We start from the raw sequence: 115,343 nt of genomic DNA, 5'->3' as shown, positions 1-115,343 counted from the left end.
CCGGAGAGCTGACGAAAATGCTGATGAAAGGTCGGTACGCTCATCTGCACCCGGCTTGCCAGCTCTTCAACGCGCAACGGTGATGGATAGTTCTGTTTCAGCCAGTCGATAGCTTTTGAAATCCGATATCCATGCCCATCCACCGCGGCAATCTGCCGCAAAATTGCGGCCTGATCGCTGAGCAACAAACGATAATGGATCTCACGCTGAATCAGCGGTGCCAGCACCGGAATGGCCTCAGGCTCGGTCAGTAACTCTGCCAGCCGACAAAATGGGGCCAGAATGGCCGCCGTCGCGCTGCCCAGCCCAACGCCCGTTCTGGCCCGCTGTGCCGGTGGCGGCGGTAAATTCCCCTGGGATATCAGTTCCGCTAACAGCCGCTGGTCGAGACGGAGCGTCATGCCGAGGCAGGGCTGGCTGCGGCTAGCCTCAGTCACTTCAGAATTAGCCGGGATATTCAGCGAGGTCACCAGAAAGGAAGCGGTGTCATAGGGATACGCACTCCCGCCGACCCACATCCTTTTCGCGCCGCTGGCAACCAGCACCAGGCTGGGCGGGACCATACAGATCACCGGCGGTGCCGGCTCATCACGACGAAAAAGGCCGACGCCTTCAATCGCGGTCGGGTAATCCCCGGTACAGGCGGTTGATGCGCCAATGATATGCCGTAATCGGGCCAGAAAATCCTGCCTGCGTGCCTGCGGATCGGTGAGCGAGGTGATTGACATTATGATGCTCCACTGCATTTTTCTTCCGCGTTATAAGACACCATCCTTGCCGCAAAAGTAAACATGCTTCATAGGATCAGGCAAAAAATAGAGACAAATGGGTTACCCCTTCACGCCACACCCGCCGCATACTGATTGCACAGAATAAAGGGCGATCGGCGTTGCCTGTGTCAGGTTAACAGGCAACGGATGCGTTACCCGGTGTGAGGTGATTTCTGCACTGCACATCACCCATATTTATTTTAATGGCAAGCAACAGGCAATTTTGTCTGCGCATCCGTTCCGGCGTCATTTTTTAATGCTGGCGCGTCACGTTATTTAACTTTGCGATCAACCTGAGTTCCGGGTTGGCCCGATCAGGATTACACCATGAAAAAAATCAGTTTAGCTTTAGCGCTCGCCATCAGTACAGTTTCATTTTCATCGCTCGCCCAGGATATGTCGCACGGCGCGGATAACTTTTATAAAAGCCGTGACGTCGCTCAGCAAAAAGTTTCATTCAATAATCAGTATCGAATGAAAATTGTCGGCAACCTGTTTACCCCGAAAAACTTTGACCCGAAGCGTCACTATGCCGCGATCGTGGTTGGTCATCCGATGGGGGCGGTGAAAGAACAAAGCTCCAGCCTCTATGCACAGAAACTGGCTGAACAGGGTTTTGTCACGCTGGCTATCGATCAGTCATTCTGGGGCGAGAGTGAAGGTGAACCGCGTAATGCGGTCGCGCCGGATATTTATGCCGAAGCATTCAGCGCAGCCGTCGACTTCCTCGGTACCCGACCCTTTGTCGATCGTGAACGCATCGGTGCGTTAGGTATCTGTGGCAGCGGCAGCTTCGTTATCAGCGCAGGGAAAATCGATCCGCGCATGAAAGCGATCGCCACGGTCAGCATGTATGACATGGGTGCCGCCAACCGCGACGCGCTGAATCATTCGCTTTCCGTCGCTCAGCGTAAACAGATAATTGCCCAGGCGGCACAGCAGCGCTACGCCGAGTTCAACGGTGCCGAGCCCGCCGTGGCAGGCGGCACCGATCTGAAACTGACCGCCGATACGCATCCGATTCAGCGTGAATTTTATGATTTTTATCGCACACCACGCGGTGAGTTTACGCCGGCAGGCGCCTCCGACCAGCGCACCACTAAGCCAACCGTTACCAGCAACGTGAAATTCATGAACTTCTATCCGTTCAACGATATAGAAACCATCTCTCCGCGTCCGATGCTGTTTATCTCCGGCGATCAGGCGCATTCAAAAGAGTTTAGCGAGGCGGCGTATAAACAAGCGGGTCAGCCGAAAGAGCTTTACTGGGTTAAAAATGCCGGACATGTCGACCTCTACGACCGCACCGATCTGATTCCTTTTACCAAACTGGGCAGTTTCTTCCAGTCCAGCCTGAAATAAAGATGGCGATACGCCGCAGCGATAATGGCTGCGGCGTTTCACTCTGATGCATTTTACTGATCCCGGAATTATTCGGCTTTTTATTTCGAAGAAACCACGCATCAAAGGCGCTCATTCAAAGGTGAACGCTTTTTATTAATAAGCGATGGCAGTCACGCTTACATTCAGAATAAGGTCAACAAGGAGAAGGCTAATGATTAAAGAGAAAGTGATTATTATTACCGGTGCGTCATCCGGTATTGGTGAGGCGACAGCGAAATTGCTTGCCCGCCAAGGCGCCAGAGTGGTGCTGGGCGCCCGCCGTGAAGAGAATCTGAAGCGTATTACTGACGAAATCGTTGAGCAAGGTGGACAGGCCGTTTATCAGGTGCTGGACGTCACTCGCCAGGAAGAAAACGATCGCATCGTTAAACTGGCGCTGGAGACCTTTGGGCAAGTCGACGTGATCTTCCTTAACGCCGGGTTGATGCCCCTCTCTCCGCTCTCGGCGATGAAAACTGACGACTGGCATCAGATGATCGATGTGAATGTTAAAGGGGTGCTGAACGGCGTGGCGGCGGTGCTGCCACACTTTACGGCGCAGAAATCGGGACAGGTCATCGCGACCTCTTCCGTGGCCGGCCTGAAAGCTTATCCCGGCGGGGCGGTCTATGGTGGCACCAAATGGTTCGTGCGCGATTTTATGGAAGTGCTTAGGATGGAATCTGCGCTGGAAAAAACCCACATCCGCACCACGACGCTCTATCCTGCTGCGATCAACACTGAGTTGCTGTCGACCATCAGTGAAAAAGAGACGCGCGATCAGATGCAGGGACTGTATGACACCTATGGCATCCCACCGGAAAGAATTGCCAGCGTGGTCGCGTTTGCCATCGATCAGCCGGAAGACACCACCGTTAACGAGTTCACCATTGGCCCGGCAAACCAGCCCTGGTAACCGGCTCATGCGTAGCGTCACCTGCCGTCTCGCGGCAGCGGCCTCTGTCGCTGAACAGCGGTTAAGCCAGGTTCAGCGGCGGATTTCGGTTCCTAAAGGGAGTCAGAGATGCGATTACCCCTCAGATTAGTGACGCTCGGTTTGCTGAGTTTCGCGACATCCGGATTCGTCCAGCCTAAGGCGGGAACCGCGACAGCGGCACCGGAAGAGAAAATGATAACAATGCGTATTGATCAACAACCGTTCACGCTTGTTCCGGCCGATAATGCGGCATCACGCGCGTTGATGAAACAGCTGCCGCTTAGCGTGGAAATGCATGAGCTGAACGGGAATGAAAAGTTCACCGATCTCACCTTTTCGTTACCGGTCGGCCCGGTTGTTACGGGCGAGATCAACGCCGGGGATGTCATGCTGTATGGCACCCATACCCTGGTGTTATTTTATCGATCTTTTCAGACCTCTTATCGCTACACGCGGATTGGCCGGATAGCCCATCCCGAAACGCTGGAGCAGCATGCGGGGATGAAAGCGGCGAAAATTAGCGTGACGTTGTCACCCTAAACCACAGCGCGTTTCCCCTGACATAAGCGCCGGAGCCGGGTCCGGCGCTTATCCGTTATTTCTGTTCCACTGAATCGAGCGCCGCCTCAAGACGATCGGCCCAGCCGCGCGCGCCCTGCTGCCTGAAAACCGGCACCAGCTCTCGCAGTTGATCCCTGCTCAGTCCGACATTCAGGCTGATGCCGAGGTGCGCTTTTAGCTGTGGTTCCACCCCTTCCAGGGCGGCCAGCGTGCCGACCGTTGCCAGTTCGCGATTTTTCCAGCTCAGGTTATCGCGCTCAAAAATATCCCCGAACAGGTGTGACTGTAGGTAATCGTTCATCACCGGCGCGAAGTCAAACAGGGGTCCGGCTACCGGGCTGCCAACCAGCGCTGTCTGGTTGCGTTTACCGGCGGCAGGCATCGCCTCCGGCGTCGGAATCGGTCCTGGCTCACGACCTGGCGCATCCTGTTTGCCCTGTTGTCGCCGGGCTTCTGTGACTTTCATCAGTTCACCCAGCGCATTAAGACTGCGCGGAAAACCGGCATAGGCATAAAGCTGCACCAGCACCTCACGGCAGTCACTCAGGGTCAGCCCCTCATCCAGAGCGCGATTCAGCGCCGCGTTCAGTCCGGTCAGATCGCCTGTGGCAGCCCAGGCGGCGAGGGTCGCGATATTCTTCTGTTGCAGGGAGAGTGGCTCGGTCTGTTTCTGCATCTGTACCTCAATTTTTTTCCGTTCAGCCTCCGGGCTGGCTTCCGCCGCACCCAGCGACGGGGCCAGAGCCATGCAGAGTATCAGTGCGGTATTCATCTGTTTAATCATCATGTTGCCTCTTACGATTTGCCTGCTGCGCCATACTGCTCATCGCTGACCTTCTCCAGCCAGTTCACTACCCTGCCATCCAGCGCTTCCGCGATGGCGATATGAGACAGGCCTTGATGCGGAGTGGCTCCGTGCCAGTGTTTGACGCCAGCCGGAATCCAGACGATATCGCCCGGCCGGATTTCGTGCACCGGCTCTCCCCATGCCTGCACCCGCCCCGCGCCAGCGGTCACAATCAGCGTCTGACCCAGAGGATGGGTATGCCATGCGGTGCGGGCAGCTGGCTCAAAGGTCACGGTAGCTCCACTGACCCGCGCAGGTGCGGTTGCCTGGAAAGGCGCATCAATTCGCACTGCGCCGGTGAAGGTATTAGCGGGTCCCTTAACCGAGGGTTTATCGCCGCTGTGGGACAGCGTTAACGATGCTTCCTTTTCCTGAGCGGAAACGGCTGAGATGGAGAGCGCAAGTGCAAGCGCCATGACGGTGAGTTTCTTCATACGGCTCCTTACTGACCGGGGTTAAACCATTCAGAACGGTTGTCGCGTGCTCAGACGTTCTCTTGCGATGAGGTGACGCAGCGGCACGGTTTGGGTTAGCGCGCTGAGATCACGGCCCGGCGGCGGACCCACTGCCGGACCGGTTCGTCAGCGCTACGCAGGCTGCTGCAGGCCCTGCACAGCCAGGCCACGGCGAGCGGCCAGCACGGCAAACAGCGCAGAGAACAGCAGGATCACCACGCCAAAGGCAAACGGGCTCCACCAGCCAGCCGCGTCGAAGAGCTGACCACCGAGGCTGGCACCCAGCGTGATCGCCAGCTGGATCACTGCCACCATTAATCCGCCGCCCGCTTCAGCCTCTTCCGGCAGCGCGCGGCTGAGCCACAATCCCCAGGCGACGGGCGCTGGCGTGGCAATTAATCCCCACAGCGTTAACAGCAGGCCCGTTCCCCACAGGGAGTGCCCCTCCACGATCAGCAGACCGCCAATCAGCGCCATCGCCAGCGGGATCACCACCAGCCAGATAAACAGGCGGTGCGCCAGCAGGCGCCCGATAAACCAGGTTCCCACCAGACCGGCGGCACCCAGCAGCAGCAATATCAATGAGAGCGCATCCACGCTGGCACCGGTTACCGACTCCATAAAGGGGCGCAGATAGGTAAAGATGCTGAACTGCCCCATGAACAGAAACATAATGCCGGTCATTCCCAATGCGACATGCGGATGTCGCAGTAACCGCAGTGGGGATGCCGTAACCTTTGTCGTGGCACCTGATAGAGAAGGAATGCTGCGCCATTGCCAGATAAAAGCGACCAGCGCCAGCGGCACCACCATAAAAAAGACACCACGCCAGCCAATATACTGCCCGAGAAAACTGCCAAGCGGTGCCGCAACCGTGGCCGCCAGCGCGTTACCGCCGTTGATCAGCGCCAGCCCTTTAGCCACCGAGTGGCGTGGAACCAGCCGCATCACCGTAGCGGTGGACATCGACCAGAATCCTCCAATAGCAACGCCCAGCAGCGCGCGCCCCAGCATAAACATGAGGCCATTTACAGCGAAGGTCACCACCAGACCAGAGAGCGCCAGTAACAGCGTAAAGGTTACCAGCACCTTTTTACGGTCGCGCTGACCGGTTAACGGGGTATTAAGCAGGCTGGTGAGCACGGCAAAAAAGCCGCTGATCGAGATCGCCTGGCCTGCCTGTCCCTGACTGATGCTGAGATCGCTGGCAATGGGCGTCAGCAAGCTGACCGGCATAAATTCTGAGGCGATGAGTACCACCACGCCCAGCGCCATCGAAAAAATGGCACCCCAGGCAGCACGGTGAGGTTGCGCGGCAGCAGCCGCGTGAAGGTTAACTGAAGACATGTTCATTCCTGCTATGCAAAGACGTCAGCGATTTTATCCCGGAAGGAATGTTTTGATTAATAGCGGTAAACGGGATGCAATTGTGAGATAAATTCATCAATAGGTAGCCGACCGGGCTACGGCACGCAGAACGGCAGCCCATTAATCGCTGAAAAGAGTGCCATCTGCCTTGATCACGCGTCCGCCTGATACCCGCTGGCCTTCAGCGCTTTTGGTTAAATACCGTAACGGCGACAGGGAATGCGCTAAATAAGGTAAAACGGCGGGTTTGTTATGCTGGCAAAAATGAGCGGAATCATTAATCGTATAAGGCGCAATGCCCTGATGAAAGGATTTCTCAAATCATTCTGACCGCCGCCGAACAGCTGCGACTGACCGGAATCAACACGCTCAGTGCGGCCGGTTTAACGGAGCGATCCAGCCCCGTTTAAATAGCAGGGTGATGGCAGCTGGCACTCAGATCCGATAATCTGCAACGACTTGTGAATAGTCGTCACAAATAAAGACAGGATCTTATGAACGATATTCAGGCGTTTATCGCGGTAGCGCGCGAAAAAAGTTTTACTAAAGCCGCCGCAGGGCTCGGCGTCAGCCCTTCTGCGTTAAGTCACACCATCCGTAATCTTGAACAACGGATCGGGGTCCGGCTACTGGCGCGGACTACCCGCAATGTCGCCCCCACCGAAGCCGGTGAAAGATTGCTGAACGCGGTCGCGCCGTTATTTGAACAAATCAATGATGAAATTGAGCGCATCGGCGAATTACGCGATACCCCGGTGGGGAATATTCGTATTACCTGTTCAGATGATGCCGCCGAAGGTTTATTACGGCCAATGCTCCCGGCATTCCTGGAGAAGTATCCGGATATCAACGTTGAAATCTGTATTGACTACGGTTTTACCAACATCGTGTCTGAGCGATTTGATGCGGGCATCAGGCTGGGCGAATCGATCAGTAAGGATATGATCGCGGTGCGCATGGGCCCGGACTGGCGTCTGTCGGTAGTCGGTACGCCCGCTTACTTTAACACCCATCCCGTACCGGTTATCCCGCAGGATCTGGCTCATCACCGTTGCATCAATATTCGTCACTCCCCGGTCGGCAGTATTTATGCCTGGGAGTTTGAGAAAGCGGGAAGGAAACTGAATATTCGGGTAAACGGACCGCTGATCTCCAACAGCATTGTCCATGTTCTGAATGGCGCACTGGACGGCATCGGCCTGGCTTATGTACCGGAATCAATGGCTAAGCCGCATATTGAACAAGGAAATCTGGTGGAGGTGCTGGCTGACTGGAGCCCGACATTTGAAGGGTTCCACCTCTATTATCCCAACCGCCGTCATACCTCTTCTGCTTTTGTTGCCTTTGTTGACGCTGTTCGATACCGCGGCAAAGCGTGACGGGATAAGGATGGCAGCATCAGACGAGCGCGGCAGGGAGATCATGACCCACGCCGCCCTCTCAATTACGAAATCCCTCATCAGTGATAAATAAAAAAAAGCCCGTCTTGACGGGCTGAACGCGAAGCGTTGCGTAAAAATCACACCACGATATCCTTCCACCACAGAAGACGTGAGTTTTACTGGATCGCTCTCCGTTAGATAACGGCATAACCTGTAACTCACGAGATCAATGGGTTAAATTACTGCCGGCCAAATAGCATACGAATAGCACGGTAATAGATCCTTTCCTCTTCCATGCTTTCACAAAGCTCAAGACGTTTGACTAATTTACAGCAAATAGTTTTACGGTTAATGACCTTATCCGAGCGCATTAATTCACAGACAATAGAGCCGATAATCAGTGACCGTACGACGTTTTCGTCACTGAGATTCATTTTCTCTAAAAATTGAGATAGCAGCTCACTATTATTATCTCGCATAGTTACCTCAACACGATTAAATAATCGCCACTGCTTTCCAGCCATGCAAAAAAGCAAAACACAACCCCGTTTTTTGCATGCGCTATTACTCAGCTAATCAGGCAGAAAATTGAATTAAGCGACCAGCGGTTACTCATCCGACCTTTACTCTCACCCGGCCGCTTTTTCTGAAGGTGGCCTGCGGCTTATTTTTCCACCCAGCCGTCCCGCTTCAACAGCCCGCTCTGGATTATTTTTGAAGTTTCCCCCACTGATCTGTCCGCCTTTACGTCCCGCTTCACGCGCCCGCTCTGGATTTTCCGCAAAGTTGCCCGAACCACCACGCCGCCGTTGTTGCATAGCCTCACCTCATCTCTATTTACCAATAAAAAGAATTAATAAACCAATCACCCACTGGAATTAAATATTAATTCTCAATCGGATATTATCAAGATAAATATTTAATGCCAAAACAAAGCCCAGCGGCATATTTTAATAGTTTTTAATATTACAAAAAAATAAACCCATCATCAAAATCAATGACTTGAAAAATTTATTTATACAAGGAGTCGACTGGCTGTATAAATTTGCAAAATGTGCGATATGTGATCTTAATCACATTTATCGATAAAGTCATTCTATGGCTTCGCTTATAAAAAATCCATTCTCAACTGGTTGAATTTTATTCCATCAACCCGATCGTTAGTAAATTGTTAATCAGGATTAATTGCTATAGACGCTATTTCGAAAATATCCACCGCTGCGGGTTCCTTTGATTTAAATCGTTATTAACGGACCGGCACAATCCGTCCAGTGTAAATCAGGGAAACGAGAGCCAGGGCATGAAGGCTCAGGGAGATAGCCTGGTGACTTCAATTATCTCTGGCACTGATTGCTTTCAACAAGCGGTAGTCACTCTTTTATCGATTCTCGCCCGTTAAGCGAACAAATCAGCGTGCGGCCAGGTTCATGGTGCAGGGTTCAGCAGAGCGACGGGAAAAAAGATGGCTGATTTCCCGGTCACAGCCCGATTCTAAACTTTTTTTCAGGCAGTCAGGTTTAACGCCGCCGTTGTTGGTCTGGAGAAGATGTTTTGCGGTTAATCAGAGGCGATGTCTGCCTGGCCTGAGGATCGCAGGATGCAAAAAGTCAGCACGGTAAGCCGCCGCTACGCCATGCCGGGGTTTGCAGGGTGATGATGACGCGCACCGTCAGTCAGAGCTGCCTGAGCATCGCAGCTAGCTTTTCGAGTACGTAATCCGCCGCGCCTTCAAATCCACTGTTCTGGGCGACCACCTGTAAACCTTCCAGCATCAGGGTGATCTCTTTTGCCTGCGCCTCCGGCTGGCTGGCACCTGCACGGGCACACAGCGCCACCAGCCGATGAAATTGCCGCTGCTTATGCGCAAAAATAGCCTCTCTGACCTCGGGATACTGGCCGGTGGTTTCAGCCAGCGTATTGGTAAACGGGCAGCCTCGCTTTAGCGATCCGCTGAGATTGCCGACAATAAACTGACCAAATCCCAGAATCTGCGCTGCCGGATCGCCAGGAGTCTGCGCTTCAAGCCGATCAAAAACCTGACTGTAGTCCTCTATCAATAATTCGATCCACGCCAGCACCAGGGATTCTTTGGAGGAAAAATGACGATACAGCGTCATCTTGGTGGATTCGGCTCTCTCTGCAATGGCATCTACCGTCACACGGTTGATACCGTCCTGATAAAAAAGCGTTTCAGCCGCCTGAAGAATGCGTTCTCGCGGCGGCAGTCGCGGCTGAGTCTCTCTCGGCATAAATCCCCCTTGCAGCGATACTGGCTAGTATAATACGATACCAATCGGTATCATTTGATACTAACCAGTATACACGCGTGCCTGCTGCTGGTCTTGCCTGACTAACCGGAATCCTATGAAAATTTCAGAATATATCGCCTGTGATGCCACTGATCTCGCCCGATTGATTGCCCAGGGCGAGATAACTGCCGCAGAAGTTAAAGAGGTCGCAGTAAACGCGATCAACAAGGTTAACGGCAGGATCAATGCCGTCATTGAAGTCTGGCAACAGGAAGAGAGCCAGCCGCAAGGGCCATTTCAGGGTGTCCCGATGCTGGTAAAAGATCTGGGCATTGCTGTCAAAGGACAACGCAACGAACTGGGTAGCCGGCTGGCGGCAGGCTACCTCTCCCCTCACGATTCCCATCTCGCACAGCGAATGCGGCGCGCCGGTCTGATGTTACTCGGCCGCACCACGACGCCTGAACTCGCTACCAGCACCACGACCGAATCGCAATTTCACGGCGCTACCGCGAATCCGTGGAATCCCGCCTTCAGTGCTGGCGGCTCAAGCGGCGGTTCGGCGGCAGCCGTTGCTGCCGGTATGGTGCCGGCCGCGCACGCAACGGACGGCGGAGGATCGATTCGCGTACCGGCGTCAGCGAATGGACTGTTCGGCTTAAAGCCCAGCCGCGGGCGCATCAGCATGGGACCGGACGTGGATGAAGTCTGGTCCGGGCTGGCGGTGCAGGGTTTTATCAGCCGGACGGTGCGCGATAATGCAGCGCTGCTGGATGCGGTACAGGGCAACCAGGCGGGCGATCCCTTTATTATCGCCTCTGCTGCGCCGAGTCTGCGCGCCTGTGTCGGGCAGGACCCCAACCCGCTAAGAATCGGGGTGATGGCACATCCGCTTAATGGCGCACGCAGTGAGCCGCAGGTGGTTGAGGCGCTGCAACAGACTGTCGGGCAGCTGATTTCGCTGGGCCATCAGGTTGAAGAGGTGTCGCTGGAGATCGGCAGCTGGGACGCATTCGTTGAGATGAACGCGCGATTCTGGGCAGCCAATACCGCGGCATGGATCGATGCGCTGGCCTCAGCGATGAACAGACCGGTAAATGACGATACGCTGGAGCCGACAAATCTGGCGCTGTGGCGACTGGGTCATGAACTTACCGCCACCGATATGATCACCGCAATGCAGATGCGTAACAGCGTCACGCAGAAAATGGCGCAGTTTTATCAGCAATACGATCTGTTACTGACGCCGGTTTTGCCAGCCTCTCCCGCTCTGCTGGGGGAATATCATCGTCACCAGCAACAGCTGGATGGACGCGGCTGGATGCATCACGTCTTCGATCAGTCGCCCTTTACCGCGCTGGCTAATGTCTGCGGCACGCCAGCCATGTCGGTGCCATTGGGTTTCAATCCGGTGAATAACCTGCCGATGGGGATGCAATTTTTGGCCGGTTTCAATCAGGAAGGGCTGTTGTTCAGTCTTGCTGGTCAGCTGGAGCGCGCATTTCCGTGGCATCAGCGAAAGCCGGCAATCCGGGCCGGTGATTGATGCCCGCTGCGCTCAACAGAGGATCGCTTTGGCGGTAAAGCAGAGGCGTATCGGCGCACTAAAATGCCCCAGCAGAAGCAGAGTGATCCCTGCTTCTGCTGGTTATAACGGCAATTAGTGAGATAACGTTTTTGCGGCGTCTTCGATAATGGCGGCAATCTTTTTCGGTTGTGAAGCATAAATAGCGTGGTTACCTTTCAATTCGGTCACCTTGCTGTTGGCACGCTTCGCCATAAAGCGTTCCAGTTCAGGATTGATTGCCCGATCCTCAGTGGCAACGACCGCCCAGCTTGGTTTGGTTTTCCATGCCGGTGCGCCAGCCGCCGCACTGAATGCCGCTACCGCAGGCATCACCTGAGAGCGCGCCAGCAGGTCCGTTTCTTTTACCGGTAAATCGGCGGCAAAATCAGCGTGGAAAGAGGCGGGTTGCAGATAGAGGAAATGATCGTCCGTTTCGGCGATAGAGTGCGCAGCGGGCGGATATTTTTTTGCCAGGCTCAGCAATGAATCGCCTGCATCGGGCTCCATCGCCGCAATGTAGACCAGTCCCGCGACAGAAGGATCGTTACCCGCATCGCTGATGATCATCCCACCGTAACTGTGTCCCACCAGCAGTGTTTTACCGGTCTGCATTTTCAGTACGCGTCGGGTCGCGGCGACGTCATCCGCCAGTGAGGTCTGCGGCTCCTGCACGATAGAGACGTTATAGCCCGCTTTACCCAGCATTCTGGCAATCGGATTCCAGCCAGATCCATCAACAAACGCACCGTGTACCAGCACAATATTTTTTACCGGTTCCGCTACTGAGGTAGCAGCATAGAGAGACATAACCAGACCTAACGCGATAGAGACCATTGATTTATTAAACATTTTATTCACCTTATCCGTTCCAGATTTGTTTTCAGGGCGCGACCTCTCCAGGCCGTGACGGTTTCGTCTTATCGGCCTTATGATCATCAACCCGTTTTTAACGTTGTGTGTTCGCACGGCGCGCCTGACCCGATACGGCGTTGGTTGGCGTCAGCGTGCCTTTCAGGAAAGCCCGATCAGAGCGGATCTTTCGCCCAGACCGCCTGAGCATTGGTAAATTCGCGCAGACCGAAATAGGAGAGTTCCCGACCGTAGCCGCTCTTTTTCACCCCACCAACAGGAATGCGGGCGTTGGTTGCGGAGAAGCCATTAATAAACACTCCGCCGGTTTCCATACGGCGAGCCAGCCGTTGTCCTCGCGTGATGTCGCCGGTCCAGAGATTGCCACCCAGCCCATAATCACTGTTGTTCGCCAGTTCAATGGCATGTTCAGCATTTTTCGCCACCGAGATGGCCGCAACAGGCCCAAAGGTTTCCTCATCAAAGGCCGCCATACCCGGCACCACATCAGCCAGCACCGTCGGAGCATAAAAGTTGCCGCTCCCTTCCAGTTTTCTGCCACCCAGCAGCAGCGTGGCGCCAGCGGCCAGGGTGCGTTCGACCTGATCATGCAGTTCATCACGCAGATCTTTTCTGGCCATCGGTCCTACCTGGGTCTGCGGGTCCCGCGGATCGCCCACTTTCAGCTCACTGACCGCCCTGACGAACTTGCGGGTAAACTCATCAGCAATCGGTGCTTCCAGAATGAACCGCTTCGCAGCCAGACAGACCTGCCCGGCATTCTGGAAACGTGCCTCAACCGCCGCCTTCACCGCCCGATCGATGTTGGCATCGGCCAGTACGATAAATGCATCCGAACCGCCCAGCTCAAGCAGGCTTTTTTTCAGCGCCCGACCCGCAATAGCCGCAACCGCAGAACCGGCCCGCAGACTGCCGGTTAAGGTCACCGCTGCAACACGATCATCTTCAATGACCCGTGCAACCGTTTCGTTGTCGGCAACCAGATTGGTGAACAGCCCTGCCGGGAAGCCTGCGCTTTCATAAACCTCCTGCAGCGCATAAGCCGATCCCATGACGTTGGGCGCGTGTTTCAGGATGAAGCCATTACCGGAGAGCATAATCGGACCCGATGCGCGGATAACCTGCCACAGCGGAAAGTTCCACGGCATCACCGCCAGCACGGAACCGATTGGCAGCCAGGAAACATAGACCCGATCATCGTTTTCGACGGAAACCGGTTCGTCAGCCAGCAGCGCCGGGCCATTTTCCGCAATCCACTCAATGGTGACGGCGCATTTCTCTACTTCTGCACGGGCCGCGGTCAGGGTTTTCCCCATCTCTGCGGTGATGATTGCCGCCAGCGTGTCTGAACGTTCACGTAACAGCGCGGCGAGACGACGGTAAGCAGCGACACGCTCACGCATCGGTGTGGCACGCCAGATGCGGAAAGCCGCAGAGTTTTGCTCCAGCAGGCTTTCAATCTGCGCTGCCGTCTGTCCGGCGTAGCTGGTTATCAACTCGTCGGTCGCGGGATTACGGGATACTGCCAATGTGGCTGAAGATGTATCGGGTGTGGCTGATTGAGATGTCATGTTCACTGCCTCCTGAGAGATTTAATGCAGCGCGATTGTGCTGCCTTGAATCCATCTTAGGCATCTCAAATCAGCCCAGGAAGGCGTCTTGTTATCCTATTACTGCGAGTCACTGGCAACGTGTCGGGGGATATAGGTCACCAGTGAGAGGTCGGGTCTGCCTTCCGGTGTTAAGGCGACGTAGGTAAATTCGATGTGTCCGGAGGTCGGATGCATCAGCCGCTTACTGCCTTCGCTCATGCCCATCACTTCGGTGTCCTGCCACCATTCGTGAAACTCCGCTGAGTTTTCAGAGAGCTCTTTGATCAGCGCATCAAACGGGGCTTTATTTTGTGCGTGGGCTCTTGAGGCGCGAAAAACGGAAATCATGCCGCGCGACATCTGTTCCCAGTCAAGGATCAGCGTCCGGTAGGGCTGATAGAGAAAAAGCAGCCGCAGCGTATTACGTTCGTGCGGCTTCAGCGAACCATAATCGATAAACAGATCGGCAATCGCATCATTCCAGGCGAGGATATCGAGTCGGGTATTGCGAACGTAGGCCGGTATCGGATCGATGGCTCTGACCAGCCTTTCAAGCCCTTCACTGACGCCGGTATCAGCCTGTCGCGCCACCGGTTCTTCGCGGGGCGAAAGCGCAAAAAGATGGGATGATTCGATGCGGTTGAGTTTTAAGACTTTGGCAATCCGCTGCAGCGCATCGGCAGAAGGCTTGATTTCTCTCCCCTGTTCGAGCCAGGTATACCAGCTGACGCTGACCCCGGCCAGAATAGCGACCTCTTCCCGGCGCAGGCCTGGCGTGCGTCGGGTCCCTTTCGGCAGACCAAATGCCTGTGGGTCTAGCCTTGCCCGCCGGCTGATTAAAAATGCCCCTAATTCACGCCGCTGCTCTGGTGTGGTTTTTTTTACCATTTAGCATCCCCTCTGATTTTGTTTTTTATTCTGGTTCTGCGAACAACTGACACGCTTTGCTGTTTTTATATCAAGACGGCCTTTTTATAAAAGGCTTCGCTCATGGTTACTTACACTCTTTCGCAATCGGCCGGTTAATCCCTGTTGTTTATAGCGCAGAGATGTGGCTCGCCGTAATCTGTAGCCTGGGCCGCGCGTACATAAGAGTGCAACGGAGGTGGAATAGATGGCTGATGCGACCACAGTAATTACCGAAGTAGCCGAACTTGAACGGATTTATGGTGCGGTTGCCAGACCTTCCCTGATGAAAGTCACCGATCATATTCATCCGGCCTACCGACCCTTTATCGCGGCGGCGTCGTTTGTGGCGCTGGCGACGTCCGGTCCGGACGGGCTGGACGTGTCGCCCAGAGGCGATCCGGCGGGTTTCATCGCGATTGAAGATGACCGCACGCTGCTGCTGCCTGACCGGCGTGGCAATAACCGCATCGATAGCCTGCGCAACATTCTGCATGACAACCGGGTTGCACTGCTGTTTCTGATTCCCGGTATTGGCGAGACCTTGCGGGTCAACGGCAGCGCGCAAATCAGCACCGATCCCGCGCTGATTGAACGGTTTTCCATCAATCAGCAATCGCCAAAAACCGTGCTGCGCATTACCGTTGAAAGCGTCTTTTTCCAGTGCAGTCGCGCCATTATCCGCTCAAAATTGTGGGACCCTGCGGTGCAGATTTCGCGTCAGAGCCTGCCGAGCACCGGCACGATCCTGAGCCAGCTATCCGCCGCTGAAATCGATGGCGAAGCCTATGATCAAGCCCTGCCGGAACGATTGAAAAACACCTTGTACTAGAGGTGGCTGCCGGTCAATCGGGGCTGATGCTTAGGGTGAAGCACGGCAGATCGCCTCGGTGACTGGCGCGGCTCCGGCTCGGCAGTTGCTGCATCCTTGTATGTTTAAAGCTGAACGGGGATGGGTCTAAACTTATCCTCTGTTTTTACTGATCCTGCAGCACGATTGATATCCAGGGATTAACAAGCCCGCGGGTGAGCACATTCAGGAACCAAAAGGATTGGATATACAGCTAAAAAGATAATTTACGACTCTGGATGAATCAGACGATATGTAACACTGTTCAGTCTGAACGAATACATGGTCCGCTTCGTGCCAAAAGCGGACGGCTCAGCTTTGCAAGAGACGATCAGGTTACCGGGAACTGAGAGCAAGTTTAGCCGCGAAGCATAAAAACAAGCCTCCTGTCGCTCTGTCCATAGCTTTGACAACGCTATTTTTCTTCAGGATGGCTGAAGCAAATTGTGTGGTTAAAATGAGTGTGACTGACCACATAGTCCCGATTGCAACGTGGATGCTGACAAGAATAAACGTCCATATATAAGGAGAGTGTCCGGCAGGTATAAACTGAGGCAAAAAAGAGACATAGAAAATGCCCATTTTGGGGTTCAGCACATTCCCAAGCATTCCTCTGATAAACCAGTTTCCCTGAGCAGCAATACTGCCATTGCTGTAGCTGAAAGACTCTCGCGGGCGTAGCAGCAGTTGAAAGCCCAGCCAGCTCAGGTACGCAGCACCACAAATTTTCAGTACTGTGTAAGCCAGCTCAGAAACTGCCAGCAGAGCCCCAAGCCCGAGTGCGACAAGCGCCCCCCAGATGAAACAGCCGGTATCGATACCAAGCGCGGCCTGAAAAGCTTTTTTCCCACCTTCGGCGCAGGCAGTGCGAAGGATGAGTGCAGTATCAAGGCCAGGAGTGAGGGTAAGTAACAGTGCTGCAAGCGAGAAGGCAAGAAGTGAATCGTAGGCAGTCATTTTCTTTGTCCGAAAGAGCAGATGCTAACCATTTACTTTCTTACATTCAATACATTGCACAATTTTTTGTTATAGGAATGCAACAATCCTGCCTGATAAGACCAGACTCATTTCATTGAAAAGAAGACCACTGCATATGTTAAATATTTTTAGGGTAGCGTCCGCTTCGTGCTCAGTGCGGACGTTACGTGATGCTTATGTCCGCTTCGTGCCAGAAGCGGACCTTGCTAATTTTAATCTTCAAACAGGATCGGTATAGGCGACAGATGTAACAAATGACGATTAAACTTCCATAGAGTTTCTAAGGAGAATAAATTTCATATGCGAATTCCAGATTATCCTTCACAAGATTCTGATAAGTGGGCCCAGGTAGATGCCTGGTTTTCTGAAAAGCTCGCTCCTGAAGATGTAGATTTAAAATACGCTCTCGCCAATAACACAGAACAGGGATTGCCCACACATGATGTCTCTGCTTTACAGGGAAAAATGCTGGCGATTTTCATTCAAATGTCGCGTGCCGTCCGTGTTCTTGAAATAGGCACGCTTGGGGGGTATAGCACCTTATGGATGGCCCGGGCTCTCCCACCACATGGAAGCGTAACGACAATTGAATTCAACGAGCACCATGCAGAGGTTGCTCGCCAGAATATAAACAAAGCGGGGCTGGCTGAGCGTGTCACATTGCATAGAGGAGCGGCACTTGATGTCTTACCCACACTTAATGCTCCCTTTGACCTGATTTTTATCGATGCCGATAAAGTGAATAACCCCCACTACCTTGAATGGGCTATCAAACTGTCGAAACAAGGCACTGTTATCGTAGGAGATAACACTGTGCGCGGTGGCAGTGTAATCGACTCCAGTAGTGAAGATCCGAACGTTAAAGGTCTGCGAGAATTTATCGAAATGATTTCTGAGGATGAGCGCCTTGAAGCGACAGCAGTACAGACTGTTGGTGAAAAAGGATGGGATGGTTTCGTCATGGCTATCGTTAAAGCCCGATGATGATATTTATCATTAGGAAAAACTCACTAACCGCCAGCTTTTAGTCACAATTTCTAAATGATTATCAAAGCTGTGCTGCTCGTAATGTCTATGAGTTATATCCAAAATGTCCGCTTTTCGCTCAAAGCGGACACTGGCCTGCATATCAGTCAGCTTTGTGCCAGAAGCGGACGTTGTACACTCAAAGGAACTGTGGCCGGGCATTGAGAAATGCTTGTTATGTTTGCTTTTATCTATTGGTATAGATATCAGGCCGGGTAATAGCCCACGCGTAGTTTTTCTTATTCACCGGTTCATAGCCAAACTTTTCATAAAGCCAGGGCGCAGTTGTTGTGAATAACAAGATCCTACGAAGCTTTTCAAACACCGGGTGGCTATGAATACATTCCATAAGCCATCTTCCCAACCCGTCGCCCTGGTATTCCTCAAGTACATACACATCACAAAGATACGCGAAAGTAGCATAGTCCGTTATCAGACGTGCAAATCCTGCCTGAGAATCATTGTGATAAATGCCAAAGTTAAGGCTGTTCGCTACTGAAGCCGTGACGGTTTCCAGATCTATACCTTTTGCCCATGTAGATCTCGTCAAATACTGATGCACAGCCTGTATGTTCAACTTTGCATTGTCTGTACTGATCAGAAAATCATTCATACGCCATTCGTGTATCGCTGAAATGCTCACTTTCACACCTGTCCAGATGTTGTAGGGAGACTTAACCTTATCATTATCTATGAGAAATTATCCGAACTGAATCGAGCTGACTTCCAAAGAGTGAACCGTTAGCGCTAATGCACAATGTCCGCTTTTCGCTCATAGCGGACGTTCAACACCCCAACCACTTCACGTCTTTGAAACACCCTCTCAGGTTGACATCAAACACAACTGCTCACTCGTTTTTTCGCAGCCTGCGACAGCTCCGCCCTGTTTGCTGCCGTTAGGCGTTAATCCCTGGCTGAAAGCGCGCGGCGTGGTGTCAGGCGAAACGCCTGTCTGACATCCCGTACCTTCTCGCCACGGCCTACCGCCAGCGCAAACAGTACCCCGCCGACGATGGAGAACAGCCCCATCACGCCCCAGGCCAGCGTCATGTCGCTGCCGCCGCCCAGATGTTTAAGATATCCGGCGACCAGCGGCCCGCCAAACTGGCCGATAAAATTACTGCATCCTCCGACAAACGCCACCGCAGGCACCGCTTTGCGGGTAGGCAGGATTTCCGTCAGCCGCACGTAAACCAGCGGCACCAGCATCTTCATGGTCAGTCCGACAAACATGAACAGCGCAATCTGCAACCAGTAGTAAGAGAGCGGAACAAACGCCGCGGCTGATAAGGCGATACCACACAATACGGTTGGGATGGCGGCGTGCAGTCGCCGTTCCTGGTTATAGCGGTCTGAACGGCGGGTGATATACCAGATGCCAACCATGGTCATCAGGAACGGCAGGCCACTGATTAAGCCGACCATAAATTCACTCAGCGTGCCGTAACCTTTCAGGGCCGTGGGCAGCCAGAGCGTAAAGCCGTACGCCAGCATACTGTGCAGCGAATAGCCAATCAGCATCAGCCAGAGCGCCGGTATTTTCAGGATGGTCCACCAGGGATCAGATTTCTCCTGCACATAATCTGACTGCTCCGCCGCCAGCGTTTTCTGCAATTGATCCCGATCTTCACTGCTGAGCCAGCGTGCGGCCCGGATACTTTTAGGCACCAGATAAAACCAGATGAGGCAGAACAGCCAGGCGGGCACGCCTTCAATAATCATCATTACGCGCCAGTTATGGTGTGCCAGGATCCAGCCGGAAATCGGACCGGCCAGAAAGGCGCCCGCGCCCAGACTAAGGTTCCAGATACCAAAAGCACGTCCACGTTCCCGCTTGATAAACCACTGAGCCAGGAACATCGCCGTTGCTGCCTGAATAGGGCCTTCCGTCACGCCCAGCAAAAAGCGAATCGCCACCAGTTCACTGAAGTTACGCGTCAGCCCGGTCAGCATGGCACAGGCACCAAAAAGGAACAGGCTGATACCGATGACGCGTCGCGAGCCAAAGCGCAGCGCCAGCCAGCCGGCAGTAAACTGCGTCGCCACATAGCCCCACGCAAAAGCACCGCCCAGCCAGCCCGCTTCAACGGCGCTCAGCCCCATTTCAGCGGTAATATGCGGCAGCGCCATGCCGATATTGACACGGTCAAAAAACGATATGGTGTACATGATAAATACGGCGGGTAATATTATTGTCCAGCGTTTCTTTCCGATAAGTGCATTATCCTTAAAAGCATTATCACTCATGTTAATGTCCTCGTCTGGAGCAGATGTAGGGGAGAGGAAAAGGTGATTTGTTATCCTTTTTAAATAACAGCAAGTTTATTTTTTGTATGATTATTTTATGGCGGGTTATGCAACCCAGGCCGGTCGATGTCGCCTGAATCGCCCGCCAGATAGTAATAAAAGCGATTTATATTCAGTTAATTATAAATAGAACGTAATTTATTCTTTTCCGTGTCGATAATTCCCGGCCGAGAATAAACAGCGCACAGCAAATACTCGTCACGATCGCAGCAAGATAATGTTTGTTCTGGTAAAGAAAGCGATTCAGGAGAATGTCATACCCGCCGGAATATATCGCTTATTTACGCAACGCCCCTTTCAGAATAAAGGGGCGTATCCGGCATCACCACAGCGATATCGGGACTTATTCAGCCAGCGCCCGCATCTCTTTAATCAGATCCGATTTACCTTCAAACCCGATACCCGGCAGTTCAGGCATAATAATGTGCCCCTCTTCCACCTTCACCGAGTCCGGGAAGCCGCCGTAGGGCTGGAACAGATCCGGATAGCTTTCATTACCGCCCAGGCCAAGACCCGCAGCGATGTTCAGCGACATCTGATGACCGCCGTGTGGGATACAGCGTGAGGGTGACCAGCCAAACTGTTGCAGCACGTCCAGAGTGCGCAGATATTCGACCAGGCCATAAGAGAGCGCACAGTCAAACTGCAGATAATCGCGATCCGGCCGCATACCGCCGTAGCGCAGCAGGTTACGCGCATCCTGATGAGAGAACAGGTTTTCACCGGTCGCCATCGGGCCTGGATAAAATTCTGACAGCGACGCCTGCAGAGCATAATCCAGCGGATCGCCCGCTTCTTCATACCAGAAGAGCGGATATTCCCGCAGCATTCTGGCGTAGGCGATGGCGGTTTCCAGATCGAAACGACCATTGGCATCCACCGCGAGACGCGCTTCGCTGCCGATTTCGTCCAGCACCGCTTCAATACGACGGCGATCTTCGTCCAGCGAGGCACCGCCGATCTTCATTTTTACCACGTTATAGCCGCGATTCAGGTAGCCGCGCATCTCCTGCCGCAGGGCGCTCATATCCTTGCCGGGATAATAGTAACCGCCAGCCGCATAGACAAATACGCGCGGGTTGGCTTCCACCCCTTTCATTTCTGCCAGCAGGCGAAACAACGGCTTGTTGGCGATTTTTGCCGTGGCATCCCAGATCGCCATGTCCAGTGTGCCCACGGCGACGGAACGCTCGCCATGACCGCCCGGCTTCTCGTTGCTCATCATGACGTCCCAGATTTTATGCGGGTCCAGGTTGTCGCCTTTGGCATTCAGCAGGCTTTCCTGCTCCGCTTCCAGAATACGATTGCGGAAGCGCTCACGGATCAGGCCACCCTGACCGTAACGGCCATTAGAGTTAAAGCCATATCCCACTATGCGACGGCCGTCGACTTCGACATCAGTCACCACGGCAACCAGGCTGGCCGTCATTTTGCTGAAGTCGATATAGGCATTACGAATCGGTGAGGCAATGGGTTGGGTGATTTCTACTACATCCAGAATACGCATATTTTCTCCGGCAATTTTCGTCAACGATCATTACGCACGACGACCTGCAGTCAATGCTGGCTCATGCCGGTTGTTTATTGGCATAATGCATCAGCGTCACGTTCAGGGACGTCAGTGTCTTGTCTGAACTCATCCTAAGCAGTAACGGGCTTTCGTTCTAATGCCAAAGAGGCAGGCTGTAATGCAAAATCGGCATCATCTTGAGTTAACCTGGCTTGAAGACTGCGTTGCACTGGCGCAGACGCTGAATTTCTCCCGCGCGGCCGCTTCACGATATGTGACGCAGCCAGCATTCAGCCGCAGGATTGCTTCGCTGGAAGAGTGGCTTGGCACGCCGATTTTTGAGAGAAACCGGCGTGGCGTCAGCCTGACGCGTGCTGGCGAGATTTTCGTCACGCAGATCCCGGAACTGATTCGCGCGCTTTATACCCTGAGAAGCGAAACCATTGAGGCGGCAGGTGAAACCCGACCGGACGTGGTTTTTTCCGCGACGCACTCCCTGTCATTTTCATTTTTTCCGGCGCTGATGCGTAACAATGAGAAGATTGCCCGCTTCGGCTCCTTTCGCCTGTTATCTGACACGCTGAGCGCCTGTGAGCGGATGATAGAAAAAGGAGACGCGCAGTTTCTGCTCTGCTATTACCATCCTCATATGCACATCAACCTCGATCAGTCGAAATACCTGAGCGTCCGGCTGGGACGGGAAACCCTGCTCCCCTATTCAAAATGCGATCCCCTCACCCGGCAGCCGCTCTGGCAGGCTTCGGGCGGGAAAAAGTATCCGTTCCTGACCTACTCGGCGGAGTCCGGCCTTGGCCGGATCCTGTCCAATACCTCACAGGTAAACCGGGCCAGACGAGGCATGGATATCGCGTTTACCGCCGATCTTGCCGCGACATTACTGGCGATGGTCCGGGCGGGAGATGGCATCGCCTGGCTGCCGGAAACGCTGGCAGCACCGGATGTGGATGCCGGCAATCTCGCCGTTGCGGCGGAGAAAGAGAGCGCTCTCTGGTTGCCGATTGATATCCGGCTGTTCCGGCCAGCGGCCAGGATGTCGCGGGCGGTAGAGGAGTTGTGGGCGATATTTGTCGATGAACAGATTTAGGCCAGCCGATGATTTGATCGCTGATTCAGTAAATAACGGTGGCATGCGTAAGGATGCACCATTGCAGAGACCAGGGCCTGGTTACACAGGTGACCAGTCTGAAGCTCGAATTGCACAACTGAGGGAGACTATCCGCAAGAATTATAATTTAGCGCATAGCACTCAGAGTGGAAATCGCATTTATAAAGCAAAGCAAGACACTCTTAACGCGCAACGAGAGCTGGCATCAATAAATTATTCACGCCAGCAAAAAGCGCAAGAAGCCGTAGATCTGCAAGACGGCATTAAGCTGGCAGCTGATTTCTACAGCGAGCTTACTGGAAAATATGGGCAACAGGCAGCTGCTCTTGCTCTGGAGCTTGCAGAACAGGCTAAGGGCAAAACCATCCGCAATGTTGACCAGGCTCTTGCGGCTTATGATCGATACCGCTCATATTCAGGCGCGAAATTCAGCGCAGCATACAGGGCTGCAATCATTAATGCTCTGAATTCAGTAGATATGGCTCGAATGGCGTCTCAGCTATCTAAAATGAGCAAGGCTTTTAGGTATTATGGCAAAGCAACAGAGGCATATGGTGTTTTTCAGGAGGTTAAAAGAGGGTTCGAGAGTGATAACTGGCGCCCTGCATTAGTCAAAATCGAAGCGCTCACTGCCGGGAAAGTTGCCAGTGCTGTTACTGCATTCGCTTTCTCCGCTATATTTGGTTTGCCATTAGGCATCATAGGTTTTGCCTTGATAATGGCGTTAGTAGCGGCGCTGGTGAATGAGCAACTTATGGAAACAATCAATGGGCGTTTAGGTATTTAACAGCCCAAAGTAAGCACAAAAGGCTGAACAATGTTCAGCCTTTTCAAAGAAACGGAATTGACACCAGGGAAAGGGGTATTGCAAAGAAAAAACAGAAGGCCCAATAGATTGCCACCAGACCATTTTTACCTATATCGTCTTTAAAAAACCTCGATGCCAGAAACTTTCATCAGTAAATTTTAAGGCAATACTCTCAATAGCAAACTTTGCAAATGGAAAAGCTAACCATGATACAATTGCAAATGCCATCCAGCGCTGATTTATTGGATCAGCTGGATTTCCATACCATCCTTTACCGAGAGCTAAAACGCCAATTAGCCCAATGAGCAAATTTATTAAATAATATTTTAGCTTCATTACCTCCTCCTGAAATAGCCCATCCAAACCCCAGAAAGTGCCTGACTTAATTAAATAAGCACCTGCCGTTATTATACACCTGATGATTAAAGCGACATCAACTTTTCAGTGAGTTCATCTTCAGGCATTACCACCATCCCGGCTTGAAGTTATCGATAACCGTCAGAAAATGTCCATCACGGTTGGAATTAAATCTCATCGTTTTAATCGGATGGTGTTTTGAGGGTTGGACGATGCCACCTATCTTTACATTGTTTTTCGTGAACTTCACCGGTAATAATGCCTGATCGCGTTCTGAAGTGGTCATCAGGTAACTGATACATTTGCCCCAGTGATATTCTGGCCTCAGCGAAGGGTGTACTGGGTGGCCTCTTTGTCGCCATCTGGGCCGTGGTTTTTAACCGGGTAACCGATCTCAACAGTAAAGCGATAATCCCGCTATTAATGACCGATGCGTTTACCTTGCTCATCGATGACGGTTTCACCGTCTTCTTTAGTGAAAGTCCCTCGCTGTGGCTCGGGCAGAATATCTAAAACGGCTTCAGAGGGGCGGCAAAGTCTGGTTCCCAGCGGTGTCACCACGATCGGACGGTTAATGAGGATGGGATGGGCCAGCATCGCGTCCAGCAATTCATCATCACTGAATTGATCTTCCGCCAGCCTCAGCTGCTCGTAAGGCTCAGTATTGGTTCGCAGCAGAGCCCGTACGCTGATGCCCATCTCTGCAATCCGCGTTTTCAACTCTTCCCGCGAGGGTGGAGACTGCAGATACAGGATTATGCTGGGTTCCGTGCCGCTGTTACGGATCAGCGCCAGCGTGTTACGGGACGTTCCGCAAGCCGGGTTGTGGTAAAGGATAATTTCAGTCATCGTCAACTCTCCGTTCAGGCGCAGACACAGGACAAAAGAAACAGGCGCAGGGCTAGCGTGATATTTTTTGCTGCTGAAACAAGCCTGGATTCGTACGGTTCTGGCAGGAAATAAGACCGCTGGAGCCGTGAAGATACCTTATCGATCATCGTCATTACCCCAGCCCTGGCAAATCCCCTCTGACATTTTCAGATACTTTTCACAAGCAGTGCCATGGCAGATAGCCATTGAGTTCCTCGCATTGACCGGAACTGATGAGCACTAACCTGCAGCGAAAGTGCAGCATGAGATAAAGCACGGGTCCCTAATTGAGCGATGGTCTGACACCCGTTATCCGCCAGCGATGCCCTTACAGCTGTTATTTCTTTTTCGTCAGCATCGACTTTAAATCGGCGAACGGGTTGTAAGTGGCTGCGCCGACATCATCCTGTGCATCTTCACCTGCCACCACCCGGGTACCGTAAAGATCGGCTTCGGTGTATTTAGAGTGCTCATGGTCGTGACAATAAAGGCACAATAACTCCCAGTTGCTGCCATCTTCCGGGTTATTGGTGTGGTCGTGGTCGATATGGTGAACCGTTAATTCTCGCAGGTTCGAATAGACAAATTCCCGTGAGCAGCGCCCACACACCCACGGATAGATTTTCAATGCTTTTTCACGGTAGCCGCTTTCCAGCCGCGAATAGTTTTTTGGGATCAGTACCATTGCCGATGTTACCTGTGATGTAGTGATAATCCTGCCTTTGATATCAGCAGGCCAGTCTGCTAAACAGGGTACATCAAGTCAGAAATTATGTCCGCATTTCGCGGCAGCGGAGCGAAGATGAGATGGCTCCGCCTGACTCTGCATCGTCTGAGCACTGCCCTCTCAGCATCTTTTTTAATAATAGAAGGAGGAAGCATGACGCCATTGATTGAAACGACCCGGCTGATCCTGAAACCTCTTGAGCGTAGTGACGCCGGGGCTATTCAGGCAGTTTTCCCGCGGTGGGAAATTGTGCGCTATCTGACCGCGGCGGTGCCCTGGCCCTATCCTGAAGGTGCCGCACAGCATTACGTCGACAATGTGGCCTTACCGGCCATCGCGCAGGGACAGGGATGGAGCTGGACCCTCCGGCGTCGGGAAAATCCTGATGAACTGATCGGCCTGATCGAGTTGCGTGATGTCGAAAATGATAACCGCGGTTTCTGGCTGGTGCCGGAATGGCAGAGGAATGGCTTTATGACGGAAGCCTGTCAGGCCGTCAACGATTTCTGGTTCAAGACGCTGGGCCGGGAGGTGATGAGAGTGCCGAAAGCAGCAATAAACGAAGGTTCCGTCATGATCTCACGTCATTCCGGGATGCGGCTCATTAAGACTGGCAAAAAAGAGTATGTTGCAGGTCTGCTTGATTATCAGCTGTGGGAAATAACCCGTGAAGAGTGGTGCCAAAGGCAATAGTTCTGCCTTTTATCCTCTCGGTCCTGACGGGTGGCAGGCACAGCAAAGTTAGCGACGCAGGGTAGCGCTGAATGCATTAATCGCGGTTTATCAGCCCGCCTCAACGCTGACCGCGGACCTCATCCGCTTCCCCCTCCGCCGCCTCATCCTCCCAGACGTCGCCTGCTCGCGTTAACGGCAGCCTTAATGCTGTGACTGTTTAAAATCCTGCATAAGGTCAGAAACAATCTCTGCCGCCGGACGAATGGATTTGATCACGGAAATACCGGTACCGGTGGAGACGATGCCCTGGTCAAAATTGCCAAGCCTCATGGCCTGCCACAGTGAGTGGTAACCGTTCATCGCCTTAAACATGGCTTCACGATCGGTGCCCTGCGCGTCCAGTTCCGCCAGCGCAGGACTCAGATCGGTCGGTAAGGTACGGTAATAAGCTGGCAGCGTGCGGAACAGCAGCAAATCCTCCGCCGTGGAGTCGACAATCAGGCGTTTGACCTTGTCAGCAGCGGGATTCTCTTCCGCCGTCAAAAACAGGCTACCCGCATAAACACCCTCCGCGCCAAGAGCCAGTGCAGCACGCACGCCGCGGACATCGCCAATACCGCCCGCCGCGATGACCGGAACGTTGACGCTATCCGCGATCATCGGAACGATGCTGAAGGTCCCGATTACCCGGCTCGGCACGGTGCCCCCTTCGTCAAAGCCGGTGGCGATGATGATGTCCGCTCCTAATCGCTCGGCCTCTTTTGAATTTGCAACCGTGGGCGTCAGCGCGCGATAAAGAATTTTAATGCCGTGGCTTTTTAAGAAATCAAAAATTTCAGCTTCCAGCAGCTCATTAATCAGCACCACTTCCACGCCTTCTTCAACCAGCATTTCTGCGGTGGGCCGCCAGAACCCCATATCCGGGCCGTTGAGCACGGTAGTGGCAAAGGGTTTGCTGGTCAGCTTTTTAACTTTTCTGATCTCTTCCCGCATGCGATCCAGTGCCACATAACGCGAGCCCGGCAGGGTTTCCTGTCCGGCGTGTGGCCCGAGCGTACCCAGCCCGCCAGCATTGGAAACCGCAGCAACCAGTTCCGCATTGGTCAGGAAATACAACGGTGCCTGAATAAGGGGAAAGCGAATATTCAGGATTTGAGTGACACGGTTATTCATTTTTGCTCCTGCAGAAAAATTACACAGGCAAAATGTTACGCTTTACATAATGGAATGGAATCGCCAAAAATAGAAACCTGATGCCCATATATGGAAAGAACAATGGATTTCAACGCAACGAAATTGTTCATTGCCGTGGTAAATGCCGGCAGCTTTTCTGCCGCCAGCGACAGGATGGGGATACCGATCTCCACGTTAAGCCGGAAAATTAATGAGCTTGAGCAGGCCCTGAATGTCCAGTTGCTGGAACGCTCACGACAAGGGGTTAAACCCACCCATCGGGGACAGCAATTTTTCGAGCAGGCCCGTCTGGGCGTCGAACTGCTGGAGGATGCGCAAAAGTCTGTCACCTCTGCCCACACGCTACAGGGCAAATTGCGCCTCTCTGTTCCGCCTGAGTTCTCGCTTTGGTGGGATTTACTGATCGCATTTCAGCAACGTTATCCTGATATCACCCTGTTCTGTCATTCCAGCGAAAGGGTGGTTGATTTGTTCGAGGATGGCATCGATGTGGCGCTGAGAATGGGCGATTTAAAAACTGATGAGGTGATCGCTAAACCCGTCATGAATATGGAAACGGTGTTTGTCGCCAGCCCAGCGTTGCTGGCGCGTCACGGTACGCCTGAGACGCTGGAAGAAATGGTCCGGCTTCCGATTGCCGCGTGGGAAACGCTGAATCGTGGTTTTTTTGAATGGAACGCGGGATCGGAAAAAGTAAAATACGCGCCCTTCTTTACCACCAATAATGTACAGGGATTACTGCATTATGCGCTGCAGGGAATGGGTGTCGCAAAGCTGCTGAACATTTCCGTGCGGCCCTGGCTGGAAAGCGGTGAACTGATAGAGCTGTTACCGGGGATAGCCACGCAAAGCCTCCCGCTGCATCTGGTCTATGCCCGCCATAAACATCCGTCAACCCTGGTGCGAGCCTATCTGGATTTTTGTACAGAATGGACGGAAAAGCTGAAGTAAGTGATAGCAAAATGCGGTGTTCCGATCTCTGCATGCTGAGTGATTACGATAACGACGATGGTGAGCAGGGATTGAAGCGGCGGCTGGTGAAATCAATCCGTTTTGCAGAAGACCCGTTTAACCGCCGCTGAAAATGGCGCAGCTTCGCTTGAGCTCAGGCCGGAAGATCGCCGAAAACCGGCCGGATTAAACGGTCCGGACTGAGCCTGTTCAGATGGGGATGACTTGCCGAGGATTTCCCGACGCACGATGTCCGCGCCCGCACTTAACGCGGTCAGTTTACCGCTGACGACCTGACGGGCCAGCGGCACCATCCCGGAATCTCATCACCTTTTCAGCATGATTGCGGGCGCTGGCAAAAGGAAGCTGACGTACAGAGATGAGAGAAATAACCAGAGTTGCAATTTTGCGTGCAAATGCTGAGAAGCAGGTCTGGCCCATGCTCCTGTCATGCTCATTAAGCGGTCAGAAGTTAACTACTGTCTTTCATGGCGTCGGCAGTGATACAGGCTTCGGGCGGAGGGAATATCGCGACGCTCTTTATTAGTCGGCATAGTGTGAAAAAGCAAATTAATTATTTTCAATGCTGGCACTGCCTTATTTATTTTGCTTTACATCCCTCAGGTGTAGGTCATTAAACGGCTCAAGCCTGCTTAAAGCGTCTCACTAATGGAGAATCCATCGCAATGATGGCGAAAATCCTAAAATCCAACGCACGTCAAAATATCTTAACGTATTGATATGAAAGTTTTTTTAGGAAATTTCCAGCTTCAGCGATTTCACATTCTAACAAAAAATCAAGTAGATACAGATAGATAGTGATATTCAGTTAAATGAAAACAACCAGATGGAGATAATTTGCATCGGATCAAAAAAATGGTTACTGGCTGCACTGGTCAGTTAGTTTTAGGTTGATAACTCAAAAAAAATAGTTACTTTATTCATCAAAGTGTTAATAAAAATCGTTATGCCATTGGGCTATGTTGGAATCTGAAAGTTTCCAGGCCCTTCCCCTTCCGGGTCTTTTTGTTTTGCTGCCAGAGATTAATTGAATTTTTTACAGGACCACTTGCCGTTTAAATGTCAGCGATCAATAGATCACTGAAATATTTTATGACGCCTGTGTTCACCTGTCCTTAACCCTGTTTAAGAGAAAACTCATGCGCAAAATAATAGCCCTGGCCGTTTTATTTAATGTTTCGTCAGCATGCGCAAGCGGACTCTATCTTTATGAAATTGGTACTGATGATATAGGCCTGGCCGGTGCAGGTCAGGCGGCACGCGCCCAGGATGCCTCCACCCTGTTTACCAATCCTGCGGGCATGACAATGCTGCCTGATAAAATGCTGACAATGGGTGCGCAGGCCCTGTATGGCGACGCCCCTTATCATCTGGACGATGATGCTCTTCTCAATGGTAAAAGCCCCGGCAATGTCATTGGCTGGTTTCCCGGTGGTAGCGCTTTCTACACCCAGCGGCTATCGCCGACCCTCAGTGCCGGCGTAGGTTTTTACGGCAACTACGGGCTGGGTCTGCATTTTGGTGACTGGTCCGGCGAAAATTTGATCAAAGACAGTACGCTACTGGCAGTAACCCTGATGCCTGCGCTGGCCTGGCAACTCAACGATGCCTTTTCACTCGGGGCCGGTGTCGGAATCAATTATGGCCTGCTAAAAATCAAGCGCGCCCGTGGCGACGAACTCTCCGATCACGACTGGGCTCTCAACGGGAAGATCGGTGCGCTGTGGCAGTTTACGCCGCAAACGCGGGCCGGATTAACCTATACCAGCCGGACAAATTATCATTTCAACGTTAACACCACCGTCCGGTTAGACCAGCTTAATAACGCCCCATCCTGGACACTACCGATCGCGGCCACCGTCAATACGCCTCAGCAGATGATGCTGAGCCTGTTTCATCAGCTGAACGATCGCTGGGCAGTAATGGGTGATGCAGGATGGCAGGACTGGAGCGATTACAGCAACAGTGAAATCAGCGTGGCGGGTAACCAGGTGGGCGGCAATGGACGCCTGCGTGATACCTGGCACCTCGCACTCGGCACTCAATTCAGACTCACTTCTGACTGGACGCTGAATACCGGCGTTGCCTTCGACAGCAGCTTCTACCGCAATCAGCAGGATACCTCCCTGACCATGCCTTCCGGCGATACCTGGCGCTGGGGCCTGGGCGCACGTTACCAGCTCGATCCTGCCAGCAGTATCGGCGCCGCCTTTGAATACGCCCATATTGACTCGTCACAGGTTTCATCGCCGCTAATTAAAGGGGGATATGACAATCCAGCACTCTATTTCTTTGGCATCAATTACAGCCGGACATTCTGACCCGGCATAACAAGGAGGCATCCGGACAATACATCATTTTTACGATCTGTACGGACGGGCGAAATCTATGCCTTTCCAATGAGAGCCCACTTATCTGGAGCACAGAAATGTCAAAAGTGCCATTTTGCAAATCGCTGCTCGCCTCAATGTTGTCTGTTGCTTGTTGTGCAACCAGCGCTTATGCAGCCCCGGCAAGTAATAGCCCGACGGCGCCGGAGCAAAACAATCAGAAACCCAATATCGTGGTTATCTTCGGTGATGATATTGGTTACTGGAATCTCAGTACCTACAACCAGGGCATGCTGGGATATCAAACGCCCAATATCGACAGCATTGCGGCTGAAGGCGCCAAATTTACCTCTTATTATGCTGAACAGAGTTCCACGGCTGGCCGCTCATCGTTTATCACTGGCCAGATGCCCTTCCGCACCGGGATGAGTAAAGTCGGTATGCCTGGCGCGCCACAAGGGTTGCAGAAAGAAGATCCCACCATTGCCAGTATTCTCAAGCAGCTGGGTTATGCAACCGGCCAGTTCGGGAAGAACCACCTTGGCGATCGCAACGAGTTTCTTCCTACCGCGCATGGGTTCGATGAATTTATGGGGAATCTTTACCATCTGAACGCGGAAGAAGAACCAGAGAACCCGGATTATCCGAAAGACCCGGAATATAAAAAACAGTTTGGCCCGCGTGGCGTCATCAAGTCTTCTGCCGACGGGAAAATTGAGGATACCGGCCCGCTGAATGTCAAACGTATGGAAACGGTGGATGAGGAAACACTGGCGGCAAACAATGACTTTATGGAAAGACAGGTTAAGGCGAATAAGCCGTTTTTCACCTGGTATAACACCACGCGTATGCATAACAAGACTCACATCAAACCGGCCGATAAAGGCGTAACCGGATTGGGTGACTATGCAGACGGCATGGTGGAACATGACAAAATAATCGGTGAAGTGCTGAAAAAAATTAAAGATCTCGGCATAGAAGACAACACCATTGTGGTTTACACCACGGATAACGGCCCGATGACGGCGACCTGGCCCGATGCCGGCATCACCCCGTTCCGCGGTGAGAAAAATACCGGCTGGGAAGGCGGTTTCCGCGTACCGGCGATGGTGAAATGGCCAGGACATATCAAGCCCGGAACCCTGATCAACGACATCTTCGGCAGTAATGACTGGTTCCCGACCCTGGTGGCCGCAGCGGGCGTGCCGGACATCAAGCAGCAGTTACTGAAAGGCTATAAAACCAGTGCCATGACCTACAAAGTGCATCTTGATGGCTATAACCAGCTTGATTTCATTACCGGTAAAACTCAGGAAGATCCGCGCAAAGAGTTCTTCTACTGGAGTGATGACGGCGATCTGCTGGCGATGCGTTACGGGCGCTGGAAAGCACACTTTATGATTCAGGAACGTTCAGGCATGGATGTGTGGAAATATCCATTCGTGAAACTGCGTGTACCGTTGATCTTTGACCTGAAAATTGATCCGCTGGAAAAAGGTACCGATGGCATGGATTACAACCACTGGTTCTACGATCGTCTGTTCCTGCTGGGCGGTGCGCAAAAATACGCTGCTGAAATGCTGCAGAGCTTCAAAGAGTTTCCGCCACGTCAGAAACCGGGTTCATTCACCGTGTCTGATGTGTCGAAACTGATTGAGGAAGGCAGTCCGGCTACCAACTGATGCTCTGACCCCATTACCGGGTGAAATCCTTCACCCGGTTATCAGGAGGCGTTCATGAAGTACAGCACTACTCTGCCGGTTAAGCCGCTTCCGACAGCGGAAAAGTTCAGTGGCAAAGGGCCGGCTTACACCCGCCGTTTTCACGTGATGGCAAAACCCACCGGATCGCGTTGCAACATTGACTGTAACTACTGTTTTTACCTGCACAAAGAACAGCTTCTGGAGCAGGACAGACAGAGCGGGATGAGCGATGAGGTGCTGGAAACCTTCATCCGGCAATACATTGACAGCCAGGATGGCGAACAGGTGGTGTTCTCCTGGCAGGGCGGTGAACCGACCCTGATGGGACTGGAATATTTTGAAAAGATTGTCGTCCTGCAAAAGAAATATCAGAAGCCAGGTCAGCGCATTGAAAACGATCTGCAGACCAACGGTATTCTGATTAATGACCACTGGGCGCGCTTTCTGCGTCAGCATAATTTCCTGGTCGGCATTTCAATTGATGGCCCGGCTGAATTGCATGACCGCTACCGCGTTACCCGCAGCGGAAAACCGACGTTTGAAAAGGTGATGGAAGGTGTCGCTGCCCTGAAGCGGCATCAGGTCCCATTTAATGCGCTGGTGACGGTCAACCGCACCAATGCCCGCTTCCCGCTGGAGGTTTATCGCTTTCTGACCCGTGAGCTGGGCGCGACATACATCCAGTTCAATCCCTGCGTTGAGCCGGTCGATTTTAAACAAACGGCACCGCAGTTCTGGCGGGATGACACTATACCGGTTATCGGGACCCGCCGCGCCAGACCCGGCGATCTCGACTCGATTGTCACCGACTGGTCAGTTGATCCGGATGACTGGGGCCGATTTCTGATTGCGGTGTTCGAGGAGTGGGTGAACAACGATTTAGGCCGCGTTCAGGTCAACCTGTTTGAAACCGCAGTGGCGCAGACCATGGGCATGCCAGCGCAGATTTGTATCACGTCAGAGTTCTGCGGCAAAGGGCTGGCGATTGAAAAAAACGGCGACATCTTTTCCTGCGATCACTACGTCTATCCCGAATATAAATTAGGCAATGTACAGAATACGAAGCTGGCGCACATGGCCTTTTCCGAGCGACAAAAAGCTTTTGGTCTGGGTAAACGCGATACGCTGCCCGCTGCCTGCAAACGCTGCCCCTACCTGAAACTCTGCTACGGCGAATGCCCGAAAAACCGCATCGTCAGGAGCGAGGAAGGTGAACTGGGGATGAATTATCTCTGTCCCGGCATCAAAGCCTTTTTTAGCTATGCGCAGCCGATGCTGGTTGGCATCGCGACGCTGCTGAAACGTCAGACGGTGGAACCTGCATAATGACAAATCGTGAAAAGCTGCTGGCGCTGGAAGCCAGTATGAATAAACAGGTCATCGGACAGCAGGAGCTGGTACGAATGCTGATCGTCGCCTTGTTGTGTGACGGTCATGTGCTGCTGGAAGGGTTGCCAGGCCTGGCGAAAACCCGTGCGGTGCGTGAGCTGGCACGCCATATCGAAGGCGAATTTCGCCGCATTCAGTTCACCCCTGATCTGCTGCCGTCAGACATTACCGGCAGCGAAATCTATCAGCAAAATGCCACGCGCGAAGAAGATCAATTTCGGTTTCGTCCTGGCCCGGTGTTCGGCAATATTATCCTCGCCGATGAGATCAACCGCGCCTCAGCCCGCGTGCAGTCAGCGCTGCTGGAGGCGATGGAAGAGCGTCACGTGACCGTCGCGGGCAACACCTGGCCGCTGCCCGGCGTATTTATGGTGCTGGCGACACAAAACCCGGTCGATCAGGAAGGCACCTGGCCCTTACCTGAAGCCCAGCTTGATCGCTTTCTGATGAAGGTGATTGTCGATTATCCCTCGAAAGAAAATGAGCAGTTAGTGATGCAGCTGGTGCGCGCTGAGCAACAGGTAAAATACCAGCAAAGTCAGCCTGACAATCCCACCTCCGAAACCGAGCTGTTACTGATCAGCCAGCTGGATATCGCTGACTGCTGGCGTGAAATTGCCACGGTTTACGTAGCGCCAACCGTAGAACAGTACATCGTCAATCTGGTGGAAATGACCCGTCATCCCGACCAGGTCAGTGACATTTTTGCCAGTTATATCAGCCTCGGCATCAGCCCGCGCGGTACGCTGGCACTGGATCGCTGTGGCCGCGCCTGCGCATGGCTGGATGGACGTGATGCGGTGTTACCCGAAGATATTCAACGCATCGCACCGGCCGTGCTGCGCCATCGACTGCTGCTGAGCTATCAGGCAAATGCTGATAACTGCACGGCCGATCAGGCGATCGCGATGCTCCTTGCCGCAGTGGTGGCGTGATGTCCCAGCCGCTGACGCTTGAACTGGCTGATCTGATGGCGCTGGCGGGTGACGCACAGCGACTGAATAATCCGCCGGGACAAATTCCCCCTGGCGCGTTAACCGGGGAGCGCGTCTCCCGCCAGCAAGGCCGTGGCCTCAACTTCGACAGTCTGCGCCGCTACCAGCCGGGTGACGACGTCAGGCTGATTGACTGGAAAGCCACCGCACGCCTGCGCTCACCCTGGATTCGCCTCTACAACGAGGAGCGCGAACGACCGGTCTTCATCCTGGTGGATCAGCGTCTGGAGATGTACTTCGGTACCCGCTTTCAGATGAAATCGGTGGCTGCGGGAAACATTGCCGGGTTACTGGCATGGCGAAGCTGGCATGATGGTGACCGGCTGGGCTGCGCGATACTGGGTGATGATGAGCTGGTCCTGCATCCCTGTCGCTCGCCAAAACGCAGCCTGATGCCGATTCTTACCGACATCCAGCGGCTGAATGCGCAGCTTCCTGCCTATTATGCGCAACACCCTCAACAAACCGTTTCGCTGTCGGAGGCGCTGCAACGTATTGTCCGCCTGCTGCCGTCGGGAAGCTGGCTCGGGATCATCAGTGACTTTCACGATCTGGATGCGCGCTGCGATGCGGTGCTGGCTCACCTGCGCCGCCGCTGTGACATTACCGCCTTTGTCACCCTGGACGATCTTCATCGCCGTCTGCCGCCGCGCGGTCAGCTGGCGGCTTATTACCATGACGTAAGCACCGCGCTGACGCTGACGCCCCACCTCAGCCGTCGCATTCAGCAAAGCGTCACCGGGCGTCTGTCGCAGCAGCAGCGCCGGTTACAGCGCGTGGGGATCACGGTGAAAACTATCGTGACGGGTGAAGCCGTGCTGCCACAGCTACAGCAGGAGGATGCGCATGCTGGCAAAAGGATTTAACACACCGGAACTGGCGCATCCTGCTCTGCCAGCCGCCGCCTCATGGTTCCCGCTACCCGCTGGCTGGACGGTGCTCGGCGTAATAGTGTTGCTGATCATTTTCATTGTCCTGTTGAACATGCTGGCGCGTTTTCGTCGCAACCGCTGGCGGCGCGAAGCACGTAAGCAACTGACCCAGCAACAGGTGGATGGCTGGATAATATGGGTTAAACGGGTGCTTCTGGTGCAACATCCGCGCGCCCGGGTCAGCCAGTGGCAGTCGCCGGAACAGATCCTGGCGCAGACACCGCTGGACGAGGAGCTGCGCACGCTGCTGTGTCGCCGTTATTGTCAGCCTGACAATCAACTGGAGAGCCCTATCAATCAGCGTATCGCAACGCAGTTACGTCACTGGCTGGAGACGCTGCCTCATGTCTGACTTTTTCTCACGGATCGATTTTGCCTGGCCGTGGGCGGGTGTGCTGCTGTTTTTACCGCTGCTTACCCACTATCTGCTGCCAGCAAAGCAACCGGTGACTGAACAGGTCCGGGTGCCCTTTTTACCCGAACTGGCTGAAGCCCTGCAGCTTTCCGCCCCGGCACCGCAGGCCAGCTGGCGTCACCGGCTGCTGTTCTGGGCAGTCTGGTGCTTAATGATTGTCGCACTGGCCCGGCCCGAATATCTGTTGCCGCCAACAACAATAATAAAACCGATGCGCAATATCGTACTGATTCTGGATGTCTCCGGATCGATGGAGAAAAACGATGGTCAGAACGGACAGACGCGTTTACAGGCAGTACAGCAAACGGTGCGCACCTTTATCAGCCAGCGCAAAAACGATCGCATCGGTCTGGTGATTTTTGCCAGCCAGGCGTGGCCTTTTGCGCCGATCAGCGAAGACAAGCAGGCGCTGCAGGCACGCATCAGCCAGCTCGCGCCGGGCATGATTGGGCAGCAGACTGCAGTGGGTGATGCGCTGGGCGTGGCGGTCAAACTACTGGATCAGAGCCTTGACGCTGACGCGTCCAAAATGGCGATTCTGCTGACCGATGGCAATGACACTGCTTCTCAACTGGAGCCCAGGCTCGCGGCTCAGCTGGCCGCTACGCATCACGTTAGGGTGCACACCATCGCCTTTGGTGACGTCAATAGTCACGGCGAAGATAAAGTCGATACGGTGCTGCTGGACAACATCGCCAGTATCACCGGCGGTAACGCCTGGCGTGCAGCGACGAACCGCGATGCGCTGGCGCAGGTCTGGCAGCAAATTGATGCTCAGACGCCGGAACAGGTCAAAACGCTGGGCTTATCCTGGCATCGGCCGCTGTTCGTCTGGCCGTTGACCGCTGCGCTGCTGCTGTTACTGCTGTTTGCCATCGGCAGCACGATGATGAAGAGGCGACGCGCATGAGTGATCTTCACTTCCTCTATCCCTGGCGATTACTGGGTTTGTTGCTCTGTCCGCTACTCTATTTTTTAGCGCAACGCTCAGCCAGTGCCTGGCATCGTGTCATGGAAAAACCTTTTGCCGCGGCGCTGATTAAAGGTCAACGCGTGCGTGCGCGTCAGGTGTTGCCGTGGTTTTTTGGTTTGGGGATTTTGGCGTTAGCCGGTCCGAGCTGGCAACGCGACCTGCCCGCCGCATTCACGCCCGAAAATAATGTGATGGTGATCATGCAGCAGGATCTCAGCATGCTGGCGCAGGATGTGCCGCCTGACCGCCATCAGCGCATGCAGCAGAAGATCGCCGCATTGATGGCACACATGCCCGGCAGCCACTTTGGTTTAGTGGTTTACAGCGCGAATGCCTGGCTGACCACGCCGCTGACCAGTGATGCCGATTTTTATAATCTGTTCCTGACGGCTCAGCAGCCGACGCTGGTGCCACAAGGTGAAGGATCGGGACTGAGACAGGCTGTAGGGCTGGCGCTGAAAAACCTGCCGGCTTCGCCCGAAGCCCCGCGCGCGCTGATACTGGTGGCTGACAATATTACAGCGCAGGACGCTGACTGGCTGCGGCAGCAAAAGCTGCCGCTACAGATCTGGGTCGCGGGCACGGCAAACGGTGGACGGCTGCCGGAAGCGCAGGCGGCGCAAGGGATTGATACGCGTCTCGATGTCGCGCGATTCGAACAAATCCGTGATGGCGGTATTCCGGTAACGCTGGTCTCTGCCGATGACGGTGACCTTCGCGCGGTCAGCGATCATATCCAGCAGAGTGTGACGGCGCAGCAGAATAGCCGACAGGACTTGCAGTGGAAAAACAGCGGCTATCTGTTGATCATCCCGATGCTGCTGCTTCTGCTGCTCTGGCGACAGCAGCTATTCTGCCTGACGGTGATGGTGCTGCCGCTGCTCGCCTGGTCACCTGGCAGTTCAGCGGCACTGCTGGATGCCTGGATACGCCCCGATGTGCAGGGTCAGTTCGCGTTTGACCGCGGGGATTATCAGGCCGCTGCCCAGCGCTTTCAGGACCCGTTACGGCGGGGTATCGCCTTTTATTACGCAGAAGATTATGTCCAGGCTCTGGGTGCTTTCCGACAGGTTCCGGCCAGTGCGGACAGCCTGTTGTGGATGGGTAACTGTTATGCACAACAGAAATCCTGGCAGCAGGCACTCAACAGTTATGATCTGGCGCTGAGTTTACGACCTGAATGGGAGATGGCTCAGCAAAACCGGGCAAAAATCGCGCGTATCCTCATGCAACTGCGGCAAAAAGAACGCGATCGTCAGGCCGATCAGCATGAGCAAAAGGATGAAGATCCTGACGCTATTAAGCACGATCTTAAACCCGATCAGGGGGTAAACCAGCTGGATATGAAGCCCATCACCGGGGCGGCACCCTCGGCGGAACAGTGGTACAGCAACCTCACGCTGTCACCCGGCGGATTACTGGAAAATCTCTACCGTTCAGCCCCGGCGGAGGCACCATGAAGAGACTTGTCGTTTGTCTGTTGTTGCTGCTCAGTCTGCCGGTTCGGGCCGAAATGGCCATGACGCGTGAGCTGGTGGCGCCCGGGCAACTGGTGCCGGGCCAGCCGGTAACCCTTGCCGTGACCTTCTGGACCGATAGCTGGTTTAATCCGCCGCCGCAATGGCCGGAGATGGTAATTGAAAACGGTAATCTGCTTAACACGCCGCTGCCCAATCAGCTGGTGACGCGTAATAGTGAAGGTATCAGCTGGAGCGGCATCCGCATGGAACGCCAGGTAATGGCATGGGATCAGGGCACACTACGTTTTCCTGCCACCGATGTGGTAATGAACTCCGCGAATCAGCCACCAAAAACGGTATCGCTGCCGGTGCTGGAGAAATCGGTCAACTGGCCCGCTGATGTGCGTCAGCCGGACCGATTTTTACCCGCCAGCACGCTTGAACTTTCGCAGCAATGGCACATCTACCGCGCAAAGGAGGATAAGCAGTTACACGTCGGTGACGTGATAGAACGGGTCGTGACATTGCGCGCGACCGATGTGATTGCGGTGCAAATTCCGCAACTGCTGTATGCCATTCCCGGCTCCGGTGCGCAGCGTCTGCCTCCGGTAAACAGCAACCTGACGCAGGGGCGGGATGAGATTGTCGGCGCACAGCGTGAGGAACGCTTGCGTTATCTGCCATCTCAGGCCGGTGAACTGGTGATCCCGCCGCTGCGTTTGCGCTGGTGGGATACGCGCCAGCACCAGTGGCGGCTGGCTGAATTGCCCGGCGCCCATTATACCTTTGCCGCTGCGCGTCCGGCGGGCAGTGAACAGGCGTTGAAAGCCCGCGCCCCGATCAACTGGATGCCCTGGCTGACCGGCGCGGCGATGGTAATGGTGCTTCTGCTCGCAGGCTTCTTTTTCCGACACAGGGTTATCCAGAGCCTGCAAAGGCTGGTTCAGCGTACACAAGAATACTGGCGGATCGTCCCGCTGCCCGACCTCATTCCCACCAAAAGGCAAAAATGATGAAATTGAAACCCTTGCTGGCATTACTGATGATGGCTCATCTCGGTTCGGCTTTCGCGGCAGAGGACCCGCTTAGCGCATGGAATGAGGGTCACTCAAAGCAGGCTATTGAAGCGTGGGTACAGGAAACCACCTCATCGGATAGCAAAGAATTCATTCCAGTCAGTCAGCGTTATGTGGTGTTTGATAATGACGGCACATTGTGGCCAGAAGCGCCGCTGACCTTTCAGCTGCAGTTTGTGATGGATGAAATCAAACGCCTCGCCCCGCAACACCCGGAATGGAATAACGATGCCCTGGTGCAGGCGGTCATTAACAACGACCTGAACGCGGTGAAGCAGTCGGGCAAAAAGGGGCTGATACAGTTGATGACCCTTACGCACAGCGGTATGACAACCGAAGAATTCCGCCAGCGGGTCAGCAACTGGGTCGGGAGCCATCAGCATGTGCGTTTCGGTTGCCGATATGACCAGCTTGGCTATCAGCCGATGCGCCAGCTGCTGGATTATCTGCGCAGTAACGGCTTCAAAACCTGGATTGTGTCAGGCGGTGGCATCGATTTTATGCGCGTGCTGGCAGAAAAAATGTATGGCATTCCACCCGAACAGGTTATCGGCTCCTTTTCACTAAGTGAGTTTTCCCTGACCGATAATGGCACGCAACTGCGGAAAACCATGAACGGTGCTTTCTACGATGACGAAGCGATGAAGCCGGTCGCCATTCATCTGTTTATGGGGCGGCGTCCGGTTGGCGCGTTTGGTAACAGTGACGGCGATGTGCCGATGCTGCAGTACACCTCAGCTAATCCGGCCTATAAAACCTTTGGTTTACTGGTTCATCACACCGATGCCGCGCGCGAATATGCCTATGATGCGCATCCGCCCGCCAGCGGAAAGTTGATCAGCGGACTCAGACTGGCACCCCAGAAGGGTTGGGTGATGGTTGATATGAAAAAAGAGTGGAAAACGGTGTTTGACCCGGCCCAATGTGCTGCGGATCAAAACCATAAGTAAGGGGTTTCGCCGGGTTTAAACGCCAAAACGGGCCGGAAGGTAACAATGAAAGACCTGATACCGATTCTGGTGGTGCTGCTGTCGCAAACGGCAGCACTGGCTAACTCCGCTTATGAAAATCTGACCTTTGCGCTGAGGCAGCAGAAGATCACCGATGAACTGCGACAAAAGTGTCAGCTACCTGTGTCTCTATCTGATGAACAGCTAAGGACCCGCTTCCTGAACAGCACTCATGATCATTCCGCCGTACTGTCAGCTGTAAAAGCGCTCAGGGAAAATAATCAGCCGCGTTACCAGATTTTCCTGAACCAGCTTTAGTGTCCAGAATGACGGAAACAGACCGGGGCAGTCACGCTTCCGGGATAACCAGTAAGCGTAAGCCGGATTGGATTTGCCGCCGGCTCTTACGGCTCCAGAAATGAGGAAGGTAACCATTACCAGGGCTATTTTGGCGGATTCGGCGCAGGTTACCATTTTGATCAACAGAGTTCAGTGAACCTTCTGACCTTCATTATGGATAACAATATTTATCTGGACGATCCCGACACACGCTTTCTGATTTCCTATACCTGGCAATTTCAGTAATCCCCATTGGTGGCTGCCTTACGGACTGTTTTACCGCCAGGCAAAGAAGGGTTTTCGGAGGCAAAATGATCAATGCGGTAAAATGGCTGTGCTGTTGCCTGATGCTTTTTACTCTACAAAATGCGATCGGTGCGGAACCACGCCAGTCGCCCTCCCCACAGGAACACGCGCGTACGTTGTCGCTGCTTAACCAGCCGGTTGTCATGTTACAGGCAAAATTTGGGCTTACCACGCCCGAAGAGCGCGTTAAGCGTATCGTGACAGCCCTGCGCAAACTGAATGATAACGATCTGGCCCAACCGGTCGAAACGCACGATATAACACGATACGGTCAGCCTGCCGTGCTTTTTTCTGTCAATGGAAAACCCTTTATGCTGCTGGCGCAGGGCGATCTGGATGAAGGGGATGACCTGACGCTTGCGCAGGCGGCGGAACGTGTCAGATTGCGTCTCGACACACTTCGGCAATCATTGTCTGAGCAGTATTCATCGCGTTATTTGCTGATCTCAGCGGGTAAAAGTCTGTTGGGCGTGCTTATGATGTGCGCATTCGTCCTGTTTGCCCTGCGCTCCCATAGCTGGCTGAAGCAGCGCTATGCTGTCCGACGCACAAAACAGAAAAGCATCATCCCTGGCGCACTGCGCGCCTTTCTTGGTCCGATTGAGCTACGGCTCTATGCCATAGTCCTTACCGCGGCCTTCCTCATGGCATTTTACCTCTGGGTGAGCTGGGTATTACGGCTGTTTCCCTGGACGCGGATCTGGGGCATGGAGCTGGGAGGTTATGCGGCAGGTCTGCTACAGCGTCTGGGGCTGGCCATATTTTCCGCATTGCCAGGCTTACTGATTGTCGTTGTCATCTTCCTTATTACGGCGCTGGTGACTCGCTTACTCAGACTGGTGCTGAGGCGGGTTGAGACCGGACACTTAAACCTGCCGGGCCTGCATCCGGATACGGTGGGTGTGACGCGTAAATTGATCAGCGTCGTCATCTGGTTATTCGCGCTATCAGCGGCGTATCCCTTCCTGCCGGGTGCCAATTCGCTCGCCTTCAAAGGGATCAGCGTATTCTTCGGCCTGATGCTGACATTGGGCTCGGCTGGGGTGATGAACCATGCCATGAGCGGGCTGGTGCTCACCTACTCGCGGGCATTGCGCAAAGGGGAAGTGATCAGGATTGCCGATCATGAGGGCGTGGTCAGTGAAGTGGGCATGCTGGCCACCAAAATTCTCACCCGGGAGAATTATGAAGTGACGGTTCCCAATGCCGTGGTGGTTAGCGGCAGGATAGTCAATCTCAGCGCGACGCTAAAAGGTGAAGGCGTCAACATGACGACCAGCGTCACCATTGGTTATGACACGCCGTGGCGGCAGGTTGAGGCGATGCTGGAGCTTGCTGCCAGCCGCACCACCGGTATTAATCACGATATCACGCCGCTGGTGCGGCAACTGGCACTTCAGGACTGGTATGTGATGTATGAGCTACAGGTCCGGCTCCGGCCGGGAGAGTCACTCGCTGGGGTAAGAAGTCTTCTCCATGGACATATACAGGATGTGTTTAACGAATTAGGTGTTCAGATTATGTCACCGAATTTTATCAGCCAGCCCGAACAGCCGATTATCGTGACAAAACCAAATTGGTTTACTCCCCCTGCTCAAGAGAAAGAATAAACAAGGTGTGATCCTGAGCTGCAGGGCTAAAGCGGGCCTTTACTTTAATCCCGAAAAAGGACAACGCAGGTTTGGCCGGTAGAGCGCTTATAGTCCTGTCATTAAACTGGCGACAATGTCATTCAGGATGGAAAGAGTGGTAGCCAATCTGATTATAAAAATAATACAGAAACAAAAAGGCTCACGCGGATTGGCGCATGAGCCTGCTTTGGCTTAGGGGAATTACTTGCCGAGGATTTCCCGACGCACGATATCCGCGCCGGCACTTAACGCGGCCAGTTTGCCGCTGGCAACCTGACGGGATAACGGCACCATGCCGCAGTTGGTTGACGGATAAAGTTTATCTGCATCAACGAATTGCAGCGCCTTACGCAGGGTGTCGGCGACCTGTTCGGCGGTTTCAACGGCGTGGGTTGCCACGTCAATCGCCCCCACCATCACCTTTTTGCCGCGGATCAGCTCAATCAGATCCATCGGCACGCGTGAGTTCTGACACTCCAGCGAGATAATGTCGATGGCCGATTTCTGCAGCTTAGGGAACACCTCTTCATACTGCCGCCACTCGGTGCCGAGCGTCTTCTTCCAGTCGGTGTTGGCTTTAATCCCGTAGCCATAACAAATGTGGACAGCCGTTTCACATTTAAGCCCTTCAACGGCTCTTTCTAACGCGGCAATACCCCAGTCGTTGACTTCATCAAAGAAGACGTTAAAAGCGGGCTCATCAAACTGGATGATATCGACGCCGGCCGCCTCTAACTCTCTGGCTTCCTGATTGAGAATTTTGGCAAATTCCCAGGCGAGTTTTTCGCGACTTTTGTAGTGACCGTCATAAAGCGTATCAATCATTGTCATCGGACCGGGCAGCGCCCATTTGATCGGCTGGCTGGTCAGCTGGCGTAAAAACCGGGCGTCATCAACAAATACCGGTTTCAGGCGGGCAACCTCACCGACTACGGAAGGCACGCTCGCATCATAACGATCGCGGATTTTTACGATCTGACGTTTTTCAAAGTCGACACCGCTGAGATGTTCAATAAAAGTGGTGACAAAATGCTGACGTGTCTGCTCACCATCACTGACAATATCGATACCGGAGTGCAGCTGATCGGCCAGGCTGATACGCAGCGCATCAAGTTTGCCCTCAGCTAATTCGTCACCCTGCAATTTCCACGGCGACCACAGCGTCTCGGGTTGGGCCAGCCATGAAGGTTTAGGTAAACTGCCAGCAGTCGATGTCGGTAATAATGTGTTCATAATAAATAACCTTATATTTGGTTGGTTCAAACAACGGGCTGGGCAAACCATTGCTCAAGAAGCGTCTGCCAGGGCTTAATGAAAAGTTCTTCAGTAAACTTACCCTGCTCAACGGCCAGCTGACTGCGCTCTTCTCGATCGTAGACAATTCGTGTTAATGAATAATCCTGATGCGTCAGGCTGGGTTGATAGACATTTCCCGCCGCCGAATTGGCATTGTAGATTTCAGGCCGGTATATTTTCTGAAACGTTTCCATGGTGCTGATGGTGCTAATCAGTTCGAGGTTGCTGTAATCGTGCAGCAGGTCACCCTGGAAATAAAAAGCCAGCGGCGCAACGCTGTTACGCGGCATGAAATAACGCGCCCTTAGCCCCATCTTTGCGAAATAATCATCGGTCAGCGAGGTTTCATTCTGGGCATATTCATCGCCCAGCACCGGATGATGGTTACCGGTCCGGTGATAGGTATTTTTACTGGAGACGCTCAGGCATATCACCGGCGACTTACTGAATTTCTCTTTATACGCCGCAGAGTTAACAAAACTTTTGAAGATGTTGCCATGCAGAACGCCATAATTCTCCGGCGTGCTAAATTCGCTTCTGTTTTTATTGTGTGCTGGCAACACCACGCTGAAATCATAATCGCGCACATACGAAGAGAAGTTATTGCCGACAATACCTTCAATGCGCTTCTGGGTCTGATGATCAATGATATGCGTTTTTAAAACTTCAATCACCGGAAAGGCATCATTGCGGCCTTGTGCATTGATCGATAACTCTGCCGATATAATTTCCAGCTCAACAGAATAACGGTCGCCTTTCGGGTTATCCCAGTTCGCCAGCGAATTGAAACGATTATTAATCATGACCAGGGCATTGCGTAAATTATCCTGACGCTTTTCACCCCGCGCTAAATTGGCAAAGTTAGTGGTGATGCGCGTATTTTCAGACGGATTATAATTCTCGTCGAAACGCAGACTTTTAAGAGTAAAGGTAAAGGCATTATTCATCGCAATCTGGCACCCTGATCGTCTGATTCAAAATATGAGATTCGCGGTTGCGAGCGAACAGAAACTCAGCAGCGCTGGCGAATCTTCATATTATCAATTGATATTAGCAATGCATCCTTTATGCCTCAGACGGTGATTGAGGAAAAGTGATTTAATTTCACCGAACATGAAGGATGTTCATGATCAGTTAAAATAATGAAGATGAGGTGTTACAGCGGTGACTGAACTCAGATTAAGGTTGCGGTCCGCCAGCGTCTCAGCCGCGCCTGATGCGACGCGGATTGTCGCTGTAAATAGCGGAACTCCGGACAGCGACGCTCTGCCAGTGAAACACCTGCTGAAATTTCTTCAGTCAGGGAAAATCCACGGATGAAATGGTGGATCGGCAATAAGGCAAAAGCTGACAACGTTGCGTTGCGCTATTTCCCGTAGTCGCCGCTGACCAAACTGCCACCAGGGATGCAAGCGGCGATAAAGCGGGATGGCGGGTATAATCATCCCGCATTGACACGGCTATGCCGCAGACCGCGGATAACACTCACGCACTGTCACACCTGCGAGACCGCTGTTTTACCCCTGGCCGAAAATCTTAATCACCGCATCCAGATGCTCTTTCATCGCCTTCTTCGCGGCACGGCTGTCGCGCGCTTCCAGCGCATTCAGAATCCTGAGATGTTCGATCTCAGAACGGTGCGGCATGTCCTGGGGAGTGTAGTGGAGTTGCAGGCTGCGGAACATGGTGCCGTAACGGTGTCCCAGCAGGTGCCCAATGATAAACGCATAGGCTGGATTGCCGCTGGCCTGGGCAATGCGGATATGGAACAGACGATCGCCTGGATGGGTCGCCGAGCCATTGCGATTATCGTAGCAGTTTTGCTCATATGCCTGCCTGATCGCAGCAAGTTCTTCATCAGTGGCGTTTCTTGCCGCCAGGGCTGCGGTTTCAGGTTCGATTAACCGGCGGGTCTGTAACAGCGAAAAGGGAGGCAGCTCAGCGGTAAAATCCAGTTCGATGTTCAGCTCATCATCAACGTCGGCCCACTGATTGCGCCCCGCCTGCGACATCACCGGTTCCTGCGAAGGCGAAGCCGGTAAGGCTGGCGGCTGACGCACAATCACGCCGTTACCGACCCGCACATCCACCAGCCCAATCACTTCAAGCGCGATCAGCGCTTCCCGCACCGACGCGCGGCTGACCTGCAACAGACTGGCTAATTCACGTTCGGCTGGCAGCCGGCTGCCGGGTGGAAACTCGTTATTATCAATTAATGTTTTTAGCTGGTCAGCTATCTGCCTGTAAATCCTTGGGTTTTCTAATCTTTTTATCGGCATCGGACACCTGAGGTCAATTCTCATTAAGTGATTCAGCTAGCATTTTCCAGACAAAAATCTTGCTGCTTTGTTTTATGCATGTAAAAAATTGGTTAACCGAAATGGCGTTTTAAGCAGAAGCTTGCGCGACATCTTAGCAAAAAGCACTGGTTTTAACGCATTTTTTTCGCCTCTAATGGCCTGACCATTAGACCTATAAAACCCTTTTAATGGGAGTTGCCATGAACCTGGCAGGGAAAAAAGTACTGATTACCGCCGCAGGACAGGGCATCGGTTTTACCACCGCCGCCCTGTTTGCCCGCGAAGGTGCAGAGGTGATTGCCACAGATATCAATATCAGCGCGTTACAGCAGATACCGGGTATCACAGCGCAACACCTCGACGTCACCGATCCCCAGGCGATCGCTGCGCTGGCAGAAATCACCGGTCCGCTCGATGTGCTGTTTAACTGCGCCGGTGTGGTTCACAGCGGCGACATACTCAGCTGCCGCGAAAGCGAATGGCAGTTCGCGCTGGATCTCAATGTCACCGCGATGTTCCGCATGATCCGCGCTTTCCTGCCAGCGATGCTGGAGCGCAACCACGGCTCGGTGATCAACATGTCGTCAGTCGCTTCAAGCATCAAAGGGGTGCCAAACCGCTTTGCCTACAGCGCGTCCAAAGCGGCAGTGATTGGCCTGACCCGTTCGGTGGCGGCAGATTACGTCACCCGCGGCATTCGCTGTAATGCGATCTGCCCCGGCACGGTGGAGTCACCTTCCCTGCGCCAGCGCATTGCCGCTCAGGCCCTGGCTGAAGGACGCAGCGAAGCGGAAGTTTATGCGGCGTTTGTTTCCCGCCAGCCGATTGGCCGTATTGGTAAAACCGAGGAGATCGCCCAGCTGGCGCTCTATCTCGCCTCTGATGCCAGTTCCTACACCACCGGTACGGTGCAGATTATTGACGGCGGCTGGAGTAACTGATCCCGCAGCCGCTCTGCTTCCCTGACTTTTTCACAGAAGGATAGTGATCGATGAAACTACTACGATTCGGCAATGCAGGTTCTGAACGCCCCGGCCTGCTGGACAGCAACGGAAAACTGCGCGATCTCAGCGCTCACGTCACCGACATCGACGGCGATGCCCTGCAACCGGCCACGCTCAACGCACTGCGCCAGCTCGATCCGCACAGCCTGCCGCTGGTGAGCGGTGAACCCCGTCTGGGCGCGTGCGTGGCCAGAAGCGGGAAATTTATCTGTATCGGCCTGAACTACGCCGATCACGCGGCGGAGACCGGGGCTGAAATCCCGAAAGAACCGGTGGTCTTCAGCAAGTGGACCAGCGCCATTGTCGGCCCGAACGATGATGTCGAAATCCCGCGTGATTCAGTGAAAACCGACTGGGAAGTTGAGCTGGGCGTGGTGATCGGCACCGGCGGCCGCTATATCAGCGAAGCCGACGCCATGGCACACGTCGCCGGTTACTGCGTGATCAACGACGTCTCTGAACGGGAGTTCCAGATTGAACGCGGCGGCACCTGGGACAAAGGCAAAGGCTGCGACACCTTTGGTCCGATTGGCCCGTGGCTGGTGACCGCCGATGAAATCCCCGATCCGCATCAGCTGAACCTGTGGCTGGAAGTGGATGGCACGCGCTATCAGAACGGCAATACCCGCACCATGATTTTCCGCATTCCTGAAATTATCAGTTATCTCAGCCGCTTTATGAGCCTGCAACCCGGCGACATCATCTCGACCGGCACACCGCCGGGCGTCGGTCTGGGACAAAAACCGCCGCTCTATCTGAAAGCCGGTCAGGTTATGCACCTCGGGATTGAAGGTCTGGGTGAGCAGCGTCAGAAGACGGTACAGGCATAGCCCCATTACAGCGGAAGGAAATTTTGATGACGACGATTACGGCTTTACGTGTAGAGGATGTGCGCTTCCCGACGTCGCTGACGATGGATGGCTCGGATGCGATGAATCCCGATCCCGACTACTCCGCGGCATATGTGATTCTGGACACCGACAATCCCGCCCTGCAAGGGCATGGCCTGACCTTCACCATCGGGCGCGGTAATGAGATCTGTTGTGCCGCGATCGGCGCACTGCAGCATCTGATCGTCGGTCGCCAACTGGCGGATATGACGGCCGATATGGGGAAATTCTGGCGGGATTTCACCAGCGACAGCCAGCTGCGCTGGATTGGGCCGGATAAAGGCGCTATCCATCTGGCGACCGGTGCCGTGGTCAATGCGGTATGGGATTTATGGAGTAAGGCGGTCGGCAAACCGGTGTGGCAGCTGGTGGCGGATATGACGCCGGAAGAGCTGGTGCGCTGCATCGATTTTCGCTACATCACCGACTGCATTACCCCGCAGGAGGCGCTGACGCTGCTGCAACAGCGTGGTGACAACAAAGCACAGCGTCTTGAAAAACTGCTGGCGGAAGGTTACCCGTGCTACACCACCTCGGCCGGCTGGCTGGGCTATCCCGACGACAAGCTGCGCCGTTTGTGTCAGCAGGCGGTCGATGCCGGCTTCGATTATCTCAAGCTGAAAGTCGGACGTGACCTGGAAGATGACATTCGCCGGGTGCGTATTGCCCGTGAAGTGATCGGTCCGGACCGCAAGCTGATGATCGACGCTAACCAGGTGTGGGAAACCCGCGACGCCATTCCGTGGGTGAACGCCCTGGCGTTTGCCAACCCCTGGTTTATCGAAGAGCCGACCAGCCCGGATGATATCGAAGGCCATCGCACCATTCGTCAGGGTGTTGCGCCGGTCAAAGTCGCCACCGGCGAGATGTGCCAGAACCGCATCATGTTTAAGCAGTTCATCATGCGTGAGGCGATTGATGTGGTGCAGATTGACGCCTGCCGCATGGGCGGCATTAACGAAGTGCTGGCGGTGATGCTGATGGCGGCCAAATACAACCTGCCGGTCTGCCCGCATGCGGGCGGCGTCGGGTTGTGCGAGTACGTGCAGCATCTTTCGATGATCGATTATCTCTGTATCGCCGGGACGCATGAAGGCCGGGTTATCGAATACGTTGACCACCTTCACGAGCATTTTGTCGACCCCTGTGAGATCCGCGGCGCAGCCTACATGCCGCCCAAATCGCCCGGCTTCTCTATCGAAATGCATCAGGCGTCCATCGAAAAATATCGCTACCACGCCTGAGCCGCAAAGGAGAATGCCGATGATGCGAGTCGACAGCCACCAGCATTTCTGGCGCTACACGCCGCAGGATTACCGCTGGATCAACGATGAGATGGGTGTGCTGAAACAGGATTTCCTGCCGGAGAGGTTGCGGCCGATCCTGCGCCGCCACGATGTGCAGAAAACCATCCTGGTCCAGGCGCGATGCAGCCTGGAGGAGACCCGCTGGCTGCTGGATTTGGCCGATCAGACCGATTTTGTCGCGGCGGTGACTGGCTGGATCGATCTGCGTGACGCCGATCTGCCGCGCCAGCTGGACGCATTAGCCCATCCGCTGCTGCGTGGTTTTCGCCACCCGGTTCAGGACGAGCCTTATCCGGCGCAGTGGCTGGCCGATCCGGCCGTTAATGCCGGGATTCGCCAGCTTCAGCAGCGGGAAGTGCTCTACGAACTGCTGGTGACGCATCACAATCTGGCCGAAGCCGTTGAGTTTGCGCAGCGCCATGACCAGCATTTTCTGGTGCTCGATCACTTCGGCAAGCCCGATCTGACACGGGGAGCCCGCCACTGGAAGCAGCAGGTTGCGCCGCTGAAGGCGCTGAAACACGTCAGTTGCAAGCTCTCCGGTCTGCTGACTGAGCCACGCCCGGCGGGCCTCTCCGCCGACGACCTGCTGCCTTATTTCGATGTGGCACTGGAGATTTTCGGCAGCGAACGGCTGATGTTCGGTTCCGACTGGCCGGTTTCGCTGCTGGCCGGTGCCGATGACGATCCCTGGCAGCTCTGGCAAACAGCCATAGCAAAACTCAGTGGTGCCGAACAGGCAGCCATTTATGGCGGCAATGCCTGCTCTCTTTACCGATTACAGGAAACACACGATGAATCTCTATCTGCAAAATAAAGTGGTAATCGTCACCGGCGGCGGTTCCGGCATCGGCGAGGCGATCTCGCTGACGCTGGCCGAAGAAGGCGCCATCCCGGTGATCGTCAGCAATACCGAACCGGCGAATGAGCTGATGCATAAGCTGCAACAATGCTCGCCGCAGGCCAGCTTCGTGCTCGCCGAGCTGCGTGACGAAGCGAGCTGCAAGGCCGCGCTGGATACGATCCTGACCCGTTATTCCGCCATTGACGGCCTGGTGAACAACGCCGGTGCCAATGACAACGTCGGTCTGGACGCCGGACGCGCCGCCTTTGTGCAGTCACTCGAACAGAATCTGATTCACTACTACCTAATGGCGCACCTGTGCCTGAATGCGCTGCGTGCCAGCCGGGGCGCAATCGTCAATATCAGTTCGAAAACCGCGTTAACCGGTCAGGGCAATACCAGCGGCTATGCCTCGGCCAAGGGCGGCATTCTGGCGCTGACCCGTGAATGGGCGGCGGCCCTGCTGAACGAGGGTATCCGGGTGAATGCGGTTATCCCGGCTGAAGTGATGACGCCGCTCTACGCGCGCTGGATTCAGAGTTTCGATCACCACGAAGAGAAACTGCAACAAATCACCTCGCATATTCCGCTGGGACAGCGCATGACCACGCCGCAGGAGATCGCCAATACGGTGGTCTTTCTGCTCTCTTCGCGGGCGTCGCACACCACAGGTCAGTGGCTGACCGTCGATGGCGGTTACACCCATCTTGATCGGGCGCTGACATGAGGCGGCGCTATTGCCAGGCGCTGGATCTCAGCGACGATCCGCGTCTTATCGAAGAGTATCAACGCTATCACCAGCAAATCTGGCCGGAAATTACCGCGCACCTGCGTCATTACGGCATTGCAGAGATGGAGATTTACCGGCTGGGTAACCGGCTGATGATGGTGATAGAAACCACGGACGACTTTGACCGCGCGCAATTCGAACGCCGCAGCCTTGAGGACCCGAAAATCTGCGAGTGGGAAACCCTGATGTGGAAATATCAGCGCCCCACACCCTGGACACCCGCGGGTCAAAAGTGGGTAGAAATGACACGCATTTTTTCACTGACAGAACAGCCGTAGTGCCTCTCGTTGTTCCAGAGAGCAGCCGTTTTTCACGTTATCTGACATAAAAAAAACCCAGCCATCCGAGCTGACCCTACTCCTGCAGGCACCACCAGATACTGAGGAATACACCATGTTCGCCAATAAAACTGCGGCTCCCGCCTATGCGGAGCGCAAAACCACATCCGGGTTCCGTCTGGCGTTTATTCTGGTCACCACGCTGTTTTTCCTGTGGGGATTATCCTACGGGCTGCTGGATGTGCTGAATAAGCATTTCCAGGAGGTATTACACGTTAATAAGGCGCAGTCCGGGCTGTTACAGGCCGCCTATTTTGGTGCCTATTTCATCATTGCCCTGCCGGCCGGTTTTTTTATGGATCGCTTTGGCTATAAGGCGGGCATCCTGGTCGGTTTATGTTTGTATGCGGTGGGCGCACTGCTGTTTGTCCCGGCCGCCTCGGCAGGCAGTTTTAGCCTGTTTTTGTTCGCGCTGTTTGTGATTGCCCTCGGGCTGGGGTGTCTCGAAACCGCCGCTAACCCCTTTGCCACGGTACTGGGCGATCCGGCTGGCGCAGAACGCCGTCTGAATCTCTCGCAATCGTTTAACGGCTTAGGGCAGTTTATTGGTCCGGTGATTGGCGGCTCGCTGTTCTTTTCCGCTACTCAGAGCACCACCGCTGACGGGCTCGCTTCGGTGAAAACCACCTACGTCGCAATCGCCTTTTTAGTGCTGCTGATAGCCTTCCTGTTCGGACGGACGAAACTGCCGGATATCCGTGAGCAGAGCAGCGATGCAGACCAGGGCATCGCCAAAGGGTTGTGGCAGCATGGCCATTTTACCGGCGGCGTGATTGCCCAGTTCTTTTATGTCGCCGCCCAGGTTGGCGTTGGCGCTTTCTTTATCAATTACACCACCGAACACTGGCATACGCTGTCGAACCAGAACGCCTCCTATCTGCTGTCGGTGGGCATGATCAGCTTTATGGTCGGCCGCTTCTTCAGTACCTGGCTGATGGGTTTTATCCGCCCGGCTACGCTACTGGTGGCCTATGCCATCATCAATATTGTGTTATGCGGCGTGGTGGTTGCCGGTATCGACAATGTCTCGGTGATTGCCCTGGTGGCGATATTCTTCTTTATGTCGATCATGTTCCCGACCCTTTTTGCCATGGGCGTGAAGAACATGGGCAAGCAAACTAAACGGGCCAGTTCGGTGATGATCATGGCGATTGTCGGGGGCGCGGTGATGCCCTATATGATGGGTGCCATCGCCGATCGTTACACCACGGCCGTCTCCTACTCGCTGCCGATGATCTGTTTCGCGGTGGTACTGGTTTATGCGCTAAAGCAAAGAGCAAACGCCGATCGCTGAGTCATTCCCCGCTGGATAAAACCACGGAGTGAACAGGCGGTTTGTCTGTTCACTCCGGCTCATTACTGAACCGGGAGCGCTGCCACGGCCTGCTGATTCTCGCCTCTGCGGAATGAATCGCCTGACCGGATACGCCCTGCCACGCCCGATCGGCTGCCGCGAATGGATGATTGATTTGCAGCGCCAGAAGAGGCTGAACCTGATGCGTGACATATTTTATTCGTCGCCAGCGGTTTATTGCATCAGTCTGGGGCATAGGTCACATTAATTTTAACTGCCCGCTTTTTTATTCACCTCTTTTAATCATTACGCATACGCTGAAGCTCTCATTTATTTTTGCCAGAACAGCTATATTGATCGTTACGCATCACTATCTATCAGCCCGCTTAATTGATGTCACAACAACGGAGAGAGGAAATAAATTTTCCTGCTGAGGATTAAGCACATGAATAGATGAGAGGTTTATCATGAAAAAATCAGTATGTAGTGAACTGCACGGCAGAATAATTCATGCAAGAACGATTCTACCCGCCAGTAATATTGCACTGTACGAGGTCGATTTTGACAATGGCACTACTGCGGTGTTACGCGTCAGCACAACTTTTCCGCTACGGGAAGGCGACACGATTGCCAGAATCAATGATGTCTGGCGTGCGGGCCAGCATGTGATTACGCCCTCTCCGTTCGAGTTCGTGGAAAAGCGTGAATCCGACCGCTATTTCATTGAATATGAGCGTTAATGCGTGAGTTTTATGATTCAGATTTAACCCGTCGCGTCAGTCAGGCCGAAGCCTTCCATTCGTATCTGATTGATATAAATGATAAAATATCAGGTAAGCAATGAAACACCTCAGCCACCTGAACGGCAAGAGTGGGTTGCCGTCCGATTAAGGGAACTGTCACTTTTTTCTCTGCGTTTTAAATAATAAAAAGCGACTTACAGTGCGGACACAGCACAGCCTGGCCTTTGTTCTTTTTCGCGATTAACTGCCTGGAGAATTTCTTACACTCCGGGCACTGGGTATTCGTTTCGTTGTGGTGCAACGCGTCGAAAAGAAAGCTTAACCAGGTCATGTCCGTATCCTCTGAAGTGGGGCGATCAGCGTAGCACAAGGCGAAATAATTAGCTTTTCCTATAAGCCATCGCTGGTTAAATAAAGATAGAACCCGAAGAAACCTCTCTTTTATTTTTTTATTTATACTTGGTGATTATCGTCAACAGCCCCTCTGTTTTATTAACATCGGTGTTAATGATCGAAACAAGACTATAATTAACCTATCGGAACCTGCTTTCACCTCTGGCTCCCTCTTCCTTTTTTATCATCCTTTCTTTTTTCCAGACCCAGCAGCTGCGCGAGCGCAAGGAAATGAATGTGAAAATAAATCTGTCGACGTGGTTCAGTCGGGAAAGTGAATTACCTTCCGATCATTTCCCGCTGTTCCCGCCAGAAGGCCTTTATCAGGCCCAGCGGCCCGAACTCTTTTCTGCTGAACAAATGGAGAGCTACGGCGAGAAATTAGCAAAAACACACAAGCTGTCGGGCGGTAAATGGTCCTACCGGCTGCTGCAACAGCTGGCTGATAACGAGCTGTCCCTGACGCAGAGCGCGGCGATTCTGAGCGAGGGCGACAAACGCAGCCAGACGCCGGCTGCCGTCTGGCTGCTGGATAATTTTTACATCATTGAAGAGCAAATCCGCCTGGTGCGGCACCTGTTACCGGCAAAGTTCGGTAAAGGATTGCCGATGCTGGAACAATCGGCGCATTACCTGCGCATCCAGGCGATCGCCGAGGAGATGATCAGGCACAGCGATGGCCGGCTTGAAACCAGCGTGCTGCTGCCGTTTATCGCCGCCTATCAGCGCGTCACTCCGCTGCTGCTCGGCGAACTGTGGGCGATGCCCGCCATGTTGCGCTTTGCGCTGATCAACAATCTGGCCCGGATTGCGGCGGAGGTCGCCAGGGTGCATCAGGAGCGTAACAAAGCTGAAGAATGGATCACCGATATACTGGCCACTGCAGCCAAAGATGCGGCAAAAGTGATCCTCGTTATCGCCGATATGGCCCGTCAGAACCCGCAGATTTCCGGCGCTTTCGTGGCTGAGCTTGAACGCCGGTTGAGTGGTCAGAACAACACGCTCGCCTTAACGTGGGTTGAGCAGCAGCTTGAAAGCACCGGCCGGAAAACGTCAGAGGTGATTGAACAGTTCAACCGCCAGCTGGCATTGAGTCAGCTGTCGGTGAGCAACACTATTACTGGACTGCGCCAGCTGGGCGAGATTGACTGGCAGGCCTTTGTTGAGTCAGTCAGCCTGGTTGAACGCATTCTTCAGCAGGACCCGGCAGGGACTTATCCTCTGATGCACTTCGACAGTCGTGATGACTACCGTCACGTTATTGAGCGTCTGGCCCGGCACAGTCGGTTTGATGAGCGGGAGGTGGCCCGGACGGTGCTGGATCTGGCTAACCAGCCCGGACGTCCCCTGCGTCAGCAGCATGTCGGCTATTTCCTGCTGGATAAAGGCTATCTGCAGCTTGAACAGCAGCTTCAGGTCAACGTCACCTGGCTGAATAAGAGCCGCCAGCATCTCAGCCAGACGCCTTTACTCTCCTGGCTGGGCAGCCTGCTGCTGCTAACCATCGCCTTTAGCGCTGAGATGCTGGTCAGCACGCAGCAGGCTGGCATCGGGCCGTTACTCTGGCTGCTGGTGCTGCCAACCCTTATCGTCAGCAGCCAGCTGGCGTTACAGCTGCTAAGCGAACTCACCACCCGCACCCGCCATCCGCTTCCGCTGCCGCGTCTTGATTATGCTCAGGCGATACCGCCGCACCATCAGACGCTGGTGGTGATCCCCTGTTTACTCAGCAGCAACGCCGCCACCGACGCGCTGCTTCGCTCCCTGGAGATCTGTTATCTCGGCAACGCCTTACCGAATATCGGTTTTGCCTTACTGACCGACTTCACCGACAGCGCGGAACAGAATCATATTCATGATGAGGCGCTTATCCGCTATGCGGTGCTGAAAACCGAGGCGCTGAATCGCCGCTACAGCGGCCGTGCCGCAGATAGCGCGCTGTTTTCACTGCTGCACCGCGATCGTACTCATAATATTTCGCAGGGCGTCTGGATGGGCTATGAACGCAAACGCGGCAAAATCCATGCGCTCAACCGCTGGCTGCAGGGAGAAGATAATAGCTTCAGCGTGACGGCGGGAGCGTCCCAGGCACAGCTGCACGGCGTCCGATACGTCATTACGCTCGACAGCGACACCATTCTGCCGCGCGAGACCGCCCATAAACTGATTGGCGTGATGGCGCATCCGCTTAATGCGCCCGTGTTCGACACTCAGTCCAGTCGGGTGGTTGAGGGTTATGCCATTCTTCAGCCCCGGCTGGCCGAGGAGATCCCGGTTCAGGGTCAGGGCCGCTATGCCAGGTTGTGCAGCAGCGTGCCGGGTAATGATGCTTACTCCTCGCTCTCCTCAGATATTTATCAGGATTTGTTTGGCGAAGGATCGTTTGTCGGTAAGGGCATTTACGATGTGGCAGCCTTCTCGCGCGCCACCCGTAATACCTGCCCGGAAAACCTGGTGCTGAGTCACGATCTGCTGGAAGGCTGTTACGCCCGCTCCGGGGTGGTAAGTAACGTGGTGCTCTATGAGCAGTACCCGACGAACTATCTGAGTGATGTCGCCCGGCGGTTTCGCTGGGTCAGAGGTGACTGGCAGCTGCTGAACTGGCTGCGGCCGCAGGTCCGGCTGGAAGATGGTCACCGGCAGAAAAATCCGCTCAGCCCGCTTTCCCGCTGGAAGTTAATCGATAACCTGCGCCGCAGCCTGGTCGCGCCTGCCCTGCTGGCGCTGGTGTTTATGCTCTGCACCCTGGTGCCGAATCCGGCCTTCTGGGCCGCTGGCATTATGCTGTTTCTGCTGCTGCCTGGCGTGCCAGCGCTGATTATTGATGGCGTGACAAAAAGTAAAAAACGCGGCTGGCGGCAGCATCTGCAGATCCTGTTTACCGATGCGTTTAACCGTATCTCCCGTGCCGGCCTGGCGCTGGCCGTTCTGCCGCATGAAAGTTACTGGTCGCTGAAAGCGATCGTTGTCACCCTGTGGCGGCTGAATATCAGCCATCGCTACCTCAACGAGTGGAAAAGCGCCTCTGCATCCCCTTCGGCCGCCCATGATATACGCCATTTTTACCGCTGCATGTGGATTAACCCACTGGCAGGCGTGGCGCTGGTGGTGCTGACCGGGCTGTCGATGCCAGCGTTGATCCATATAGCCCTGGCGCTGGCGTTACTCTGGGCGATGAGCCCGGCGCTGCTCAGCCGCATGAGCCAGCCGGTTGCCCCGCCGCGGATCGCATTGTCAGCCGCACAACAGGGTTTTCTGCGCCGCACCGCCCGTGAAACCTGGGCCTGGTTCAGTGAGTTTGCCAGCGATGAAAACAACCATCTGCCACCGGATAATCTGCAGGAAATCCCGCAGATGCGGATAGCGCACCGCACCTCACCCACCAATATCGGGCTGTCGCTGCTGGCTAACCTCACCGCATGGGATTTTGGCTACGTCAGTCAGGATCGGGTGATCAGGCGATCGCTTGCTACCCTCGATACCCTTGATCGGATGGAGCATTTCCGGGGCCATCTCTATAACTGGTATGACACGCAGACGTTACAGCCGCTCAACCCGCGCTATGTCTCCAGCGTGGACAGCGGCAACATGGCGGCTCACCTGGTCACGCTGCAGGCCGGACTGGCGCAGTGGAAATACCAGCCGGTGATCTCCCCGTCGCGCATGCTGGAAGGTCTGCGTGATACGCTATTGCTGATCCCGACGCAGCCCGGCACCCGCCAGCACGACCTGCTGGCTGACATCGACACCCGGCTACGGGCGATGGCACAGGCATCACCCGCGGAGCTGTTATCCGGACTGGAAGCACTGCTGCCGCTGAGCGCTGAAGCACAACAGCAGCATCAGCCGACAGGCCGCATCAACTGGCCAGCCCTGCTCCACCAGCAGCTGGATGACCTGGCCGGGGAGTGGCGTCGCTTTTTCAGTTGGGTCTCTCCGCAGGCGCCCTTCCCCGCTGAGATACCGTCTCTGTTGTGGCTGGCTGAATTATGTCAGCATCGCCCTGGATTGACCCGGCAACAGAGCGATCCGGTGGTGTGGGCCGCCCGTGAGCGGATGGCCGCGCTGCTGGAGCTGGACAGCCGCCTTAGCGATCACGCCAGAATGGATTTCCGCTTCTTATATTTTCCGGCTACCTCGTTGCTCAGCGTGGGCTACAACATTGACAGCGGTCTGCCCGACGCCAGCAAATATGACCTGTTTCCGTCAGAAGTGCGGCTGACCCACTATTTCGCCATCTCCGCCAATCAGCTGCCCGCCAAAAGCTGGTTTGTGCTGGGTCGCTTATTTACCCGACTGGATAATCAGCCTGCCGTGATGTCGTGGAGCGGCTCAATGTTTGAATATCTGATGCCGCATCTGGTGATGCCGGTCTACCCCGATACGCTGCTGGAAAAGATGGCGTTATCGGCGGTGAGGCAGCAGATCCGTTCCGCGAAAGCTACCGGTACGCCGTGGGGCGTGTCGGAATCGGGATATGCCGCCTTTGACGTGAATCATAACTATCAGTACCGGGCATTCGGCACGCCAGAATTAGGGTTAAAACGCGGTCTGAATGATGATCGGGTGGTTGCGCCTTACGCCTCGCTGCTGGCGCTGATGGTCCTGCCGCAGGAGGCAACCGATAACCTGCTCAGGCTGAAAGCAATGGGCGCCAGGGGTGAATATGGCTATTACGAGGCGCTGGATTTCACCGCCGACCGGCTGGCTCCCGGTCAGCCATTTACCCTGGTCAAATCCTATATGGCCCATCATCAGGCGATGGGGTTTCTGGCGCTGTCGCACCTGCTGCTGGGCGCGCCGATGGTGGCCCGCTTCATCTCCAGCGCGCTGTTTCAGTCGTCGCGCCTGCTGCTGCAGGAAACCGTGCCGGATGATATCGAGCTGTATACACCGCGCCGCAGCTTTGACGAAGCTGTCGATAACAAACTGCAGCGGAGCGTGCCCGACCAGCGTGAGTTCAGCGGTTCCGATCCGCGTCAGCCACAGCTTCAGCTGCTGTCCAACGCCAACTATCATCTGATGGTGACCCACTCCGGTGCAGGCTACAGCCTGTGGAAGGGGCTGGCGCTGACCCGCTGGCGGGCAGACAGCACCAGCAATCACTACGGCACCTTCTGCTACGTCACCGATCATCATTCCGGCGACGTCATCAGCCACAGTTATCAGCCGATCTGCAGTGCACGGCCCGGCTATAAGGCCCGGTTCAATGATGCCGGCATTGAGTTTGACGCAGCGGGCACCACGTTCAGCATCCACACCCATATTGTGGTCTCGCCGGAAGATGATGTTGAGATCAGACGGATAACGGTTACCAACCGTTCCCGTCAGCCGCGCCGGTTCGATATCACCAGCTATGCCGAAGTGGTGCTGGCACCGGCCGCCAGCGATATGGCCCATCCCGCCTTCAGTAACCTTTTTGTTCAGACAGAAATTTTGCCTGGGCTGGAAGCGATTCTGGCGCATCGCCGGCCGCGCGAAGAGCAGGAAGTGACGGCCTGGATGTTTCATGCGATGGCGATCCATGGCAATACTGACCGTGAAACCACCTATGAAACCGATCGGGCCCGGTTTCTTGGACGGGGCAATAGCCGCGCCAGCCCGCAGGCGCTGAAGCCTGGCGGTGAGCTGACCGGCCATCAGGGCGCGGTACTGGACCCGCTGCTGTCGATTCGCCAGACCGTCGCGCTCAAAGCTGGCGAAGCGGTCACCATCGATATGCTGTATGGCGTGACGCCGCAGCGCGACACCTCGATTGCGTTGATCGGGAAGTACCGTAACCATATCAGCGCCGATCGGGTGTTCGAGCTCGCCTGGTCGCACAGTCAGGTTGCCCTGCGTCAGCTGAATATCCGCACTGAAGATACCGGCCTGTTTAATCAGCTGGCCAGTGCGCTGCTGTTCCCTTGCGCCGGGATGCGTGGCGACCTTAACAACCTGATGCAGAACCGGCTGGGTCAGGAGTCCTTATGGCGTCATGCGATATCCGGCGATCTGCCGATTCTGCTGGTACGTATCGGGAATAACGATCAGCTTGATTTGGTCACCACGGTTATCCAGGCGCATCAGTACTGGCGTCAGAAAGGCCTGACGATCGATCTGGTGATCATGAACAGCGATCAGGGCGGCTATCAGCAGAACCTCTACAACCAGCTCACCACCCTGATCCCGGCTGGAGAAGAGCGTCAGCAGGTCGACAAGCCCGGCGGTATCTTTATTCGGAAGAGTGAAAGTTTTTCCGCGGAAGATTTGCGGCTGTTGCTGAGCGTGGCGGCAGTGGTGCTGGAAGGCCGCGATGGCAGCCTGGCCGACCAGCTCAGCGTGCTGTTGAAACCGCCTCGCACACTGCCCGCTTATCCGTTTACCGCCACCCGCCCAACGCCTGAACCGGCGGCGGTGCATTTTGCCCCGGGGGGTTTGCAATTTTTCAACGGTTACGGCGGCTTTAGCGCCGATGGCCGTGAATATCACATTATTCTTTCCGGGCAGCAGCAGACGCCTGCGCCCTGGAGTAACGTGCTGGCTAACAGCCAGTCAGGCAGCGTCATCTCTGAAAGTGGTCAGGCCTATAGCTGGTATGAAAACGCCCACGAATATCGCCTGACGCCGTGGCACAACGATCCGGTGAGTGATAGCAGTGGTGAAGCGCTCTATTTACGTGATGAAGAGAGCGGCGATGTCTGGTCCCCCACGCCGCTGCCGATCCGGGGAAAAGGGGATTACCTGACCCGACACGGCTTCGGCTACAGCGGTTTTGACCACACGGAACAGGGCATCAGCAGCACCTTAACGGTATTCATGGCTGAACAGGCACCGGTCAGGCTGTCATTGCTGACGCTGAGTAATCAGTCGGGACGGACACGCAATTTGTCGATCACCGGCTACGTCGAATGGGTTCTGGGTGAGCTGGCGAGTCGCTCGGCCCGGCACGTAGTGACTTCAGCCGCTACGCTGGCTAGCGGTAATGCGGTGCTGGCTAAAAACTTCTATCACAGCGCGGGTTCAGCGCGTACCGCCTTTTTCGCCGTCACCGGCACACAGATTGCGCATAGCGGCAACCGGCTGGAGTGCCTCGGTCGTAACGGTACCACTCGGCAGCCAGCGATGATGAATTTTCGCGGCCTGTCGGGCAATACCGGCGCGGGTCTGGACCCCTGTGCTGCCCTGCAAACGCTGACGACGCTGATTGACGGTGACAGCCGCAGCTTTGTTTTTGCCCTTGGCGTGGGTGAGGATGAAACGGCAGCCAGCGCGCTGATGCAGCAACTGCTGTCAGTCGATCAGGCCAGCAATGAGCTGGCAAAGGTCAAGCGCTACTGGCAAAGCGTGCTGACGAAAGTGCAGATTCAGACGCCTGAACCGGCGGTTGATCTGCTGGTCAACGGCTGGCTGCTCTATCAGACGCTGGCCAGTCGCTTACTGGCGCGCAGCGGTTATTACCAGTCCGGCGGGGCCTACGGTTTTCGCGATCAACTTCAGGACACGCTGGCGCTGACCCATGCGGCACCGCAGCGGCTGCGCGATCAGCTATTGCTGTGCGCATCGCGGCAGTTTATTGAGGGCGATGTTCAGCACTGGTGGCATCCACCTGGCGGCCGTGGCGTCAGAACACGCTGCTCCGACGACTATCTCTGGCTACCCTATGCGCTGTGCCACTATGTTGAGGCCACAGAGGATATGGCACTGCTGTCACAACCTGTCAGCTATCTCGAAGGCCGCTTACTGGCGGCGGATGAAGAATCGGTGTATGAGCTGCCTGGCACCAGCAAGGTCAGCGAAACGCTGTGGCAGCATGCGGTTCGAGCGGTGAAGCACGCCCTGCGCTTTGGTCAGCACGGCTTACCGCTGATGGGATCTGGCGACTGGAATGATGGCATGAGCACGGTCGGGATCGCTGGCAAAGGGGAAAGCGTCTGGCTCGGCTTTTTCCTCTATCGTGTGCTGACCCGTTTCGCCGCGCTGGCGGTTCAGATCGGTGACAACCCTACCGCCGCGCTGTGTCAGCGCCATGCGCAGGATCTTAAAACTGTGCTCAACGTTGCGGCCTGGGATGGCGAATGGTATCTGCGCGGCTTCTTTGACAGCGGCCAGACGCTTGGCTCTCACGTTGACCCTGAATGCCGCATCGACGCGATTGCCCAGAGCTGGTCGGTATTGTCCGGGGCGGGTGAAGCAGCCAAAAGTCAGTCTGCGATGAATGCGCTGTTCCGGCATCTGGTCGATCCGCAGAACGGGCTGATTAAATTGCTGACGCCGCCCTTTGATGGCGCAGGACCTAATCCGGGCTACATTCGGGGCTACCTGCCCGGAGTGCGCGAAAATGGCGGGCAGTACACCCACGGTGCGCTGTGGGCGATTATGGCTTTTGCGGCACGGCGGGAAACCGAACGTGCCTGGTCGCTGTTCTCGATGATTAATCCGGTTAATCACAGCAGCGATCAGCGGCGTTCGGCGATCTATAAAGTCGAACCCTACGTGATGGCCGCGGATGTCTATGCGGCAGAAGGTCACAGCGGGCGTGGCGGCTGGACCTGGTACACCGGCTCTTCCGGCTGGGCCTGGCAGCTGATTACCGAAAGCCTGCTCGGGATCACCCGACGCGGCCCACGCCTCTCTGTCCATCCCCAGCTTCCCGCCGGGTGGCGCGAGATAAAAGTGGTCTACCGTGAAGGAGAAGGTATCTATAACATCACCGTGTCACGCGGAGAGGGCGAATGGCAGCTGTGGCTGGATGGCGAGCGGTGTGAAGGCGATGAAATAGTGCTGGAGAGCCTGCAAAAAGTGCATCAGGTAGTGATTCATCTGCCAGCCGAAAAGATCTGAATAACGCCTGGCGGATTAACGGTGACGCTGCGGAGAAACCGCAGTCACGACGGTGGACGGCGCCAGCCGCCAGCGATCACGCCAACGGCTGAGCTTACCGCGCAGTAGCTTGCTCATTCACACCACTGCGCTTGCCGCCCGCGTCATCAAGGGGCGGCGTGGGTGTGGGTGGCGTAAATCTTGCTGACCACGCTCCAGCGCCCGTTTATTTTCAGCTGTCCGGGATAGCAACGTCTGCGGACCAGAGTGGAGGTCTGAAACAAAGGAGTGAATGAAGGAACGTGAAGCGATACTGCAGGTGCTCAGGGCGAACCCGCACAGCGGCATCCGGGCCTTTCACCGCGGGCGCCCGGGCTGTTACGGTTACACGGAGGGGAAGCTGCTGATAGAGCACGCGGGCGGCCTTATTCCCAACGAAATCGTGCAGAAGCCCATGATGTTTTTGAAGATGCAGAATGCCCTATGCGTGTCCGGGCGATGGCATAGTGACTTTCCGGGCGGCTGAACCTCGCGGCTCAGCAGCGTGGCCGGAGCCGGAGAGGCTGCTGATTAAGTCAGTGGCGAATTTGTGCCAGGTCATCTTCGGTCAGGCCGGTCATTTTCATGACGGTGACGCGGTCAATTCCGTTCTGCAGCATGGTACGGGCGATTTTCAGCGTGGCTTCACGCTCGCCTTCGGTACGGCCCTTTTCAATACCACGCTGCTCACCGAGCTGAAGACCTTCTTCCCTGCCCTTCTGTTCGAGCTGTTGTGCGATGGTCATAAGTGCGTCTCCATGTTGCGGCACACGCTGTGCCAGTTCGCGTACAAAGGCTTCGGCGTCGGCTGATTCGCCTGCCTGTACAATATAGTGTACCAGCGATATCACCTGTGATGAAGACAGATAGCCAGCCAGCAGAATGGGCACCAGCCGGTCGGTCAGTTCGGCCAGGTCCCGCTGATGGATGTGCTTCTGCAGAAGGGTCAGGGCAGCCATGCTGCGGTGGCCGGCAATTTCATCATCCGGAATGACGGTAACGTCAACCAGCGGGAAAGCCTGGCTGTAGAGCCTGCCTGCCAGCTCCGGGTCTTCAAACTCATCCAGCCACCGGGTGGAGTACGGATACGGACTGCGTTTACCGGTGTAGAACAGAACCGGTATCACCAGTGGCAACTTTTTATGCCCCGCCTCAAGGTGCCGCTGCATGGCGGCCACGGCATAGCGCACCAGGCGAAAGGCCATATGTTTGTCAGGCGAGGACTGATGCTCAATGAGTACGTGAACGTAACCCTCTCCGGCAGTGGTTTTCACGCTGTAGAGCACGTCGCTGAAATACTGCCGCAGGTCATCCTCGACGAAGGAGCCGGATTCCAGCTTGAGCGTGCTGAGATCGCAGATATCGCGCAGCTCTGCGGGAAGGTGTAGTTCCATAAAATCCCGTGCAACTTCGGGCTGGGTAAGAAACTGCCTGAATGCGGCATCATGGGGCGTGGGGGTGTTATTCTTCTTTTTCATTGGCTGATAGCCTGTGTATATTACCTCTCTCTATATTACCATGAATGTCCGCTGAATTAGCCTCAGAATGGAGGCAGTTTCGACAGTTTTCATGTAGAAGCGTGAAAGTTAGCTGCCAGAAAACTGGAATGGAAACAAAAAATACCTGAACGTTTAAAAGGGATTTTTAATATATTTAAATCGGAAGGACACCACCAGCGTGGCGAAGAAAATGAGAATGAGGACGTCTACGATACGCTGACGCCAAAGGTAAGTAATGATGCGCGAATGAATATTTCAAAGCGCTGGACTTCGCATTCTCAAAAAAAGATGTAAAAAACATCGCCGTTACCGGGCCTTACGGAGCAGATAAAAGTACGGTCACCCTGTCTTATTTTGTTAGCCTGCTAAAAAAGATTACATAAATCTCTCTCTGGCAGATTTTCAATTCCAGGAAAGAGAGAGGGTGAGCCGCCAGTAAATGCCGAGGTTGAATTAAGCATTGTTCAGCAGATCCTTTATAAAGAAAATAAAGACAACCTGCCGGATTCACGGGTTGACAGAATTCAAAGCTGGGATGTAAAACACATCCTTACTCTATTTTTAACCTCTGTCACTATACTGCTAGCTGTCTTCTTATTAACACTGTCTGTCTTTCCAAAGAATGTATTATCCAGCCCTGTTTCTGGAAGCCGTGAATACTATGAGCAGGTTTACTGGCAGGCAACCTGGGCGCGGCTTAAAGAGGCACAGGAGATCACTGAGGCCATTGACACCTTCTTTAGCGAAGCAGCCGATATCCTGCTCTCCCCTTCGGCACCCTGTGGCTGCATGGTGGTTCTGGCGGCGATCAACGCCTCTGCCGAATCAGCCGATGTGGTCAGAGCCGCCAGCCTTCTCAGGCAGGAGGGTAAAGATCTGTTTGAAAAACGGTTAACCAAAGCGGTGCAGCAGCAACAGCTGCCCGCAGAAACCGATACCGCCGCGCTGGCTACCGTGCTGAACACCCTGCTGGAAGGCATGTCGATTGAAGCGAAGGAAGGGGCCACGCCGGAAAGCCTGAAAATGATCGGCCAGCATGCCGTCAGGCTGCTGCAGCCGCTCAGCCACCGATCGCACAAAGTGCAACAGGCACTACTAGACGACCGGTCAGTTTTTAAATAGAGTAGCCGCACTATGAAAAAACACGCGACAGATATGCGCCAGCACATCATTGATGTAGCTCGGGCGATTATTACGCACAAGGGCTACAGCGCCGTCGGGCTGTCTGAGATAGTCCAGGCTGCCGGTATTCCCAAAGGCTCGTTTTACTACTACTTCAAATCCAAGGAAGAGTTCGCTGAAGCGCTGCTGGAACACTACTTCAGCCACTATCTGCAGGAAGTCGATAACCAGCTGAGCGGCACAGGAACAGCCAGAGAACGGCTGCTGCGCTACTTCGCTTTCTGGAAGACGACCCAGGGCGCAGACCTGCCGGAAAGCAAATGCCTGGTGGTCAAGCTCGGCGCGGAAGTCTGCGATCGGTACGACAACATGCGGCAGGTACTGGCGACCGGTACCCAGGAAATCGTGCATAAAATTGCAGGCTGCATCCGGCTGGGACAGGAAGATGGCTCACTGCCTGCGGTAAGCGATGCCGATGAGCTGGCCGAAGAGCTCTATCAGCTCTGGCTGGGCGCCTCCCTGATGGCAAAAATTCACGATCCGGATAACGCCTTCGGTAAAGCAATGAAGGCGACCACACGGCTGCTCGGGTAGCCGTGTTTTTTTATCCAGTTACTAGACGACCGGTCAACTATTATGAGGTTTACATGACTGACAACAGTATCCGTACCGATTTATTTTCCCCCGTCGCGATGGGCAGCCTCCAGTTGGCTAACCGTATTGTGATGGCTCCGGTCACCCGCAGCCGTTACGGTGAGGATGGCGTGCCTGATGAACTGCATGCAACCTACTATGCGCAGCGTGCCAGCGCCGGCCTGATTATTTCAGAAGCCACCAACATCTCGGCTCAGGGCCGCGGCTATGCCGCCACGCCCGGCATCTGGAATGAAGAGCAGGTCGCCGGCTGGAAAAAAGTGACGGACGCGGTCCACGCTCAGGGCGGAAAAATCGTCTGCCAGCTGTGGCACGTTGGCCGCTTTTCAAGCGTGGAGCTGCAGCCTGACGGTGCAAGTCCGGTTGCGCCATCCGCTATTAAAGCCGAAGGCCAGACCTACACCTTGAACGGATTTGTGCCGGTATCCACCCCGCGCGCGCTCGAAACTGAAGAAATCCCCGGCATTATCGAACAGTACAGACTCGCAGCAGAGAACGCCCTGCGGGCCGGTTTTGACGGCGTTGAGGTGCACTCAGCCAACAGCTACCTGCTCGACCAGTTCCTGCGGGACTCCACCAATCACCGTACCGACAGCTACGGCGGCTCCATCGAAAACCGGGCCCGCCTGACGCTGGAAGTGACAGAGGCCATCGTTAACATCTGGGGTAGTGACCGGGTCGGTATCCGCCTGTCACCGGTCACGCCTGACGCCGGGAATACCCCACCGGACAGCAACGTGATGGCGATGTATGGCTACCTCATCCAGCAGCTTAACCGCTTTAATCTGGCCTACCTGCACTTTGTCGAAGGCGCGACAGCCACCTCGCGGGACGTGCCTGCCGATGTGGATATGGATGCGCTGAGTGCGCAGTTCACCGGTCCGTTTATCGGCAACAATAATTACGACCTTGAGATGGCTATCAGCCGCCGGAACGCGGGAATTATTGATGCCGTTGCCTTCGGCCGCCTGTTCATTTCCAACCCGGACCTGGTGAAGCGCCTGCGTTACGGTACCGAACTGACCATTGCGCTGAAAGAAGCGTATTACGGCGGCGGGGCGAAGGGCTATACCGACTGGCCTGAAGCGAAATAGTGATAACGAACGGCGGGGATCTCCCCCGCCATCGGCAGCGGGTTTACCTTTAGCGATCGGCGTGTGTGGCGGCATCTGAGATAAGCGCATTACTTTTGCTGTTGAGCATCCTGAGTAAGGATTGCAGCTCCCGCAGTATCGGATCAAGACGCTGAAGATTCCCCACCATTCGATCATAAGCAAGCGAACCCGGCTGCAGCCCCTTCAGGCTGCTGTTCAGCTCGCGCAATGTTTGCTGCAACTCAACCGGAAGCGTTTCCATTGCCGGACTGTCGGTTAACTGATTCAGATGTTTCAGTGTCGTTTGTAAGTCACCCATCGTGCGCTGGCTTTGCTGCAGCGTCGCGCTGGCCTGCCTCACCAGTGGCGTAAGAGGCAGATGGTTCACCTTATCCAGCACCAATACCAGTTTCTGTTGCAGCTGATTCAGACCGCCGGGCGCTGTCGGAATGATTTCATAGCCGGAAATGATGCCCGGTCCATCATAAGCTGGCGCATGACTTAAAAAATCGAGATCAATATACAGCGCGCCGGACAGCAGACTGCTGGTTTTTAGCGTAGCGCGCATGCCGCGGGCAATGCCACTCTTCAGCCGCTGCACCAGGTTAAAATCAGGCATCTCGCGGGCAAAGCGGTCAGGTTCGATATTAATCAATACCGGCACGCGGTAGGCCGTCGCAATATTCTGCGTCCGGCCGGGTAAAACAAACGGCACCCTGATGACGGTACCAAGACGAATACCGCGAAACTCCACCGGCGCCCCGGCTTTTAAACCACGCACTGAATCGGTGAAAAACAGCAGGAACGGAACATGCCGGGTGAAAAAGGATCGCTCACTGCTCTGCCGGTCGGCAAACAGCGGGTATTCCGCGTTGTTGCGGGCACTCTGCACGGTTTTTATCCCCTGCGGAGTATCAAAACTGACGCCACCCGTGAACAAAGAGATCATCGCGTCTGTTTCCACCCGCAGACCTGACGCCGATCGGCCGACGTTAATCCCGCTCTCCTTCCAGAAGCGGGAATGGGTGGTCACCAGACGATCGTAGGGTGATGGGATAAATAACTGGTAGGTCATCGCTCGCCGGTCAGCATCAAAGCGGCTGTTTTCCACCGACCCGACCCGATAGCCGCTGAACATCACCGGATCTCCGGCTTTAAGCTGACTGTTTTTATCACTGCGCAACATAACACGGATGCCCGGCGCGTTGACCGGTGCCAGCGGTGGCGCGTCCAGCAGCGGATAGTGCGCTAAGGGTTGGCCTTTATTACCAGACTGTAACGCGATGTAGGCTCCGGTCATCAGCGTGCTCAGGCCGGTAATGCCATCCTGGCCTGATTGCGGTTTTACCCGCCAGAAGACGCTGTCGCTGTGTAACAGCTTCTCCATTCCCCGATTCAGACGTAGGTTGATTTCAACGTGACGGAGATCGTCTGCCAGCGCGGTACTCTCTACCTCACCGATAATGATGCTGCGGTTTTTAATCGGCGTTTTTCCCGCTTTGATACCTTCCGCGCTATCCGTGATTAGCGTGACCCGCGGGCGATGATCGCTGAAGTAATAAAAAACGATCGCGACGCCAGCCATCATCACCATCAACGGAATAATCCCTCTGGCCAACCGGCGGGATAACGTTGTTGCACCGGCATCAGCATGTTTCATCTCATGATGACTCCACATGAAAAAAAAGAATATATCGTTCTGCCATAACGGCATCTTTTCGATAGCAGGCTTATTATTCGCTCGTAAATGACACCTTCTTTTTTCAGAGCTTTCAAATTTTCCGATAACAATTAGCTGATAAATTTATGCAAGATGATGATATAAGCGCCAGGGCATTAAACGTGGCGATCAGGCACAGGGGTAATAACGACCGTGCAGAGCTAATTAAAGTTTACTCAGGACTAAATAGAAAGGAGTAATACACCATACACAATCGCCGTAAAAATAAGTATAGGTGCGATGCAGAACAGGAAAAAAAACGCCGTCATTTTTTCTTACCTGTCGTCAGATCACCGTTTTTTTTAAAAAGTGAGGTTATAAACGATAGCAATAAAAGGAACGAAAAAGAGAAGATTTCAGGCTTCAGTTTATGAAACTCACTCAGGCAGACAGCTTCAGCGCGCTAAAGATATTTTATTAATCAGCGGGTTATACGGATTACCAGTCACCACAGCCGGGCGATCCTTCTTCACCAGCCCGTAAAAACAGTACCATTACATCGCACTGATTAAGATTATTTATTTTTAATGAAATAGACCTTATTGCCGAGCGGCAGCAATAAGCCTATGCTTGAAATCAGGTTGCGAATTTAATCCGAGGCATTTATGTTTCTTAACTACTTTGCATTGGGCGTGCTGTTCGCGGTTTTTATCATTATTTTTTATGGCATTATTGTTCTACACGACATTCCTTATCTCATCGCAAAATCCCGTAACCATCCCCATGCTGATGCTATTCATGTCGCGGGCTGGGTCAGCTTATTCACTTTGCATGTTATATGGCCTTTTTTGTGGATCTGGGCGACGCTCTATCGGCCGGAACGAGGCTGGGGAATGAATGCCAATGCCTCTCTGGAGCAACGCGTTGCGGAGCTTGAAAAGCAGCTAAATAACCGAAATGTAGGCTAGCCGGAGTAACAAGGCGATGGATCTACTGATCATTCTCACCTATGTCGCATTTGCCTGGGCAATTTTTAAAATATTCCGAATACCGATCAATAAATGGACGGTGCCAACCGCAGCACTGGGTGGCGTTTTTTTGATTGGCGCGCTGATCATGCTAATGAATTACAATCATCCCTATACTTCTCTGGCGCAAAAAGCGGTGATTGCGATTCCCATCACGCCTCAGGTCACGGGCGTGGTCAGTGAGGTCACTGACAAACAAAACAAGCTGATCAAAAAAGGCGAGATGTTATTTCGCTTAGACAGCACCCGTTATCAGGCCCGGGTTGACAGGTTGCAGGCGGATTTAATGACCGCCATCCACAACGTTCAGGCTTTAAAAAGCCAGCTGGACGAAGCCATCGCCAATACCACCCATGTCTCTGCTGAACGAGACCGATTATTTAAAGATTACCAGCGCTATCTGACCGGCAGTAAGGCAAAAGTGAATCCGTTTTCCGAAAGAGATATCGATAATGCCCGACAAGACTATCTGGCGCAGGATGCGCTGGTAAAAGGTTCTGTCGCTGAGCAGGCGCAGATAAAAAGCAGTTTAGACAGCGTGATAAACGGCGAGCAATCGCAAATTGTCAGCCTGCGGGCGCAGCTGGCTGAAGCGCGATTCAACCTGGAACAAACCGTAGTCCGGGCACCGGGTAATGGCTATGTGACCCAGGTCCTGATCCGGCCAGGCTCCTATGCCGCCGCCCTGCCTTTGCGACCGGTGATGATTTTTATTCCGGAACAAAAGCGGCAGATTATTGCCCAGTTCAGACAAAATTCGCTGTTGCGTCTGGAGATGGGTGACGAAGCTGAGGTGGTATTTAATGCTCTGCCGGGTCAGGTCTTTACCGGCAAACTGACCCAGATTCTTCCGGTGGTGCCTGGAGGCGCTTATCAGGCACAAGGCACGCTTCAGTCTCTGACCATCGCCTCTGGTACCGATGGCGTGCTGGCTACCATCGAGCTGGAGCCGAACGCCGATGTTGACGCCTTACCCGACGGGATTTTTGCGCAGGTGGCGGTCTATTCAGACCATTTCACCCATGTTTCGGTGATGCGTAAGGTCCTCCTGCGGATGACCAGCTGGCTGCATTATCTCTATCTTGATCATTAACAGGCGGCATCATCTCTGTGAGGAGAGTGAATACTTTATCGTGATGGATCAACCCTGGTGTGTTTATAAAAAAATGGCAAACAAATAATTTCGGACGGGACAGTACCGGATTACCGGATTAACGAAACGATCTCAAGCACGCCATTAATAATAAATTGCACACCCATACAGACCAGCAGAAATCCCATCAGCCGGGATATGGCATCAATACCGCTTTTACCAACCAGCCGCATAATGGTATCGGTGCTCCGAAGGCAGACCCAGACGATCATCGCCACGATCAGGAAGATAAGCGGGGGTGCCACCAGAATCACCCAGGCCGGAAATTCATTGGCATGTCGCAGTGTAGACGCAGAGCTGATTAACATCGCAATGGTACCGGGACCGGCCGTGCTGGGCATAGCCAGTGGAACAAAAGCAATGCTTGTTTTAGCTGTCTCTTTCTCTTTCGCTGTTTTTATTAACACATCCATCCCCCGCTCCTCCTGCGGTATCGGAAACAACATCCTGAAACCGATAAAGGCCACAATCAGCCCACCGGCAATACGCAAGCCAGGAATAGAAATGCCGAACGTATCCATGACTAATTGACCGGCATACCAGGCAACGATAAGAATAATAAAAACATAAAGAGAGGTTTTAACCGCTATCAGATTACGGGTGGCGCTGTTCATCTGACCGCTTAATGCTAAAAATAACACAACAGTGGTTAGCGGATTCGCCAGCGGCAGAATAACGATCAGTCCCAGCCCAATGGCTTTTATCAAATCCAGCATCATGAATATCCTTTGCAGAAATAATAATCAGGATGGAGGTGCCGTCTCTGTTAATAACAGCCGGCACCAGACAGACCCAGGCAGGTCGTGTTTCACCGTGACGTAACAGACAGCAGCCTTCAGAATTAAAAATTCCTTCAGGCTCTGTTACGCGGATTCAGGCATTATTGATAAAAATTGTCGCATCAGCGATTAAACACCTTTGTGAATACAGGATATCCGTAAAACTCACATCAGCTTGATTACAATCAGGAATTATTAACTTTACTTTATTTACCGGGAAAATCGACCACGTCGGCAACCATGGTGTCGATGGCACTTTTGATATCATCTCTCGTTATCGGAGACTCACTGTTAGAGACTTTACCGCCATAGGCTTTCCTCACCACTTTTATCACCGGTTTATTGGTTGAGACGTCAATTAACGCCGCCTCGATGAACAGGAAAGTATTTTGTGAACGCTTGCCGGTCATGGTCATGGTTCCTGCCACAACCGCTGTCACCGGCAGAACTTCATAAAACTGAATATCTTTATTTTCAGCTGAAACGGCAGTGATGGCCGTCCTGAGCATTAACCCACCAGCATGTGGCTGATTGCTTAAATTCTTGTGGGAGCTCACGGCGCTTTTCAGCCGCTGTTCGGTATATAAACGGATTTGTTCCAGTGTAGCGGCATTTACGCGACTATCCGGTTTAGGAGAAGGGAAATAGACCACCGGTGACACATAAATATCCTTATAATTGCTTAAACGAAAATCGGGTGATACCCAGCGCAGTACCTGTTGACCCGATGTCGTTTCTACGGTGCGTAAATCAGAGTAATCACTTAGAAAGCCTGAGTACTGATTGGTTTCTGCCACTTTAGAAGAACAGCCTGTCAGTGTGAGAAACAAAGCAATGACGCAAAACCTTAGCAGGATAATCATTTTCGCCCCCATGAGCATGGTTATTTATACAGCGGAGAGTTTTTGCCTCATTAATTATACTTCAGTTAACGCCAAAGTTGATGATTAATTATCCGTCTTAATAACAAGGCCAGTAATATGTAAAGAAAAACGCTTTGCCGTTCTTTTTTTAACATCTGAAGGCGTACGCCCGCGCTTTTACATGATTTTTTCTCTATAAAACGCCCTTTTTTATTACCGAAAAAACTATCCTATGCACCCGCCAGAGAAAATAGTCTTCAGCCGTCACACCATTTGCTTATGACTGAAAAGTGTGACAGTCAGATTATTTTGTTTGTTGAACAATGCGTTCATCACAAAAAACCAAAATAAATCAAATCTCCCAGGAAAGAATATGCTGCAGACTCTATAATTATTGTGGCAATTAATACTTATTCCATACTAAATACATCTGGAGATGAACTGATGAAAAAAATAATTTATGTGATAGCCGCGTGTGCCTTTTCCTTCAACGCATTTGCGGCAGAGATGATGCCGAAAAATGATTTTGAAAAAGTGCAGGATCAGTACGAAAAAGTGGGTAGCGTATCAACATCAGGTGAAGTCAGCGCCTCTGATGCGAAAGCTGAACTTTCCAGCCTGGCAGATAAAAAAGGCGGAGATGTTTATGTTCTGACATCCGGCAATACCAACAATAAAATGCATGCTACTGCGGATGTCTATAAGAAAAAGTGATATAGCTAAATTGTTAACGTCATCCTCGTCTATCCCATTCATATGATCACACTGTCTGAATCAGGTTTGCCAATGCGCTAACCGGCAGCACCGGTTAGCGCATTTTTATTGCATTAAGTGACCGATTTTGCAGAAAAGAGCCATGCCGTAAGCCAAAAGTGTCGATTCTGCTGCTGTCGACGTTACAGCCCATCGATCCAGGCCGTCACGGCGTTGTTCACCTCCTCACTGCGATCCTGCATAATCCAGTGTCCTGTCTGCGTCCAGTAATCTGTTTTTGATTTTGGGTTTGAAAACCATTGACGCATATTCTTAGCCTGCGTGGCATCGCGACAAAGGTGATATACAGGAACCGTTAAGCCTCGACAAAAGTCTTCACTCGCTTTACCCACTCCGACTTGTCCCGCACCCAGAAACAGTGGGCCGAATGATTCACGTACCACATGCAGCGGCACGCCCTGCAGGCGTCTTGCATGCCAGCGCTTTAACGCGGGCTGGGTATTTTTATCGTAAAAGAGCTCAAATAGCGCCGGACCGGTTACATAAGGATCGCCTTTATGCAGATCGTCAGTGGCTTTCTGAAAAACGGCCGCCTGTTCATCCGCGAATCCCATTGAACCGTCCACCGAGACGACTGCACTCACTAAATCGGGCCTTTTTGCCGCAAGCCGCGCGGCAATCTGGCCGCCCATTGAGTGACCAATCAGAATAAATTTCTGACCGGGATAGCGTGACAGAATTAATGCCTCAATATCGGCAACATAGTCAGCCGGGTTATAATGCCCTGATGGCTTGACCTCTGATCGGCCATGCCCGCGTAAATCTACCGCTACCGTACGGTATTTGCTTTCAAGCGCGGGTAATTGCCAGCTCCAGTCATGTGAATCACAGGTCCAGCCGTGTAATACCATTATATTTTTGCCTTCTCCTTTTTCGGTATAAAAAAGTCGGGCCGTCGGTGACACCTTTGGCGCATAGCCTGTCGGGCTGGCTTTAACCGCCGCCGAGACAACGGTCGCGCTGGCAAAAGCCAGCAGGTTACGTCTGGACAGAGAGAAGTTTTTTTCTTTCATGAGGGTTCCTTAGTGCTTGCTAAACGTTGTCCCGCCGTTTTATTTAGCAGACGATGCGGTCGCAGGTGAGATATTTATCCCAACGTCAATCGCATGGTATATAACATTCAGCTAAGGTCAATTACGCACTTTGAAGCGAGTAGATATACTCAAGGATACTTAAATGACAAATAGTGTTGATCCCGTTTTCTTTGCAGACTGCGCCGCCCGTGTTTTTTTCGATCAGGTCGCAAACAAATGGAGCGTCATGATACTGACTTTACTTAATGAGAATACGCTGCGCTTTAACCAGATGAAGCGCAGCATGGAAGGTATCACCCACAAAGCCCTTACCCAGGCCTTACGCAAAATGGAACGTAACGGATTGATTAATCGGACCGTTTTGGCGACCTCTCCGGTTGCCGTTGAATACGCAATCACCGATCTCGGCCGCTCTTTGCAGAAACCGTTTAGCGCCATGTATGACTGGGCAATTAATCATCTTGATGATATTGAAAAAGCGCAGGAAGCCTATGATGTCAGCCTCGCTGAGGTGGAGGGAAGTAGTCGCGCGCAGAAGTAACGGGAGGCCTTGCCTGAATTTCGGGCACAAAATGAATATAAGGCATTCCGCACACTTTATTAATACATGGGGAGTAAAGCGTTTTAATTAGCGGTGGATCGATCGGCTATTTACCTTCGCAATTTTCAAACTGACTGGCCTGTTGCTATTTTACGGGCAAATGAGAGTAAACCTGTCATAACAGATAGGCTTTACATGAATAAATAGCAGCCTCAGCTGAGCCTGTTTAATATTAACTCTGGCAACCACAGGGTTTACCCGCTAACGGCATTCGTGTTGCATCATGCATTTGCAGGAGATATCGGACCTTTCCTTTATGTTGCGCCACCGCTTTACCACGAATTATTGACTTTACTGGCAAGGGATAACTGAGACTATTTAACCTCAACCTCAACCTCAACCTCAACCTTTTGCGCATAGCCGAACGGATGTCGGTCTCAGGTGGCACTGTGTTAAAAGCGATCCTTAATACCGGCTGCGCCATCCATCCTGCCGGGCGTGAGTTTCAGGCCAATCCGGCTTTCCGCCTCTGGCGTTACTCTCCGCTGGCGACTGCACCCTCTGAGCCGCGGTCGCCAGCGTGCCCCGTTCTCCAGCCAGCGCCTTTACGCGGTGCCTTTCTGCATCCGGTGACAACGGTTATCCGGCTCGCCGATGATGCTGCACACCAGATAACCTGTTGACTCGTTGACTGCTGGCATGGCCGGTTACATCGCCATCTGCTGAGCCGCCTTCAGATGCTGCTCAACCACAGGCGTGTGTGCATCGGCCAGCGCCTTCACATCCGGGTCCTTGATTTTAGTGGCATCCTTTTGCAACTTCGACAGCACCATTTTGTGGTCCATGGTGCCGGCGTTTTCCATGTACATCTTGTCAAAAGCGTCACCGCTCTGTTTTTCCAGCTTAGCAGCCATGGCCGCGTGTTGGGCGTCCGGCTCAGTGGGCAATGCTACGCCTTTTTGCTTAGCGACCGTCTGGACTTTGATCAGAGCATCGCCGTGGTCTCTGACCATCTGCTGCGCAAAGGCTTTAACTTTGCTGCTTTGAGCCTTACTCAGTGCGACTTTGGCGGCAGCAATTTCATTAATATTGGCCTGCGCCATGTCCTTCACCGCTTTTTCATCACCCGCGCTGAGCTTAGCGCTTGATTCTCCCTGCATTGCAGCGCCATTCTGCGCGGCGCTGGAGGGGGTCTGAGCTTGCACACCGACGGTACTGAACATTGCTGCTAATACCGATGCGGCTAACAGCCCTTTCATCATTTGGCTCTTTTGCATTGTGTTCTCCTGATAGTCAGAGTTAAGGACGAAATTAAGTCATTAACCGTGAACAGCCTCGAATATAAATAGCACCTTCATTGCTCAGTATAGTGGATCAACGATTCCTGAAAGCCGGTGACGCTATTTCCCCCGCCCCGTGCCGCCAGGAAATGATGAAAACAGAGCAATGATAAACGGAGCGGGAAATTAACGAAGAAGGTCGGACTGGCGGCTTGAGGCTCACCCATGCGCACCTCTCATTGGATGAATGCATGTTACCGTTACGGTAAAAAAATAATAAATCTGAAAGCAAACATTAATGGCCGATCAGAAGATCAGCCGTAATCAGGGCAGATTTAAAATGCCGGTTACCGTCCGCCGGGTGTTTTAAACAGAGCGGCTAAACCCTTACTGCGTTAATCAGGGCGAAAGAGAATAGCAGAACTACAGCGTTGTCCTGTTACCCGCATTATCCTGCTCAAAAATTTTATGCTTCACTAAACGATCGCGAAGCCAGATTTGTGCTTTTCCGGCTTTGGCCTGTTTTGACCACAGCAGATCCACCGCGACAATCCAGTCTGTGTGCGGATATTCCTGCTGCCGTAATTCAACCAGCCTGCCGGTTTGAAGTTCACGATAAACAAATTCGCGGGGTAGCGAAGCCCATCCCAGACCCGCCAGAGCCGCATCGAGCATGGCACTGTAACTCTCCACTCGCCACAGCATCGGGCTGCCTAAATATTCTGTCGTCGCGATCTTTTTTTCCTGTGAGCCAAAAGTAATGTGGCGCCAGTTGTGCAGATCGGCAAAAGAAACCGGAATTTGTTGAGCAAGCGGATGATCAACACTGACGACATGGACCATCACCACCTTACCCAGTTGGGTGAACTGAATGGTCTCACTCTCAACAGAATGAGAAAGGGTAATACCCAGATCCACCTCACCGCTTTTCACCATGGCTTCCACGTCGCCACGAAACGGCTCCTTAATATGGATATCGACTTCAGGAAAGGTCATAGAGAATTCATATAGCACCGGCGCAATAGTGATGTAGGGAAGCTCGATGGCCAGGCTGACGTGGCTCTCAATCTGCTGGTTAAAGGCGGTTACACGCTGATCAAACGCATGACACCTTTCCAGTATCGTTTTGACATATTCCCGCAGCACTTCCCCTTCCGGCGTAAGCCTGACCTGCCTGGGCGTTCGCTCGAAAAGCGCAACGTTGAGTTCAATCTCCAGATTGCTCATCGCCATATTCACGGAAGACTGAGATTTCCTCAGATGACGCGCAGCAGCAGAAAAGGAACCCGATTTGGCCACCTGTTCAAAGGTCATAAGTTGTTCCAATGAATATTTCAATTTACCCCTCAGCTTTCAATTTATCTGAAAACAGCTCACTCACTTTTATCATTTTTTTACATATAGAGTGAGTTCTCTTTTTTGAATAATGACGGGGATGCTTATGGAAACGTTGATTGCAGCAAAGACACCTCAAAGCTCGCTGAGCCCCGGACGCATAGCGTCGCTGGGCTTCCAGCATGTACTGGTTATGTACGCGGGCACGGTCACGGTGCCTTTAATCCTTGCGTCAGTAATGGGCTTAAACGGCGCTCAGACGGTGACGCTGGTTAACGCCTGCCTGCTGACATCCGGACTCGCTACCCTGCTTCAGTCTGTCGGTATCAGTCGCTTTGGCGGAAGATTGCCGTTAATCCAGGGATGCTCTTTCATCGTGCTGGCACCGATGGCGATGATCGGCCAGCAGTATGGGATTACGACGGTTTTTGGTTCGGCCATCGCGTGTGGGTTGTTTACGGTGCTTATCGCCCCGCTGTTTAGCCGCCTGGTCCGCTTTTTCCCGCCGATTGTGATTGGCTGTGTGATTACCATCATTGGCATTTCGTTGATGCCCGCAGCGGCAATCTGGATTGGCGGCGGAAACCCTGACGCCCCTGATTTTGCCAGCCCCTCTCATTTATTACTCGCTCTGGCTACCCTGGTGATCACGCTGATCTTCTATTGCAAGACGCGCGGCATCATCAGAAATTTCGCCATCCTGGCGGGGATGGGAGCAGGCACCCTGATCGCTTTTATCGCAGGATTAACCGATTTCTCCGTCGTCAGTCATGCTGCGTGGATCGGTATCAGTATGCCCTTCTCTTTTGGTCTGCCGGTGTTTTCACCCGTTCCTGTTTTTATATCCTGTCTGGCGATGATCATCGTCATGACAGAGACAACCGGCAATGTCCTGCTGATAGATAAGCTGATCGGTCGTCCGACAACATCACAACGCCTTTCCGATACGATACGCGCTGACGGGCTTTCAACGATGATCGGCGGCTGTCTCAACAGCTTTCCGTACAATGCCTTTTCTCAAAATGCCGGGCTGATCATGCTCACGCGCATCACCAGTCGATCGGTCCTGGCTGCCGCAGGTGTGATACTGGTGTTGCTTGGCCTGTTTCCGAAACTGGGTGCGATTGTGTCAGCAATTCCTCGTCCCGTACTGGGCGGCGTGGGCATTTTAATGTTTGGCATGACGCTGGCGGCTGGTATCCAGCAACTCAAAGAGGTCAGTTTTGAAAATGATAATAATATGCTGATTGTTGCCGTATCGATAAGCGTCGGTGTTATCCCTATGGCCTTCCCTGCTTTGTTTAATTCGCTTCCGTCGTCATTAAGATTAATTTTTGACAGCGGCATTTTTATGGGTGGATTCACGGCTGTTTTACTCAATGCCCTACTCAACGCCCGAAAAGGAGAAAATAATGAATAACACAACGGATATTAAATTCCTGAAAATGTCGAACGAGGTCGGGAAACGCGCTATCGCTTTAGGTAATCATCCTTTCGGTGCGGTGCTGGTGGCCCCTGATAAGGAGACGGTGCTGTTGACCCAATGTAATATCGATAGCGTTAATCATGCTGAATCAACCCTGGCGCGAATCGCGGCAAGCAATTTTTCTGCTGAATATCTCTGGAACTGTACGCTTTACACCGCGGTAGAGCCTTGTTGCATGTGTGCCGGGACGATTTACTGGGCCAATATTGGCCGGGTCGTTTATGGCATGAGCGAAGCTCGTCTGCTGGAGTGTACCGGTAACCACAATGAAAACCCGACCATGCATATCCCTGCATCATATGTTTTTCAGCATGGGCAGAAAAACATTGAACTGACCGGCCCGGTAGAGGAGGTTGAAGAAGAGACGCTCAGGTTGCAAAAAGATTTTTGGGCAACCCGGTGAGGCGATAATATTTCAGCGTATCAGGCTGCGTGTTTATTCCGGATAAAAAACTCTTTCCGTTTCCGGACTTATTTTTCAGCAATAAGTCCGGAAAATTAAATATCAGGCAAACCCTGAAGCGCGCTCACTGTTCAGCCAGCCACCGCGCCGGTTACTCAACTCGCTGCGCCGAAAGGCGTCCTCGCCAGGCCGTCGGCCAGCAATCAAAAAAGTAAAACTGATGAAAGGAGATTATAAAAGTTGCTGCAACGATTGTGTCACCGCAGCAGTGACTTCATGAATACGCTGCTCGGCGCGGCGATAATAGGTCCATTTACCCACTTTGCTGGCTTCCACCAGGCCTGCGTTTTGCAGCGCTTTAAGGCATAACGACGTGGCGGGCTGTGATAAGCCCGCCTTGTCCTGGATGAGGCTGGCACAGACGCCATACTGATCGAAAGGATAGAGCTGCGAATAACCCGCAAACGCTTCGTCAGGATTTTTCAGCCATTTAAGTACCGCCACCCGTGTCGGGTTGGAGAGTAATTTCAGGGCATTTTCGGGTGACATGCCGCCTCGCAAAACATCAGGATGGATAGACCGGATAGTCAGTATATCCTTTCTCACTGCCGCCATACAGGGAGGCGTGATCGACGCTGTTCAGCGGATGACCCGCTTTCAATCGCGCAGGCAGATCGGGATTGGCGATAAAAGTACGGCCGAAACCAAACAGATCGCCCCAGCCTTTTTCCAGCATCCGCTGCGCTTTTTCCTGCGTATAGCGGCCTGAGTACATAATCGGCGAGCGGAAAGTTTCGCGCAGCGCGATGCGGAAATCTTCAGGCAGATCCGGACTGTTGTCCCAGTCGGCTTCGGCAATGGAAAGATAGCCGACTTCCAGCGCATTCAGTAGCTGCGCGGCGCGCAGGTATGTCGCATGAGGGTCGCTTTCTACCAGACCAAGGTAGACGCGTTCTTCATCGGTGCTTGAAAACAGCGGTGCAAAACGGACGCCGACCCGGTGGCTGCCAAATACCGCACTGACCGCCTCGGTCACTTCGCGCAGGAAACGCAGACGATTTTCGAGTGAGCCGCCATATTCATCTGTACGGAAGTTAGTGTGTTCGGAGATGAACTGGTTTATCAGATAGCCATTGGCGGAATGCAGTTCGACGCCATCGAAACCCGCCTCTCTGGCGTTTTCTGCGGCACGGCGATAGAGCGCCACCAGCTCTTTGACTTCAGCAGTGGTCAGTTCACGCGGCGCACTGGGCGCGGTTAACCTGCCGGCACCGGGTCCGGTTTCGATAAAAACTCTGACGTTATCTGCGGCAACGGCTGAAGGGGCGACCGGCGCCTGCTTGCCTGGCTGCAGTTCATTATGCGATACCCGGCCAACGTGCCAGAGTTGACAAAAAATCGTCCCGCCCTGCTGATGTACAGCCTCAGTCACTTTTTTCCAGCCGGCGATCTGTGCTTCGCTGTGGATGCCCGGCGTCCAGGCATATCCCTGACCACGGGGTTCAATCTGTGTGCCTTCGGTGATCATAAAACCCGCACCGGCACGCTGGCGATAATATTCCACCATCATCTCACCGGGAATATTGCCTGGCTGCTCACTGCGGCAACGCGTCAGCGGCGGCAGTGCAATGCGGTTACGGAGCTGAAGGTCACCCAGCGTCAGGGGAGCGAATAAAGAGGGCATAACGAAAAATCCTTTAGTGTCGAAAGTGGCGACATTATATTTACACATTTAAATTTGTAAATGTGTAGTTCGTGCTTTTTGCCCTGCTGGGGGTGACAAGGGGTTGCAGCCTGACGGTGCGCTTAGCCTGTATGCGTCATGCCGGGAGGCGTTATTTAAGGCCGTCAGCCGCGCTACGCGGGTTAAGTTAACGATCTCTCAGCCTTGCAGGTTTTTTGCGAAACACACCGCCTCGTCCCGGCCGCTGTAAGGTCCGTAATTCTCAATGACTGAGTAGCCATTTTTACTATAAAACTCAACCGCCCGACGATTGATTCGCCGGGTTTCAAGCCACAACGCGTGATAACCCATACGCTTCGCCGAGCTTTCCAGAAAAGTAAGTAACGCATTGCCAATGCCAGCAGAACTTCGATCTGAAAACATTCTCTTAACTTCAGCTATATCATTCGCGAGTGGACGGATAGCCCCGCATCCAACGGCATGACCCTGTTTGTTTCTTGCCACAACCCATAGTGACCGCTCTCCTTGTACAGACTCTGGTATAAAATGGCGTTTACCGCTATCGCCAGTGATCGCAGCCAGCTCTGCTGACAATTTTTCAATCAAATCGAGCGAGTCTGGCGCAGATGGGTCTGCTTTTTCGACGGTGATCATAGGGGTACCTGTTGTACGACGGCTGTTGAATATAAAAAGATATTAATGAAAAATGCGTTGATCGTCAGCGACGATATTGCGAAATAACAGGATAAACAGTGTCGTTTTCGCCGATCGACTACTCCCCGCTCCCCATCCCTGGCGGCCGTAACATCAAACATCATGCACCTCTTCCCACAAAATAATTCGATTCCGGCATCAGAAAAGTTTCGCTGAAACATCTCTGCAGCTTAACCTTTTCTTAAGATTAATCCGATAACCTGCAGGCTGTATTAGCCCATTTTGGGCTTTTCCGGAGCCCGACCCCATGCAAAATAATACGACACACACTTTATCTCTGAGCAAAGTTCCTGCCGTCACCGCGGCTTTCTGGTTAACCAAAATCGCAGCGACCACCCTGGGTGAAACCGGCGGCGATGCGGTAACCATGTCGATGAATCTGGGTTACCTCACCGGTACCCTGATTTTCGCCATCATCTTTTTCATTGCGGTGGTGGTGCAGATTAAACGTCACAGCTTTAACAAATGGATCTACTGGTTTACCGTTGTGGCCACCACCACTGTCGGCACCACGCTGGCGGACTTCGCCGATCGCTCGCTGGGAATAGGTTATCTTGGCGGTACACTGCTGCTGAGCACGCTGCTGGTGCTCTCACTGTTTATCTGGCGCATTACCTGCGGCACCATCGCGGTAAATTCCGTTAACAACTCTATCTCAGAGAGTTTTTACTGGATTACCATCATGTTTTCTCAAACGCTGGGCACCGCGTTAGGTGACTGGACCGCAGACAGTGAAGGTCTGGGCTACGACGGCGGGATCCTGCTGTTTGTTGGCGCGCTGGGCATTATCTGGGCCGCCAGTCGATTTACCTCGCTTTCGCGGACGGCGCTGTTCTGGTCAGCCTTTATTCTGACCCGCCCGCTGGGTGCGGTAGTGGGTGACTTCCTGGATAAGCCTGTGGCCTCCGGCGGACTGGCGCTGAGTCGCTATAGCGCCTCGCTGACGCTGGCGCTGATTATCATCGCGTTTCTCTGGCTGCTGCCGCAGCGCCCGGCGATGAAAACCGCTACCGCCAACGGATAAATAAAGCGTCACAGGCAGCGTTGCCGATGACGCTCAGCGCTCGTGAACACATTCGGAGCCGCCAGCAATGGCGGCTTTTTTATTATTCAGTGCAGGCCGAAAGTATTGTTGCCGCGCAGGCTGTAATGCTGACAGAAGTCCCGCTTCTCGCTCAACGCCAACTCTGTATCAGGGATCAAAGCGAACTGGCATCCTGCACAGGTCACCCTCCAGCGCCTTCAGCTACGGCTCAGTACCAGCTTCAGGCCTGCAATGGCGAAGCAGCAGGCTAACAGCGCATCAAGCCCGCGCCGGATACGCCGATAAAAAGCACTCATCAGCGCGGTGGAGAACAGTAACGCATAGCCGCAGAACACCATCACGCAGATCGCTGCACAGCCGCAGAGGATCATGGGCAACGCCGCGGCCGCCGCGCCCGGCTTGAGCGCAACGGACATAATGGCGACCCAGGTAAGAATGGCTTTTGGATTACCGATATGCATCAGGATGCCCTGGCGGAACAGCCTGGCATAGGCGACCTTCTCATCGCCTGGCGCGTATTGCGCCTCATCCGGTCGGCGTAGCGCGGATTTCCCCGCTTTGAAGGCAAGCCACAGCAGATATAACCCGCCGCCAATTTTCAACACGATCAGCAGTTGGGCGAAGGTCGCCAGCACGGTCAGCACGCCGCAGGCGGCCAGCAGTGCCCACAGCATCGAACCGCCTATCACGCCACCGGCCAGCGCCAGGGCAGCAGCGCGCCCCTTTTTCATCGCCGTCCCCATAATCGCCATATTACTCGGCCCGGGGCTGGCCGTTGCTACAAAGTAAGTGGTGTAAATCAGGATTAACTCGTGCGAAAACGCCATGTTTGCCTCGTTTATCAGAGTGGTGCTGTTGCCACTCTATATCGGCTCGCGCCAAAAGCCAGCATTCCGCCTCGTTTATCCCGATCGGATGATGCGGCCTGGCTGTCCCGGTGGTTTTTGCCGATCGGGGAATGCGTCAGCCGCTGAGTTGCCGGCTCGTCATCACACCATGCTTTCCCTATTGCGTTCAGCCCGCGCTATTCAAGCCGACTGGCAATCAGCCTCAGCTGTTCGGCGATCTGCTTCAAATCCCGCTGCTGCTGTCCAGCGGCACCGGTTGAGCTGCGCACCACCAGCCTGGCGGGCAGGATAGAGGAAGAACGCTGCTCATCGTGCTCGCCGGCCAACAGGATACGCGCCACCGCCTCTTTGCCCTGCAGATCGAGATCCAGCGAAACCGTGGTCAGCGCCGGATGAAAGAACGCGCTTTCATAGGTGTCATCGTAGCCAATCACCGAGATTTGCCCCGGTACCGCAACGCCGCGTTGATGCAGCGCGCTGAGTACGCCAAGCGCCATCTGATCGTTACCCACCAGCAGCGCGCTGAAGTCCGGCGCTTCGCGCAGCAGTTGCAGCACCCCGTTGTAACCACTCTGCGCATCCCAGTTACCGTGGCTGATGCTGACCGGCTTCAGGCGATAGCTTTCGAGCGTATCCAGCCAGCTCTTTAACCGCAGGTTAGCCGACACCGACTGCTCAGGACCGGCCAGCAGGGCAAATTCCCGATGTCCCTGCTCATAAAGATATTTAACGCTGGCGCGGGTACCGTCAGCGGGATTAAACGAAACGTTAAACACGGCGCTGTAAGGGTCAACATCCAGAAAGAGGCAGAGGATATCTTCGTTCTGCTGGGCGATGTGCTCTGCATCGCTGCTCTCCAGCGGGACGTTAATGATCACCTTATCCACCCGCTGAGACTTCAGCTCATTGATACAATCCTGAAGACTTTGATTGACGTTCTCATCAATCATCGCAATCAGCACCTGGTAGTCAGCGGCGTTGGCGTAGCGTTTTACCGCGGCGGCCACCTGCGACGGGGCATGCAACGCCAGCGAAGTGGTCACCAGACCCAGGGTAGTGCTCTGCTTGCCTACCAGCTGTTGCGCCAGTCGGTTGGGTACGTAGCGCAGCGTTTCAATAGCCTGTTCCACCTTGCGCCGCGTTGAGGCTGAGACGTTTGCTGACTTGTTTAAAACCCGTGACACCGTCTGATAAGAGACGCCTGCATGGCGGGCGACATCTTCCAAGGTGGCATTTTTTGATTTCATAATTCGCATCCCTGATGACCAATGGCGAAATGTTATCACAGCTCACCATCCCGCCAGGATACCGCAGTCACATTGCCTGAATAAAAAATAAAAGTAACACCTTCACATCCTGCAATTTGGTGATCTGATTCACCTTTCGTTACATAACACCGTCATTTCTTTGCAATACGTCACACATTGCCGCGATTTAATTTGTCACTCCTCTGCCAAAGAGCGTTTACTGCCGCTGTCATGTGAACGTATTACAAATACAAAATGAGGATAACATGGAAACAAGGTTACGTACTGCTGCTGTGGCGCTCGCTGCTGCTCTGGCTTCTCCATCGCTGTATGCCGCGATCGACAATATCGATTTCCACGGCTATCTGCGTGGCGGCGTAGGTGTGTCGCAGGATGGCGGTATTGAAGAGTACCAGAAGAATAAAATCGGCCGACTGGGCAATGAGGCCGATACCTACGGCGAGATCGAACTGGGCAGCGAAGTTTACAAAAAGGATGATGTCAGCTTCTACGTTGACACCATGGTCAGCATGTTCTCCGACGGCTCCAACGATAACGAAACCACCTTCGGCGACGATGCGCAGTTTGGCCTGCGTCAGCTTAATCTGCAGATCAAAGGGCTGGTGCCGGGCGATAAGAATGCGGTGATCTGGGGCGGTAAACGCTACTACCAGCGCCACGATCTGCATATCATCGATACCAAATACTGGAATATCTCCGGCTCCGGGGCCGGTATTGAAAACTACACGCTGGGTCCGGGTGCCATCTCGTTCGCATGGATTCGGGGCGATGCTAACGATGTGGATTACCGCGTCGATGGCGATAACGACGTCAACATTAACTATCTTGATTTGCGCTATGCGGGCTGGAAACCCTGGAGCGGGGCCTGGACTGAGTTCGGCATCGATTACGCCATGCCAAACACCACCAAAAAGCAGGAAGAGTATGGCGGCCTGTATGACGCCGAGAACGGCGTGATGCTGACCGGCGAAATCAGCCAGGATATCTGGGGCGGCTATCAGAAACTGGTGCTGCAGTATGCCGACAAAGGCCTGGCGCAGAACATGATTTCACAGGGCGGCGGCTGGTATGACATGTGGAATGATACCCGCAACGCCAAAGGCTACCGCGTGATCAACACCGGTCTGCTGCCGATTACCGACAAGTTCTCGTTAAACCAGGTCTTCACCTGGGGTTCCGCAGATGATGTGACAGCCCAGACCAGCAAAAGCACCCTGCTGTCGCTGGTAGGCCGCGGTCAGTATCAGTTTACCGAGTATGTTCGCGGCATCGGCGAAGTCGGTAGCTTCTGGCAGAAAGATGAGAACAAAGTCGGCGGTGATTATAAGCAGGCGGGACAGAAATATACCCTGGCGCTGGGTCTGGCCGCTGGTCCGGAGTTTATGTCACGTCCTGAACTGCGCCTGTTTGCGTCTTATCTGAATGATTCTGAAAACGGCCACAGTTTCCAGGACAACACCAGTAATGACACCTGGAACTTCGGCGTACAGGTCGAAGCCTGGTGGTAAACGCACTATCTCCTCGTTGTGGTCTTTATTAAGCGCTTATGCAGGGGCTTATTTGGATAACCGGTAACGGTTATCCATTTTTTTATTCCGCCTGAAAAAAGCGTCTCTCCAGTAGCTGACGCAGACGATCGGACCGGGTCCCGAAGATCGCATGCACCTCGTGTCCCAGAATCACCACGCCAATCGCTCCCGCCTGCTGCAATCCGGCCGTATCCACCGCCGCCAGCGATTTCACCGTCACCCGCAGCCGGGTTAAGCAGGCATCGACCTGCTGAATATTGTCGCGCCCGCCAAAGCAGCGCATTAGCTGATCCAGCAGTTCACCGTCAACCGGTGCCTCACCGGCGGGCAGCGCCTGCCGGCTGAAGTAGTGCTTAAACGATTTCAGACTGACCATTCTGTTCTCCTTCAGATAAGAAAAAGGCGGGCTGCTGCCCGCCGTGTTGCTGATAACGCTAACCGCCTCGCTTAGGAGGCGCTGTTGTCCCGTGGCGCACGCAATACGCGACAGCCCCAGGGTGCCAGGGTCAGCGCGCCGGTCAGCGGGACGCCGCTGATCAGATCGCTGATCCCGGCTGGCAGTTGCAGTTGCTGCGCCTGTCCGGTGTAGTTCTGCAGGAAGATAAACGCCTGTTCACCATCGGTACGGCTCTGCGCCGTCACGCCTGGCGGCAACGCCATCGGCAACGCACGCGGTAACGCCAGCTGCCGGATCAACGCGCCGTAGAAATCACGGTGGAACGGCAGATCATTACGCGATGCGATGTACCAGGCTTTGCCCTTGCCGACCTGATTAACGGTCACCGCCGGAGTTCCGGCGTAGAAGTCGCTTTCGTAGCTGGCCACGACCGTTGCGCCTTCCGGATGAATATGCTCGCAAAGTTCCCGCGCCTGATACGGCCCGCGCAGGCCCAGTTCGTTACCGTTTACGCCGCGTACGCCATTGAACTCATCGTCGGTCAGGCTATCGATCTCTTCTGCCCAGATGCCGAGCAGCGGCCGCAGCGGGCCAGGGAATCCGCCGAGGTAACAGAGATCGCTCTCGTTGACGATGCCGCTCCAGTAGCTGGCAACAAAGTGACCGCCCCGCTCCAGATGTTGCTGCACCCGCGCCGCGAAGCCATCACGAACCATGTAGAGCATCGGCGCAATCACCAGCTCATAGCCGCTGAGATCGCTGTCGCCGTTGATCACATCGACCGCCACACCCTGTTCCCAGAACGCGCGATAGTGTTCATTCACCGTGCGTTCATAGTGCAGCCCGAGGTTGCGCGGACCCTGCGCGTTATCCATTGCCCAGCGGCTTTCCCAGTCGAAAATAATCGCCACTCTGGCCTCAACCCGGCTGCCCAGCACCGGAGTCATCGCCGCCAGCATCCGTCCTAACTCGCTCACTTCGCGGCCGGTTCGGGTATCAAGGTGACCGACGTGATCGACCACCGCACCATGAAATTTCTCGACCGAGCCGCGGCTTTTACGCCACTGAAAATATTGCACCGCGTCGGCACCGTGCGCGACCGCCTGCAAAGACGAGAGAATATGCATCCCCGGCTTTTTGAGCTTGCTGGTCGGCTGCCAGTTAGTGGCGCTCGGCGTCGACTCCATCAGGACAAAGGGTTTGCCCTGCTTCAGGGTTCGCATAAGATCGTGATACATCGCGGTGTAGCAGGCCAGCGCGGTTTCATCCTGCTGGTTGTGCCACATCGGATAGCTGTCCCAGGAGATAAAGTCGAGCGTCGGGGCCAGCTTCCAGTAATCGTAATCGTAGAAGTACTCCATGAAGTTGGTGGTGGCGGGCAGATCGGGATTGGCCTGCTTCAGCGGCTTGATCTCTTCGCGGCAGAAGTCGTTGACCTGATCGGTCATAAAACGCCGCCAGTCGAGGTTCAGACCGTGAATCGACATTTCACCCTGCGGAGCCGGTGAGACAATCTGCGACCAGTCGCTGTAGGTATGGCTCCAGAAGTCGCTCCACCAGGCGTGATTCAGCTTCTCCAGCGTTTCGTAGCGGCGCTGCAGCCAGCCGCGAAAGGCCTGCTGACAGCGATCGCAGTGGCACTCGCCGCCATACTCATTAGAGATGTGCCAGCCAATCACCGCCGGATGATGGGCGTAACGTGCCGCCAGCTGGTTGTTCATCGCCTGTACTTTCTGGCGATAAACCGGCGAGGTCATGCAGTGATTATGCCGGCCGCCATGCAGAGCAGGCACGCGATCGCGACCCACCCTCAACACCTGCGGGTAGGCCTGCGACATCCAGGCCGGACGGGCGCCGCTCGGCGTGGCGAGAAACACCGAAATGCCCTGCTGCCAGAGCTTGTCGATCACCTCATCCAGCCAGCCGAAATCATAGCGTCCCTCTTCCGGCTCCAGCTTCGCCCAGCTAAAAATCCCGACGGACATGACGTTACAGTGCGCCTGCTTCATCATCATTACATCGTCATCAATAATGCCCGGCTGATGTTGCCACTGTTCCGGATTGTAGTCAGCGCCATGCAGCAGCGAGGTCACCCTGGCGCTGATCGGGGGAAATTTATTCATATCTGTTCCTCAGAGGTGTCAGAGACATCAGCGTTTGCGCTAATGATTAATGAAAAACCTGTAGCGAAGGCAGCGCCTTGCCGTGACAGTCAAACAGCGCCTGATTTTCGCGGGCGTTACCCTGTTTCCATTCGTCGTGGATATATTTCATGCCGGCAGGCGTGGCCCAGGTGTTGCCGGGCGCCGGGATCCATGCGGGTTCCCAGTACACCACGCCTTTGCCGCGATGGTCTGGCACCGCCAGTACCGCTTTGATCAAATCATGCAGGTAGGCCGCCTGGCCCGTGACCGTAGCGGGATAACCGCCGGCCTGCTCCTCTTTGGCCTGGAAGCTGTTCTCCGCGCTATCGCAGTTTTCCAGCTGGTAGCCATAGGCGGCTTCCACCACCATCACATCTTTGTCATAGCGCCGGGAGATATCGTCCATGTTAGCTTTCAGCGCGCTGATCGGGCCGTTCCAGTAGGTGTACATCGACAGACCGATCACATCGAACGGCACATCACGCTTAACGATTTCGTCGAACCACCAGCGGAACATGTCGTTTTTAGTCCCTTCAGCGAGGTGCAGCATGATCTTCACCTGCTGCGGATCGCTGAGGTTTTCGCGCAGCCCGCCGATCGCCGCTTTCAGCAGACCGGCCAGACGATCAAACTCGCCGCCGTTCTGGCCCCAGCTTTTTCCCTCTGGCCAGAGCATCCCGCCGTTGAGTTCATTGCCAATCTGCACGATATCGGGCATCACGCCTTCCGCTTTGAAACGTGCGAGGGTGTCGCGGGTATAGTCATGAATCTGCGTTTCCAGCTGAGGAAAGGTCAGCGACTGCCAGGCCTTTGGTTTGAACTGCTTGCCGGGATCGGTCCAGAAATCGCTGTAATGCACGTCGAGCAGCAGCTTCAGGCCAGCGGCTTTGACCCGCTTCGCCAGCGCCAGTGTGGTCGCCAGATCGTTGCCGCCGCCCCCGTAGGTCTGGCCGTTGCCGTCGGTGGGATCGACCCACAGCCGCAGACGAATGGTGTTGATGCCACTGGCTTTCAGAATGGCGATGGCATCCTGCTGCTGGTTAGCGGCGTTGTAGAATTTCGCGCCCTGTTTCTCCAGTTCCGCCAGCGAAGAGATGTCCGCGCCTTTGATGAAATCCGCTGGCCACGGCCCAGCGGAGGCGATAGTGGACGAATGAGCGGCGAGCAGCGGTGTCGCCCAGGCCAGCGCCAGGGCGAGAAATAAGGTTTTTGGCGTCATGATTTATCCTTTAGTACTGCCTGAGGCCAGGCCAGAAACGAAGTATTTCTGCAGGGCCAGATAGAACACCGCTACCGGCACCGCGATCAGAACCGCGCCCGCCGCATAGGTGGTGTAGCTGGCGCCCATCTTTTGCGACACCAGGTTATAGAGGCCGATCGGCAAGGTGAACTGATCGGGTGTACGCAAAATGGTGCTGGAGAGAATGAAATCGCCCAGCGGACCGGTGAAGGAGAACAGCGCCACCACCGCCAGAATCGGCTTCGACAGCGGCATGATGATCTCGACAAAGATGCGGAAGTTGCCCGCGCCATCCATGCGCGCCGACTCATCCAGATCTTTGGGTATCGAGTCGAGATAGCCCTTCATCAGATAGGTGTTCATCGGGATCATGCCGCCGACGTAGATCAGCACCAGCGCCATGTGGCTATTGATCAGCCCCAGCAGTTGCGACAGCACGAAAATCGCGATCAGTGCCGAAAACTGCGGAATCATCTGCAACAGCAGAAACAGCATCAGCCCGTTCTGCCGCCCTTTGAAGCGAAACCGCGAAAAAGCGTAGGCGGTACAGCTGACGCTCACCAGCGTCAGCACCATGGTCAGGAAACTGATTTTCATCGAGTTCCAGTACCAGGTCAGATAAGGCACCGTGCCGTTGAACAGATCGCGGTAGTGCTGTAGCGACGCATTCTCCGGAATGATCGAACTGCTGAGCAGGCTGTTACCCGCATTCAGTGATGCTCCTACCGTCCAGACCAGCGGATAAATGATGATGGTCGAGACGGCCAGCACCACCAGCCAGGTCAGCGACAGGCGTACCCACCGTTCGCGTTTAATACTGCCGGACTTCGCCATAACTGCTCCCTTACGCCATCTCATCTTGTTTAAACGACCGGGTCGCGCGGAACTGCCACAGCGCCAGACCCACCACGAAAATCGACAGCAGAATGGTGATAGTGGCGGCGATAGCATATTGCGACGACGACATGGTGAGCTTGTAGATCCACGACACCAGAATATCTGTACCGCCGGCATTCGACCCCGCCACCGCCGGACCGCCGTTGTTAAACAGGTAGATAATGTTGAAATTATTAAAGTTGAAGGTGTATTGCGTGATGATGATCGGCGCAATCGCATACAGCACCAGCGGCAGCGTGATGGTTTTCAGCCGCGTCCAGGCACTGGCGCCGTCCATGATCGCCGCCTCATAGAGATCGTCCGGAATCGCCTGCAACACGCCAGTAGTCATCGCGAAGACAAACGGGAAGCCGAGCCAGGTCTGCATCATGATCAGCGCGGTTTTGCTCCAGAACGGATCGGTCATCCACGCCTTTGGCGCGATGCCAAAGAAATCGAGAATGGCGTTATTGATCACCCCGAAGCTGTCGTTAAACATGCCGGCAAACACCAGAATGGTGACGAAGCCCGGCACTGCCCACGGCAGGATAAAAATGGTGCGGATCAGCGGTTTAAAGCGCAGGTCTTTCTGATTGACCAGAATTGCCAGCATCACGCCCACGGTGCACTGCAGCGTGGTGGCCAGCAGCGTCCAGACCACTGTCCACTGCAGCACGTCAAAAAAGGTGGATCGCCAGATCGACAGGGTGAAAATGTTGATAAAGTTTTTGAATCCCACCCAATCCACCAGCTTCGCCGGCGGCGTGTGGTAGAGGTTGTAGTTGGTGAAGGCAATCGCGAAGCCAAACAGAATCGGAAACACCACCACGAACACCAGCAGAATAAAGCCCGGTGAAATCATCAGGTAAGGGAAGCCGTCGCGCAGCAGCAGCTGATACTGCTGACGCACACTGTTAAGTGGCTGACCCTTGTCACGCTTTACGCCATTCAGCCAGGCATCACGCACCGACACTCCCCAGACTGCAAGGCCAAAGGCAGCAATCAGCAGGCTGATGATCCCCTCTGCCAGCAGGAAGATGGAGTTATCGCGCGGGACCACTTCACCCAGCGTATAGAGTCCCCACATCCCTTCACGCAGAAAATCGTGGAAGACGCCGGTAAAACTGGCGAGCAAAATCAGAAAACAGAGCCCTTTTGCCCACTGGCGGTGATAAAACTGGCCGAAGCCAGGCAGCAGCGCGAGCAGCGCACCCGTCGTCGCATGACGACGCGGACGCGTAGCGCTGACCAGATGTTCATCGGAAGAAATAGCCACACCCTGATCCTTTTCCTGTAGGGATTATCGCCCGGCGCACCATTACTGGTTGCTGGCCTGCATCGCTTCGATCTGCATGGTGATCTGCTTCACGGCATTATCCAGCGCCGCTTTCGGCTCCTGCTTGCCGGAAACGCTCAGCTCCAGCGCCGCATTAGCCGGACCCCAGACTTCCTGCATCTCTGGTACGCCTGGCATGGCCGACGCGCGCGTGGCCTGCACCGCCACCGCGTTAGCTTTCTCATCATCTTTGATGATCGGATCGTTCATCAGCGCCGTGACCGGTGGGATTTCCTGCGTTTTCTGATAACGCTCTTTGACGTACTGCGGCTGGTTAATAAAGGTGATGAATTTCTGCGCCAGCGCCTGATCTTTACTCCAGGTTGAGACCACATACCCTTTCACGCCGAGGAACGAGCTCATCGGTTTGCCGTTGGGCAGCAGCGGCAGCGGAGCGACACCATAGTTAATCCCGGCCGCCTGATAAGGCTGAAACGCCCACGGACCATTAATCACCGCGGCCGCTTTTTTCTCGGTAAACAGCGAGTCGATGGCGTTCAGCCCGTTGTCGCCCATGATGCCGCCCGGCAACAGCCCTTCGCTGAAGAAGCGCTTCAGATAGCTGACCGCGTCGACGCTGCCCGCAGTGTTCAGCCCGACATCCTGGGTATTGAGCGTCCCATCACTAGTTTTGCCAAAGATATAGGCGCCCATCGGAGCCATTACGCCCCAGCTGTAGTAGATCTGATCAAACTTTGCCAGCAGGCCATACTGCTTCGCCGCGCGTTGCTTTTGCGAGAAGGCGCGATATTCATCCAGGGTTTTCAGCGGTGACGGCAGCAGATCTTTGTTGTAAATCAGCACCAGCGTCTCAACCGCTTTCGGCGCGCCGTAGACCACCTTGTTCTGCGTAAAGGCTGCCATCGCTGACGGTGTGTAGGCGCTCTGTTCCGCCGCATCCATTTTCAGCGGGGCCAGCAGGCCCTGTACCACGGCGCTGCCCAGTTGATCGTTCGGGATGACCAGCACATCCGGGCCGATGCCCGCCGGACCATCCAGACGCAGCTTCTCAATCTGCTGGGCAAACGGCATCTCCTGCACTTTTACCTCTACGTCGTACTGCTTTTGAAAATCGGCGATCGCGGTTTTGATTCCGTCCGATTTCTTAATATCTTCCCAGATGGTCAATTGCTGAGCGGCCCAGGCGGATTGATTAAGCATCAATGCTGAAAGGAGTAGCGTAACGCTGATTTTAATTTTCATTTCTGTCCTCATGTGAAGGTATGACATTTTTAGCTGTCATTCGCTGAAATCTTTTTGCTAACGCCTGCAGAATCCTGACTAAACGGGCAGGTTGATTCTGGATAACGTATCGCACAGGGGGCCTACGCTACGCGGAACGCTGACGCCGCTCCAGCCTGTTAGCACCAATGTGTGATCGGTATTACAGAAATCAAAAACAGCGGTAGGGCGCGCTTCGGTGCAACGTTATAGTCAACTCAGGCACCATCAGGGCTGACGTGAAAATTAACCATCTGTTATACGTCGTACATTTAAGCAGCCATATCCCTGCCATGAGGATCAGCATGTCCAGCATCAGATTAAGAAACGTCACCAAACGCTTTGGTAAAACAGAAACGCTGAAAAACATCACGCTCGATATCGAGACCGGTGAATTTGCTGTCTTCGTTGGCCCGTCCGGCTGCGGTAAGTCCACGCTGTTACGGCTGATTGCCGGGCTGGAGGAGATCAGTGACGGTGAGATTTTGATTGGCGATGAGGTGATGAATGACATCGCGCCCTCACATCGCGGTGTGGCGATGGTGTTTCAGTCCTATGCGCTCTATCCGCATATGACCGTGGCGGAGAATATCGGCTACGGCCTGAAAGTTAACCGTTTGCCGAAAGCGCAGATTGAGCATCAGGTGGAGATGGTGGCGAAAACGCTGCAGCTGGCGCATCTGCTGGATCGTAAACCAAAGCAGCTTTCCGGCGGTCAGCGTCAGCGTGTGGCGATTGGTCGCGCGATTGTGCGGAATCCGCGGGTATTTATGTTCGATGAACCCTTGTCGAACCTTGATGCCGAACTGCGTGTCGATATGCGCCTGCACATAGCAAAGCTGCACCAGGAGCTGAAAACCACCATGGTTTATGTGACGCACGATCAGACCGAAGCGATGACGCTGGCCGATAAGATTGTGGTGATGAACTACGGCAAGGTGGAACAGGTCGGGTCGCCGATGGCGCTCTATTACAATCCGATTAACCGTTTTGTCGCTGGCTTTATCGGATCACCGAAAATGAATTTTCTGCCGGCACGCGTAGAGCAGTGCGGGCCCGGCGGCCTGATCGCGGTAGTCAACGACGGCGAGCACCGGCTGCAACTCCCCTCACCCGTGCGCCAGCTGCAGCCAGGCGATGAGATCACGCTGGGGATCAGACCAGAACAGTTGCAGATTAACGGCGACGGGCCGCTTAACCTGAATTTTCATTGCGAAGTGGTGGAGCGACTCGGTAACAATACCTATCTGTTTGGTCAGAGCCACGGCTACGACGGCTTCAAAATGCTGCTGCCGGGCGATGTCCATTTTCGTCCCTACCAGACACTGCGACCCACCTTCCATCCGCATCACTGCATGGTGTTTGATGCCCAGGGCGAGCGCATCAGCGCGGATATCGCGATGCCGCAGGTTCGCGCCGCCTGATTACTGTCAACAAGCCCGGTGATGTCGATCGCCGGGCGTGCTGTTACGCTTTTGATGCGCGCTAATGGTCTTACGGATTGTTGCCGTGACACCGCGATCAATCGCTTCCTCAGGCCAGGCTGTCCCTTTCACCCCAACCTGATTTCAGAAGCGGCTCATTCCCTGAAGCGGTTGATTTTTATCTGCCAGTCATCCGTTTACCGTTCAGTATCTGATTCAGGTTCAAGGCAGAAGTCGTGACCTCATCATCCCGTTTCGCCCGGCCTGTTGACGGTTAATCCAGCAGCGGCTTGCGGTTGTCTTTCGGCGGCTCTGGCTTGAGTCTTTCAACGGGAATATTGCACATGCTCTCTGCAATCATGCCGAAAAGAGAATCTTTCGGGAACTTTTTCCACTGCCCCGGCTCCGCTCCGACGTGAACAAGAATGCCTTCCGCAAAGGGTTTTGAAAACATTGACCGGTTCAAAACAGCACGCTGGTTTTGCTCGCAGTTAATCACATTAATGGCCCGGGAACTGGCAACGTAAACGGGCGGATCTTTTATAATCAGTCTCTGTTTCACGTAGTTGTTGATGAAATAAAACTGACGCAGGTGAGGGTTACCCTGATAGGTGGAAATTACCCTGAAATCGGCATAGGAAATTAAGTCGTCATCAGCAAGAACTTTTATCAGACCTGCCGGAGCTTTTACCGGCGTTTGCGGCGGTGGCTTGCTGGTTTCCGCACAGCCGGTCAGAAGAAGTAATGTCATCCATGTCAGTTTTTTCATTTTGCCGCCTCAGCAGTTAAGTCAGGTCGTAACGTTACGAGCATATCAGGCGTGACATTTCCCTGAACGGAACAGAGTAATAATGTGCCTTGCTTGCCTTTGCTGAGTAATAACAGTTTCTCGGTGCTTTCTTTTGCCGGAGCAATGTCAGAGACCGCTTGCGCGTTTATTTCCCATCCACTGTCTGGGTTTGCTTTAATCATCGCCTGAGAGACATATTCATCTCCGGCCCTGGTCCAGCTCAAATGATCGAGTCTGGAGAGCACCTCTTGTGGTGATTCTTTGAAAACCAGTCCCCAGAAATAGTATTTACCGTAGTTGATGGCATCGAAGTTATTGGTTTGCAGATTATAACCGGTAATCGTCAGGTTTAATTCATGCAGAGGCTGGGTAAACCAGAGGGTGCCATTGCCGTCGACCGGCGCTTTGAACCAGGCCCGCTGTTGATGGTCAACCGTTAGCGGTGCGACGCGGCTCAGAGTGGCCCGCTGATGATATATTTCGTTGAAAAAGGTTGAATCACAACGGGTCAGGCTTTGCGTCAGCGTATTCGCGTAAGCAGGAAATGTCAGTCCTGTCATTCCCAGCAGGAGGCCAGTGGTATAGATATTTTTACGCATCTCATATCCCTATATAAAAAACGCTCTTTTTATCGGCGCAGCACAATGGAACTTTATGTTTTTTCTTTCACTGTCGGACGGGTGCATGATTGATTCAGCCTGTGCCTGACATGGTCGATGCACCCTTGAGGTTACCCGAATCAACGCTGTCGTTTACGGCGACCAGATACCCTCTGTTCATGAACAGCGTTAGCTCAGGATTATAAGAACACGAAGCTCAGTGACGCTATGTTTGCTGTTATCAACGGAAAAATTAACTGAGAAAAGATCATGGATGCGTTCAGCCAGCAGCGTTTCGGGGTTCGTCTTGAGTGGGGCCTGTCTGCCGTTGAGGGCTTAGCCAGCGAAGCGGACTGCATCGTTATTATCGACGTTATCTCATTTTCGACCTGCGTCAGCCTGGCGGTCGATAAGGGTGCGCGCATTTATCCCTGGCCGTGGAAAGACGATTCCGCACGTCAGTATGCGATGAAAATCGGAGCACAGGCAGCCAGCCCGGACCGTCGATTCAGCGGTGAAGGTTATAGCCTGTCGCCGGTTTCGATTCAAAACATTCGCGAAGGTGAAAGCCTGGTACTGCCGTCGCCTAACGGCTCCGCGATTTCGTTCAGGGCGCGGGAGACCGGTAAGCCGGTTTTCACCGGCTGCTTACGGAACATGACCGCCACAGCAAATGCCTGCCGCCGTTTTGACCGTATACTGCTCATCCCCTGTGGTGAGCGATGGCCTGACGGTAGTCTTCGTCCCGCGGTTGAAGATTACGCCGCAGCAGGCGGCATTATCGCCGCAATGGGACGCCAGGATTATTCACCCGAAGCACAGGCGGCGGTGGCTGTCTGGCAATATTACCAGGCACAAAATCTGCAGCCTCTTGGTGAATGTGCCTCAGCGCTTGAACTCCAGCAGCGTGGATTTGATGCAGACACCGTGCTCTGCCTACAGGTTGATACGGCTAAACAAGCGTGCCGGCTGAAGGGGGAGTTTTATGCGTCAGCGGTGGCCTGACCGACCCGCTCAGCGGGAAACGCAATCTTCTTTTTCTTTCAGGTGCTTTGCCTGCCGCTGCGGGGGATTGAGGTATAAGTCACACACAGACATGATGGCTGGTAAGCCGGTTGTTGACATAGCGATGAATCATTAACGCAGGCGGTTCAGCGACCGGGGGAATGTTTTTTGTTCCGAACCATACAGGATTAGCCGGGCAGACGGAGCCACAGATATAAGCCGGAATACCGGCAAAAGTACCTGCTACTGGCCGATGTACATGCCCGGTAGCAATCGCCAGCAGCCTGGCCGGTGCGTTTTTAATCAGCGTTTCCAGCGGGCCCGTTCCTCTGCACATCGATTCATCCAGGGTCGGGATGCCAGATTCAAAGACGTGGTGATGCATAAAGAGCAGCACTGGCGAGTCCCCTGTATTGTTGAGTTGTTTATTCAGCCATTCGAGATGCCCGGAAACGCTGCCATAATCCTGGTGATCAACTGTCGAATCCAGACCTATTAGTTTCAACCCGCCAATATCACGACTAAAGTGCAGAGCCTGTGGCGACGCATCAGAAGCCCCCTGTGACTCACCCCATGTCATTCGCATTAAATGGCGAGCGTCGGAATTTCCCGGCAGAACTAATGAAGGATAATCCTGCTGTTCCAGTTGTTCAGCGATCTCTCTATAGCCTTCGCGCCACTCGCCGTCTGTCAGGTCACCGGTAAGCACGACTATGTCCGGATGCAGATTCGCAAGCCACCTCAGCACCTGTTCGAATCGCTGAAGATGATCGTTTTCAGATGAGGCATGAATATCCGAAATCTGAGCTATCAGCATAGCGTCCTCCACGTTTTCGATGGGGTGTTAACGGCGGAGCTTAACACAGTCAAAAGCTATCATCCGGCATCCGGGCTTTGCCGACGATGGCTTTCCAATGTTATTCAGTTAAATTCAGTGGTTCCAATACCAAATGCACCGATCGCCAGCGCCCAGAGAGCAAATGGCATAACACCTGGCCTGTCAGTCAATTTCACGTTTAAGCTGTACTGACTGCCGTGAGTGGTCCGGTTAAAGCCAGCAGACGTTGCGGGACGGACAGAATATAAATTTGCTCAACGTTGATAAACAGCCCTGAAATCTCCTCAGCGTTGATAAAAACGCTACCTTAAATCGCCAAAAACCCCTTCGCCCGCCTTTTTGAGCAGTTCGTCGACGATAATGCGGACTTTCGGGATCAGATGCCGGGTGCGGGGCCACACCACATTCAGCTCTACCGGCACCGGCATATGGTCGGCCATCACCGCCACCAGGCTACCTGCCTCGATATGGCTGTTCACCATCGATTCCGGAAACTGTGCAATCCCTGCACCGGCAAGACAGGCCAGCAGCATGGCATCACCATCGCTGATCTGATGCGCCGTGCCTGAGATAAATTTCACCTCCCGCTCACCCGCTGGGCGCAGTCGCCAGGCCAGTGGCGCGCCCCGCCGAAAGCCCATGATGCAGCCATGCTTTTTCAGTGATTCGATGTCGCCAGGCGCGCCATGCTGCCTGAGATACTCAGGAGAGGCGCACAGGATAAGACGCTGACGGCTCAGACGACGAGCGATCAGCTCATCGGTGCTTTGCAACTCACCAAGCCGCAGTACCAGATCAACGCCCTCCTCAACCGGATCGATCAGCCGATCATTAAAGGTCAGCGCCAGCCGCAGCGCCGGGTAACGGCTAATCAGATCCAGCAGCACCGGCATCATCAGATTGCGGCCAAAAGAGGCCGGCATATCGATACGCACCGTGCCTGCCGGATTGTCCTGACGTCGGCTGAGGCTGTTTTCCGCCGAGTCCAGAATCTCCAGCGCCGACAGGCAGCTTGCCAGATAAGCCTCACCGTCGCTGGTCAGGCTCAGTTTGCGGGTAGACCGGTGAAACAGACGTGTTCCCAGCCGCTCTTCGAGCCTTGCCACGCTCTTACCCACCGCGGATTTGGTAATGCCCAACTGTTCGGCAGCTTCGGTAAAACTGCTCGATTTTGCCGTAATGACAAAGTGAGTAATGCCTCGCAGAGAATCTGCGGTAAAGGAGGTAGACATAAAGTTGACCCAGTGGCGACTTACAAGCGGTTTATCGATGTTTAATTCTATACCAGGCTTATCTCCCTCGGAAAATAAACCCGGCACTGACCGGAGAAACTGTTCTGAACTAACTGGAGAGCCCATGTCACAGGCCAAACCCCTTACTTTCGTCTCACTGCTGGGCAGCCTTCGTAAAGGCTCTTTTAACGCGGTAGTGGCCCGCAATCTCGCTTCGCTGGCACCGGCCGGTGTGGAGATCACCCCCGCTTGGCTCTGTCGGCGAGATTCCACACTATGACGCAGACCGGCAGGCCGACGGGTTTCCCGCCGCCGTCGTGGCAATGGGTCACGCAATCTCGGCAGCGGATGGGCTGATCATCGTCACACCGGAATATAACTACTCGGTGCCAGGCGCGCTTAAAAATGCGCTGGACTGGCTTTCACGCCTGCCCGACACCCCGGTAGCCGGTAAGCCGGTGGCGATCATCACCGCCTCTCCGGGCGCCATTGGCGGCGCGCGAGCCCAGTATCACCTGCGTCAGATTCTGGTGTTTCTTGACGGCAGAGTGCTGAACAAACCGGAAGTGATGGTCGGCCAGGCCGCTTCCCGGCTTGATCCGCAGACCGGCCTGATCACCGATGAAAATACCCGCAATCTGATTGCGGCCCAGCTCAAAGCGCTGGCAGAGAGGGCAGCTAACCGGCACGCCCATTAACGATTAATCAACCTGGGAGAAAAACAATGTCTGTTGAAACGATTCGCGGTATGGACCATGTTGGCATCACCGTATCCGATATTGACGAGGCCACCCGTTTCTTTAAAGAAGCGTTTGGCGCAGAAGTGATCTACGACTCCGTTTCCCCATCAGATGAGGATGTAAAAGGCGAAGAGACGGAAAGCATCCTGAACCTGTTTCCGGGAACCCGCATCACCACGGTCAGGATGATGACGCTAAAGCACGGGCCGGGGCTGGAGCTGTTTGAAATGAAAGGACCGGAGCAGCAGCAGCCGGTGCGTCCCAGCGACTACGGCTTACAGCATTTTGCCGTGTACGTTGATGACATCGACCAGGCCATCAGCCTGTTTGAGCGAGCCGGTGGAAAAATGTTTACCTCACCTCAGCCACTGATGTTTCCGACCGAAACAGGAAAGAATAACTTCTTCTGTTATGGCCGCACGCCGTGGGGCAGCGTAATTGAGCTGATCTCATTGCCATCAAAATTACCGTATGAAGATCACACCGCTCTGCGCCGCTGGAAACCCTGAGTCTGTCGGGTGCGTCTGCCAGGGCGCACCCGACAGCGCCCTTCCTCGCTGGCTGACTCCCTCCTACGCTGAACAGGCTTCATCCTCTTTACTGTTCCGCGCATCAGACATCTGAATCAACTTCGCTCCTGTGGCGATCTCTCTTCTGGTTCACCGCCGAATCAGCGTGATGCAGCCACCCCGGTCAGACGCACCGGTTCAGTCAGGTGTCGTTTTACAATGCACGCTTCAGCGAGCTGAGAGTTTTCTCTGACAACGATCGGCCCGGCGCTGGCGCGTACCGCATATCGCGTGATCCACATCCCAACATCGAAGAATCCTTCACCGGGTATATCAGCATTTTGTTTAGGTTGACTTAATGTTTACCGCTGTAAACTTATCTTCATTCAGGGTTCATCAGATGGTCACATTTTCAGCAGTGGGCTGTTTTGGTTAATGATAAACGTAACCGCAGTCGCAGGTTGCTTAGCGTCTGGGGCCGCAGCGTTTTAACTTTTATTAAACATTGTTAATCAACGGGTGACTGGTTTTGACGGGTCAGATTACTCGGGTTATGGAATATCTTTATGTCTCAATTACGCATGACTAAGCCCGTTCTGCACCGCGTGACCTATATTGTTTTTTCTCGCTTTATATCTCGGTTTTTCTCTATATTGCCTATTACCAGCAGGCTCTGGCACTGATCCCGCTGAACGGCCTGCGCAATACTCTTTTCTTTCTCTCTATGCCGCTGGTGGCCTTTTGCGTCATTAATATTGTCGTCACCCTCACCTCATTTTTCAGGCTGGACAGGATAGCGGTTGCGCTGTTTATCCTTGTCTCTGCCACCGCGCAGTATTTTATTCAGCATTACGGCATCGTTCTGGATCGCTCGATGATCACCAACATTGTGGACACCACACCAGCCGAGAGCCTGGCCCTGCTGACGCCTGAAATGCTGCAGGTGCTGTTTCTGTCTGGTGTTGTGATGGCTGCACTGGCTTTCTGGCCGCGTTTTAAAAAGACGTTCTCTCTCTGGACATCTCTGGCATCCCGCGGCATTAACATCGCCTTTTCTGTCATGCTGATCGCGCTGGTGGCGATGCTGTTCTACAAAGATTACGCCTCGCTGATCCGCAATAATCATGGTCTGGTCAAGGCTCTGAGTCCGGCGAATTTTATCGCTGCCTCGCTCTCTTATTACCAGCATCATCAGCAGGCCGACCTTCCGCTGGTAAAAATAGGTGAAGACGCCCATCAGCTTCCGCAGATGCTGACCGGGCCGAAAAAAAACCTGACGATTCTGGTGTTGGGTGAAACCTCACGCGCCGCGAACTTTTCGCTGGGCGGTTACTCGCGACCGACCAATCCGTTACCGGCTGAAGATGAGGTTGTCTATTTTCCTGATACCACTTCCTGCGGCACCTCGACGGCGGTCTCCGTGCCCTGCATGTTTTCCAACATGCCGCGTGCGCACTATGACGATGCGCTGGCCAGCCATCAGGAAGGCGTGCTGGATATCATCCAGCGGGCGGGTCTGCGCGTTTTATGGCACGAGAACGACGGAGGATGTAAAGGTGCCTGCAATCGGGTGCCGAATCAGGATATGAACGCCCTGAACCTTCCCGGCATGTGTATTAAAGGCGAGTGTTATGATGAGGTGCTTTTTCATGGCCTGGAGGAGTATATCGCCCGACTGCAGGATAATGGCGTCATCGTTCTGCATACCATCGGCAGTCACGGGCCGACCTATAGCCACCGGTATCCGCCCGCGTTCCGCAAATTTACCCCCACCTGTGAAACTAAACAGATCCAGGAATGTTCGCAGCAGCAGCTGGTTAATACTTACGACAACACCATTTTGTATGCCGACTCTATCGTCGACAAGGCGATTGAGTTACTCAAGGCGCATCAGGACCGGTTCACCACCAGCCTGGTTTATCTCTCTGACCACGGTGAGTCGCTGGGTGAGAACGGCGTTTATCTGCATGGACTTCCCTATGCCATTGCGCCTGAGGTTCAGACCCATGTGCCGATGCTGATCTGGTTGTCACCTGACTATCAGCAGCGTTACGCGGTGGACTCGCGCTGCCTGAGCCAGCGGGCCGCAGCCAACGCCTATTCACAGGACAATCTGTTTTCTACCCTGCTGGGGCTTACCGGTGTTCAGACACGGGAATATGTCGCCGCCGACGATATGCTGGCGGCGTGCCGGGAAAAGCGTTAAGGGATTTTTCATATGAAGCCCGGTCGAGGCTTCATATTTTTTGATTCGAAGTGGCAGGGTGTAGATGAAAGAGTGCAGGGAATAGCGTGTCGGACCGGCAGCCCTGAGCCTGACACGCTGGTTACCCGCGCGCGGATGATTCACGCTGCTTTTTTCTTCCTGAAGGTCAATATCAGGCCGGGCTAAGTGATCAGGTATTTAATGGAGGTCCACAGCAGATATATCCCTGCCAGGATCTGTAGAATCCGGGTGCCCCAACGGATAAAGCGCCAGGCATGGCGTTCACTGGCATCAGCCGCGGCGATGGTCGGATCGGGATTAATTTTTCTTTTCCTCGGTCTGAAGTCCAGCCAGACCAGAATAATGATGGCTATTGCGACCAAAGCTTTTTGAAGTACATTGGCGTCCATGCGTCATTTCCTGTGACTAATAAAGGGTCGTTATCAATATAACTGAACCGGAAGCGTGTGGTATAGCGAAGTTTCCGGCCCGGAAGCGTGATGCAGAGTGTGAGGATAAACGCCTTAATGATGGAGATTCGATAGGGTGTTCACAACGCTGCTGGAAAAGTTGAAAGCACTTGAATGCAGCCTCCACGGTGCCAGACGCCAGCACAGGGCGTGGCCTGAAGAGATATTGCAGAGTCCGAATGGCCTTGCGACTAAACTGAGCCTGCCTTGTATTTCAATACGTTACCCCAGACAGGTGCTATTGGGGCGGTGCAGGCATTCAGGGCATATCACAGAGTGAAATAACGGATGAACGTTAAAAGGGAAAAACGGGCGGGCTTATCCGGCACCGCCCCTATTATTCATTAAGGAAATTTGGTCAGCGGGTGTTTATTCCGTTTTTCGCACGACCTCAGGTAATTTCCAGCTACCGTCCATTACCGAATCTTTGGGCTGATATAGCCTGAACAAAAGATAAAAATTGCCCTCAGGCGCAGGCAGCCAGTTGGCGTTCTTATCCTCGGGCTGAGTATGAGATAGCGTGATGTTCAGGCTACCATCTTTATCTTTTACCAGGCCTTGAGTGTCTGAACCAATTTTGTAGCGGTTGAGTGGGTTATCGACCAGCATCTTAGTGTCGGCATCGTAGATGGTGACCGACCAGAATGCGTTAACCGGGGGTTCTGAGTTCAGCGTGAGCGTATAGCTGCTGGCTCCGGAAAGCGTCTTGCCTTCGCTGTCATTATAACGAACCGGGTAAACAGCCTCTCGCTCTCCCTGACCACCCAGATAAGGGCCTGAAACCAGCGAACGCAGCGGGTAGTTGTAGCCAAAATCATCCAGTCCTTTCACATAGCTCCATCCCTGGCGTACTTCTGAAGTGCTCACCATCGTAGACACCGCGACATAAGGTGCATCCTTCACACCGCGCTTAACGCCTTCGAGTATGGGCGAGGCGATGTTATTGCTATCAAAGCCCTTTTCAGTCAGGCCAAAACGGCTGAACTGGCCGAACAATCCTTTATCCTCTGGCTTGACCGGGTTCGATTTGATGGCAAATGCGAGCTGACGGAAAAAATCCAGCCCGTCGTTTTTGAGTGCAGGCATCGGTGCCAGAGTATCGTTATAGACCTTGCCGCTGGCGGACTGCAGATGGAATTGCTTCTGCAATGCATGCAGAGGCGCCATATCTTCACCCTGGGTTACGCGCATGCGGCCCCATAACCAGATTTTGTTGGTGGATACCTTCAGCACGGTGGCGTCTTTAGGCAACTCACCCTTCCAGCCCGGCGGAACAAAGACAAATTTACCGGCTTTGGTTCCGGTGGTGCGGCGACCGATATAGTGCTCCAGCTCCTGCCACATGTTGAAGACGTCCACCACATAATAGCGATCGTTTAAATCCGGAACCGTCAGTACATAAGGTTCATCAAGCTGAACAATTGCGCTCATGTAGAGCGTATCGTTGTTCGCAGACGGCATATCTTTCGCTGCGGGCGTTGCCAGTTCCGTTGCCCAGCCGATCTGATTCAGCGGCGCGCGATAGCTGGTTGGCGGCTTAGGTTCTGGCACATCAGTATATTCGCGGGCAATCTGCTCCATACGTACCAAAGGATAGCCCCATGTCCAGGCCATCACGGCTGAACTGTAACCGTCAGCCTCCATCCCTTTTTTGAACACTTCCGGCGAACCCTGCAGGGTAAGCACCGGGTCCTGATAGGTCGCTTCGGCAGCCTGCACCGTCAGAGATAATGAAGAACCCGTCAGGCCAGCCAGTAGCATCGCACCGACCAGAACCTTTTTTTTCATCAGCATGAGGTTTTCCTTTTTTTGAACAAAAACAGAAACGAAAAATGATTAATCCATAAACTGCAAATTGAGCCCGGCAAAAATTTGCCAGCGCGGCTGCCCCGGCCCGCGATCGGCAACGCTGCCCTGCGGCTCAACGAAAAAGTTATAAACGGTATTTCCTTTCTTAATGATCTGCCCGACGCCCAGCCCCAGCGGAACGCCGTAGCTGTCATTCTGGAAGTTATAGTTCCAGATGGGCGCCGATCGCAGATAGGTTCCGCCACCTAACTGATAAAAGACAAACGGCTGAAAAGCGCCCAGATTGACGTCACTGCGGTCGCCTTCACCGGCAAAACTGTGCTGCCAGGAGGCAAGATAGCCGTACTGAATTTTGGGGTTACTGGCGTCAAACAGGACGTTGACCAGTCCTGCTGACCACTTTTCACTGCCCAGCGCGTTTTCGGTTGCCGTCGGCGCGGTGAGCTGCGGGCCGAAGCCGAAGCTCACCGCCGGATTACCGGTATCGATCAGGTAAGCCGTAAAGAGATTGAGATCACCGAGACCGGTCTGATGCCCGCCAGTCGGGGGCGAAGGATAGGTATTCACCGGCAGTGAGGCGCGCAGGATCCAGTTGGTCTCCCCCAGCGAAAACGGTTTGGCGTAGCGCAACCAGAACTGATTAGCCTCCTTGTCGCTTTCACTGATATCGCCGATGTAATAGTTCTGCATGTTGAACGCAGTCATGTTAGCGAGCGGGTTATTAGCCTGCGCTGAATCGGGTCCGGCGGCGTGGAGCGCCCCTGAAACCACGAATAGCAAGGTGGCAGATAATCCTGATCGAGCTTTCATCATTGTTTCCTTTTGGCAGAGAATGTATGGCAACGGCGTGAATACTGGAGAAGAAAATTGATGACAGTACGGTGCACGACTGCTAATGATTAAAAGCGAACCCTGCGGTTCGCTTATTTCTGAAAGAAGTATAGTTATAACTCAAATTTTCACGATATTTCAGTATGTTGCTACAATTAAGAATTGTGCCACAGCTCACTAAAGTGAAATTTTTGTCCGCGGCAACGCGGCTATCCGTACAGATATCGTCACTTATTCCTGCCACAATTCGCCCTTTATAAATTGGAGTCACCACAATGGAACTATCCAGAAGAACCTTTTACCGCCTGATTCTGGGCAGTGCGGTGGGTCTGGCTGCGCTCAGGCAGATACCGGCCGCGCAGGCAACATCACTTCAGATCCCCTTGCGTAAAGGGGCGGGTGATAAGGGGGAAACGCAGGGGGGAATGCCGCCCGCTGGTGCGGTCTGCTCGGTGTCTGACTTCGACTATCAGCTTAAATATCAGCGAGCATTCGAAGCGGTATTGTGGAATATGCCTGCGGTGGCGATTTACAGCTTCCGCCGGGCGGCCTTCAGCCATCTCGGCATGAAAGACAATGATATCGTGGCCTATTCCCGTACGGCGACGCCGCTGCTTGAAGCCATCACGGCCAACAGTACTACGCCCTACATCACCGCCTTTACCGACCTGCAAAAAGGCCCGGTAGTCCTGGAGGTACCCGAAGCCGGTGCGGAAGGCAGTCTCTACGGTCAGATTGTGGATGCATGGCAGTTCACCATTGCCGATGTCGGGCCTGCCGGCATGGATAAAGGCAGGCACTCCAGATACCTGCTGACGCCGCCGGGCTATCAGGAAACCATTCCGGAAGGCTATCTCCATGTCGCCTCCCCCAGTTATCGCATCGCCCTTGCGTTTCGCTCGGTGCCGGCGGCCGGTAAGTCAGCAGAGGATGCCTATCATTATTCAAAAAAGCTGCGGATGTACTTCCTCAGCGAGGCCGGGAATCTGCCGCCGCAGAAATTTGTCGATCCCAGTGACAAGGTTTATCCCACTCTGCCGTTTTACGATGAGCGACATTTCGAAGATATGCACGCGGTGCTGAGCGTGGAACCGGTGCGTGAGCAGGACAAGGTGATGATGGGGATGCTGACATCGCTGGGCATTGAGCGGGGTAAGCCCTTTGCACCCGATGATACCGCACGGCTCGCGATGCGGCAGGCCGCCATTGACGCCTGGTTTTTTTTGCAGCAATGGTACGATAATTTCCCGGCAGAAAAGCTCTACTGGCCCGACCGGCACTATGCGTCGCTGCTGCAGGCAGACAAAAATAATCGCTTCACCTTTGTTTATGACGATCGCATCGATCTTATCAACCGTGCGGCTGAGTATTTCTGGTGTACCTATATGCCGGAACAGCTCTCGGCTTCACCGGCGACGCAGTACCTGATGGCACTGGCAGATGCTGACGGCGCGCCGCTGGAAGCCGGTCAGCTGTATAAAATTAATGTTCCGGCGCAGATGCCGGTGAAACAGTTCTGGGCCCTGACCGTCTATAACCGCGATACCCTGTCGTTCATTTACAGTGAGAGCGGGCGAACCACGCTGTCATCTTACGATCTCGACCGGATGCAGAAGAACGCTGACGGCGGCGTAACGATATACATAGGACCAGCAGCACCCGCCGGGCTGGAGAATAACTGGCTCCCCACGTCCGGTAAACGCCCCCTGCCCGCTATGCGCTTTTACGGCGGAACCGACGCGCTGAACAATAAATCATTTAAGCTGGAAGATTTTCAGCGCGTCAGCTGATCTTACCCAACAATGCAGGAGCATACCCATGCTGATAAATGCGGAAGATGCGAAAAAGGAACTGCTGCTTACCCGTTCCGGATGCGTCTGGTTTCTCTGGCTGAACGTGGTGTATACGCTGTATCTCTCCGCGCGCTATTTTTTCCATGACCAGCCCGATGCGCGATCGAGCGCGGTCCTGTTTTTCAGTGTCCTGATCCTGCTGTTCTCGCTCTGGAATCTTATCCTGACCGCCCTGTTCAGCCGAAACGGCTTTCTGGTTAAACGGGGAGTGTTACTCAGCATTGTGCTGCTGTATGGCATTCTCTGGGGACTGGAACTCCATTCACTCTACGCTGGCGCGGCTCCGGCAGAATTTATCATTCTGCTGTCACTGCTGCTGGTATTTCCCGCCGTGATTGCCTTTCATCTTTCGCTCAGGCTCATTGCCGCGTTCGCTACCCCTGTCTTGCTGGTTGTGACGGGCGAAGTCATCCTGGCGGGATCAGAGTTCAATCTGTTTCTGCTGTTTTCGTACCTCATTGCGCTGGTCGCGCTCTTCTCTGCGCGTCGGGTGCTGATTGAGTGGTTTCGCAAATCTGAAGAGAGCGAGCGGCATAACGCCCGGTTGATTAAAAAGCTGACGCGGCTTGCAGACAGAGACCCGCTGACCGGCTTAGCCAATAAACGTTACCTGCGGGAATATTTTCATGCCCGCACCGCAACGCTTCCCGCAGGATGCGACACGGTGTTCCTGATCATGATTGACGTCGATTATTTCAAAAAATATAACGACCATTACGGACACCTTGCGGGCGACCAATGCCTGATGCAGGTTGCCCGATGCATCAGTCAATCCGTACGGGATTCGACGGATCGGGTGGCAAGATTTGGCGGCGAAGAGTTTACGGTATTGTTGCTTTCCTCCGATAAGCAGGGGGTCAGAATGGTCTGTGAACGGATACAGCAGAACCTGGCGCGCGCGGGAATCCCGCACGCCCACTCCGGGATTTCCGCGAGTGTCACTGTGAGTCTCGGGGCAGCACAGTTCAAAGCAGGTGATTCGCTGGATCAGCTGCTCGCAGCGGCTGACCAGCAGCTTTACCAGGCAAAACGCGAAGGCCGTAACAGGTTTTGTCTCGACTGATTGCGTATCAAACAACTGGAGCGGCGCGGTCAGCGTTAACTTTTTGCGCCTGCGCCTTCACTCTTTCTAAAGGTCACCGCCATTATCAATGGCCTGACACCGCCAGCTCTGGCGGTGTCAGGCTAAAGGAGGCACATCAGCGATCAGTGCCTTTTCTTAATGATCTCATCGATCTCTTTTTGCTCAACCGGATGCTGATTAACGCTCCATTCTCCTCTGATGTAATTGACGATATCACGCATCTCCTGAGCGCTTAATTCACCGTGATAAGCGGGCATTTTGTAGGGAATATTCCCCTCGGTTACCGGTGTCTCTGCGCCAAAAGCGATCACCTTAATCACATTAGCAGGGTCCTCAGCTTCAACCGATGCGTTATTGACCAGTGAAGGAACGTTATCATCGGTTCCTTTTCCTTCAACCCCGTGACAGGTCGAGCAATATCTGAAGTACAGGATTTTCCCCGCCTTATTTTCCGGGTGTTGCGCTGATAAGGAAGCGGGATTTTTTTGCGTCGGGGAAGACCCCCGATGATTAAGGCTTAATAAATAGGCGGTGACCGCGTTGAGATCGTTATTCGTCAGGTATTGGGTACTCTGTGTCACGACCTCAGCCATAGGCCCTGTAATCGCTGAATGCTTACTGCGGCCCTTCTGCAGTAAATCTTTTAATTCTTCTGCCGGAATAGCGCTATTTCTCAGGGATGGCGCAAACCAGCCATCGATCATCGCACCACTGAGAAAGGCAGGATCGCTGTCGTCATAGGCTTTTTCCTGCTGCGCAACGCCTCGGGGCGTATGACAGGCGCCACAGTGTCCCGGACCTTCAACCAGATATTTTCCTCGCGGGATAAGTTCAGCATCACGGCTAACCGCCGCCCTTGCCCGGTCCCCGTGACAGATTATGTTGCACCCGGTAGCCTTCAAAGTGTCTGATGCTGCCATCATCCATTTCGAGTGGAATATCCACAATTAATGCCCGCTTAGGCCGCATCAACGTGTTAGCCCAGTATTCCAGCTCGCCTAAATGAGGCAGTACCCTTTCCACCTGAGTAATAAAAATATTCCATGCAGAATCTTTATTCTCACTTAAAAATGACAGCGTCTTCATGCAACCTCCTGAATAAGAGTATGTAAGTTTTAGGGCACAAAAAAACCGACGATAAAGACCTATCGTCGGCGCTCCGGGGAGCTAAGTACTACGGCGAGGGTGACGCCAGCGCTTCAGCGAATCAGCTTTTCATCACCGATCGGAGAATATTCAGCGCGGCATCAAACTGGTCATCGGGAATAGTCAGGGGATAGAGGAAACGGATTACGTTGCCATAATGCCCACAGGTCAGCAGAAGAAGCCCGCGATCCAGTGCCTGTTTCTGGATGCGCTGTGCCGTCGCTGCGGAGGGTTCGCCGGTCTCAGCATCACAAAACTCTGCCGCAATCATCGATCCCAGACCGCGAACCTGCGCCAGTTCCGGACACGACTTTTTGCAATCCAGCAGGGCTATGCGTAAGCGTTCGCCCAGCGCATCCGCACGCTGGCACAGCTTTTCATCCTCAATAATGTCGAGCACAGCATGTGCCGCCGCCACGGCCATCGGGTTACCGGCGTAGGTTCCACCCAGCCCGCCAGGCGAGGGAGCGTCCATAATGTCGGCTTTACCGACTACGCCCGACAGCGGCATCCCACCGGCCAGGCTCTTGGCCATCGTCATCAGATCGGGCTGATGCGCATAATGATCCATGGCAAACAGTTTGCCGGTGCGGGCAAAGCCGCTCTGCACTTCATCGGCAATCATGACAATGCCATGCTCGTCGCAGAGATGGCGGATAGCCGCAATAAGCTCCGGCGGGGCAACATTAAATCCGCCTTCGCCCTGCACCGGCTCGAAAATAATCGCGGCGACCTGGCTTGCATCAATGTCTGCTTTAAACAGACGCTCGATGGCGACCAGCGTATCTGCCGTTGAGATGTTATGCAGCTGAGAGGGATAAGGAACGTGATAGACCGATCCCGGGAAGGGACCGAACCCCTTTTTGTACGGAGCCACTTTTCCGGTCAGCGCCATCGTCATGTAAGTACGTCCATGAAACGCCCCGCCGAACGCGATAACGCCGGGACGGCCGGTATGCGCGCGGGCAATTTTAATCGCGTTTTCCACCGCTTCAGCTCCGGTCGAAAAGAAGGCGGTTTTAAGCGGGCCATCAATAGGCGCGGCGGCATTGATCTTTTCGGCCAGCGAAACGTAGCTCTCATAAGGCACAATCTGATACGCCGTATGGGTAAAAGCCTTTAGCTGCTGCTCCATCGCCTGAACCAGTCGCGGATGACGATGGCCGGTATTCAGCACCGCTATACCCGCGGCAAAATCGATATAGTGATTCCCTTCAACGTCCGTGAGCGTGCTGTTTTCTGCCGACATCGCAAAGAAATTGCACATAACGCCGACGCCGCGCGGGGTTGCACTCAGACGACGTTGCTGGAGATTGTCATTGCTCATAGTGATGCCTCATCGATTTTCAATTTATTTGAAATACGAAGAGTAATCTGTCAGCGTTTGGTACCTTAAACGAGAGCCAGAATGTTTTATTTATAGGATCCAAATGCGTTCAATTGCCGGAGATGTGATCAGACAGGCATTTTCTCAATGTGAAGAAGGAAAACTTCATAAGCGGCTTTATATCGCCATAACAGAGTCGATCCTCTCGGGGAATCTCAATCCTTCTGCCCGCATGCCGCCGACGCGCGATTTAGCCGAGGAGCTTGAGCTGTCGCGCAACACGGTGCTCCGGGTTTATGAGCAATTACAGGCAGAAGGCTATATTTCAACCCACAGAGCCAATGGGACGTTTGTAACCCATAGCGTGCTGGATAACCTGGATGCCCGGCCGCTGCCCGCCACAGATGAAGCCGCTGCTGAAGACCGTTCACTGCTGTCTGACCGCTGCCGGATGCTGCTGCAACATGCCAGTGCAAGTCCACGGCAGTGGGGAGCCTTTCTGCCGGGTGTACCGGATGTGGTGAGTTTTCCGCATCGGGTAATGAAAAAGATCCACGACCGCCAGGCGCGCAAGCCTCTTCCGGAACATCTGACCTATGATTCGACGGGCGGCGCGCAGGTTCTCAAATCGGCCCTGACAGACTATCTGCGAACCGCTCGCGGCGTTCGTTGTACGCCCGATCAGATTCTGATTACGGAAGGCATTCATCAGGCGCTTGATCTGGTAACGCGTTCGCTTTGCAATCCGGGTGATACCGCCTGGACTGAAGAGCCTGGATACTGGGGAATAAAGAATATTCTTCGGATCAATGGTGTGGATATTTTCCCCATGCCGGTAGACGAACAGGGGCTGATACCGCCGGCAACGTCCGAAGCCGCACCTAAGCTGATGTTCGTTACGCCTTCGCATCAGTACCCTTTGGGTTCAGTGATGAGCCTGAGCCGCAGACAAGGGCTTCTTTCCCTCGCCCGGGATAGCGGCAGCTGGATTATTGAAGATGACTATGACAGTGAGTTTCGTTTTTCCGGCCAGCCTATTCCCTCTTTACAGGGGCTGGAAGAAAATAGTCCGGTTATTTATATCGGCACATTCAGTAAAACCCTCTACCCCGCTCTCCGGCTTGGCTATGTGGTTCTGCCCAAGGCCATATCGGCACCGCTTAAAAAGATGCACAGTGAGCTCTATCGGGGCGGCCATCTCCAGATTCAGGTGGCGTTAGCTGAATTTATCCGTGAAGGTTATTACGCGGCGCACATCCGAAAAATGCGCCAGCTCTATGGTCGCCGCAGGCAGTTCCTGGTAAATCTGATCACCCGCAGCCTGGGTCCCGACTATTTAGGCCAGTACAACAGTAACGCTGGCCTGCATCTTATCCTGCAGCTTCCCGTGGAGAGTGATGATGTCAGAATTGCCCTTGAAGCCAATAATGCCGGGTTACTGGTTCGTCCCTTATCGCGTTACTTTGTAGACAAGGTGACGATCAGAGGATTGCTACTGGGTTTTGCTCACATGGATGAAAAGGAAATTGAATCGGCTTTCACCCGGCTGCATGTGATCATACAAGCCAGTGAGGGGCAGCATTTAAATCAGGATTGAAATGTAATGGCTGGTCAGACAGAAAGGTATCTTTCTCAGCGCTGGTCTCTTTTAGAGTAAACTGACGCACATCTTTCGTGTATTTGCTGTCATGCTTTATCCGCTACAGAATAGAAATGGGCAAAGAGAGAATAGATGTAGCTCATACAGCTATCCTCTTATCCTGAGTCAATAAACATGCCTGTTGACAGGATATCGGGAAAGCACTGCTTTTCGGATTTTCCTGGATAAGACTATTGCTGATTACAAATAAAACCTCCGCTGATGGCTGGCGTACAGGTTGTTTGAACAACAGGCCTGGGTTGAATGGCTTGATTATAACTGGCACTGGCTGCGTTCAGGTTAGCCGCCTTTTGTTGCCATCCTGCCGCCGTTGATTGAGCAATAGCCGCACAGTCTGAGGGAGAAATAGTTGCAGTTCCTGCCAATTGTCTTGACTGCATCATGCGTGCAGCTTCAGACCCGCTTGTAAACGTGTCTCCGCTCATGGCCTGACAAAGTTCATAATCTGAGGCATCCGGATTATTTGAACAACCGGCCAATGTAGTTAAAAATAACATAACAAAAACCAGACTTTTCATTTTACATCCCCAGCTTAGATTCAGTAGTTAAATTACTCACCGGTTCATCCGGATGAATATTTTTCATTAGTTCGTCGGTAATAATTGATGCGCACTTATACGCACCTAAAGGTATTCAGAGTTAAACTCACATCAGCTAGCCGCATTATTCGGGTATTTTAAAAAAGTTTAAACGGGTAATTCATCAACGTTGTGTACCGGGAGGCCTGAGCCTCCCATACTGCTGAGAGTGAAGCGCGACAAGCAGACAGCGACTCCACTATTAGGTCGCGTTCCCCCTCGTTAACGATAATCAGATTTCAGACGACAGGTGCCTTTCTAAACCTGTCGATCCGGCATCCTCTTTCATTCGGGCGTTAAAAATTACCCGCTGCACTGTGTCCACTGCGTTGACCGCCCTGTCCACGGCCACCCATCGCGGAACTATGCGCATTACTGTTGCCATTGTTGCGTGTTGATGCCGCCTCCTGATGCGAGCCGCGATGCTGACCACCGTTGTTGTGCGAACTTTCGACCACGAAGACTTTCGCAATGATCGGGGTTGGAATATTGGTCACGATGGCCGGAACCCTATTAACCGGGGTTAACTGGCCTACTACCGGTGTATTTAAGGTGTTTTGAGCGGCAATTGCAGCTTCAGCGTCGGCCTGAGCTTTTGAAGCGGCTAGTGATTTAGCAGCGGCGTCGGCTTCAAGCGCCTGAATTTGCTGCTGTGAAATCTGAACATTATCATTTATAGCGGCATATTTAGCAGCTGTCAGATCGCGCATTGCCTGCTGCGCCTGGCCTTCTGAAACGGCGGCATATTTAGCAGCTGTCAGATCACGCATTGCCTGCTGCGCCTGACCTTCAGAAACGGCGGCATATTTAGCAGCTGTCAGATCACGCATTGCCTGCTGCGCCTGACCTTCAGAAACGGCGGCATATTTAGCGGCTGTTTGATCTCGCATTGCCTGCTGCGCCTGACCTTCAGAAACGGCGGCATATTTGGCAGACGTTAATGCAGCCTGAGCCTGCTGAGCTTCGCGCTGTGCCTGTTCTGCTACCTGCGACATGTGCGCGGCCAGTTGCGATGCCTGAGCGGCTTCAGATTCATGCTGCGCCAGCGCGGCATTACGCGCGGCGTTTAAAGCTGTGTTCTGTGCTTCGACGCGATCACGATTTGCCTGTACAAGCGCCTCACCGCGCGCCTGCGCCTCCTGCTGCATCTGAGCATTAACTTCCGCCACGCCGCCCGCGACAATCTGCTGACGGGTGCGTTGCTGGTTGGCCTTGGTCAGCGCCTCACCGCGCGCCTGTGCCTCCTGCTGCATCTGAGCATTAACCTCTGCCACGCCGCCCGCGACAATCTGCTGACGGGTGCGTTGCTGGTTGGCCTTGGTCAGCGCCTCACCGCGCGCCTGTGCCTCCTGCTGCATCTGAGCATTAACCTCTGCCACGCCGCCCGCGACAATCTGCTGACGGGTGCG

At 53.9% G+C, this 115,343-nt stretch carries 101 protein-coding genes and 3 pseudogenes (1 of these 104 running past the window's edge); 53 read left to right on the top strand and 51 right to left on the bottom strand.

Going from position 1 to position 115,343, the window contains the following annotated elements; translation table 11 throughout:
- Positions 1-728, bottom strand: partial view of an AraC family transcriptional regulator gene (locus tag WFK59_RS14085; protein ID WP_336756052.1) — the 5' portion only. Its footprint begins 199 nt before the window's first position; the window shows 728 of its 927 coding nt (coding positions 1-728); it begins with the start codon at positions 726-728; its stop codon lies beyond the left edge, outside the window.
- Between the two features lie 369 nt (positions 729-1,097).
- Here WFK59_RS14085 and WFK59_RS14080 point away from each other — a divergent pair, with 369 nt between their 5' ends.
- The 3 genes from WFK59_RS14080 (at position 1,098) to WFK59_RS14070 (ending at position 3,630) form a co-directional block, all read left to right on the top strand.
- Positions 1,098-2,132 (top strand): alpha/beta hydrolase, encoded by a 1,035-nt coding sequence (locus tag WFK59_RS14080; RefSeq protein ID WP_336756051.1) that lies wholly within the window; start codon positions 1,098-1,100, stop codon positions 2,130-2,132.
- 193 nt (positions 2,133-2,325) lie between these two features.
- The gene (locus WFK59_RS14075; protein ID WP_233988369.1) at positions 2,326-3,069 is read left to right on the top strand and encodes an SDR family oxidoreductase; all 744 of its coding nucleotides are present in this window, start codon (positions 2,326-2,328) and stop codon (positions 3,067-3,069) included.
- Between the two features lie 108 nt (positions 3,070-3,177).
- Positions 3,178-3,630, top strand: coding sequence for a cyclophilin-like fold protein (locus WFK59_RS14070; RefSeq protein WP_336756050.1), 453 nt, complete (start codon positions 3,178-3,180; stop codon positions 3,628-3,630).
- Positions 3,631-3,685: 55 nt separating this feature from the next.
- Here the strand turns inward: WFK59_RS14070 and WFK59_RS14065 are convergent, their stop codons facing one another.
- The 3 genes from WFK59_RS14065 to WFK59_RS14055 all read right to left on the bottom strand — a co-directional run bounded on the left by WFK59_RS14065 (position 3,686) and on the right by WFK59_RS14055 (position 6,300).
- A complete protein-coding gene (locus tag WFK59_RS14065) occupies positions 3,686-4,438 on the bottom strand; it encodes a carboxymuconolactone decarboxylase family protein (RefSeq protein WP_262287713.1) in 753 nt (250 codons plus the stop codon).
- Positions 4,439-4,446: 8 nt separating this feature from the next.
- A complete protein-coding gene (locus WFK59_RS14060) occupies positions 4,447-4,932 on the bottom strand; it encodes a (R)-mandelonitrile lyase (RefSeq protein WP_336756049.1) in 486 nt (161 codons plus the stop codon).
- A gap of 153 nt (positions 4,933-5,085) precedes the next feature.
- Complete coding sequence (locus tag WFK59_RS14055) at positions 5,086-6,300, bottom strand: MFS transporter (RefSeq protein ID WP_336756048.1); 1,215 nt, start codon at positions 6,298-6,300, stop codon at positions 5,086-5,088.
- A gap of 515 nt (positions 6,301-6,815) precedes the next feature.
- Between WFK59_RS14055 and WFK59_RS14050 the strand changes: the two genes are divergently transcribed.
- On the top strand, positions 6,816-7,700 hold the full coding sequence (locus WFK59_RS14050) for a LysR family transcriptional regulator (RefSeq protein WP_336756047.1): 885 nt from the start codon (positions 6,816-6,818) through the stop codon (positions 7,698-7,700).
- 632 nt (positions 7,701-8,332) lie between these two features.
- Here the strand turns inward: WFK59_RS14050 and WFK59_RS14045 are convergent.
- Together WFK59_RS14045 and WFK59_RS14040 are read right to left on the bottom strand one after the other, a co-directional pair.
- Complete coding sequence (locus tag WFK59_RS14045; RefSeq protein ID WP_233988374.1) at positions 8,333-8,521, bottom strand: general stress protein; 189 nt, start codon at positions 8,519-8,521, stop codon at positions 8,333-8,335.
- Positions 8,522-9,376: 855 nt separating this feature from the next.
- A complete protein-coding gene (locus tag WFK59_RS14040) occupies positions 9,377-9,952 on the bottom strand; it encodes a TetR/AcrR family transcriptional regulator (RefSeq protein ID WP_233988375.1) in 576 nt (191 codons plus the stop codon).
- Positions 9,953-10,067: 115 nt separating this feature from the next.
- On the opposite strand from WFK59_RS14040, the gene WFK59_RS14035 reads away from it, so the two are divergent.
- A complete protein-coding gene (locus WFK59_RS14035) occupies positions 10,068-11,498 on the top strand; it encodes an amidase (protein ID WP_336756046.1) in 1,431 nt (476 codons plus the stop codon).
- A gap of 114 nt (positions 11,499-11,612) precedes the next feature.
- On the opposite strand, the gene WFK59_RS14030 is transcribed toward WFK59_RS14035, so the two are convergent.
- The 3 genes from WFK59_RS14030 to WFK59_RS14020 form a co-directional block, all read right to left on the bottom strand.
- Positions 11,613-12,368 (bottom strand): alpha/beta hydrolase, encoded by a 756-nt coding sequence (locus WFK59_RS14030; protein ID WP_336756045.1) that lies wholly within the window; start codon positions 12,366-12,368, stop codon positions 11,613-11,615.
- A gap of 176 nt (positions 12,369-12,544) precedes the next feature.
- Positions 12,545-13,960: an NAD-dependent succinate-semialdehyde dehydrogenase gene (locus tag WFK59_RS14025; protein ID WP_336756044.1), complete on the bottom strand. Its 1,416-nt coding sequence runs from the start codon at positions 13,958-13,960 to the stop codon at positions 12,545-12,547.
- Between the two features lie 99 nt (positions 13,961-14,059).
- Positions 14,060-14,869: a helix-turn-helix transcriptional regulator gene (locus WFK59_RS14020; protein WP_233988379.1), complete on the bottom strand. Its 810-nt coding sequence runs from the start codon at positions 14,867-14,869 to the stop codon at positions 14,060-14,062.
- 226 nt (positions 14,870-15,095) lie between these two features.
- Here WFK59_RS14020 and WFK59_RS14015 point away from each other — a divergent pair, with 226 nt between their 5' ends.
- A complete protein-coding gene (locus tag WFK59_RS14015; protein ID WP_233988380.1) occupies positions 15,096-15,719 on the top strand; it encodes a pyridoxamine 5'-phosphate oxidase family protein in 624 nt (207 codons plus the stop codon).
- A gap of 354 nt (positions 15,720-16,073) precedes the next feature.
- Here the strand turns inward: WFK59_RS14015 and WFK59_RS14010 are convergent, their stop codons facing one another.
- Positions 16,074-16,694 (bottom strand): LysE family translocator, encoded by a 621-nt coding sequence (locus WFK59_RS14010; RefSeq protein ID WP_336756043.1) that lies wholly within the window; start codon positions 16,692-16,694, stop codon positions 16,074-16,076.
- Between the two features lie 321 nt (positions 16,695-17,015).
- Here WFK59_RS14010 and WFK59_RS14005 point away from each other — a divergent pair, with 321 nt between their 5' ends.
- A complete protein-coding gene (locus WFK59_RS14005) occupies positions 17,016-17,699 on the top strand; it encodes an O-methyltransferase (protein ID WP_336756042.1) in 684 nt (227 codons plus the stop codon).
- Positions 17,700-17,928: 229 nt separating this feature from the next.
- Here WFK59_RS14005 and WFK59_RS14000 read toward each other — a convergent pair whose 3' ends face one another.
- From WFK59_RS14000 to WFK59_RS13990, 3 genes are all read right to left on the bottom strand, one after another.
- The gene (locus WFK59_RS14000) at positions 17,929-18,354 is read right to left on the bottom strand and encodes a GNAT family N-acetyltransferase (protein WP_422394609.1); all 426 of its coding nucleotides are present in this window, start codon (positions 18,352-18,354) and stop codon (positions 17,929-17,931) included.
- A 290-nt stretch (positions 18,355-18,644) separates the two neighbouring features.
- Positions 18,645-19,988 (bottom strand): MFS transporter, encoded by a 1,344-nt coding sequence (locus WFK59_RS13995; protein ID WP_336756041.1) that lies wholly within the window; start codon positions 19,986-19,988, stop codon positions 18,645-18,647.
- 403 nt (positions 19,989-20,391) lie between these two features.
- Positions 20,392-21,555 carry a mandelate racemase/muconate lactonizing enzyme family protein gene (locus WFK59_RS13990; protein ID WP_233988387.1) on the bottom strand — a complete coding sequence of 388 codons (1,164 nt, stop codon included), beginning with the start codon at positions 21,553-21,555 and terminating at the stop codon, positions 20,392-20,394.
- A 181-nt stretch (positions 21,556-21,736) separates the two neighbouring features.
- Between WFK59_RS13990 and WFK59_RS13985 the strand changes: the two genes are divergently transcribed.
- Both WFK59_RS13985 and WFK59_RS13980 read left to right on the top strand, forming a co-directional pair.
- Positions 21,737-22,663: a LysR family transcriptional regulator gene (locus tag WFK59_RS13985; RefSeq protein WP_233988389.1), complete on the top strand. Its 927-nt coding sequence runs from the start codon at positions 21,737-21,739 to the stop codon at positions 22,661-22,663.
- Entirely contained in the window at positions 22,650-23,471 is an 822-nt protein-coding gene (locus WFK59_RS13980) for a colicin-like pore-forming protein (protein WP_336756340.1), read from the top strand. The genes WFK59_RS13985 and WFK59_RS13980 overlap by 14 nt, the downstream gene beginning before the upstream one ends.
- A 129-nt stretch (positions 23,472-23,600) precedes the next feature.
- Here the strand turns inward: WFK59_RS13980 and WFK59_RS13975 are convergent, their stop codons facing one another.
- The 3 genes from WFK59_RS13975 to yajD all read right to left on the bottom strand — a co-directional run bounded on the left by WFK59_RS13975 (position 23,601) and on the right by yajD (position 25,404).
- Positions 23,601-23,828, bottom strand: coding sequence for a colicin E1 family microcin immunity protein (locus WFK59_RS13975; RefSeq protein WP_336756040.1), 228 nt, complete (start codon positions 23,826-23,828; stop codon positions 23,601-23,603).
- 441 nt (positions 23,829-24,269) lie between these two features.
- Positions 24,270-24,698, bottom strand: a complete 429-nt coding sequence (gene arsC / locus WFK59_RS13970; RefSeq protein ID WP_336756039.1) for a glutaredoxin-dependent arsenate reductase — start codon at positions 24,696-24,698, stop codon at positions 24,270-24,272.
- Positions 24,699-25,056: 358 nt separating this feature from the next.
- Entirely contained in the window at positions 25,057-25,404 is a 348-nt protein-coding gene (gene yajD / locus WFK59_RS13965; protein ID WP_336756038.1) for an HNH nuclease YajD, read from the bottom strand.
- Between the two features lie 195 nt (positions 25,405-25,599).
- Here yajD and WFK59_RS13960 point away from each other — a divergent pair, with 195 nt between their 5' ends.
- Positions 25,600-26,139, top strand: coding sequence for a GNAT family N-acetyltransferase (locus WFK59_RS13960; protein WP_336756037.1), 540 nt, complete (start codon positions 25,600-25,602; stop codon positions 26,137-26,139).
- A gap of 183 nt (positions 26,140-26,322) precedes the next feature.
- Here the strand turns inward: WFK59_RS13960 and WFK59_RS13955 are convergent, their stop codons facing one another.
- Entirely contained in the window at positions 26,323-27,294 is a 972-nt protein-coding gene (locus WFK59_RS13955) for an NAD(P)H-dependent flavin oxidoreductase (RefSeq protein WP_262287715.1), read from the bottom strand.
- A gap of 102 nt (positions 27,295-27,396) precedes the next feature.
- Between WFK59_RS13955 and WFK59_RS13950 the strand changes: the two genes are divergently transcribed.
- From WFK59_RS13950 to WFK59_RS13890, 13 genes are all read left to right on the top strand, one after another.
- Positions 27,397-28,266 carry a LysR family transcriptional regulator gene (locus WFK59_RS13950; RefSeq protein WP_233988393.1) on the top strand — a complete coding sequence of 290 codons (870 nt, stop codon included), beginning with the start codon at positions 27,397-27,399 and terminating at the stop codon, positions 28,264-28,266.
- 1,160 nt (positions 28,267-29,426) lie between these two features.
- Positions 29,427-30,608: an OmpP1/FadL family transporter gene (locus tag WFK59_RS13945; protein WP_336756036.1), complete on the top strand. Its 1,182-nt coding sequence runs from the start codon at positions 29,427-29,429 to the stop codon at positions 30,606-30,608.
- A gap of 107 nt (positions 30,609-30,715) precedes the next feature.
- Positions 30,716-32,299: an arylsulfatase gene (locus WFK59_RS13940; protein ID WP_233988397.1), complete on the top strand. Its 1,584-nt coding sequence runs from the start codon at positions 30,716-30,718 to the stop codon at positions 32,297-32,299.
- 54 nt (positions 32,300-32,353) lie between these two features.
- Positions 32,354-33,646 carry an anaerobic sulfatase maturase gene (locus tag WFK59_RS13935; protein WP_336756035.1) on the top strand — a complete coding sequence of 431 codons (1,293 nt, stop codon included), beginning with the start codon at positions 32,354-32,356 and terminating at the stop codon, positions 33,644-33,646.
- Positions 33,646-34,644, top strand: a complete 999-nt coding sequence (locus WFK59_RS13930) for an AAA family ATPase (protein ID WP_336756034.1) — start codon at positions 33,646-33,648, stop codon at positions 34,642-34,644. Before WFK59_RS13935 ends, WFK59_RS13930 begins: the two co-directional genes overlap by 1 nt.
- Complete coding sequence (locus tag WFK59_RS13925) at positions 34,644-35,570, top strand: DUF58 domain-containing protein (RefSeq protein ID WP_336756033.1); 927 nt, start codon at positions 34,644-34,646, stop codon at positions 35,568-35,570. Before WFK59_RS13930 ends, WFK59_RS13925 begins: the two co-directional genes overlap by 1 nt.
- The gene (locus WFK59_RS13920) at positions 35,551-35,988 is read left to right on the top strand and encodes a DUF4381 family protein (RefSeq protein WP_336756032.1); all 438 of its coding nucleotides are present in this window, start codon (positions 35,551-35,553) and stop codon (positions 35,986-35,988) included. Before WFK59_RS13925 ends, WFK59_RS13920 begins: the two co-directional genes overlap by 20 nt.
- Positions 35,981-36,961, top strand: coding sequence for a VWA domain-containing protein (locus tag WFK59_RS13915; RefSeq protein WP_336756031.1), 981 nt, complete (start codon positions 35,981-35,983; stop codon positions 36,959-36,961). Before WFK59_RS13920 ends, WFK59_RS13915 begins: the two co-directional genes overlap by 8 nt.
- Positions 36,958-38,484, top strand: a complete 1,527-nt coding sequence (locus tag WFK59_RS13910) for a vWA domain-containing protein (protein ID WP_336756030.1) — start codon at positions 36,958-36,960, stop codon at positions 38,482-38,484. The genes WFK59_RS13915 and WFK59_RS13910 overlap by 4 nt, the downstream gene beginning before the upstream one ends.
- Positions 38,481-39,497, top strand: a complete 1,017-nt coding sequence (locus tag WFK59_RS13905; RefSeq protein WP_336756029.1) for an oxygen tolerance domain protein — start codon at positions 38,481-38,483, stop codon at positions 39,495-39,497. Before WFK59_RS13910 ends, WFK59_RS13905 begins: the two co-directional genes overlap by 4 nt.
- Positions 39,497-40,510, top strand: coding sequence for an HAD family hydrolase (locus WFK59_RS13900; protein ID WP_336756028.1), 1,014 nt, complete (start codon positions 39,497-39,499; stop codon positions 40,508-40,510). The genes WFK59_RS13905 and WFK59_RS13900 overlap by 1 nt, the downstream gene beginning before the upstream one ends.
- Before the next feature lie 45 nt (positions 40,511-40,555).
- Complete coding sequence (locus tag WFK59_RS13895; protein ID WP_336756027.1) at positions 40,556-40,828, top strand: YicS family protein; 273 nt, start codon at positions 40,556-40,558, stop codon at positions 40,826-40,828.
- Positions 40,829-41,160: 332 nt separating this feature from the next.
- On the top strand, positions 41,161-42,765 hold the full coding sequence (locus WFK59_RS13890; protein WP_442956312.1) for a mechanosensitive ion channel family protein: 1,605 nt from the start codon (positions 41,161-41,163) through the stop codon (positions 42,763-42,765).
- Between the two features lie 222 nt (positions 42,766-42,987).
- Here the strand turns inward: WFK59_RS13890 and WFK59_RS13885 are convergent, their stop codons facing one another.
- The 3 genes from WFK59_RS13885 to WFK59_RS13875 form a co-directional block, all read right to left on the bottom strand.
- Positions 42,988-44,019: a methionine synthase gene (locus WFK59_RS13885; RefSeq protein WP_233988408.1), complete on the bottom strand. Its 1,032-nt coding sequence runs from the start codon at positions 44,017-44,019 to the stop codon at positions 42,988-42,990.
- A gap of 26 nt (positions 44,020-44,045) precedes the next feature.
- On the bottom strand, positions 44,046-45,029 hold the full coding sequence (locus WFK59_RS13880; protein WP_336756026.1) for a DUF1852 domain-containing protein: 984 nt from the start codon (positions 45,027-45,029) through the stop codon (positions 44,046-44,048).
- Positions 45,030-45,599: 570 nt separating this feature from the next.
- Entirely contained in the window at positions 45,600-46,361 is a 762-nt protein-coding gene (locus WFK59_RS13875; RefSeq protein ID WP_233988410.1) for a FadR/GntR family transcriptional regulator, read from the bottom strand.
- A 221-nt stretch (positions 46,362-46,582) separates the two neighbouring features.
- Here WFK59_RS13875 and WFK59_RS13870 point away from each other — a divergent pair, with 221 nt between their 5' ends.
- From WFK59_RS13870 to WFK59_RS13835, 8 genes are all read left to right on the top strand, one after another.
- Complete coding sequence (locus tag WFK59_RS13870) at positions 46,583-47,323, top strand: SDR family oxidoreductase (protein ID WP_336756025.1); 741 nt, start codon at positions 46,583-46,585, stop codon at positions 47,321-47,323.
- A 50-nt stretch (positions 47,324-47,373) separates the two neighbouring features.
- Positions 47,374-48,216: a fumarylacetoacetate hydrolase family protein gene (locus WFK59_RS13865; RefSeq protein ID WP_336756024.1), complete on the top strand. Its 843-nt coding sequence runs from the start codon at positions 47,374-47,376 to the stop codon at positions 48,214-48,216.
- A gap of 26 nt (positions 48,217-48,242) precedes the next feature.
- Positions 48,243-49,520: an L-fuconate dehydratase gene (locus tag WFK59_RS13860; RefSeq protein WP_336756023.1), complete on the top strand. Its 1,278-nt coding sequence runs from the start codon at positions 48,243-48,245 to the stop codon at positions 49,518-49,520.
- 19 nt (positions 49,521-49,539) lie between these two features.
- Positions 49,540-50,400, top strand: coding sequence for an amidohydrolase family protein (locus WFK59_RS13855; protein ID WP_336756022.1), 861 nt, complete (start codon positions 49,540-49,542; stop codon positions 50,398-50,400).
- On the top strand, positions 50,378-51,154 hold the full coding sequence (locus WFK59_RS13850) for an SDR family oxidoreductase (RefSeq protein WP_233988415.1): 777 nt from the start codon (positions 50,378-50,380) through the stop codon (positions 51,152-51,154). The genes WFK59_RS13855 and WFK59_RS13850 overlap by 23 nt, the downstream gene beginning before the upstream one ends.
- A complete protein-coding gene (locus WFK59_RS13845) occupies positions 51,151-51,495 on the top strand; it encodes an L-rhamnose mutarotase (RefSeq protein WP_336756021.1) in 345 nt (114 codons plus the stop codon). The genes WFK59_RS13850 and WFK59_RS13845 overlap by 4 nt, the downstream gene beginning before the upstream one ends.
- 115 nt (positions 51,496-51,610) lie before the next feature.
- Positions 51,611-52,849 (top strand): L-fucose:H+ symporter permease, encoded by a 1,239-nt coding sequence (gene fucP, locus WFK59_RS13840; RefSeq protein ID WP_336756020.1) that lies wholly within the window; start codon positions 51,611-51,613, stop codon positions 52,847-52,849.
- 467 nt (positions 52,850-53,316) lie between these two features.
- Positions 53,317-53,589 (top strand): hypothetical protein, encoded by a 273-nt coding sequence (locus tag WFK59_RS13835; RefSeq protein WP_336756019.1) that lies wholly within the window; start codon positions 53,317-53,319, stop codon positions 53,587-53,589.
- A gap of 178 nt (positions 53,590-53,767) precedes the next feature.
- Here the strand turns inward: WFK59_RS13835 and WFK59_RS13830 are convergent, their stop codons facing one another.
- Positions 53,768-53,923 (bottom strand): YnfU family zinc-binding protein, encoded by a 156-nt coding sequence (locus tag WFK59_RS13830; RefSeq protein WP_336756018.1) that lies wholly within the window; start codon positions 53,921-53,923, stop codon positions 53,768-53,770.
- Between the two features lie 299 nt (positions 53,924-54,222).
- On the opposite strand from WFK59_RS13830, the gene WFK59_RS13825 reads away from it, so the two are divergent.
- Together WFK59_RS13825 and WFK59_RS13820 are read left to right on the top strand one after the other, a co-directional pair.
- Positions 54,223-62,808: a GH36-type glycosyl hydrolase domain-containing protein gene (locus WFK59_RS13825; RefSeq protein WP_336756017.1), complete on the top strand. Its 8,586-nt coding sequence runs from the start codon at positions 54,223-54,225 to the stop codon at positions 62,806-62,808.
- 271 nt (positions 62,809-63,079) lie between these two features.
- Complete coding sequence (locus WFK59_RS13820) at positions 63,080-63,313, top strand: hypothetical protein (RefSeq protein WP_336756016.1); 234 nt, start codon at positions 63,080-63,082, stop codon at positions 63,311-63,313.
- 49 nt (positions 63,314-63,362) lie between these two features.
- Here WFK59_RS13820 and WFK59_RS13815 read toward each other — a convergent pair whose 3' ends face one another.
- The gene (locus WFK59_RS13815) at positions 63,363-64,304 is read right to left on the bottom strand and encodes an Rpn family recombination-promoting nuclease/putative transposase (protein ID WP_233988422.1); all 942 of its coding nucleotides are present in this window, start codon (positions 64,302-64,304) and stop codon (positions 63,363-63,365) included.
- Positions 64,305-64,588: 284 nt separating this feature from the next.
- Between WFK59_RS13815 and WFK59_RS22130 the strand changes: the two genes are divergently transcribed.
- From WFK59_RS22130 to WFK59_RS13795, 4 genes are read left to right on the top strand one after another with little or no spacing between them, the layout of a single operon-like run.
- The gene (locus WFK59_RS22130) at positions 64,589-64,708 is read left to right on the top strand and encodes a YobI family P-loop NTPase (RefSeq protein ID WP_409520456.1); all 120 of its coding nucleotides are present in this window, start codon (positions 64,589-64,591) and stop codon (positions 64,706-64,708) included.
- Between the two features lie 22 nt (positions 64,709-64,730).
- Complete coding sequence (locus WFK59_RS22125) at positions 64,731-65,447, top strand: YobI family P-loop NTPase (protein ID WP_442956314.1); 717 nt, start codon at positions 64,731-64,733, stop codon at positions 65,445-65,447.
- A gap of 12 nt (positions 65,448-65,459) precedes the next feature.
- Positions 65,460-66,041 (top strand): TetR/AcrR family transcriptional regulator, encoded by a 582-nt coding sequence (locus WFK59_RS13800; RefSeq protein ID WP_336756014.1) that lies wholly within the window; start codon positions 65,460-65,462, stop codon positions 66,039-66,041.
- Between the two features lie 53 nt (positions 66,042-66,094).
- Complete coding sequence (locus WFK59_RS13795; protein WP_336756013.1) at positions 66,095-67,195, top strand: alkene reductase; 1,101 nt, start codon at positions 66,095-66,097, stop codon at positions 67,193-67,195.
- 49 nt (positions 67,196-67,244) lie between these two features.
- On the opposite strand, the gene pqiB is transcribed toward WFK59_RS13795, so the two are convergent.
- The gene (gene pqiB / locus WFK59_RS13790; protein ID WP_336756012.1) at positions 67,245-68,855 is read right to left on the bottom strand and encodes an intermembrane transport protein PqiB; all 1,611 of its coding nucleotides are present in this window, start codon (positions 68,853-68,855) and stop codon (positions 67,245-67,247) included.
- A gap of 665 nt (positions 68,856-69,520) precedes the next feature.
- On the opposite strand from pqiB, the gene WFK59_RS13785 reads away from it, so the two are divergent.
- Together WFK59_RS13785 and WFK59_RS13780 are read left to right on the top strand one after the other, a co-directional pair.
- Positions 69,521-69,823: a DUF3302 domain-containing protein gene (locus WFK59_RS13785; protein WP_233988429.1), complete on the top strand. Its 303-nt coding sequence runs from the start codon at positions 69,521-69,523 to the stop codon at positions 69,821-69,823.
- Between the two features lie 16 nt (positions 69,824-69,839).
- Complete coding sequence (locus WFK59_RS13780; RefSeq protein WP_336756011.1) at positions 69,840-70,976, top strand: HlyD family secretion protein; 1,137 nt, start codon at positions 69,840-69,842, stop codon at positions 70,974-70,976.
- A gap of 110 nt (positions 70,977-71,086) precedes the next feature.
- On the opposite strand, the gene WFK59_RS13775 is transcribed toward WFK59_RS13780, so the two are convergent.
- Positions 71,087-71,752 carry a MarC family NAAT transporter gene (locus tag WFK59_RS13775; RefSeq protein WP_233988793.1) on the bottom strand — a complete coding sequence of 222 codons (666 nt, stop codon included), beginning with the start codon at positions 71,750-71,752 and terminating at the stop codon, positions 71,087-71,089.
- Between the two features lie 269 nt (positions 71,753-72,021).
- Positions 72,022-72,678: a DUF3313 domain-containing protein gene (locus WFK59_RS13770; RefSeq protein ID WP_233988432.1), complete on the bottom strand. Its 657-nt coding sequence runs from the start codon at positions 72,676-72,678 to the stop codon at positions 72,022-72,024.
- A gap of 444 nt (positions 72,679-73,122) precedes the next feature.
- On the opposite strand from WFK59_RS13770, the gene yahO reads away from it, so the two are divergent.
- Complete coding sequence (gene yahO, locus WFK59_RS13765) at positions 73,123-73,392, top strand: DUF1471 family periplasmic protein YahO (protein WP_233988433.1); 270 nt, start codon at positions 73,123-73,125, stop codon at positions 73,390-73,392.
- Positions 73,393-73,574: 182 nt separating this feature from the next.
- Here yahO and WFK59_RS13760 read toward each other — a convergent pair whose 3' ends face one another.
- Positions 73,575-74,465 carry an alpha/beta fold hydrolase gene (locus tag WFK59_RS13760; protein ID WP_336756010.1) on the bottom strand — a complete coding sequence of 297 codons (891 nt, stop codon included), beginning with the start codon at positions 74,463-74,465 and terminating at the stop codon, positions 73,575-73,577.
- 163 nt (positions 74,466-74,628) lie between these two features.
- Between WFK59_RS13760 and WFK59_RS13755 the strand changes: the two genes are divergently transcribed.
- On the top strand, positions 74,629-75,027 hold the full coding sequence (locus tag WFK59_RS13755; RefSeq protein ID WP_336756009.1) for a winged helix-turn-helix transcriptional regulator: 399 nt from the start codon (positions 74,629-74,631) through the stop codon (positions 75,025-75,027).
- A gap of 707 nt (positions 75,028-75,734) precedes the next feature.
- Here the strand turns inward: WFK59_RS13755 and WFK59_RS13750 are convergent.
- Both WFK59_RS13750 and WFK59_RS13745 read right to left on the bottom strand, forming a co-directional pair.
- Entirely contained in the window at positions 75,735-76,304 is a 570-nt protein-coding gene (locus WFK59_RS13750; protein ID WP_233988438.1) for a DUF4142 domain-containing protein, read from the bottom strand.
- Positions 76,305-76,730: 426 nt separating this feature from the next.
- Complete coding sequence (locus WFK59_RS13745; RefSeq protein ID WP_233988439.1) at positions 76,731-77,621, bottom strand: LysR family transcriptional regulator; 891 nt, start codon at positions 77,619-77,621, stop codon at positions 76,731-76,733.
- A 127-nt stretch (positions 77,622-77,748) separates the two neighbouring features.
- Between WFK59_RS13745 and WFK59_RS13740 the strand changes: the two genes are divergently transcribed.
- Together WFK59_RS13740 and WFK59_RS13735 are read left to right on the top strand one after the other, a co-directional pair.
- Positions 77,749-79,062 carry a nucleobase:cation symporter-2 family protein gene (locus WFK59_RS13740; protein ID WP_336756008.1) on the top strand — a complete coding sequence of 438 codons (1,314 nt, stop codon included), beginning with the start codon at positions 77,749-77,751 and terminating at the stop codon, positions 79,060-79,062.
- Positions 79,055-79,531 carry a nucleoside deaminase gene (locus WFK59_RS13735; protein ID WP_336756007.1) on the top strand — a complete coding sequence of 159 codons (477 nt, stop codon included), beginning with the start codon at positions 79,055-79,057 and terminating at the stop codon, positions 79,529-79,531. The genes WFK59_RS13740 and WFK59_RS13735 overlap by 8 nt, the downstream gene beginning before the upstream one ends.
- Before the next feature lie 231 nt (positions 79,532-79,762).
- On the opposite strand, the gene WFK59_RS13730 is transcribed toward WFK59_RS13735, so the two are convergent.
- The 3 genes from WFK59_RS13730 to WFK59_RS13720 all read right to left on the bottom strand — a co-directional run bounded on the left by WFK59_RS13730 (position 79,763) and on the right by WFK59_RS13720 (position 81,869).
- Positions 79,763-80,080, bottom strand: a complete 318-nt coding sequence (locus WFK59_RS13730) for an ArsR/SmtB family transcription factor (protein WP_094119022.1) — start codon at positions 80,078-80,080, stop codon at positions 79,763-79,765.
- A gap of 16 nt (positions 80,081-80,096) precedes the next feature.
- Complete coding sequence (locus WFK59_RS13725; RefSeq protein ID WP_233988442.1) at positions 80,097-81,215, bottom strand: alkene reductase; 1,119 nt, start codon at positions 81,213-81,215, stop codon at positions 80,097-80,099.
- A gap of 198 nt (positions 81,216-81,413) precedes the next feature.
- The gene (locus WFK59_RS13720; RefSeq protein ID WP_336756006.1) at positions 81,414-81,869 is read right to left on the bottom strand and encodes a GNAT family N-acetyltransferase; all 456 of its coding nucleotides are present in this window, start codon (positions 81,867-81,869) and stop codon (positions 81,414-81,416) included.
- Positions 81,870-82,176: 307 nt separating this feature from the next.
- Between WFK59_RS13720 and WFK59_RS13715 the strand changes: the two genes are divergently transcribed.
- Positions 82,177-82,953 carry a COG4705 family protein gene (locus WFK59_RS13715; protein WP_233988444.1) on the top strand — a complete coding sequence of 259 codons (777 nt, stop codon included), beginning with the start codon at positions 82,177-82,179 and terminating at the stop codon, positions 82,951-82,953.
- A gap of 218 nt (positions 82,954-83,171) precedes the next feature.
- Here WFK59_RS13715 and WFK59_RS13710 read toward each other — a convergent pair whose 3' ends face one another.
- Entirely contained in the window at positions 83,172-83,801 is a 630-nt protein-coding gene (locus WFK59_RS13710; RefSeq protein ID WP_233988445.1) for a LysE family translocator, read from the bottom strand.
- A gap of 197 nt (positions 83,802-83,998) precedes the next feature.
- Positions 83,999-85,069, bottom strand: coding sequence for a LacI family DNA-binding transcriptional regulator (locus WFK59_RS13705; protein WP_336756005.1), 1,071 nt, complete (start codon positions 85,067-85,069; stop codon positions 83,999-84,001).
- A 266-nt stretch (positions 85,070-85,335) separates the two neighbouring features.
- On the opposite strand from WFK59_RS13705, the gene WFK59_RS13700 reads away from it, so the two are divergent.
- Entirely contained in the window at positions 85,336-86,598 is a 1,263-nt protein-coding gene (locus tag WFK59_RS13700; RefSeq protein ID WP_336756004.1) for a maltoporin, read from the top strand.
- Positions 86,599-86,680: 82 nt separating this feature from the next.
- Here WFK59_RS13700 and WFK59_RS13695 read toward each other — a convergent pair whose 3' ends face one another.
- The 6 genes from WFK59_RS13695 to WFK59_RS13670 all read right to left on the bottom strand — a co-directional run bounded on the left by WFK59_RS13695 (position 86,681) and on the right by WFK59_RS13670 (position 93,815).
- On the bottom strand, positions 86,681-86,995 hold the full coding sequence (locus WFK59_RS13695) for a glucose PTS transporter subunit EIIB (protein WP_233988450.1): 315 nt from the start codon (positions 86,993-86,995) through the stop codon (positions 86,681-86,683).
- Positions 86,996-87,066: 71 nt separating this feature from the next.
- On the bottom strand, positions 87,067-89,139 hold the full coding sequence (locus WFK59_RS13690) for a beta-galactosidase (protein WP_336756003.1): 2,073 nt from the start codon (positions 89,137-89,139) through the stop codon (positions 87,067-87,069).
- A 46-nt stretch (positions 89,140-89,185) separates the two neighbouring features.
- Positions 89,186-90,379 carry a glycoside hydrolase family 53 protein gene (locus WFK59_RS13685; protein ID WP_233988452.1) on the bottom strand — a complete coding sequence of 398 codons (1,194 nt, stop codon included), beginning with the start codon at positions 90,377-90,379 and terminating at the stop codon, positions 89,186-89,188.
- A gap of 3 nt (positions 90,380-90,382) precedes the next feature.
- Complete coding sequence (locus WFK59_RS13680) at positions 90,383-91,234, bottom strand: sugar ABC transporter permease (protein WP_233988454.1); 852 nt, start codon at positions 91,232-91,234, stop codon at positions 90,383-90,385.
- 10 nt (positions 91,235-91,244) lie between these two features.
- A complete protein-coding gene (locus tag WFK59_RS13675; protein ID WP_233988455.1) occupies positions 91,245-92,552 on the bottom strand; it encodes a carbohydrate ABC transporter permease in 1,308 nt (435 codons plus the stop codon).
- Between the two features lie 42 nt (positions 92,553-92,594).
- The gene (locus WFK59_RS13670; RefSeq protein ID WP_336756002.1) at positions 92,595-93,815 is read right to left on the bottom strand and encodes an extracellular solute-binding protein; all 1,221 of its coding nucleotides are present in this window, start codon (positions 93,813-93,815) and stop codon (positions 92,595-92,597) included.
- A gap of 323 nt (positions 93,816-94,138) precedes the next feature.
- Here WFK59_RS13670 and WFK59_RS13665 point away from each other — a divergent pair, with 323 nt between their 5' ends.
- Positions 94,139-95,257, top strand: coding sequence for an ABC transporter ATP-binding protein (locus WFK59_RS13665; RefSeq protein ID WP_336756001.1), 1,119 nt, complete (start codon positions 94,139-94,141; stop codon positions 95,255-95,257).
- Positions 95,258-95,531: 274 nt separating this feature from the next.
- On the opposite strand, the gene WFK59_RS13660 is transcribed toward WFK59_RS13665, so the two are convergent.
- Together WFK59_RS13660 and WFK59_RS13655 are read right to left on the bottom strand one after the other, a co-directional pair.
- On the bottom strand, positions 95,532-96,026 hold the full coding sequence (locus tag WFK59_RS13660; protein WP_336756000.1) for a surface-adhesin E family protein: 495 nt from the start codon (positions 96,024-96,026) through the stop codon (positions 95,532-95,534).
- The gene (locus WFK59_RS13655; protein ID WP_336755999.1) at positions 96,023-96,646 is read right to left on the bottom strand and encodes a hypothetical protein; all 624 of its coding nucleotides are present in this window, start codon (positions 96,644-96,646) and stop codon (positions 96,023-96,025) included. The genes WFK59_RS13660 and WFK59_RS13655 overlap by 4 nt, the downstream gene beginning before the upstream one ends.
- Positions 96,647-96,916: 270 nt before the next feature.
- Here WFK59_RS13655 and WFK59_RS13650 point away from each other — a divergent pair, with 270 nt between their 5' ends.
- Positions 96,917-97,651 (top strand): 2-phosphosulfolactate phosphatase, encoded by a 735-nt coding sequence (locus WFK59_RS13650; RefSeq protein WP_336755998.1) that lies wholly within the window; start codon positions 96,917-96,919, stop codon positions 97,649-97,651.
- 79 nt (positions 97,652-97,730) lie between these two features.
- On the opposite strand, the gene WFK59_RS13645 is transcribed toward WFK59_RS13650, so the two are convergent.
- Positions 97,731-98,468, bottom strand: a complete 738-nt coding sequence (locus WFK59_RS13645) for a metallophosphoesterase (RefSeq protein ID WP_336755997.1) — start codon at positions 98,466-98,468, stop codon at positions 97,731-97,733.
- A 323-nt stretch (positions 98,469-98,791) separates the two neighbouring features.
- Positions 98,792-99,721: a LysR family transcriptional regulator gene (locus WFK59_RS13640; protein WP_336755996.1), complete on the bottom strand. Its 930-nt coding sequence runs from the start codon at positions 99,719-99,721 to the stop codon at positions 98,792-98,794.
- Positions 99,722-99,845: 124 nt separating this feature from the next.
- Here WFK59_RS13640 and WFK59_RS13635 point away from each other — a divergent pair.
- The 3 genes and pseudogenes from WFK59_RS13635 to eptA all read left to right on the top strand — a co-directional run bounded on the left by WFK59_RS13635 (position 99,846) and on the right by eptA (position 103,176).
- Positions 99,846-100,419, top strand: a pseudogene (locus WFK59_RS13635) (NADPH-dependent FMN reductase).
- A gap of 26 nt (positions 100,420-100,445) precedes the next feature.
- A complete protein-coding gene (locus tag WFK59_RS13630; RefSeq protein WP_233988469.1) occupies positions 100,446-100,970 on the top strand; it encodes a VOC family protein in 525 nt (174 codons plus the stop codon).
- 581 nt (positions 100,971-101,551) lie between these two features.
- Positions 101,552-103,176, top strand: a pseudogene (gene eptA / locus WFK59_RS13625) (phosphoethanolamine transferase EptA).
- Positions 103,177-103,358: 182 nt separating this feature from the next.
- On the opposite strand, the gene WFK59_RS13620 reads toward eptA, so the two are convergent.
- The 3 genes from WFK59_RS13620 to WFK59_RS13610 all read right to left on the bottom strand — a co-directional run bounded on the left by WFK59_RS13620 (position 103,359) and on the right by WFK59_RS13610 (position 106,265).
- Positions 103,359-103,586 (bottom strand): hypothetical protein, encoded by a 228-nt coding sequence (locus tag WFK59_RS13620; RefSeq protein ID WP_233988471.1) that lies wholly within the window; start codon positions 103,584-103,586, stop codon positions 103,359-103,361.
- A 429-nt stretch (positions 103,587-104,015) separates the two neighbouring features.
- A complete protein-coding gene (locus WFK59_RS13615) occupies positions 104,016-105,440 on the bottom strand; it encodes a DUF1254 domain-containing protein (RefSeq protein WP_336755995.1) in 1,425 nt (474 codons plus the stop codon).
- 42 nt (positions 105,441-105,482) lie between these two features.
- Positions 105,483-106,265, bottom strand: coding sequence for a hypothetical protein (locus WFK59_RS13610; RefSeq protein WP_233988475.1), 783 nt, complete (start codon positions 106,263-106,265; stop codon positions 105,483-105,485).
- Positions 106,266-106,561: 296 nt separating this feature from the next.
- Between WFK59_RS13610 and WFK59_RS13605 the strand changes: the two genes are divergently transcribed.
- Complete coding sequence (locus WFK59_RS13605) at positions 106,562-108,076, top strand: DUF1254 domain-containing protein (protein ID WP_336755994.1); 1,515 nt, start codon at positions 106,562-106,564, stop codon at positions 108,074-108,076.
- Between the two features lie 28 nt (positions 108,077-108,104).
- Entirely contained in the window at positions 108,105-109,202 is a 1,098-nt protein-coding gene (locus WFK59_RS13600) for a GGDEF domain-containing protein (RefSeq protein ID WP_336755993.1), read from the top strand.
- A 143-nt stretch (positions 109,203-109,345) separates the two neighbouring features.
- Here the strand turns inward: WFK59_RS13600 and WFK59_RS13595 are convergent, their stop codons facing one another.
- From WFK59_RS13595 to puuE, 3 genes and pseudogenes are all read right to left on the bottom strand, one after another.
- Positions 109,346-110,143: a c-type cytochrome gene (locus WFK59_RS13595; protein ID WP_336756337.1), complete on the bottom strand. Its 798-nt coding sequence runs from the start codon at positions 110,141-110,143 to the stop codon at positions 109,346-109,348.
- Positions 110,073-110,309, bottom strand: a pseudogene (locus WFK59_RS13590) (Glu/Leu/Phe/Val dehydrogenase dimerization domain-containing protein); the annotation flags it as partial. The pseudogene WFK59_RS13590 and the gene WFK59_RS13595, both read right to left, overlap by 71 nt.
- Positions 110,310-110,430: 121 nt before the next feature.
- Positions 110,431-111,696 (bottom strand): 4-aminobutyrate transaminase, encoded by a 1,266-nt coding sequence (gene puuE, locus WFK59_RS13585; protein WP_336755992.1) that lies wholly within the window; start codon positions 111,694-111,696, stop codon positions 110,431-110,433.
- Positions 111,697-111,799: 103 nt separating this feature from the next.
- Between puuE and pdxR the strand changes: the two genes are divergently transcribed.
- Positions 111,800-113,293, top strand: coding sequence for a MocR-like pyridoxine biosynthesis transcription factor PdxR (gene pdxR, locus WFK59_RS13580; protein WP_336755991.1), 1,494 nt, complete (start codon positions 111,800-111,802; stop codon positions 113,291-113,293).
- A 233-nt stretch (positions 113,294-113,526) separates the two neighbouring features.
- Here pdxR and WFK59_RS13575 read toward each other — a convergent pair whose 3' ends face one another.
- Together WFK59_RS13575 and WFK59_RS13570 are read right to left on the bottom strand one after the other, a co-directional pair.
- Positions 113,527-113,874, bottom strand: a complete 348-nt coding sequence (locus tag WFK59_RS13575) for a hypothetical protein (RefSeq protein ID WP_336755990.1) — start codon at positions 113,872-113,874, stop codon at positions 113,527-113,529.
- Between the two features lie 356 nt (positions 113,875-114,230).
- Positions 114,231-115,343, bottom strand: a 1,113-nt coding sequence (locus WFK59_RS13570) for a hypothetical protein (protein ID WP_336755989.1), incomplete at its 5' end; no start/stop codon positions are given.

It is taken from the genome of Pantoea sp. USHLN298, from assembly GCF_037149395.1.
Taxonomy (GTDB): Bacteria; Pseudomonadota; Gammaproteobacteria; order Enterobacterales; family Enterobacteriaceae; genus Pantoea; species Pantoea astica.
Note: the sequence above shows the minus strand (reverse complement) of the source record. Positions and strands in the feature narration are given on the sequence as shown.

What these genes read in the sequence shown, in the direction of transcription:
- WFK59_RS14010 (WP_336756043.1), bottom strand. Translation starts at nt 16,694, where the DNA reads ATGACTGCCTACGATTCACTTCTTGCCTTCTCGCTTGCAGCACTGTTA.
- WFK59_RS13885 (WP_233988408.1), bottom strand. Translation starts at nt 44,019, where the DNA reads ATGAACACATTATTACCGACATCGACTGCTGGCAGTTTACCTAAACCT.
- WFK59_RS13940 (WP_233988397.1), top strand. Translation starts at nt 30,716, where the DNA reads ATGTCAAAAGTGCCATTTTGCAAATCGCTGCTCGCCTCAATGTTGTCT.
- WFK59_RS13595 (WP_336756337.1), bottom strand. Translation starts at nt 110,143, where the DNA reads ATGGCAGCATCAGACACTTTGAAGGCTACCGGGTGCAACATAATCTGT.
- WFK59_RS13930 (WP_336756034.1), top strand. Translation starts at nt 33,646, where the DNA reads ATGACAAATCGTGAAAAGCTGCTGGCGCTGGAAGCCAGTATGAATAAA.
- WFK59_RS14055 (WP_336756048.1), bottom strand. Translation starts at nt 6,300, where the DNA reads ATGTCTTCAGTTAACCTTCACGCGGCTGCTGCCGCGCAACCTCACCGT.
- WFK59_RS13975 (WP_336756040.1), bottom strand. Translation starts at nt 23,828, where the DNA reads ATGAAGCTAAAATATTATTTAATAAATTTGCTCATTGGGCTAATTGGC.
- WFK59_RS13950 (WP_233988393.1), top strand. Translation starts at nt 27,397, where the DNA reads ATGGATTTCAACGCAACGAAATTGTTCATTGCCGTGGTAAATGCCGGC.
- fucP (WP_336756020.1), top strand. Translation starts at nt 51,611, where the DNA reads ATGTTCGCCAATAAAACTGCGGCTCCCGCCTATGCGGAGCGCAAAACC.
- WFK59_RS13845 (WP_336756021.1), top strand. Translation starts at nt 51,151, where the DNA reads ATGAGGCGGCGCTATTGCCAGGCGCTGGATCTCAGCGACGATCCGCGT.
- WFK59_RS13990 (WP_233988387.1), bottom strand. Translation starts at nt 21,555, where the DNA reads ATGCGTATTCTGGATGTAGTAGAAATCACCCAACCCATTGCCTCACCG.
- WFK59_RS13755 (WP_336756009.1), top strand. Translation starts at nt 74,629, where the DNA reads ATGACAAATAGTGTTGATCCCGTTTTCTTTGCAGACTGCGCCGCCCGT.
- WFK59_RS13715 (WP_233988444.1), top strand. Translation starts at nt 82,177, where the DNA reads ATGCAAAATAATACGACACACACTTTATCTCTGAGCAAAGTTCCTGCC.
- WFK59_RS13700 (WP_336756004.1), top strand. Translation starts at nt 85,336, where the DNA reads ATGGAAACAAGGTTACGTACTGCTGCTGTGGCGCTCGCTGCTGCTCTG.
- pqiB (WP_336756012.1), bottom strand. Translation starts at nt 68,855, where the DNA reads ATGAAACATGCTGATGCCGGTGCAACAACGTTATCCCGCCGGTTGGCC.
- WFK59_RS13730 (WP_094119022.1), bottom strand. Translation starts at nt 80,080, where the DNA reads ATGTCACCCGAAAATGCCCTGAAATTACTCTCCAACCCGACACGGGTG.
- WFK59_RS13630 (WP_233988469.1), top strand. Translation starts at nt 100,446, where the DNA reads ATGTCTGTTGAAACGATTCGCGGTATGGACCATGTTGGCATCACCGTA.
- WFK59_RS13740 (WP_336756008.1), top strand. Translation starts at nt 77,749, where the DNA reads ATGGAAACGTTGATTGCAGCAAAGACACCTCAAAGCTCGCTGAGCCCC.
- WFK59_RS14045 (WP_233988374.1), bottom strand. Translation starts at nt 8,521, where the DNA reads ATGCAACAACGGCGGCGTGGTGGTTCGGGCAACTTTGCGGAAAATCCA.
- WFK59_RS13890 (WP_442956312.1), top strand. Translation starts at nt 41,161, where the DNA reads ATGATCAATGCGGTAAAATGGCTGTGCTGTTGCCTGATGCTTTTTACT.
- WFK59_RS13620 (WP_233988471.1), bottom strand. Translation starts at nt 103,586, where the DNA reads ATGGACGCCAATGTACTTCAAAAAGCTTTGGTCGCAATAGCCATCATT.
- arsC (WP_336756039.1), bottom strand. Translation starts at nt 24,698, where the DNA reads ATGACTGAAATTATCCTTTACCACAACCCGGCTTGCGGAACGTCCCGT.
- WFK59_RS13865 (WP_336756024.1), top strand. Translation starts at nt 47,374, where the DNA reads ATGAAACTACTACGATTCGGCAATGCAGGTTCTGAACGCCCCGGCCTG.
- WFK59_RS13935 (WP_336756035.1), top strand. Translation starts at nt 32,354, where the DNA reads ATGAAGTACAGCACTACTCTGCCGGTTAAGCCGCTTCCGACAGCGGAA.
- WFK59_RS14080 (WP_336756051.1), top strand. Translation starts at nt 1,098, where the DNA reads ATGAAAAAAATCAGTTTAGCTTTAGCGCTCGCCATCAGTACAGTTTCA.
- WFK59_RS13830 (WP_336756018.1), bottom strand. Translation starts at nt 53,923, where the DNA reads ATGACCTGGTTAAGCTTTCTTTTCGACGCGTTGCACCACAACGAAACG.
- WFK59_RS14005 (WP_336756042.1), top strand. Translation starts at nt 17,016, where the DNA reads ATGCGAATTCCAGATTATCCTTCACAAGATTCTGATAAGTGGGCCCAG.
- WFK59_RS13685 (WP_233988452.1), bottom strand. Translation starts at nt 90,379, where the DNA reads ATGACGCCAAAAACCTTATTTCTCGCCCTGGCGCTGGCCTGGGCGACA.
- WFK59_RS13910 (WP_336756030.1), top strand. Translation starts at nt 36,958, where the DNA reads ATGAGTGATCTTCACTTCCTCTATCCCTGGCGATTACTGGGTTTGTTG.
- WFK59_RS13905 (WP_336756029.1), top strand. Translation starts at nt 38,481, where the DNA reads ATGAAGAGACTTGTCGTTTGTCTGTTGTTGCTGCTCAGTCTGCCGGTT.
- WFK59_RS13870 (WP_336756025.1), top strand. Translation starts at nt 46,583, where the DNA reads ATGAACCTGGCAGGGAAAAAAGTACTGATTACCGCCGCAGGACAGGGC.
- WFK59_RS14030 (WP_336756045.1), bottom strand. Translation starts at nt 12,368, where the DNA reads ATGTTTAATAAATCAATGGTCTCTATCGCGTTAGGTCTGGTTATGTCT.
- WFK59_RS13680 (WP_233988454.1), bottom strand. Translation starts at nt 91,234, where the DNA reads ATGGCGAAGTCCGGCAGTATTAAACGCGAACGGTGGGTACGCCTGTCG.
- WFK59_RS13800 (WP_336756014.1), top strand. Translation starts at nt 65,460, where the DNA reads ATGAAAAAACACGCGACAGATATGCGCCAGCACATCATTGATGTAGCT.
- WFK59_RS13640 (WP_336755996.1), bottom strand. Translation starts at nt 99,721, where the DNA reads ATGTCTACCTCCTTTACCGCAGATTCTCTGCGAGGCATTACTCACTTT.
- WFK59_RS13980 (WP_336756340.1), top strand. Translation starts at nt 22,650, where the DNA reads ATGAACAGATTTAGGCCAGCCGATGATTTGATCGCTGATTCAGTAAAT.
- yahO (WP_233988433.1), top strand. Translation starts at nt 73,123, where the DNA reads ATGAAAAAAATAATTTATGTGATAGCCGCGTGTGCCTTTTCCTTCAAC.
- WFK59_RS14040 (WP_233988375.1), bottom strand. Translation starts at nt 9,952, where the DNA reads ATGCCGAGAGAGACTCAGCCGCGACTGCCGCCGCGAGAACGCATTCTT.
- WFK59_RS13955 (WP_262287715.1), bottom strand. Translation starts at nt 27,294, where the DNA reads ATGAATAACCGTGTCACTCAAATCCTGAATATTCGCTTTCCCCTTATT.
- puuE (WP_336755992.1), bottom strand. Translation starts at nt 111,696, where the DNA reads ATGAGCAATGACAATCTCCAGCAACGTCGTCTGAGTGCAACCCCGCGC.
- WFK59_RS13915 (WP_336756031.1), top strand. Translation starts at nt 35,981, where the DNA reads ATGTCTGACTTTTTCTCACGGATCGATTTTGCCTGGCCGTGGGCGGGT.
- WFK59_RS13710 (WP_233988445.1), bottom strand. Translation starts at nt 83,801, where the DNA reads ATGGCGTTTTCGCACGAGTTAATCCTGATTTACACCACTTACTTTGTA.
- WFK59_RS14065 (WP_262287713.1), bottom strand. Translation starts at nt 4,438, where the DNA reads ATGATGATTAAACAGATGAATACCGCACTGATACTCTGCATGGCTCTG.
- WFK59_RS13900 (WP_336756028.1), top strand. Translation starts at nt 39,497, where the DNA reads ATGAAATTGAAACCCTTGCTGGCATTACTGATGATGGCTCATCTCGGT.
- WFK59_RS13780 (WP_336756011.1), top strand. Translation starts at nt 69,840, where the DNA reads ATGGATCTACTGATCATTCTCACCTATGTCGCATTTGCCTGGGCAATT.
- WFK59_RS13660 (WP_336756000.1), bottom strand. Translation starts at nt 96,026, where the DNA reads ATGAAAAAACTGACATGGATGACATTACTTCTTCTGACCGGCTGTGCG.
- WFK59_RS14050 (WP_336756047.1), top strand. Translation starts at nt 6,816, where the DNA reads ATGAACGATATTCAGGCGTTTATCGCGGTAGCGCGCGAAAAAAGTTTT.
- WFK59_RS13770 (WP_233988432.1), bottom strand. Translation starts at nt 72,678, where the DNA reads ATGATTATCCTGCTAAGGTTTTGCGTCATTGCTTTGTTTCTCACACTG.
- WFK59_RS14000 (WP_422394609.1), bottom strand. Translation starts at nt 18,354, where the DNA reads ATGAATGATTTTCTGATCAGTACAGACAATGCAAAGTTGAACATACAG.
- WFK59_RS13695 (WP_233988450.1), bottom strand. Translation starts at nt 86,995, where the DNA reads ATGGTCAGTCTGAAATCGTTTAAGCACTACTTCAGCCGGCAGGCGCTG.
- WFK59_RS13665 (WP_336756001.1), top strand. Translation starts at nt 94,139, where the DNA reads ATGTCCAGCATCAGATTAAGAAACGTCACCAAACGCTTTGGTAAAACA.
- WFK59_RS13945 (WP_336756036.1), top strand. Translation starts at nt 29,427, where the DNA reads ATGCGCAAAATAATAGCCCTGGCCGTTTTATTTAATGTTTCGTCAGCA.
- WFK59_RS13985 (WP_233988389.1), top strand. Translation starts at nt 21,737, where the DNA reads ATGCAAAATCGGCATCATCTTGAGTTAACCTGGCTTGAAGACTGCGTT.
- WFK59_RS14025 (WP_336756044.1), bottom strand. Translation starts at nt 13,960, where the DNA reads ATGACATCTCAATCAGCCACACCCGATACATCTTCAGCCACATTGGCA.
- WFK59_RS14075 (WP_233988369.1), top strand. Translation starts at nt 2,326, where the DNA reads ATGATTAAAGAGAAAGTGATTATTATTACCGGTGCGTCATCCGGTATT.
- WFK59_RS13600 (WP_336755993.1), top strand. Translation starts at nt 108,105, where the DNA reads ATGCTGATAAATGCGGAAGATGCGAAAAAGGAACTGCTGCTTACCCGT.
- WFK59_RS13785 (WP_233988429.1), top strand. Translation starts at nt 69,521, where the DNA reads ATGTTTCTTAACTACTTTGCATTGGGCGTGCTGTTCGCGGTTTTTATC.
- WFK59_RS13875 (WP_233988410.1), bottom strand. Translation starts at nt 46,361, where the DNA reads ATGCCGATAAAAAGATTAGAAAACCCAAGGATTTACAGGCAGATAGCT.
- yajD (WP_336756038.1), bottom strand. Translation starts at nt 25,404, where the DNA reads ATGGTACTGATCCCAAAAAACTATTCGCGGCTGGAAAGCGGCTACCGT.
- pdxR (WP_336755991.1), top strand. Translation starts at nt 111,800, where the DNA reads ATGCGTTCAATTGCCGGAGATGTGATCAGACAGGCATTTTCTCAATGT.
- WFK59_RS13820 (WP_336756016.1), top strand. Translation starts at nt 63,080, where the DNA reads ATGAAGGAACGTGAAGCGATACTGCAGGTGCTCAGGGCGAACCCGCAC.
- WFK59_RS13610 (WP_233988475.1), bottom strand. Translation starts at nt 106,265, where the DNA reads ATGAAAGCTCGATCAGGATTATCTGCCACCTTGCTATTCGTGGTTTCA.
- WFK59_RS13995 (WP_336756041.1), bottom strand. Translation starts at nt 19,988, where the DNA reads ATGAGTGATAATGCTTTTAAGGATAATGCACTTATCGGAAAGAAACGC.
- WFK59_RS13855 (WP_336756022.1), top strand. Translation starts at nt 49,540, where the DNA reads ATGATGCGAGTCGACAGCCACCAGCATTTCTGGCGCTACACGCCGCAG.
- WFK59_RS13925 (WP_336756033.1), top strand. Translation starts at nt 34,644, where the DNA reads ATGTCCCAGCCGCTGACGCTTGAACTGGCTGATCTGATGGCGCTGGCG.
- WFK59_RS13850 (WP_233988415.1), top strand. Translation starts at nt 50,378, where the DNA reads ATGAATCTCTATCTGCAAAATAAAGTGGTAATCGTCACCGGCGGCGGT.
- WFK59_RS14015 (WP_233988380.1), top strand. Translation starts at nt 15,096, where the DNA reads ATGGCTGATGCGACCACAGTAATTACCGAAGTAGCCGAACTTGAACGG.
- WFK59_RS13760 (WP_336756010.1), bottom strand. Translation starts at nt 74,465, where the DNA reads ATGAAAGAAAAAAACTTCTCTCTGTCCAGACGTAACCTGCTGGCTTTT.
- WFK59_RS14060 (WP_336756049.1), bottom strand. Translation starts at nt 4,932, where the DNA reads ATGAAGAAACTCACCGTCATGGCGCTTGCACTTGCGCTCTCCATCTCA.
- WFK59_RS13720 (WP_336756006.1), bottom strand. Translation starts at nt 81,869, where the DNA reads ATGATCACCGTCGAAAAAGCAGACCCATCTGCGCCAGACTCGCTCGAT.
- WFK59_RS13645 (WP_336755997.1), bottom strand. Translation starts at nt 98,468, where the DNA reads ATGCTGATAGCTCAGATTTCGGATATTCATGCCTCATCTGAAAACGAT.
- WFK59_RS14035 (WP_336756046.1), top strand. Translation starts at nt 10,068, where the DNA reads ATGAAAATTTCAGAATATATCGCCTGTGATGCCACTGATCTCGCCCGA.
- WFK59_RS13880 (WP_336756026.1), bottom strand. Translation starts at nt 45,029, where the DNA reads ATGAATAATGCCTTTACCTTTACTCTTAAAAGTCTGCGTTTCGACGAG.
- WFK59_RS13750 (WP_233988438.1), bottom strand. Translation starts at nt 76,304, where the DNA reads ATGCAAAAGAGCCAAATGATGAAAGGGCTGTTAGCCGCATCGGTATTA.
- WFK59_RS13860 (WP_336756023.1), top strand. Translation starts at nt 48,243, where the DNA reads ATGACGACGATTACGGCTTTACGTGTAGAGGATGTGCGCTTCCCGACG.
- WFK59_RS13775 (WP_233988793.1), bottom strand. Translation starts at nt 71,752, where the DNA reads ATGCTGGATTTGATAAAAGCCATTGGGCTGGGACTGATCGTTATTCTG.
- WFK59_RS13920 (WP_336756032.1), top strand. Translation starts at nt 35,551, where the DNA reads ATGCTGGCAAAAGGATTTAACACACCGGAACTGGCGCATCCTGCTCTG.
- WFK59_RS13735 (WP_336756007.1), top strand. Translation starts at nt 79,055, where the DNA reads ATGAATAACACAACGGATATTAAATTCCTGAAAATGTCGAACGAGGTC.
- WFK59_RS13670 (WP_336756002.1), bottom strand. Translation starts at nt 93,815, where the DNA reads ATGAAAATTAAAATCAGCGTTACGCTACTCCTTTCAGCATTGATGCTT.
- WFK59_RS13650 (WP_336755998.1), top strand. Translation starts at nt 96,917, where the DNA reads ATGGATGCGTTCAGCCAGCAGCGTTTCGGGGTTCGTCTTGAGTGGGGC.
- WFK59_RS14070 (WP_336756050.1), top strand. Translation starts at nt 3,178, where the DNA reads ATGCGATTACCCCTCAGATTAGTGACGCTCGGTTTGCTGAGTTTCGCG.
- WFK59_RS13655 (WP_336755999.1), bottom strand. Translation starts at nt 96,646, where the DNA reads ATGCGTAAAAATATCTATACCACTGGCCTCCTGCTGGGAATGACAGGA.
- WFK59_RS13960 (WP_336756037.1), top strand. Translation starts at nt 25,600, where the DNA reads ATGACGCCATTGATTGAAACGACCCGGCTGATCCTGAAACCTCTTGAG.
- WFK59_RS13835 (WP_336756019.1), top strand. Translation starts at nt 53,317, where the DNA reads ATGAAAAAATCAGTATGTAGTGAACTGCACGGCAGAATAATTCATGCA.
- WFK59_RS13575 (WP_336755990.1), bottom strand. Translation starts at nt 113,874, where the DNA reads ATGAAAAGTCTGGTTTTTGTTATGTTATTTTTAACTACATTGGCCGGT.
- WFK59_RS13615 (WP_336755995.1), bottom strand. Translation starts at nt 105,440, where the DNA reads ATGCTGATGAAAAAAAAGGTTCTGGTCGGTGCGATGCTACTGGCTGGC.
- WFK59_RS14020 (WP_233988379.1), bottom strand. Translation starts at nt 14,869, where the DNA reads ATGGTAAAAAAAACCACACCAGAGCAGCGGCGTGAATTAGGGGCATTT.
- WFK59_RS13690 (WP_336756003.1), bottom strand. Translation starts at nt 89,139, where the DNA reads ATGAATAAATTTCCCCCGATCAGCGCCAGGGTGACCTCGCTGCTGCAT.
- WFK59_RS13705 (WP_336756005.1), bottom strand. Translation starts at nt 85,069, where the DNA reads ATGAAATCAAAAAATGCCACCTTGGAAGATGTCGCCCGCCATGCAGGC.
- WFK59_RS13745 (WP_233988439.1), bottom strand. Translation starts at nt 77,621, where the DNA reads ATGACCTTTGAACAGGTGGCCAAATCGGGTTCCTTTTCTGCTGCTGCG.
- WFK59_RS13815 (WP_233988422.1), bottom strand. Translation starts at nt 64,304, where the DNA reads ATGAAAAAGAAGAATAACACCCCCACGCCCCATGATGCCGCATTCAGG.
- WFK59_RS13725 (WP_233988442.1), bottom strand. Translation starts at nt 81,215, where the DNA reads ATGCCCTCTTTATTCGCTCCCCTGACGCTGGGTGACCTTCAGCTCCGT.
- WFK59_RS13795 (WP_336756013.1), top strand. Translation starts at nt 66,095, where the DNA reads ATGACTGACAACAGTATCCGTACCGATTTATTTTCCCCCGTCGCGATG.
- WFK59_RS13605 (WP_336755994.1), top strand. Translation starts at nt 106,562, where the DNA reads ATGGAACTATCCAGAAGAACCTTTTACCGCCTGATTCTGGGCAGTGCG.
- WFK59_RS13895 (WP_336756027.1), top strand. Translation starts at nt 40,556, where the DNA reads ATGAAAGACCTGATACCGATTCTGGTGGTGCTGCTGTCGCAAACGGCA.